Consider the following 108,422-nt stretch of genomic DNA (forward strand, 5'->3'; position numbering starts at 1 on the left):
ACAGGTGTGACGTCTGCTCTGGAGAGCGTCTGAAGGAGTTTGGATTGCTGACGTTTCGTCCGCCAGTCGGTCGCCCACCACGAGAATCGCCGCGCTGCGACCGAGCGTGGCTCCTCGATAGCGAGCGAGACGGCCGAATCGGTCGGTCGCGGGGCCGTGTTCGGTGTGTACTCCGCCGGGAGGTAGAATCCCATCCGTACACCGTCGTCCCCGTCTTCGATACGGACCGGCGACGTCATCGAAACCGATTCGCCCTCGTCCGTTCGATTGACGTCGGTTCGAACCGGCGATGTCATCTCGATCGGTTCGCCGTCAGCGTTCTCGTCGGTACGGACGGGAGCCGTCATCGCCACCGCGGAACGCGACTCGTTCGCTCCCTGGAGATACTCGAAGAGCCGCTCGAACGCCTCGCGGTTCGAGGACCCCGTCGTCTCGACCCGGACGAGTTCGGGATACCGTCGAATCTCCGTCCGGTCATCGATGGTTCGTTCAACGATGTACTCGACGCGCTCGGCCGATCGGGACGTGAGGACGCTATACCCGCTCCACAGCGCTACCGCACCGCCGACGGCGGCTGCACTGGCAACTTCGAGCCGTGTTCGGTTCATGTGTTCGTTTAATCGAGGGCGTCGGCACACTTGTACCGAGCGCTGCCGACGAGTGTGATCGATCTCGGAGCGGACTGAGCGAAGTGATGGCGTACCGCGACCGACTCACACTCGTTCGGCCGCAGCCTCCCGTCCCGTTTCAGAGGATCATCCGAAAAATTCCCGCTGACAGTACACTTAGGTATCCCGAGATGTAGCCTCCCGATAGAGTTCATGTCACTCGCAAATCAGACGTATGTGATCACCGGTGTGTCGCGGGCGAGGGATTCTCCGATATGACCGGCCAGATCCTTTCGATCAACAGCGGGATGGAGTGGTAGCGTGGCGACGGAGGAACCAACCAGTGCCGACGAGACTACCGGTGGGGCGGATGACTTCGAAAGCGAGACGCCGATCGAAGAACTCCGGCGGCGGCGCGCGGCGGCGAAACAGGGCGGTGGCGAGGAGCGCGTCGCGGCCCAACACGCAAAGGGGAAGTTGACCGCGCGCGAGCGGATCGAGTATCTCCTCGACGACGACACGTTCCGCGAACTCGGCACGTTCGTCGAACACCGCTCGACGAACTTCGATATGGACGAGCGCGGGGTTCCAGGCGACGGCGTCGTCACGGGGTACGGCGAGGTCGACGGCCGCACGGTGTTCGTGTTCGCCCACGATTTCACCGTGCTCGGCGGATCGATCGGCGAGGCGGTCGCCGACAGGATCTGCGCGGTGATGGACAAGGCGATCGAGACGGGCGCGCCGATCGTCGGCCTAAACGATTCGGCAGGCGCACGGATCCAGGAGGGGATCGACTCGCTCGCTGGCTTCGCACGGATCTTCCGGCGGAACGTCGAGGCGAGTGGAGTCGTTCCACAGATTTCGGCGATTATGGGCCCATGTGCTGGCGGCGCGACGTATTCGCCCGCGCTGACGGACTTTACTGTGATGGTCGAGGACACCAGCCACATGATGATCACCGGACCGGACGTGATCGAGACCGTCACGGGCGAGGAGATCTCGATGGCTGAGCTCGGTGGCGCGAACACTCACGCCACCGAGAGTGGCGTCGCTCACTTGACCTGCGCGTCGGAGAAAGACGCGCTCGACGATGTTCGGCGATTGCTCTCGTATCTTCCACGGAACAACGTCGAGGATCCGCCACGCGTCGACTCGTGGGGCGATCCGGAACGCCGTTGTGAAGTCGGTGCGGTCGTCCCCGATGAGCCACGAAAGCCCTACGACGTGACGGACGTCGTGTCCGGGATCATCGACGAAGACTCCTTTTTCGAGGTTCACGGCGAGTTCGCGCGCTCGCTCGTGACTGGTTTCGCACGACTCGACGGCCGGCCGGTCGGTGTGGTCGCGAACCAGCCCCGGGTCAACGCTGGCACCCTGGATATCGAGACGAGTCAGAAGGGCGCACGGTTCGTCCGGTGCTGTGATTCGTTCAACGTTCCCGTACTGACGTTCGTCGACGTCCCCGGGTTCATGCCTGGCACCGATCAGGAACACGACGGGATCATCCGTCACGGCGCGAAACTGATCTACGCCTACGCCGAGGCGACCGTCCCGCTTCTCACAGTCATCCTCCGGAAAGCCTACGGCGGCGCGTACATCGTGATGGGCTCGAAACTCCTCGGTGCGGACGTGAACTACGCGTGGCCCGGCGCGGAGACCGCCGTCCTTGGCCCGCGTGGGGCAGTCAATATTCTCTATAGCGACGAGATCGAGACAGCCGACGATCCGGAAGCGACCCGCCAGACGCTGATGGACGAGTACCGTGAGAAGTTCGCCAATCCCTACTCGGCCGCCGAACGCGGCTACGTCGACAGCGTGATCGAACCACACGAGACACGCGAGCGCCTCGTGAGCGATCTCGACGTACTCGCCCGCAAGCGGGTCGACAGTTCCCGGAAAAAACACGGTAACATCCAGCTCTGACTGTGCGTCGAAACACCCATACCGACGCCGGTGGAGTCACAGCGTGAACTATGAACACGAACGTCGCGGTCATCGGGGCGTCGATGACCCAGTTCGGCGGGCGCGACGCGTGGGTGCGCGAGCTACTCGCCGAGGCGGGGGCGGCGTGTCTCGACGACGCGGGCGTTGGCCCCGAAACCGTCGAGCATTGCTACGTCTCGAACATGGCGAGCGGCGAGTTCGAGGGGATGACGGGCGTCCCGAACGCGCTTGCCCACGATCTCGACTGCCTGCCGGCGTACACCCAACGAGTCGACCAGACCTCTTCGTCGGGTGGTGCCGGGATGTACGCCGCGTGGCAGTCGATCGCCTCGGGTGCGAGCGAGATGACCCTCTTAGTGGGCGGCGAGAAGATGACCCACCGATCGACGAGCGAAGCCACCGACGTCATCGCGTCGCTCACCCATCCAGTAGAGTACAAACACGGCGTCACGCTCCCGAGTTTCGCGGGGCTGACCGCCCGCCTCTACCTCGATCAGTACGACGCACCGCGCGAGAGTCTCGGGAAGGTCGCGGTCAAAAACCATAAAAACGGCGTCGACAACCCTCACGCCCAGTTCCAGAAGGAAGTCGATCTCGACACGGTGCTGGAGAGTCCGATCGTCGCCGACCCACTCCGACTGTACGACTTCTGTCCCATCACCGACGGTAGCGCGGCGCTCCTCTTTTGTCCGGAGTCCGTGGCTCGGGAGTACACTGACGAGTACGCCGTGATCGCGGGCGTCGGCGGTGCGACCGACACCCACGTGGTCCACGAGCGGAGCGACCCGACAGTCATGAATGGCGTGGTCGAATCCGGTCGCCAGGCGTACGAGCGGAGCGGGTACGACCCCGACGATATCGACGTCGCCGAACTCCACGACATGTTCACGATCCTCGAGTTCCTCCAGATGGAGGGGCTCGGGTTCGCCGAGCCCGGCGAGGCGTGGCGCGCGATCGAGGACGGCCGAACCGAGCGCGACGGCGACCTCCCGATCAACACATCTGGAGGGTTGAAATCGAAGGGCCACCCCCTCGGCGCGAGCGGCGTCGCGCAGGGATACGAGATCTACAAACAACTGCTCGGCGAGGCCGGACCACGCCAGGTCGACGCCGATGTGGGACTCGCGTGCAACGTCGGTGGATTCGGCAACTGTGTCATCACCACCATCATGGAGGCGAGTACATGAGCCACGAAAACGACGACACGGCCGACCACGACTCCGACGCAAGCGGGACGCCGCCGATGGAAGCGACACGATACGCCGACGGTTCGATCACCTACCCCGGCCATCCGATCGGCCCTGACGGAACGGAACCGGTCGGAACCGTGGATTTGAGCGATCACACCGCGACGGTGGTGACGTGGACGACGAGCACCGCGCCGCCGCCTGGCGTCGACGCTCCCAACCACCTCGCGATCGTCGCGTTCGAGATCGATGGTAAAACGGTCCGGGCGCTCGGTCAGCTCACGACCGACGAGATCGCGATCGGTGACGAGGTCACGCCGGTGTACGCCCCGGAGCTACGCGATCCCGAGGCGGGAATCCGCGAACCCGAGAGTCAGGACTGGGACGGCTATCGATTCGAGCCGGTCTAACCTACGGAATCGGCCGTTATAGCACGTCTTCGAGCCAGATGACCGTCAGTCGTTACGACTCGTCCTCGTCATCGTCGTCGCCGTCGACCTCGTCGCGGATCGAGTCGAGTTCCGAGTCGACGTCGATGGTGACGCTCTCGCCAGCAGGATCGTCGGTTGCGTCCAGTTCCGTGTCGTCAGGTTCGCCGTCAGCGGAGCCGCGCGCCCGCGTCGTGTCCGCTCGAGAACCGTCCTCGGCCTCGTCGAGACGATCGTCTATCTCGCGCCGGAGTGCGCGGGCGTCGTCGAGCAGGGTTCTGGCCTCGGGGTTCTCGGGACGGCCGTCGAGCGCGTCCTGGAGGTCCACGAGGACGTCGTCGAGCCGATCGAGACCGTCGCGGCCGAGCCGCTCCGTCCGTGATCGCATCTCGCGCCCGCGCTCTCTGGCCTCCTCTCCAGTGCGCGCCAGCCGAATGACTCCCTGGAGCGCTTCGAGCAGCCGGATGTTGGCTTCGAGCACCGCGATCGCCGTCGGGATGGTGTATTCGTCGGTGAACCGAACGAGTTCGCCGGGTGTCGGCGGCCGCGGCAGTCCGAGCGGCCCCCGCGGCGGACCGCGCTCGCGCTCCAGTTCGTCGCGGAGATCGTCGAGCGTGGTCGAGAGGTCGCCGGCCAACCGCCCGAGATCCTGGTCGGTCCCTCGGTCGCGCCGTCGATCGTCGCCGGATCGCCGGCCGTCGTCCGGTCGGTCACTCATGGTGGCCCGTTGGCGGCGCGCGGCAAAAAGCACGGGTGCTCGTGATCGGTCGCTGCTCGTTCGAGATTGAGCTAGGTCGACCAAAACCCTTTTAGAATTAGGCCCGCCTAAGCCATCGTATGGCAGTCCCCGCCCGTGGAACGGAGGCCGACGCTGCTCCCGACGGCCGTGACGACGACACCTCCCTGGAAACGACCGTCTCGATGCACTCGACACGGCCGGAACGTACTGTGTTCGTCGAAGAAGACAACGTCGACGGCTGGATCGCGACCGATCTGACCGTCTCGCTCGATCGCTGAGATAGCGTTCGAGCCACTCCCCCGCGTTCTCGTTTTCTCCATCGTCGTTTCGCCGGTCAGTCCACCAGCTGTCGGCCCCATCCGCTCCGCTGCTCACGCCGGTGAAGAAAATCGGTTGTGGGGGTCAGACGACGGTGAAACGCCCTCAGTGGGTCGCTTCGTCGAGGACGAGGGTGTCGTCCTCGAGATAGTGTTCGAGGTGGTGGGCGTACTCCTCGTAGTCCGCGATCGCACCGCGGACCACTTCCTCGGAGGTGTAGTCGCCGAGGTTGTTCGTGAGTTCGATGTGATCGCGCATCCGCTCGATGATGTCCGCGAACATCTCCATGTCGTTGCGGAGCGACGTCCGGACGTCGTAGACGTCTTCGCCCTCGAAGTCGACGTAGCTGTGTTCGGCGTGGGCTTCGGGCCCGGCGACCGGGACACCGCCGAGCGCCTGGGCGCGTTCGGCGATCACGTCCGAGTGGTGCTCGACGGCCTCGTAGGCCTCTTCGAGGAAACGATGGAGTTCGAGGAACTCCGCGCCCTCGACGTTCCAGTGGTGCTTTTTGAGCTGGTGGTACAGCACGTACGACGACGCGAGATCGGCGTTCAGCGCGTCGACGATCTGCTCGGCTCGGTCGCCCTCGATCCGGAGCGCCGGTGATTCCTCGACGGTCCCGAACTCCTGGCGGAGTTGCGAATCGGATTCTTGTGCGCTCATTACACTCCCAGCTACGACCCCCTCCCACTTAGGTATTGCTACCGGCAAATATATTTTTGGCTACCCAAAACAGTTTTCACTCTTTGCCACATTCGATTTCCGCTGTACGACAGCAGACGGTCGCTAGGAACCGGGTCATCTCGTCGACAATCACCGTCCGTTCGGTGGGGTGATAACCTTTATCACGGTATGGCCCGTTCGTTCAACCGTACAGCGAGTACCAATCAGGCCCTACCACCACGACAATGAGCACGTCCCCGCACGAGACCCCCTCCGAGTCGTCCAGTGACGCGCCCGCCCCGATAGAGCGCATCGCCGCCTTCGAGCGCGACGACGGTGCGATCGTCATCTACGACGAGCGCGAACCAACGGCGTGGATCCAGTCGAACGGTGCTGTCGGCGTCGACGAAGCGCGCTGACCCGCAGTCTTTTCTCACGAGCAGTGCGAGCGGTCGGTATGCACCCCCGAGCACGCGCGTTCGCCGACCGCGCCGCCACAGAGTACGATCTCGACGTCGACGTCCACGAGTTCCCGGAAGGAACCAAGACGGCAGCCGACGCCGCCGACGCCATCGGGTGTGACGTCGCCCAGATCGCGAGTTCGCTCGCCTTTCGCGCGCCCGACCTCGTCGTCGTGGTCACGAGCGGAGCCAACCGTGTGAGTGAGGCACGCCTCGCCCGCCTTCGAGACGTTTCCGAGAGCGAGATCGAAATGGCCGACGCCGACGACGTGCGCGAGACGCTCGGCTGGTCGATCGGTGGCGTCCCGCCGTTCTGCCACGAGTCGGACGTGCCGGTGTATCTCGACGAGACGCTCACCGAGTTCGAGACGGTCTGGGCCGCTGCCGGAACTCCCGAGGCGGTCTTTCCGATCGCACCGGACCGACTCGAAGCGCTCGCGGACGCACAGCTGGTCGACGTGGCCGAGTGACGGCGCGACTTCGATTCGCCGTGTGGCGGCACAACGCAGATACCCCTCCACGTCGAATCCGTCGTGTGAGCGACCAGCGCTATCTCCCTGACGACGAGTATACGCGAGAGTTCGAGGCGAGCGTGACGAGTGTCGACGAGGCAGACCGCACCGTGGTCCTCGACGGCACCTACTTCTACAAGGAGGGTGGCGGCCAGCCCGCCGATCACGGTAGCCTCTCGTGGGACGACGGATCGGCGCGTGTGGTCGACGTGCGCCAGGATCACGGCGAGATTCGCCATACCCTGGACGGCGACCTTCCCGAACCCGGAATCACGATTCACGGCGAACTCGACTGGGAGCGCCGCTACGCCCACATGCGCTATCACACGGCCCAACACGTCGTCTCGAAGGTGGTGCTCGACGAGTTCGGTGCGAGTACGGCTGGGAATCAGATCCACACCGATCGCGCCCGGATCGACTTCGAGCCCGCGGAGTTCGACGCCGACGATCTTCGGACGATCGAACGGCTCTCGAACGATCAGATCGAACAGGACCTCTCGGTCGAGAAGTCCCGCCGCTCGCGCGACGCCCTCGAAACCGAAACGCCCGACGGCCGGACCAACCTCGATCTCATCCCCGATCACGTCGACCCGCTCCGGGCGGTCACGATCGGCGACGTCGACGTCTGTCCGTGTGGCGGCACCCACGTCGATAGCCTCGGCGAGCTTGGCCGAATCGAGATCATCGACCGGACCTCGAAGGGGGCGGACATCGATCGGATCGAGTTCGTTCTCGACGATTCTGGGTGACACCGCCGGCGTCACCTGTTACGGACGACGCTATCGCTTACTGCCGGCCCACGACGCTCGTCGGGAACGGCTCGCCGTGACCCTCTCTTCGACCGTCGGCCACACAAAGCTTATTACAACACCTCGAAAAACGTTCAGATGGAGCCCGACCGGCTCCGCATCGGCGGGGGCGACTCCGTTGCCTGGCATCATACCCTCCCCCTCCCCTTTCGTCCCCGCTTTTCCTCCGTCTACAGTACCAGCGACCGTCGGCTACGCCCGAGTTTCGGACGAGTGGAGCTGCAACGCGACTCCCCACACCCAGAGCGCGAACAGTGCTGCGCCGATCGCTTCGGGAATCGCGAGCCCTGGCCCAGGACGGATACCGGCACTCCACGCGGCCCACGAGCCGATGTGGACAAGCGCGAGTCCAACAGCCGCGAGACCCCACGCCCGCACGTTCGTTCGAAGCGCTTCGATCCCATCGACCAGCATCGTCGCGGTCGCCCCGAGATAGAAGCCGAGCGCGACCGGGAAATGAAGTGGGTGTCCCGATCGGAAGACCCCGACGAGCGCCATCGAGACGGCCGTGAGGCCGAACACCACCCCCAGGGTCGATCGACCATCGGCCGCGAGCACCCACACGAGTGGGAGCGCCAGCACACCACCGGCGACGAGACCCCTATTGAACACGAGCGCGCTCGCGGGCGTCACGCCGAGATCCGAGAGCGCACTTCCCGTCCACGAGAACGTCGGTGAGAGGTCAGTTCCGAGGAGGATCGATCCGAGCGCGACGACCGGGGCGAGCGCACCCGAGACCACGGCGAGACGACGATTGAGCGAACCGTTCACACGCCGGTCTCTCGACGCGGCGAACGAAACGGTTGTGATACGCCGTCGTCGTTCTCGCGGTCGTCCGCTCAGTCCATCTCGCGGTCGAGCACTGCCCGACGTTCGGCGATCGTCTCGGCCGACATCGAGAGTTCGGTGTCGCCGACGCTCGCTTCGAGCCGGTCGGTGTCGGTCGTCGACCCGAGTTCGTGCACCGGTGCGATGCCCGCGAACGCCTCACGGACCGCTGTCGGCTCCTTGGTCTCGACGACCGCGCGGCCCGGCTGTTCGTGAAAGAAGTGCTCGGTCGAACTCGCTGGACCCTCGATTTCGACGGTCGCACCCACAGCCGGCGTGACCATCTCCGCGAGCGTCACCGCGAGCCCGCCGTGGCTCGCGTCGTGGACCGCGGTCGTCGCCTCGTGGTTCGCCACCGTCGCGAGCGCCTCGACGAGTGCGGCCGGGTTCGCCGGCAGTGACGGGAACCGGTCGGAGCCCTCCAGAGCGAGGTATGCCGACCCGCCGAGTCCCGCCGGTTCGCCGTCGAGAACGCGATCCCCGACCACGAGGAGCGTTCCCTCTCCAGCGAGCGCGGTCGACGGCCCGGCGTCGGCGTGCATCGGTCCCTCGTCAGTGTTCATCGGTCCTTCGTCGGTGTCTACGTTCCGCCTGGAATCGTCCCACGCTCGCGTGCCGACCATCGCGAGCGTCGGCGTCGGCGGGATCGGCCCCGCCACCGAGTCGTTGTAGAGCGAGACGTTGCCGCCGACGACCGGTACCGAGAGGTCGCTGCACATGTCGGCCAGTCCGTCGACGATCGCGGAAAAGCCGCCGTAGACGTCGGGCTTCTCGGGGTTGCCACCGTTGAGACAGTCGACGGCGGCGAGCGGCTTTGCCCCCGTGGCGGCGAGATTCGTCGCGTTTTCGAGTGCGATCGCGCACGCGCCCTCGTAGGGGGCGGCGCTCGTCCAGCGAGGCTCTGCACCCGCCGAGATCGCGAGGCCGACGCCGGCCTCGTGGAGATCCATCACCGCCGCGTCGTCGCCTGGCCGGACGGCGGTCCGGAGCCCGACTTCGTGATCGTACTGGCGGTACACCCACTCCTTGCTCGCGGTGTTCGGATCGCTCAACACCCGCTCGAAGGACTGTTCGACGGTGGCGTCGGGAAGGTCGCGTTCGGGCTGTGTGGGCGATTCAGCCGGCAAATCGTTCATCGGTGCACCGTCGGCGAGGTAGGTCGCGGGGACGTCGACGACAGCTTCTCCGCCGAACGAACAGGTGTAGTTGCCCTCGGTGATCTCGCCGATGACCGAACACCCGAGATCGAACCGTTCGGCGATCTCCCGCACTCGGTCGGTATCCTCGGGCCGGACTTCGTAGCACATCCGTTCCTGTGATTCGGCGAGCAGGATCTCTGTCGCGTTCATCCCCGGTTCGCGCCGGTGGACCGCTTCGAGATCGATCTCGGCCCCGAGATCGCCCTTGGCAACCAGCTCCGACGAGGCTCCACCGAGTCCAGCGGCCCCGAGATCCCGCGCCGACTGCACGAGGTCCTCGTCGAGCAGCGCCTCGTTCGCCTCGATCAGGAGCTTCTCGGTATAAGGGTCACCGACCTGGACCGCCGGCCGGTCCTCGGTTTCTGCGTCCTCGGCGAGGTCCTCGCTCGCGAAGCTCGCCCCACCCAATCCGTCGCGCCCGGTGGCGTTCCCGACGAGCACCAGCTTGTTCCCCGCGCGCTGTGCCTCGGCGGTGACGAGTCGATTCGCGGGGAGGAGCCCCGCACACGCCACGTTCACGAGGGGATTTCCTTCGTAACCGGAATGAAACGCGACGCTGCCGCCCACGGTCGGCACGCCGATCGCGTTGCCGTAGTCCGCGATCCCCTCAACGACGCCATCGAACAGGTACCGTGAGTGTTCGCGGTCGAAACCGCCGAAATAGAGTGAATCGGTCAGCGCGATCGGGTACGCGCCCATCGAGAGCGTGTCGCGGACGATCCCGCCGACGCCTGTGGCTGCGCCGTCGTAGGGGTCGACGTACGAGGGGTGGTTGTGGCTCTCGATCCCGAGCGTGACGTAGACATCGTCGTCACTATCGGCGTCGTTTCTGTCATTGTCGGGCGTCGGCACGGCCACCACGGCGGCGTCGTCACCAGGTCCGACCACCACGTCCTCGCTCTCGCTGTCGAACGCCGACAGCAGCGGGCGTGAGGAGCGGTACGCACAGTGTTCACTCCAGAGATTTTCGAACAGTGCGGCCTCCGCCGGCGTCGGCTCGCGGCCGAGTTCCGCGACGATCCGCTCGCGGTCGGCCTCGGGAAGGGGCATTGCCGGCGGGTTACGAGCGGTCCATCAAAGCGGTTGTGAATGACTGTGGTCGATGTCGCCGCTCAGGCAGCCATCTCGGTCGGACCGCCGGCTTCCGTCCACGCCTCGAAGCCTCCCTCGACGTTTGCAACTGCGGACAGCCCCATCTCCTGGGCCGTCTGCACAGCGAGCGCCGAGCGCCCACCCACGGCACAGTAAAAGAGAAACTCCGATCCCGAGGCGAACTCCTCGATGTGGTAGGGGCTCTCGGGATCGATATGGAACTCCAGCATTCCACGGGATGCGTGGATGGCTCCCGGGACCCGTCCTTTCGCATCGAGCTCCGGCCCATCTCGAACATCGACGAACACGACCTCGTGGTCGAGTCGGTCGATCGCCGTCTCAATCGGCAGTGTCGTGACTTCGGCGGCGGCTTCGGCCACCAGTTCCTCGTATCCTTTTGTCAGTTGCAGTTCTTCGGATGCCTGTTGGGACTCGTCGTACATCGTATCACCAGTGGTACCGTACGTCTCGCGAGGAAATATACTAGTACTGATACTCGGTAGCACGGGTGGACAGTGGACGATGGACGACGACGGTCGTTCGGTCGTTCGACAGGTATGGGGTCGATACCGGGGGACTTTTGCTCCACCGACCGAACTCACACCCGTGCTGTCGGCCGAGCTTCACTGTCACTCCGAACTGTCTTTCGACGGCCGTGATCCGGTCGACCTTCTGCTCTCCCAGGCCGAGGCCGTCGGTCTCGACGCGCTCGCCGTCACCGACCACGACGAGATCGACGCCAGCCTCGCGGCCGCCGAGCAAGCGTCGGAGTACGGCCTGATTGGAATTCCCGGCTCCGAGGTGAGCAGTGCCGCCGGCCACGTGCTCGCGCTCGGGATCATCGAACGGGTTCCCGCCGGCCTGCCGTTCGAGGAGACCGTTTCGCGCATCCGCGATCAGGGCGGGATCGCGGTCGTTCCGCATCCGTTTCAGCGATCACGTAGTGGCGTTGCACCACACATCACCCGCGACACGCTCGCAAGCGCCGACGCGATCGAGACGTACAACTCCCGGCTGCTCACCGGGCGCTCGAACCGCCGGGCCGAGCGCTTCGCGGAGACGAACGATCTCCCGATGACGGCGGGCAGCGACGCCCACATCGCGGAGATGGTCGGCCAGGCGGTCACGGAGATCGACACCGACGAGCGGTCGGTCGAGGGTGTGCTCGACGCGATCCGTGCGGGCCGCACCAGAGTGGTCGGAAAGCGAACCCCGTGGCGGATCAGTTTTCGCCAGGCGAGCGGCGGCGTCAAGCGTCGTATCAAGAACCGTCTCGCGAACGTCTTCGGGTAGCGTCTCGCCGCGGCGTTCCTCGGACGATCCGCGACGTCCGATCGCCGACACGGCTGTGGACCGGACGACGATCCGTCGAAAACGGGCGTTCGTTTCTCAGGGCTTTTGTAGCTCAACGACGAACTGTGTCGGGAGATGACTACCGGCTCCGAGGAGTCGACGGACGCGGAGCGTCGACGGTGGTGTCACGATGCGCTCGACGGGACCTCGCGCACGTTCGCCATCACCGTCGATGTGCTCGACGAGCCGATGGCCACCCAGATCTGCGTCAGCTACCTCCTCTGTCGTGTCGCCGACACCGTCGAGGACGCCGGCCACATCCCCTCCGATGTCCAGGTCGATCTGCTCGAAACGTACGACCGCGCGCTCGATCCCGACGATACAACCGGAATCGAAGCGTTCGCCGAGGCGGTCGAACCGTGGCTCCCCGCCGATCCCGACGCCGACTGGACCGTGGTCGCTCGTGCCCCGCGCGTCGTCCGGGCGTTCGAGGATCTCGATCCGAGCGCGCGCGAGGCGGCCCGTGACCCCATCCGCGAGCTCGTCTCCGGGATGGCGATGTTCGTCGAACGCTACGCCGACACCGAGGGAATCCGAATCGAAACCGTCGACGAACTAGAGGAGTACTGCTGGTACGTCGCGGGAACGATCGGGACGCTGATCACGAACCTCCTCGCACGGGACGCCTCCCCGGAACGGACGCGCCAGCTCCGCGAGAACGACCGCTCGTTCGCCCTCCTGCTCCAGCTCGTGAACGTCGCGAAGGACGTCACCGACGACTACCGCGAGGAGAACAACGTCTATCTCCCCGCGACGTGGCTCCGCGAGCACGGCGTCGAGCCGGACGGGGTCTGCGACCCCGAGAACACTTCCGCGGTCGCGAGCGTGATCCGGCGAGTCGCCGACCACGCGTCGGGCTACGTCGACGGCGCGCGAACCTACCTCGAAGCGACGCCCGAAACCCGCGGCAACACGCTCGCGGCGTGGACCGTCCCCTACCTGCTCGCGGTCGGCACCCTCCGCGAACTCGACGAACGCGCCGAGGACGTCGTCCGTGAGGGGGGTGTGAAGATCTCGCGGGCGGAGGTGCTCGCGATCGTCAACCGGTTCTCGGACGGCGTCGACCGTGCCGCGATCGAACGGCTCCGAACACAGATCGCCGCCGCACCCTTCCACCAGCACGCAAAGCGCCAGCAATCGGACTGAGCGCTCACGATCGATTTTGTGCCCGTGGCCGCAACGGTAGACCGACTCGATCCCGTTAAGTGTCGTCCTCGACGGTAGCGATGGCTTCACACCCGATCTGCACCGTGTCGGCGTCGAGATCACTCGTGTGGAGATCGTCGGGCGCGTACCACGCCCACGCGTCCGATCCGGGCTCGTCGTCGCCCGCGGGTTCGATCTCGCGGTGATCCACACGGGCGAAGTAGACGAGATCGATATGCTGGTGACTCACCCGTCCGTCGGGATGTACGTCGACGTCGTAGAGCATCCGATACCGTGGCTGCGGCAGCGCCCGTCCGGCAGGCGCGTCGATGTCCGATACGCTGGCGACGAGATCGGCGTCGAGCCCCGTCTCTTCGCGCACCTCACGGAGTCCCGCCTTGTAGGGGAGTTCGTCGCGGTCGACGTGACCGCCCGGTGGGATCGTGATACCGAGTCGAGGATGGTCGTGGAGCGCCGTCGCCCCGTCGTTGACGACGTACACCGTCGCCGTGAGATGGCGGGTCGTTTCCATGGCCGACGAACACGCCGATCTACATTCATTTTTGGGACACACGGACGAAGGCGAACGTTCGGTCGAGAAACGACGGATCCTGGACCGACTTACGGAGCCTGGACCTGCTCTTCGGCTTCGAGGAGTTCGTGGTACCGATTGCGGATGGTGACTTCGGAGATGTCGGCGACCTCCGAAACAGCGCCCTGGGTGACCTTTTCGTTGGTGAGGAGTGCGGCGGCGTAGANATGGTGACTTCGGAGATGTCGGCGACCTCCGAAACAGCGCCCTGGGTGACCTTTTCGTTGGTGAGGAGTGCGGCGGCGTAGACGGCGGCGGCGGCGAGTCCGACGGGGCTCTTCCCGCTGTGGACGCCCTCTTCTTTGGCGGTGTCGAGGAGCTGTCGCGCGCGGCGTTCGGACTCCTCGGAGAGATCGAGGTCGGAGGCGAAGCGGGGAACGTAGCTCGCGGGGTCGGCGGGCTGGATTTCGAGACCGAGTTCCCGTACCACGTACCGGTACGTCCGGGCGACCTCGCTCTTTTCGACCCGGGAGACGGTAGCGATCTCGTCGAGTGAGCGTGGGGTGCCGGCCTGTCGGGCGGCGGCGTAGAGCGCGGAGGTGNAGGAGATCCTCGTCGAGGGCGCGGCGGTAGATGACGGAAGCAGTTTCGCGGACGGAGTCGGGAAGCCCCAGAGCGGAGGCCATGCGGTCGATTTCGCCGAGGGCCTGTTTGAGGTTGCGTTCCTTCGAATCCCTGGTACGGAAGCGCTCGTTCCAGGTACGGAGGCGCTGCATTTTCTGGCGCTGACGGCTCGACAGACTGTTGCCGTAGGCGTCTTTGTCCTGCCAGCCGATGTTGGTCGAGAGGCCCTTGTCGTGCATCATGTTCGTGGTGGGCGCACCGACTCGCGACTTCTGATCGCGCTCGGCGGAGTCGAAGGCGCGCCACTCGGGGCCACGATCGATCTCGTCGGCCTCAACCACCAGTCCGCAGTCGGTACACACCGTCTCGCCGTGCTCGGTGTCGCTGACCAGNCACTCGGGGCCACGATCGATCTCGTCGGCCTCAACCACCAGTCCGCAGTCGGTACACACCGTCTCGCCGTGCTCGGTGTCGCTGACCAGCCGGCCGCCACACTCCGGGCACACCAGCTCGTCCTCGGGGGCCTCCTCTTCCTGTTCGGTCTCGTTCTCTCGAGTCTCTTCCTCGCGGTTGATTCGGGTCGTTGTGTCGCTCATGATTGAGTTAGTGGGGTCTGAAGCGGTCGGCTGCTGGGGATGGTTCGTGGACGGTCCCAGAACTCGGTGCTTAACCAATCGTTAGTCCGTAAAGGACTTAAATCTGTCGGAGATTGGTGGTTGAGAACGGCCGTCTCAAAGCCTCATGAGGGCGTAATCAGGCACCTCAAAAACCTTGGCATATCGATGGTTTTTGGTGGTCTGATCGGCCCTGAGCGTTCGGGACTCGGGCCGGTTGTGCTACGCTTTCGGATAGTTCGTGCCAGTCTTCGACCGCCGACGCTGACTCATGTTGTTCACGTTCAAAATCGATCGCTACGGCGTTTCGCAGTCAATCCCACGTCACCCATGTGAGAAAGACGATACCGGCGAACTCCAGGGCGCGAAGCGCCAGCATCGCCCGCTGAGCGATGGGTGGGACGAGACTCGCTGTGTTGATCCACACCGTGAGGTCGGGATTGAAGACGAAGAGGTATATCGCTAGTGCGTTCTCCGCGAGGAGCAACACGGCGAACACCAGCAGTCCGAGCGTGTGCTTCGAGCGGAATCGATAGAAGTTCCGTCCCCATACGTACCCGAGGCCGGCGAGGAGGAGTACGTTGAGCACGCTCAATGCGTGCATCGCGTCGATCAGGACGGCCATCTACCTCCTCCTACCCTGTACGGCCGCATATACTCTTTCCCAATTCGTACCATACTCACTCCACCTGTTCGATGATTTCCTCGACGGTGTCCCAGTGGTGGCGCGCTTGATCTGTCGGCAGATAAATCGCGCCGTAGTCGTCGCCGCTGTCCTGCAACACGCCGTTGTCTTCGAGCACGTCGAGGTGATGTCGGACGGTTTTGTAGTCGAGTTCGAGGTCTTCGGCGAGCTGGTTCGCGTTTCGCGGTCGCTCGTCGAGGGCCCGGAGGATACGCACGCGGTTCGTGCCGCCGCGAGTACCCGTCAGCACGTACCACAGGACGGCCTCCATCGAGCGAAACTGACACACCCACCCCTTGTAAGCGCACCGACCGCGCACCGCGTTTCACACGGTGAACAGGTCATCCTCTGTGGGCACCGCGAACAGCCCGATCCGTGCACCCGCATCGAGCCACGCATGTCCGTACGAAAACGCCGCGAGCGCGTTCACTGGGTCGTCTGTTTCGCGGAAGTGCCGGCCGTCGTCGAGGTAGGACTGTGCCATCTCGCGGTACTCGGTCGCGGATTCGGCCAGTGGAGTTCCGTCCGGCGGCACGACGCTTGCCGCATCGAGTGCGTCGGCGAGCAGCCGTTCGTAGCGATCGGTCTTCTCGTCGAGATCGGCGGACATACCGACGGAAGCGGCGGCCGTGACCTAAGCGCTTCCGTCGCCGATCACCGCTTTCCCTCGAACGGGTATCAATCGCTCTCCTTCCACTCCCCGCGCTCGACCGTCCCGAACTCGCCCTTGGAGTGACGTTCGCGCGGCCAGAACGCGATCGCGACGACGATGGCGTAGAACGTTCCCACGATACCAAACACGACGAACCCCGGCACCGATCCCACTCTAGCCGCTTCGATCACCGGTCGAGTCGAGAAGGCCGTGAGTTTGAACAGCCACGCGGCGAGCATGAGGAGCAAGAACGGAAGATAGATGCGACGGAGCCGACGCGCGAGTGCTTCGGTGTAGGGCGTTTTGATCGTCGGATTCCGGTAGTCCTCGCTGAGTTCGCGTCGCCAGTTGCGGTGCTCGACGCCTTGGGAGGGATCGAGCGTGTTCGCGAAGAGGTTCTCCTGTAGCAGCCGTGCCCGGGCTCGATACACGTCGTAGGCCTGGTAGCGCCGTGCTTCGATCGCCAGGAACATCGTGATTACCACCATCCCGGTGAGGAGGATCACGTGATTGCCCTCGGTCGAGAAGGCGTACACCAGAACAGCGGCAATGATCGTCACAGCCCAGTTGATCGTCTCGTCGAGACGACCGCGCCACGTCGTGACCACGCTCATCTCGCCGCGATAGAAGTGTGCCACGACTGACCCCAGCCCCGTGCTCTTCGAGACCATCTCGCGCCCGATCTCGCGTTCCTCACGCTCCTCCGGATCGAACTCGTCCCAGTCTCTGTCACTTTCTCCCATGATTGTCGGAGATTCGCTGTGCGTTCGTAAAACCACGCCGCCTGCGTGCACGCGGGAGCACAACTTAGTTACCCGCCGGTCGCCAATCACGAACCATGACCGAGAACCCGGAGCCGGAGCACCACCGACTCGTCGTCGCAGGGTCGGGGATCGCGGGACTGACGGCGGCGATCTACGCCGCGCGCTCGAACAACGAGCCCCTCGTGCTCGAAGGGCGCGAACCGGGGGGCCAGCTTACCTTGACGACCGACGTCGCTAACTACCCGGGCTTTCCCGAGGGGATCGGTGGCCCCGAGCTGGTGAACGACATGCAGGCCCAGGCCGAGCGTTTCGGCGCGGAGATCCGTCACGGCGTGATCGAGCACGTCGACGATTCGGACCGCCCCTTCGAGATCGAACTCGCCGACGGCACGCGCCTCACCGCCGACGCCGTGATCGCCGCGAGCGGCGCGAGCGCGCGGACCCTTGGAATTCCGGGCGAGGACGAGCTGATGGGCTACGGTGTCTCGACGTGTGCGACCTGCGACGGAGCCTTCTTCCGCGACGAGGAGATGATCGTGGTCGGTGGCGGCGACGCCGCGATGGAGGAGGCCACCTTCCTCACGAAGTTCGCCTCCAAAGTGTACGTGATCCACCGCCGCGAGGCGTTCCGGGCGGAGGACTACTGGATCGACCGGCTCGAAGAGCACGTCGAGGCCGGCGATATCGAGGTCGTCCGAAACGCTGAACTCACCGAGATCCGTGGCTCACCCGACGGGGGCATCGAGGGTGCGTCGCTCGTTCGTCATCCCGAGGGTCACCCCACGGAGCGACTCGACGACTCCGAGACCGAGCGCTTCGAAATGGACGTCGGTGCGGTCTTCCTCGCCATCGGCCACACGCCGAACACCGACTATCTCGAAGATACGGGGGTCGAAATGGACGACGCAGGCTACCTCGACACCCGGGGTGGCGCTGGCGGCGGTCAGACCAGAACCGGAGTGCCGGGGATCTTCGGCGCGGGCGACGTCGTCGACTACCACTACCAGCAGGCCGTGACCGCTGGCGGGATGGGCTGTAAGGCCGCGATCGACGCCGACGACTACCTCGAAACCCTCGACGAGGAGCCCGCGACCGACGCCGAGGCGGCGCTCGCCGAATCCGACGACTGATTCTCAGAGGTAGTCGAAAGCACCGTCGCCGACGTCGAACGCGGCGCGGTCGTGAGACCACTCGAAGGTGGCCGGATCGTCGAGCTCCTCGAAGTAGCGCACGATCTCCGTGCCGACGTCCTCACCGTAGAGGCGTGGCCCCGACCCGAGGCGGTCGCGGGTGGTGTCGTCGGTGAACGCGTACTCGACGAGCGTGGCCATCGATTCGCCGGACACGGGCGGGACCAGCAGGTTCGTGTTGGCGTCCATCACCGTCTCGGGGCGGTCGGTGTTGAACCGGGCGGTGAGACACCGCGTCTCCCGGATGTGGTTGAGTTCCTCCTGGACGCTGCCGGAGTCGGTGAGCGCCGCGAAACACTGCCCGGAGCGGAAGAACTCGTAGACGTGGGCGTGCTTCTTCCAGAGACCAGTGAAGAGGAAGTTGTCGTTGTCGGCGGCGAGGCGTTCGAGGGTCTCGCGGAGCCCGTACTCGTCGAGCGCGGTGCCTGTCGCGTGCAGTTCCACGAAGTTGACGTTGTAGCCCGCTTCCACCAGGCGGATCACACAGTCCACGATCGCGCGGAACCGATCGGGGAGGAGGTTCGCGCGGCGGTGGATGTCAACTCGGATCCAGTCGTCGCGCTCTTCCAGTTCGGGGTAGACGTCGAAGACCGACTCCCCGCCTCCAGTATCGGCCTTTAGCTCGATGGCATCCACGACCGAATTTCCGACCACCGGGATGCGTTCCTCGTCGCCGACAGCAGCAGGATACCCCTCGCGCACGAGGTGGTCGCGGTTCAGCTCGACCGGTGCGAGGTGGTAGAGACAGGCCGCCGAGCCGACGAACGTGTCGTACTGCTCGGGGAACGGCTCGGCACGATCGAGGGACCACTCGCCCCCCATTGATCGCGGACGAACGCGGCGGCGTCCACATCGTTGCCGGCGTAGGCGTCGAACGACGGAGCCATCCCCCGCAGCCCCGCCTCGTTGTGGGCGGCGTACTGGTTGGTGGCGAACGCCCACGCCTGGGGGACGATGCCGGCGGCGTGCGTATCGCCGTGAACGAGAGGGAGCACCGTCGTCTCGGGGTAGTGTTCGTCGAGATGGGCGGCGATGTCGGCGACCCGAGTCGTGACCTGGGCCGTCTTCTCCGAGAGGCCGCCGCGCACGCCGAGATCCACCGCGATCGCGTCGTCGATGCCGTACTCCACGAGGCCGTGTCCGAGGACGTCGTCGTAGTGTTGCCCGGTGTGAAGGGCGAAACACGGGAACCCGCGGTCACGGGCGGCGGCGACGACGGGTGCCTGCTTGTAGAAGTCGGGTTTGGTCGCCGTCACCACCGCGAGGGCGAGATCGGCGTCACCCCCGTCGAGTGCTGCATCGAGTCGATCCTCGTGGATCCGAAGACCAGCCATTCCGTGGCCGTTTCCGCGTCGCCAGCTTATAGGCTTCTCTTCGATCCCGACGGCTCCATCGCCGCTTTCGGCTGCGGACGCGGGTGGAACGCTCACCCCTCGACGGCGTAGGAGAGAACGACGCCGTCGTCGAGTCGTTCGACGTCGGCCAGTGTGAGTTCGGGGAACGCCTCGACGAACCCCTCGCCGTCGGCGAGCGTCGGTGCGTCGCGCCCGCCGATGATAAGCGAGCCGACGTACACCGAGAGATCGTCGACCACGCCCGCCGTGAACGCCGAAAAGAGGAGTTCGCCACCGCCCTCGATCAGCAGTCGGTCGATACCTTCCGATTCGAGTTCGTCGAGTCCCGCGGCGAGATCGACGCGCTCCGTGCCGGCCTCGACGAGGTGTGCGCCAGCATCGCGGAGCGCGGCACGTCGGTCGTCGGGGGCGTCCTCGCCCACTAGAAGATGGGTCTCAGCCGCGTCGTCAAGCACGCGGGCGTCGGTCGGCGTTCTCGCACGGGTGTCGATCACCACCCGTGCGGGGTGCTCGGGATCGCCGCGCTCGCGCCGCTCGGCACGCAGGTCGGGGTCCTCGACGGTGAGGTGGGGATCGTCGGCGAGAACGGTGCCGATCCCGACGGCGACCCCGTCGCAGTCCGCTCGAATCGCGTCGACCCGCGCGAAGTCCTTGGGACCGCTGATCCGCACCCGGTCGCGCCGGCGCGAGGAGAGTTTACCGTCGGCGCTCATCGCCGCATTGACCACGACGTTCATGACGGGCCTCCCCGTTGCTCGGGAAAGCCGCTTTCGGTGGGATGACGGATGCGGTGCGGCCGGGAAGCGCTGCGGCTGGGCCACAGACTTTTGCGCTATCCCGTCGTCGCGTGCGTATGGACTCCGACGTGGTCCACACCGACGACGTCCCGGTAACCGACCTTGCCGAGATCGACGAGATCCCGCCCGACCTCGACATCCGCTCGATCGACGACGCCCTCGGCACCGAGAAAACGAACTGCAAGCTCTGGTACTTCGATCCCGGCGAGGAGATCACCTATCACGCCCACTCCGAACAGGAGGAGCTCTACTACATCATCGAGGGAGAGTTCTCGCTCAAGCTCGGTCGGTCGGGCGAGGAGGAGTATCACGAGGTCGGCCCGGGAACCTTCTACGCCGCGGGTCCCGAGGTCGGCCACGGCCACCGGTATCTCGGCGACGACCAGGGGATCGTCCTCGCGATCGGCGCGCCGGCGGTCGAGGACCCCGGACTCGACCCACACGAGATCGACTGACGATCCTCGACGGCCGCCCGACACCACCGCGCTACTCGGTGTCGATCCTGGCACCCGGTGCGTTCCGGCGGACGCTCCGCAGTCCCTTCAGTGCGTTCTGCTTCGAGGCGTACCCCTCGCCGCCGTCCGCGATCACGTTGCCGTTGCGGTGGACGAGCCGCCACCGCCACTCGTCGGCCCGATCACGGAAGACCTCGAACCGCGCGAGGCTCTCCGCTGCCGTCTCCTCACCGGTCACCGGCGGCGCGTCGGCCGTCTCGCCAGCACTGTCGCCCTCGTGCTGTACGACGCTTTCCTCGCTTGCGGGTTCCGACCACTCGATCTCGACTTCGAACTCCACGTCCGATCCCTCGTCGGTTCGCTCGCGTTCGAGTTCGATCTCGATCGTCGACTGGTCGGGCGGTCGCACGGTCACCGATCGGCCGTTGTCGGCGAGCGTCACCGTCCCGCCGTCGAACTGATCGGCCAGTGATCGGAATATCGCGGCGATTTCGGCGCGGTCGCGGGTTCGCTCGGTCTCGAAGAGAGTCTCCTCGGCCATACCCCTCCGTTCGCTGGGCGAACATATGAATGCGACTCCCCTCCTCATCTCCGCCGACGAAGTGGTCCGTCGGTCAGGCCGCGTAGGTGGTGTCGAGGTATTCGACGATCCGCTCCGACTCGGCCATCGTGATCCCGCGCTCGTCGTCGACGAGCACCGGGACCGCACGCTGGCCCGACACCCGCTTGACCTCGTCGCGCTTCGAGTGGAGACCCTCGGTCCAGACGCTCTCGAACTCGATGTCGAGTTCGTCGAGTCGATCGACAACGAGCTCGCAGTACGGACACCCTTCGAGCCGGTAGAGCGTGAGGCTCATACTCGAACACGGAGCGCCACGGGCAAAAGCGTGTTCCGCCGGAGGGACCGCGCATCCGTGCCGACTCTTGCCGTCCACACGCCCCAGCCTTGCCGACCGGAGACTTTTCGCCCACGGCGGTCGATATCGGGGTATGCCACCGAGCGAAGGCGAGCACGCGCCGGATTTCGAAGCGCTGCTGTGTGACGGCGAGACTTTTCGGCCGCGACGGCTCGCCGACGTACTCGACGGCGGCTGTGTGGTCGTCTTCTACGGGTTCTCGTTCAGCGCCATCGCGGAGAACTGGTGGAAGCGCTACGATCGCGCTGGATGGGACGACTTCGACGTCCCAGTGGTCGGCGTGAGTCGCGACGGGCCGTACGCCCAGAACGCCTTCCTCCGTGACCTCGACAGCCCGTTCCGCCTGTTCAGCGACGTCGAGGGCACCGCCGCCGATGCGTACGACCTGCTGACTGAACGCGACGGGATGGATTCGACTCGGACCGCGCGCCGCTCCGTCTTCGTTCTCGACGCCGAGCGACAGGTCGTCGATCGCTGGCTCGCCGACGACTGGATCTCGCCGGTGCCTCGCGAGAAGATCGAGGCCGCGATCGCCGAGCGGACACGGTAACGTTCGGGAAAACCGGATACTACCGACGCGTTCAGTCGTTCGTTTCTGCCTCGGCAGGCAGCAGCTCCGAGAGCTCGGAATGCTCGGAGAGGAGCGTCGACTCGTCGCGGTAGTCCGCGTACACGTCCTCGGCCCACTCGCGGGCAGCCGGGGAGGCGGTGTCGATGTACGTCTTCAGGAGTCCGGTTTCGTCGTCGTAGAGTCCGATCCCGATCCGGTCGTCACACAGCGTGAGTCCGAACGGGAGATCGTCGTGGACTCGTAGCGTGAGATTACCGCTCTCGAAGGCCTCGCGGGCGCGATCCGGGTTCGATCTGAGGAGCGATTCGACGACGCCGGGGAGGAAGATCGCGTCGGTCTCCATTCCATCGACGATGCGTGCGTGAAGCCCGTCGAGATGGAGCGGGTTGATCGCGGTCGGATCGACCCCGCGAAGCCGCTCGGAATCTTCGACTAGCGACATGAACCGACGCACTCCTCTGTACGGATCACCCGGCTCGGCGGTTGTCACGGTCGCGTTGCCGAACGCCTCGCGGACGAACGTCGGATCAGCGTCCGAAACGATCTCGAACACGGGTTCGACCCGCTGTGCCGTCTCGACAGTCTCTCGAAATTCGGCGACGCTCTCGGCGATGACCGCTCCCATCGGCGTCAGCGATAGCTCTCCTGCCGATCGTTCGACGAGTCCCTGGTCCTCGAACGTTCGTGTGAATCGGTGAGCCGTCGGCCGGGATACCCCCAGACGTTCCTGGAGCTCCCGTCGGTCCAGCGCCCCGTCGCGCAGTACCGCAAGCGCCGACGCCCGTCTGGCGAGTTCGACCAACTCATCGGACATCGGTTATCGTGGCATATGCAGCCACAACACTTAAATTTCTACCAAAGATCCCGAAACGGACCTGTTCAGCGAGGATGTTCGGTTCGCTGTCGCGACGGAGCACCGATGGAAACGAGATCCCGTTCGTCTCCGTGAGGACGATCGATGACAACAGTCCGTCGGCAACCACTCCTGCAGTAACTGATCGCCGTTCAGACGATGAACCGTGTTCGGGCCGTGAACAGTGCTCGTTGAGTGATTATAACCGGTTTCCTCCCCTCGATCAACAGTGTCGTCGTGTGATGAAGTGCCACGCGGGGCGATTCCGCCCGGACAGAACCGACCATACCGAAAACGGAGACGACTCATGGCAAGCAACACCCAAGACATCGACACCGAAAGCGAAACCGCGATCACAACCGGGGAAACCGAATCAGGACTCGACGAGAACGTGGCCGGGGCGCTGTCGTATCTGTTCGGTCTCGTCTCGGGACTGATCTTTTACTTGATCGAGCAGGACAACCCCTTCGTTCGCTTCCACGCAGCCCAGAGCATGGTACTCTCTGGACTGTTGTTCGTGGTGTACGTCGCGTTGAGCATCGTCGGAACGGTCGTTTCGAGCGTTCTGTTCACGAGCACGAGCACCTTCTTCGTCGGGAGCATCATTTCGCTGGTGATCGGGTTGATCTGGCTGGTACTCACGCTCGGCACGTTCGCGCTCTGGGTCTACCTGATGGTTCGCGCCTATCAGGGCAAGACCCAACGGGTGCCGATCGCGGCGGGCATCGCGGACAACCTCGTCTGAGACCGATGTGACCGCGCATGACGAACGACTCCGATCGCTCACACGGTCACGCGCTGCCGACAGACGGTTCGAACGAACCACAGCAACCGGTCGGAACCATCCGGAACCCATCCGAGCAGATCCGGTGGCGCGTCGGGACTGACGGCGGACTCACTGACAACGGCGGCACGAACGACATGCCGGAGATGGCCACGTACACTGACGCGGAGCTCGGGTACAGCGTCGAGTACCCCGCCGGTTGGTCGGCAGACCCCGACCCGGACGGGGGAGTGACCTTCACGGACCCCAACTCGACAGCAGCGGGCGCGGTCGTGTTCGTCGACGAAAGCGTCGAAAGCAGCCCGTCGGCGTACGCCGCCCGCTTCCGGGAGACGCTCGCCACGGACGAACACGTCCACGCCCTCGAACGTCTCGATCGACGGACGGTGTGGCTCCCCAGCGGCCACCGTGGGCGGGTCGTCGAGTATGCGTACGTCGGCGACGTTCCCGACGACCGCTGGCGGCTGACGTACCTCTTCGTCGTCGCCGGGACGACCGGATACACTGTCGGCGTCGACTGGGCCGCCGACACCAGGTTCGAGGCGGTCGCGCGGACCATCGTCGAATCGTTCAGACTCATCACGAACAGCGCGGAGTGACTACGACGATACCGAAACTATGACACAGAAACCATGACGCAGAACCGATCCACAGACACGAGCGGAACGAACCGGCGGACGAATCGAGACGATCCGGAAATGGAGGCGCAACGATGACGACACGGACCGTGCTTGCGATTGCGATGTGTGCGACCGTCGTTCTCGCGGGCTGTGCCGGTCTCGGTGGTGGTGGCGATAATGGGACCACAGCATCCGGAGCGGCCACGACCGAGGCGACAGCGATCGCCGAAGCGGACACCACGGCAGCCGGTGGCGAGGAAACGACGACAGCCGAGGACACAGCCACCACCGCAGCCGAAGATGAAGGGACAACCACGGCTGCAGCCGCTACGGCGACGACTGCTGGAACGATGATGGGCGACGACACCACGATGGCGACGACGACCGCGATGCCAACCGCCGGTGAAAGCCCCACAATCACCACCGGCGACGTGGCCGGGAGCGAGGCCTTTCGCTTCCTCGCGTTCGAACAGCCGGGAACGTACACTTACGAGGTGACGACGGGCGGATCAGATGGTCAGGAGCAAAGCGGCGAGTACGTGATCGATGTCGTGCAAGCATCCGATGACCAGTACGAGGTGCAGGTATCGTTCTCGATGGGTGAGATGTCGAACCAGCAAACGTTCACCGGCACTCGCCAAGCGGTCCAACAGCAGATGCTGAGCAGCCAGGCCGGTGCCTTCCTTGCGCCACTCACGACGATGACAGGGTTCTACGGTGGTCGTCCGCTTCAGGTCGGCCAGAGCTGGTCGTCCTCGTCCCAGCAGGGAACGGTGGGCTTCGAGGTCACGGGCGAGGACTCCTACGCCGGCGTCGACTGTTTCGTCTCGCAGGCCAGTTTGAACGGCACCACCGTTCACGAAGCGTGCGTCTCGCCCGATAGGGGGCTGGCTCCCTACACCGTCTACTACGACGAGAGTGGCACCCTCACCTTCGAGATGGAGCTCACCAGCTACGAAGCCGGGTGAAGACAGCGGGAGCGACTATCCACTCGCTTTCCACCGACTTGCCGACGGAATCGGGAGTGACCAACCCGCTCGTGGTCGACGCCGACAATCGCCCGATCACCCCGAACCACGGCGAAGCGTTATCCTCACGCCGGGAGACGCACCGACATGCGACTCGACGGCGTTCGCGTGCTCGATCTCACGCGCTACCTCCCCGGTCCGTACGCCACCCAGCTCCTCGCCGACGCCGGCGCGGACGTGCTGAAAATCGAGGACACGGACGGCGGTGATCCGGTTCGCGGGATGGCGCTCACCGACGCCGACGGAACCCTCTTCGACGCCGTGAACCACGGCAAACGAAGCGTCGCGCTCAATCTCAAGTCCGATGCGGGCCGCGAGGCGTTCTTCGCGCTCGCCGCCGACGCCGACGTGCTGATCGAGGGGTTCCGCCCCGGCGTGACCGGCCGCCTCGGGATCGACGACGATTCCGTGCGCGAGCACAGCCCCGAGATCGTCTACTGTTCGCTGTCGGGCTACGGCGCGACCGGGCCCCGGCGAGCACGCGCCGGTCACGACCTGAACTACGCCGCGTTCTCGGGTTTGCTCGACATGACGAGGCACGGTCCCGACTCGCGACCGTCGATCCCCGGCGTCCCCGTGGCCGACATGGCTGGCGGCCTCTTCGCGGCGTTTTCGATCGTCGGCGCGCTCTACTCACGCGAACTCGGCAACACCGGTGGCGAGTACATCGACGTCGCCATGACCGACGTGTTGCTCTCGTTCTCACAGGCGATCGCGCCCGACGCGTTCGCGGATCGAACGCCCAGTCCACGGCCCGGCGAGACCGCGCTGACCGGCGCGCTGCCGTGGTACGACGTCTACGAAACCGCCGACGGTGGCTACGTGACTCTCGCGGCGCTCGAACCCGCGTTCTGGCAGGCCTTCTGCGAGACAGTCGACCGGGAGGACCTCGTCGACAGTCACGGAAGCACCGACCCGGCGATCCGCAAAGCGCTGCGCGAGGACCTGTCAGATGTGTTCGCCACCAGGACCCGTGCGGAGTGGGACGAACAGTTCGAGGGTGTCGATGCGACTGTCGAGCCCGTCCGCACCCTCTCGGAAGCGATCGATCACCCACAGACCGCCGCCCGTGACGTGATCGAACGATCCGCAGACGCACCGCCACGGATCGGATTTCCGGTACAGTCGTCCGACCACGCCGACGCCGCCGAACGAGTGCCTGAGCACGGCGAGCACACTGCCGCGGTGCTCCGCGAGGCTGGCTACGACGATACCGACCTCGAACGCCTTCGCGAGACTGGGGCCGCAGGATTCGGCAACTGATCAGGGACCATCCGAACCGGGTCCACGACGGTCGATCAGAACCGACCGATCGAGATCGTCGAAGCTCGTGTGTCCCGAAAGCGCGAGCGTCAGGTCGAGATCCGCGAGGAAATCGTCGAGAACGCTCCCGACGCCCGCCTCGCCGTCGATCGCGAGGCCGTAAGCGTAGGGCCGTCCGAGCAGGACGCTATCGGCCCCGAGCGCGATCGCCTTCACGACGTCTGCGCCGCCCCGGATGCCGCTGTCGAACAGCACGGGAACGTCGACGGCCTCAACTACGCCGGAGAGCGCCGCGAGCGCGCCGATCGCGCCGTCGACCTGGCGGCCGCCGTGGTTCGAGACGATCACGCCGTCCGCACCGCACTCGACCGCACGCTCGGCGTCCTCGGGGTGGAGCACGCCCTTGACGACGAGTGGCAGGTCGGTCTCCTCGCGGAGCGCGGCGAGGTCCTCCCACGTCAGCGACGGATCGCCGAAGATATCGATGAACTCCATCACTGCCGAGCCCTCGTTCTCCTCCGGTGGGACGTCGAGGCGGTCGCGGAAGGCCGGGTCCGAGAAGTAGTTCGCCACGCCCTCGCCGTCGAGGAAGGGGAGGTAGCCTTGCTCGATGTCGCGCTCGCGCCAGCCCAGCAGTGGGGTATCGAGCGTGACCACGATCCCGTCGTAGCCCGCTTTTTCGGCTCGGTCGATGAAGCTGTGAGCGATGTCTGGATCGGCCGACCAGTAGAGCTGGAACCACTTCGGCGTCTCGCCGAGTTCGTCGGCGACCTCCTCCATCGTATAGGACGACGCCGAGCTCAGCACCATCGGCACGTCGCGGTCGGCGGCGGCCCGCGCGACCGCGAGCTCGCCCTCGTCGTGGACGATCGAGAGCACGCCGAGCGGGGCCAGCAGGAGCGGAACTTCCAGCTCTTGATCGAGGAGGTCGACCCGGAGGTCGCGCTCGGCGACGTCTCTGAGCATCCGGGGGACGATCCGCCAGTCGTCGAACGCGCGGCGGTTCTCCGCGACCGTGCTCTCCGTGCCGGCCCCGCCGGCGACGTAGGCCGCGGCCTCCTCGCTCAGCGCTTCCTTGCCTTTGCGTTCGAGGTCGGCGTACCGAACCGGATGGTCGGGCGGGTCGTCGGCGAGCATTCCCGACGCGTAGACGTCGCGCTGGCGGTTTTCACCATAGGGTTCCGACGATTCCGATGGTTCGTCCGTCATCGTCTCCCATGCGCCCGGCCGACGGAAGTAGGTTTACCCGTCTGGCTGCCACTCCTCGGCTTCGACGCCGACGAGAGCGAGCACGTCCCGGGGATCGTCGATCCGGTGGTCCACGACGGGATCGTCGGGCTCGGCGTCGGCCGCGCTCCCGCCGAACGCTGCAGTGTGAATCCCGGCTCGCGACGCGCCCACCATGTCGTTCTCGTAGCGATCGCCGACCATCAGCGTCCGCGCGGGCTCGACATCCGCCTTTTCGAGGGCGGTCGCGAACATCGCCCGATCGGGCTTGGTGTGACCGACCTCTTCCGAGGTCGTCACCGCATCGAGGTGAGCCACGACGTCGAACTGTGCCAGCAGGCGCTCGGCCTCCCAGGTGTCGATGTCGCTGACGATTCCCTGGTGGACCCGTCCGTCGAGGGCGCGGATCGTTTCAACTGTCTCACTCACGGGTTCAAGCTGCTCGCGGGTCGCGCGCTCGAACGCCAGCAGCCAGTCGTCCTCGGCCACCTCGTGATTGACCATCGCCGCGACGGCGCGCTCGTAGCCCGCCCGCGCGCTCCGGAACACGTTGCCGTCACGTTCGCGGAAGTGGGTACCGAGCTCGTCGCGCCAGGTGTCGAGCGCCTGCTCTTCGTCGAGATCGTACTCGTCGGCGAGCGCCCCGACGAACGCGCGGTGGCCCGCTCGAACCGAGCCGAGATCGAGGAGTACGCCGCCGATGTCCCAGAACACCGCATCGTACTGTGATTCGTCCATATCTTGTCTGGAACTGCTTTTTCACGCTCTGCTCAAGTCCTTTGGCAGACTCGTTTGTGATCTTGGCTCCCGAACTGATGACTCAATCATAAAAATCTAGTATCGTCGACTCATCTGAGACGAATCACGATACAACTGAGAACCGCAAGCCACGTCCTCCCCAGCCGATTCCCTCACTCGCTGCGCTCGTTCCACTCGCTTTGCTCATCCACCGTCAGAGCTTCGCTCTGACGAGCCTGTGCTCGCTCCGCTCGCACAGACCTCGCACGAGTCGCGCGTCTTCGACGCGCTCCCGCGCGCCACCGCCGAGAAAAACGAAATCTCGACCAACATAACACGGCCCGCGCCGGGATTTATTATCGTCCCGCCCGATTTGCCCGACGCGATGACAACAACCACACCGAGGTGGATGCAGTGACGACCGACCAGTTCAGCGTCGACGGCGACACCGCGATCGTCACGGGTGCGTCGAGCGGGATCGGACGGACGATCGCCGAGCGGTTCGCCGCCGACGGCGCGGACGTCGTGATCTGCTCGCGCGAGCAGGACAACGTCGATCCGGTCGCCGAGGGGATCAACGACGCCGACGGGGGCCGCGCGGTCGCGGTCGAGTGCGACGTGCGCGACCGCGAGTCGGTCGAGGCGCTGGTCGACGCCACAGTCGGGGAGTTCGACGGGCTCGACACGCTGGTGAGCAACGCGGGCGCGAGCTTCATGGCGAACTTCGAGGAGATCTCCGAGAACGGCTGGAAGACCATCGTGGACATCAATCTCCACGGGACCTACCACTGCGCCCAGGCCGCAGGCGAAGTGATGCGCGAGGACGACGGCGGCACGATCGTCAACTTCGCGAGCGTCGCGGGCCAGCTCGGCGCGCCCTACATGAGCCACTACGCCGCCGCGAAGGCGGGAATCGTCAACCTCACGTCGACGCTCGGATTCGAGTGGGCCGACGACGGCGTTCGGGTCAACTGCATCGCGCCAGGCTTCGTCGCCACGCCAGGCGTCGCCAGCCAGATGGGCGTCACCGCCGACGAGATCGATCGGAACGACGTCGACCGCCGGATCGGCACGAGCGAGGAGATCGCCGATATCACGCAGTTCCTCGCGAGCCCCGCCTCATCGTACATCGTGGGCGAGACGCTCACCGCACGCGGTGTGCCGGACATCATGGAGTCCACCCCCGAGGCATGACCGACGCCGCCGCGGACCGCGAGGTGTTCTTGCCGGTGGCGGCCCAGCCGAGCGTCGACGCGCTCTGTGAGCAAGCCGTCCGGGCCGAGGAACGAGGCTACGACCGCGCGTGGCTCCCCGAAACGTGGGGTCGGGACGCCGTGACAGTACTAACGAGCATCGCCCACCGGACCGACGAGATCGGGATCGGGACCTCGATCGCCCCGATCTACTCGCGTTCGCCCGCGCTGCTCGGCCAGACCGCCGCCACGCTCCAGGAGGTCTCAGGGGGGCGGTTCCGGCTCGGGCTCGGCCCGTCAGGTCCCGCAGTAATCGAGAACTGGCACGGCGTTGACTACGGCAACCCGCTCCGGTGCACGCGCGAGACGGTCGAGATCGTGAAGCAGGTCCTCTCGGGCGAACCCGTCGAGTACGACGGCGAGTACTTCGATCTCTCGGGCTTTCGCCTGCGGTGTGAGCCACCCTCGCCGCCGCCCGCGGTCGATGCGGCCGGGATGGGGCCCAAGGCCGTGGAGCTCGCCGGCCGGTTCGCCGACGGCTGGCACGCGCTGATGGTCACCAGAGAGGGCGTCCGCGATCGCCTGGCGGACCTCGAACGCGGGGCCGACCTCGCCGACCGAGATCCCGACGACGTGCGAACGACACTCTCGCTGACCTGCGCGGCGCTCGACGACCGCGAACGCGCCCGCGAGTCCGTCCGCCAGCACGTCGCCTTCTACGTTGGCGGGATGGGAACGTTCTACCGCGACAGCCTCTCCCGTGTCGGCCACGAGGAAACCGCCAACGAAATCTACGACAACTGGCAGGACGACGACCGCGCGGCGGCGCTCGCGGCTATCGACGACGACCTGCTCGATTCGCTCGCGGTCGCCGGGACGCCCGCGGAAGCCCGCGAGCGCTTCGAGAAATTCGCCACGATCGACGGCGTCGACGCGGTGTCCGTCTCGTTCCCGCGGGACGCGACGAGGGAGGAAATCGACGCGACCATCGAAACGCTCGCTCCCTGACACTCTCCCACGGTCGCATCGACTCGCACCGAGGGCGCATTTTCACGCCGGAACGAACGCCACATTCCGCACCGATCGGGACCGCGGGAACGGGCTGGATCTGTGCACGCCCGTCGGTGTGAATCGCCCACAATCGCCCCAATCGAGGTGTCTCTGTCCTGATTTTTCTTTCCGAGATCGTGGGGTTTACCCGTGCAACTGCGTTCATGCCGAGCACTGTTCGTGAGCGATCATCGACTGACATCGTCGACCGAACGGAATCGGTTGTGGCATCGAATCTATCGGAATCGTTTGCAATCGTGGCGGCGGGACGATCCCGGCCAGCGTTACCGACCGCTCCTTACCGACCGTGCGATGGCACAGTTCCATCTCTAACGATGGGAGTGTGGCACGTACTCGGCCTCGACGAGGCCGATTGGGGCGAAACCGGGCTGTTCTTCGTGACGATCGGGGTGTTGGTGGCGCTCGTAACTGTGGGCCTCGTGAACCCGTCGCTGTTGACCAGCACGCTGAACGGCGCGTACGACTGGGTGTTGCACAACTTCGGGTGGTGGTTCATGCTGCTCGGCGGCGTCATGATCGTCTTCGGCCTGTTCATGACGTTCTCGCGGTACGGCAAGATCCGCATCGGCGGCGAGGACGCCGAACCCGAGTTCGGACTCTACTCGTGGATCGCGATGGTGTTCACCGTGGGCTTTGGCAGCTCTATCGTCGTCTGGGGCGTCGGCGAGCCGGTCCAGATCGTGAACAACCCGCCGCCGCAGCCGTTCCCGGTCGGCGGAGCCGCGCTCAAACCGCTCGCGCTCGCGTTCATGTTTCTCCACGAGTCGTTCCCGGGGATGGCGATGTGGTACATCCCCGTGACGCTCTCCTTCGCCCTGATGATCTACACCCAGTCGGTCTCGGAGTACAAGCTCAGTTCGATGCTCGACGTGGTGTTCGATCGAGAGGAGCACGGCTGGCTCTACTGGCTCGTCGATCTCTCGGCGCTCGTGGCGATGGTCGGCGGCATCGCCACGTCGCTCGGTTTCACCGCCCAACAGCTCGCGACGATCCTCGATACCGTCTATGGGTTGCAGGCGACGACTCTGACCTACGGGCTGTTCGCTCTCATCGGGCTGGTCTTCCTCGGCGATGTCTGGCTCGGCCTCCGCAGCGGGATCCAGAACGCGGCCCGGCTGACGATGGTGTTCATGGCGCTCGCGGCCGCAATGCTCCTGGTCGTCGGCCCGACGCTGTTCACCCTCAACCTCACGCTCGATGCGACGGGAATCTGGCTCAACAACCTCCCGCGGCTGATGTTTTACGCCGCACCGACCAGCGGCGGGAGCTGGCCACAGCAGTGGACGAGCTTCTGGTGGGCGTGGTGGGTCGCGTGGGGGCTGTTCGTCGGGAGCTTCGTCGCCCGCGTCTCGAAGGGTCGCACCATCCGCGAGACGTTCGTCGCACTGGTCGTCGTTCCTTCGGGGCTGGTCTGGGCCCAACACGGTATCATCGGTGGCTGGGTGCTCTCACCGGAGTACTTCGGTCCCGTCAGCGACGCCCTCGCCGCGAACGACATCCCGGCGGCCGTCGCCACCGCCATCAGTATCACGCCGTACGGCAACGTGCTCGGCGTCCTGCTCGTGCTCGTGATGGTGGGGTACATCCTCACGACGCTCGATTCGGCGGTGTTCATGCTGTCGGCGATCACGCTCGGTGACGAGAACCCGAACGCGCGCAACCGGGCGTGGTGGGGCGTGTTGCTCGCCTTCCTCGGCGTCATGACGCTTCGACTCCCGGCGTTCAGCGCGATGCAGTCGTTCTCGCCAGTGATGGCGCTGCCGTTCACGCTGTACTTCCTCGTCTTGGTGTACGGGAGCTACATCACCGCGCGGGACTACTACCGCGAAGAGCTCGCCATGCCCGACGAGGAACCGTTCTTCAGTTTCACCACCCGAACGGAGTCCACGACCGGGGACGAACCGACCGGCGGCGATGGCTATACTACCGACGGCGGCGTGGGAACAGAAAACGACGACTGATCGACGCGCTGACGGCGGCTTCGATCGTCAGGCGATCTTCTCGGTGAACTTCTCGCGGACCTTCTCGATTTTCGGCTGGGCGTGGAACGAACAGTAGGCGTCGTCGGGGTTCTTCTCGTAGTAGTTCTGGTGTTCCTCGCTCGCTTCGTAGAACACCTCCAGTGATTCGATCTCGGTCACGACCGGATCGTCGTACCCGCCCTCGGCGTCGAGCGCGTCGATGTACGTCTCGGCCGTTTCGTGCTGTCCTTCGTCGTGGGTGAAGATCGCCGATCGGTACTGGGTGCCGACGTCCGGGCCCTGCCGATTCAGCTGTGTCGGGTCGTGGACGGTGAAGAACACGTCGAGCAGGTCCTCGTACGCGATACGCTCGGGATCGTACTCCACTTGGACGACCTCGGCGTGACCCGTGTCACCCGAGCAGACCTCCCGATACGTCGGATTTTCGGTGTGGCCGCCCGCGTAGCCCGAGGTCACGTCGAGCACGCCGTCGAGTTCCTCCATCGGGGCCTCGATACACCAGAAACAGCCGCCAGCGAGCGTGGCTCGCTCCGTTTCGTTTGCCATAGTAGTAATTGACTGTGTGTGGGTGAAAAGCTATCGACCCAGAGACTTTCTGTGTCCGAGATTGGATGGATATAGTAGTTTGATAACAATGATTATGTCTCGCCGTTCATTAGTCCGGCTATGGCTTCGAGTTTAGAAGAAGCAAGTGCGGCAGATATTGCTTCACCAGCAAGCCATGAACGATTAGAGAATTATGGCGACAATCTAGACCACTATATTAGCAGCAATTTCACATACATACCAATACCTGCTGATAAAAAGTATTATGATAGAAATGAAGGTTGTTTGAAAACGATTGACTCAGATCAGTATATAAATGGTGAAGATAGTGTGATTGATGTGCTAGAAAAACTCACTTGTCATCCATTCCTCTTGATTGATAATTATCCCACTTCTCTGTTCAGTATTGACCCAACAGGGGCTACGGGTTCATTTACAGAAATATCACACTCCGGAATTGGCAGTAGCAACTTTGAACCAACTGACTTAGATTCGTTTGATGATAGTTCGACATGGCTGACTGCACAAGAACTGGAAGATCAATTCCCAGACCGCGCGGAGGAAGAACTGGAAAAGAGTGCTTATTCTATCATAACTCTGTTCGATATGAACAAGAGACGAACGAAAGAGAAACTGTACCCAGCAATAGCAGAGTTGGCAGATATCCTCTCAGAAAAGATTGAGAGGGAACATGAAGAGGAGAAATCATTATATCCCCAATTGAGAGCATCTACAATCGGTAATTGGCAAAAAGATAAGGAAAGAGGTTTAGATGTACATATAGCGGAATACATGACACTAACCGATATGATCCAGGTGATAACTTCTTCAGATAGCGAGTTTGTAGCGGAATGTGGGTTCAGTTCTAAGAACCAATGTCAAAAACAGTTAGGAAGTGTAAATGAACTGCGCAACAAGATCATGCATGCCAACCGTACCTTAGTGCATAATAGCGAAGATATTGATTCTGTTCTCAATAGGATACAACGGGCATCGACTATTCTGAACAACATATCTTGACTTCCCTACCAGACATGAATTTCAATAATATAGAATCGAATTTTAGTAGATGATCTCTCTGAAATAGGATGAACTATTTCACCGCAGCGCACGATCGAACGATGATGACTGATTATACCGGCGCGGACCTGTTCGTGGATGCGCTCGCCGAGTACGGCGTGACCCATGTCTTCGGCAATCCCGGCACCACCGAACTCCCCGTGGTCCACGCGATCGCCGACAGCGAGATCGAGTACGTCCTCGGACTCCACGAGGACATCGCGGTGGGGATGGCCGGCGGCTACGCCCAGACTCGTCGGTATCACGCCCACCACGACGACTCGATCCTCCCGTTGGGGGTGGCGAACCTCCACACCACGCCCGGACTCGCCCACGGCCTCGGGAACCTCTACGCCGCGAAGATCGCCGGCGCGCCGCTGCTCGTGACCGCCGGCAATCACAGCACGGACTTCCGCCACGAGGAGCCGATCCTCTCCGGTGACCTCCTCCGATTGACTCGCCAGTTCTGCAAGCAGAGTCACGAGGTGCTCGACGTGAGTTCGGTTCCGACGATGGTCCGCCGGGCGATCCGAACCGCTCTCACACCGCCGACCGGTCCCGTCTTTCTGGGACTCCCGCTCGATACGATGCTCGCCGAGACCGACGCCGATCCCGAGCGACTCGGCCCGATTCCCACCGCTGGCGGCGGCGACGTTGCGGCGATCGAGCGCGCGGCCGACCTGCTCGCTGAGGCCGACGCGCCGGTGTTGGTGGTCGGCGATCACATCGCGCGCGCCGGGGCGGACGCGGTCGCGGCCGCGGTCGACCTCGCGGAGGCCGCCGGCACGCGGGTCCACGGCGAGATTCTGTCGTGTGAGGTCGACTTCCCGATGGATCACGACCAGTGGATCTCGCCGATCCCGCCGGACGAGGATCTCGCGCGGACGCTGCTCGACGCTGACACGGTGGTGTTCGCAGGCTGTTCGACCAACACCACGCTGACGCGCCACGAGCGCGCGCTGGTGAGCGACGACACCACCTGCATCCACCTCAGCGACGCCGTCCGTGAGATCGGTAAGAACCAGCCCGCCGACGCCGCGGTGATCGGCGATCCGGGTATCGTACTGGGCGAGATCGCCGCTAGGGTTCGCAACCGGCTCGACCAATCGGAGCGCGAGGAGCGACTCGAAACGGTCGCGTCGGTGAAGGAGATGGTCGAGGCCCAGATGGCGGCGATCGGTGGGGGCGACAACGGCGACGATCCCCGCGCCTCGAAGGCCGAACTCGTCGACGCGCTCCACGAGGCCGCACTGGAGGCGTTCATCGTGGACGAGGGCGTGACCGCGAAGTACGCGATGCTCACGCGGTGGCCGCTCCAGCCCGAGCAGTACATCTCGAACAAGGGTGGCGGTCTCGGCTACGGTCTCCCGGCGTCGGTCGGCGCGGCGTTCGCCGAGAGCCAGCGTGACGACCCACGCGATGTCCTCGGGTTCGTTGGAGACGGGTCGTATCTCTACTACCCACACAGCCTCTACACCGCCGCGCGCCACGATCTCGATCTCACGGTCGTGATCCCCGACAACCGAAACTACCGCATCTTGAAGGACAACACCCTCGACCTCTTTGGCGGCAGCGAGGACGACTACGACTGGGTTGGAATGGAGTTCGAACCACCCGTCGACATCCCGACGAACGCCGAAAGTCACGGCGCACGCGGCGAACTGATCGAATCACCCGACGAGATCGCGCCAACAGTCAGAGCTGCGCTCGATCGCGATGGCCCCGACGTCCTCGACGTCCTGGTTCACGACTGATCCGCGGCGGACGATTTATACACGCGATGTGCTAACGATCGACGGATGGATCGTTCGGCTCGCGTCGCGGCGGTGCTCGTGCTGGCGGTCGTTCTCGCCGGCTGCAACGGCCTCGCGCTCGGCGGCGACGGGACACCCACGCGAACGGTCACGCCCGCGGCCGTTCCGACGGACGAGCCGACACCGACGCCCCGTCCGGAACTCGCGCCGGGGCTCACCGGCGATGGCGTCGTCGATCCGTTCGCGCTCGGAAACGCCCACGCCTCGATCCTCGACGGATCGTCCTATACGCTCCACGAAAACAGCAGTGTAGTGTATCCGAGCGGGATGATATACAGCAACGGAACGGTCGAGGCCTGGCTCACGCCGGACGAGGATCGCTACGCTGTCGTTCGGTCCGGATCGCAAACGAGCGCCTCGTTCCCCGTGATCGAGGAGCGGTTCTGGTCGAACGGCAACCGAACCCTCTCCGTACGGTCGACCACCGACGAAACGACGTACGAGATCATCGACGGCGACGACGGGCCACTCCCGGTTCGACGGGTGATGGACGGCGATCCGACCAACAGCGAACGGATCGCGACGGTGTTCGGCGCGATGGAAACCCGGGTCGTCGGGCAGGCAGTTCGGAACGGGACCCGGCTCTATCGCGTCCGCGGTTCCAATCTGACGAGCGCGTTCGCCCTCGACGACGAGTGGGACGCGCCTGGCAACGTCGCGCTGGTCGCCCTCGTCGATCGTTGGGGACTCGTCCACGAGTACCGCCTGAACTACACTGCGTCGCTCGACGGCGATCCGGTTCGGGTCAGTCGCCGGGTGCGCTACACCGACCTGGGATCGACGACCGTCGAGCGTCCGTCGTGGTACGAGGCGGCCGTCCGGAACGCTACCACGACCACTCCGAACGTCACCACGACACCCTCGAACGGGACGGATGCACCGACTACCACAGCCACGGCCCCCGGTGTATCCATGATCACCGCGGTGCCCGTCACAGCCGACGCCGGTTCCGCGACCTCCTCGAACACGTCGCCGACTCCGACGACGGGATCGTCGGCCACGGAACCGACGGCGACGTAGCTCGTTGAATGAGCCTTGGTCGAGAGAATCGGCCTACAGTCGTTCGTCGTCGGCTGCGGGGAAGATTTTGCCGGGGTTCAGTGTGGCGTTCGGGTCGAGTGTCCGTTTGATCGCCCGCATCGCGTCGACCGTCCCTTCGCCGTGCTCGGCGATCATGTAACTCCGCTTGCCCCGGCCGACGCCGTGTTCGCCGGTCGAGGTCCCGCCCATCTCGATCGCCCGCTCGACCACGGCGTCCGAGATCTCTCGGCCCGCTTCGAGCTCTTCCGGGTCGTTCGGGTCCACGAGCACGTTGTAGTGGACGTTGCCGTCGCCGGCGTGGCCGAAACACGGCACGTCGAGGACGTGTTCCTCGCCGAGTGTTTTCGCGTACCGAACGAGATCGGGGTACTGACTGATCGGGACGGTGACGTCGCCCGGTTTTGCGGGTCGGCGTGGCGGGTCGTAAGCCAACAGCGCGTTCGCGAGGTCGCGCCGAGCGGCCCAGAGCTCGTCCATCTCCGTGCCGGCCGCCATCTCGAAGCGTTCGACGCCGTGTTCGTCGAAGATCTCGCGACAGGCTTCGATCTCGGCGTCGATCCCATGATTGGCGTGGAACTCGAGGAACACCGTGGGTGCGTCGGGGAGATCGGTGCCGGAGTAGGCGTCCGCAATCTTCGTGCTCACCTGGTCGAGGAGCTCGATCGTGGCGACGTCGCATCCCGCCTGCATCGTCGCCGCGATCGCGGTCGCGGCGTCGTCGAGCGTCGCGAACACTGCGCGACCGCCGCGGATCTGCTCCGGCTGGCGTTCGAGTTCGAACGTCGCGCGCGTGACGACTCCGAGCGTGCCCTCGCTCCCCACGAGAACGTCTTTCAGATTGTAGCCACTTGATGTCTTCTTCGCTTTGCTGCCCGTTTCGATCACGGTGCCGTCGGCGAGGACTGCCTCGAGTTCGAGCACCCAGTCGTGGACCTCGCCGTATTTCACCGTCTTCGCACCGCTCGCGTCGGTAGCGATCATCCCGCCGATCGTCGAGATGTCGGCGGACTGCGGTAGTGGCGGCAGGAACAGGCCGTGCTCGGCGACTGCGTCGTTCAGGGTCCCACCGAGCACACCCGGTTCGACGTCGATCTGAAAGTCCTCCGGCCGAACGTCGAGCACGCGATCCATCCGCGTGAGATCCATGCTGACGCCGCCACGGGCGGGGAGTGCGTTGCCCTCGATCCCCGTGCCCGCCGCGTAGGGCGTGACCGGCACGTCTCGGTCGTTCGCAGCCGCGAGGACCGCCGACACGTCAGCCGTGGACTCGGGCCAGCAGACCGCATCGGGCCTAACGCGGTCTTCCTCCGGTGTCCCCCAGTCACCGGCGTGCGAATCGCGGTCGTCGTCGCCGAGCGAAACCTGCTCCTCGTCGAGAGTGTCGGCGAGAAACGTACAGTCGTGTGGCATACGAAGTCATGGTTCGTATGGCGCATAAATCTCCGGTGCCTGATCGTTGGTCACTGGCGTCGATCGCGGCCGTGGGTGGTCGCGCTGGTGTTCGGTCTCGGTTAGTCGGTCGAGTCCTCGTCGCCGAGCGAGCCCCAGCCGAGCCCGTTGCGGACGAAGTTCCGGTGGCCGCGCCGGAGGCGTTCGGACACCGACTGGTCGGAGATATCGAACTCGGCGGCGAGACCTTCCATGTCGATCTCCCGCGGGATCTCGTAGAACCCTTGCAACCGTTGGTCGACGGGTTCCTCGAAGCTATCCCGCCGATCGTCGGCGCTCTCGGAACCGCTAACCGCCTTCATCGGCCAGATCCCGCTGCTTCTCGGCGGCCTCGCCGTCCTCGTCGTCGGCATCTACGTCGCCGACCTCCTCGGCGACCTCGTGGCGAGCGCCGACAGGAGTCGGGCGGCCGACATCGCCGGTCTCGTCGTCCAGCTGTTCGTCTACTACATCGTCATCGTCTTCGCGCTCGACACGGCCGGGTTCGACACGTCCGTGCTCACGACGCTGTTCGCGTCGTTCGTCATGGCTCTGTTCGGCGCGCTCGGGCTCGCAGCGGCCATCGCCATCGGCATCGGTCTCGGCTGGGGCAGCAAGGACTGCGTCGCCGACAACATCGACGGCTGGATGCGCCGGGCGAGACGCGGCGCGTCCGACATCGCAGAGGAAGACGGAAGCGGCCGCCGGAGTCGTGGAAGCGACGACACGCTCGGCGACAGCGATACGTTCGACGACAGCGACTCCTTCGACGACGACAGCGGTCCGGGCGGCCCGAGCGGGACGGGCGGCTCCGGGACGGGTGGTTCCGGACCGAGCGACGACTGATCGTCGTCCTGTATTCACGCACAACGACTTTTTACGCACACCAGCCCTCCCCGAGTCATGGCCAGCCTGTTGGATGGCTACGACCGTTCGCGGATCCCGCTGTGGCTGGCGGCGATCGCCCTCGGGGCCGCGCTCGCGTTCGTCGTCTACCGGTACATCGGCACGTTCGTCCTCGGGCTGTTCGTCTACTATATCACGCGCCCGATCCACCGCCGGATCGCGGATTGGATCCCGACATCGAGTCTCGCTGCGGCGGTTTCGCTGCTGTCGATCACGCTGCCGATCATCCTGCTCGTCGCGTACACGGTCTCGGTGGCCGTCACCGAACTCCAGAGCCTCGCCGGCACCAACGCGGAGCAGCTCGACGCCCTCGTCCAGCCGATCCTTGCGGACGGCGGGCTCGGGATCGACAACCTGCGGGAGCTGGTGACCTCGGCGGTACAGAACCCCGAGCAGTATCTCGGGCCGGGCGGGCTCGAATCCCTCGGTGAGGCGCTCGGCACGACGACGGGATATCTCGGCGCGGCCGGCAACGCGCTTCTCCATCTGTTCATCGTGCTCGCGCTCGCGTTCTACCTCCTCCGCGACGATCACAAGCTCGCGGCGTGGTTCCGGACCGAACTCGCGGGCGAGCGGACGGCGGCGTACGCCTACCTCGATGCGGTCGATCGCAACCTCAAGACGATCTACTTCGGGAACATCCTCAACGCCTTTGCGACCGCGGTCCTCGCCGCGATCTCGTACAACGCTCTCGACGTCGTCAGCCCCCCTGAAATCGGGGTCCCGTCGGCCACCCTGCTGGGACTGCTCACCGGCGTTGGCAGTCTCGTTCCGGTGGTGGGGATGAAGATCGTCTACATCCCTGTGGCGCTCGTCCTCGCCGGACAGGCCGCCCTCATCGACCCGACGCTGCTCTGGTTCCCGCTGGTGTTCGCGGCGGTCTCGCTCGTGATCGTCGACACCATTCCGGACCTCGTCCTCCGGCCGTACGTCTCGGGCCGTTCGCTCCACACTGGCTCGGTGATGATCGCGTACATCGTCGGCCCCCTCCTCTTTGGATGGTACGGCCTGTTTCTCGGGCCGCTCCTCCTCGTGTTGGTCGTCCACTTCGCACGGATCATCCTCCCAGAACTCGTCCGTGGGGAACCGGTGACGACGCGGGCGACCGCGGGCAACCCGCTCGATCCCGACGACGTCATCGACGTCCCGGAGCCCGAACCTGTCGAACCAACGGGCGAGACGGACCCGGAAACCGACGCCGAAGCGGACACCGATCTCGAAGCCGACGTCGACGAGCAGCCACAGCAGTCATCGCAGCCGTCGGACGACGGAACCGTCGAAGACGAGTAAACCACGGCCGGATGGTTTATCCGGGTGGCGCGGGAAGAAACGGTGATGCAGGCCATCGAAGTCACCGAATTCGGCGGGCGTGACGTCATCGAGACGACCGACCGCGACGTGCCCGACCCAGGACCGGGCGAGGTCCGGATCGACGTCGCGGCGGCGGGCGTCAACTTCGCGGATATCATGCAGCGCCGCGGCCACTATCAGGGCGGGCCGAGTCCGCCCTACGTCCCTGGAATGGAGGCTGCCGGCACGATCGGCGCGGTCGGTGAGGGCGTCGATCGTGAGGTCGGCGAGCGCGTCGTCGCGATGACCGACGCGGGCTATGCCGAGTCCGTCACCGCCAGCGCTGCCGGACTGTTCGACGTGCCCGAATCGATGGAGTTCACGGAAGCCGCGGGCTTTCCGGTCCAGTTCCTGACTGCCCACAACACCCTGTTCGAGTGGGGCGGGCTGGAGGAGGGCGAGCGGGTGCTGATCCACGCGGCGGCAGGCGGCGTCGGGACCGCGGCGACCCAGCTCGCGAGCGAGGCTGGAGCCGAAGTCTTCGGGACTGCGAGCACCCAAGAGAAGCTCGACCTCGCCGAACGCCTCGGCGCGGATCATCCGATCAACTACACCGAGACCGACTTCGCCGAGGAAGTCAACGATCTCACCGACGGCGAGGGCGTCGATCTCGTGCTCGACGGCATCGGCGGCGACACCACCACGGAGAGCCTCGACTGTCTCACCCACTTCGGTCGGATGGTTTCATATGGCGCAGCGAGCGGCGAACCGGGCTATCCCGATACCAGCACGCTGCTGTTCAACAACTACACCGTCTACGGCTACCATCTCGGCCAGTCGATGCAGCGCGACCCCGAGCGCGTGCTGAGCGCCGTGCCGCGTCTCACCGAGTTGCTAACCGAGGGCGATCTCGAAGTGATCGTCGGCGAAACCTTCCCACTTGAAGACGCTGCCGCAGCACACGAGCATATCGAGAACCGCAAAAGCACCGGCAAGGTCGTTCTCGAACCCTAATCGCCGGTTCCTCGCTACTTGATCGGCAACGCTCCGATGTCGATCTCCTCACGTCGCCCATCGAGCACGGTGAATCGTTCGTCACGGTGGCGTTCGAGCCAGTACAGCAGCCGTTCGGCCCACGTGAGTTTCTGCTGCTTCATCGACCCGACCGAGTCGTCGTCGAAATCCCATCCAACGAATTTCAAGCTTTTCGCCCCGCAGTGATCGGCGAGGAAGGCCGCACGGTCGCCGTCGGTGAACCCACCGAAATTTCGGACTGCGCCGACGGGTGCGGCTTGGGTCGTCGCGAGTACGTTCGTCGCGTTGAGCGTCGAGACGACCTCTCGGACCAGCGGTTCGTTGTCGCCGTGGGCGTGGACCGCGACCGGCGTGCCGTGCTCGGTGAGGTCGCGTACCGTGTCGGGGTTCTTATCGAGGTCTGTTACCATACAGTCGACCCCGATACCGGCTTCACGGAGGCGGTCGGCCGCGGTCGAGGCGGCGAACACGGCCCCCTCCGAGAGTAGTTCGTCCGACAACGAGTCGAGATCGGTTTCGAGCGAGGGGCCAGCGCCGGCGATCACGACTGACTCGCCCGTGAGGTCGAGCCGATCGAGATCGAACGGCTCGGTGAAGCCGACGAGGATGTCTCGCACGCGCTCGTCGGCCGCGCGGTCGAACCCGAAGTCGTCGAGGATCGCTTCGTAGACCGGCTCCCACTCCTCGAACTGCATCTCAGGCCTCTGCCGGGACGCGTTCGCGCCGATCACCGAGCGCGTCGCCGATCAGGGCTGCATCCCGTGTTTCGGCCACATCGTGGGTCCGGATGACGTGTGCGCCGCGCTCGACTGCCAGCGCGGTCGCGGCGAGGCTGGCCGGGAGTCGGCCTTCCGTCTCACGATCGACGATCTCGCCGAGGAAGTTCTTCCGGTTGATCGAAACCAGCATCGGCCGGTCGAGATCGCGGAACTCGCCGAGTCGGCCGAATATCTCGCGGTCGTCCTCGAAGGTTTTCGCCTCGCTCCACCCGCCGAAGGCGGGATCGACGATCGTCTTCGCGGTGAGTTCGCGGTCGAGTGCGGCGTGGATCTCTTCAACGGTGGTGAGCGCGCCGGGACGTTCGAGGTCGGGTGGGCTCGCCATCTTCACCACCGCGGCGTCGCGCGCCTCGCAGACGCCGGCCATTTCGGGGTCGGCAAACCCGCAGACGTCGTTCACCATGTCGAAGCCCGCATCGAGCGCGGCCGCGGCGACCTCGTGATAGCGGGTCTCGATCGAGAACACCGCGTCGTCGCGGGCGCGCTCGATCGTTTCGAGCGCGGTGTCGAGTCGGTCGCGTTCCTCGTCGGCCGAAAGCACATCGAAGCGCTTGTTCGCGGATTCGAGGCCGACGTCGACGATGTCCGCCCCGTCGGCGATGAGGTCGTCGACGTACGCGGCCGCTTCGTCGGGATCGTCGAACACGCTCGGATCGTAGGGCGACTCGTCGCTGACGTTGAGCACGCCCATGATCCGTGGCGGGTGATCGTCGCCGATCGGGAGGCCGGCGGCGTCGACGGTCATGTGGGTTGGACGGCTTCGTCGTACAAAGCCGGCCCGGTCTGTGGTTTTCGGAACGATGGATGTATTCCGTCGGCCGATGACCACCCGACGATGGAGTGGACGAACGACTGGATGCTCCACGTTCGAATGGTCGTGGCCGTCGGGTCGCTCGCCGTCGTGGCAGCGGCGCTTGCCGGCGTGCTGTTCGTCGCGTTCTCGTGGCTGGCCGCCCTCGCCGCGCGGAACGGCTACCTTCCCGGTGGACTGACTGGGGTCGCCGGCGCGGGTGCGACGATCGTACTCGTCGTCGCTATCGTCGTCATCGAAGGGCGCTACGGCGACTCGCTCGTCCTCCGGAGCGTCGACGCGCGTGAACCGTCCCCCGAGGAGTTCCCCGATCTCCACCGTCTCGTCAATCGCGTTGCCCGCCAGGCAGACCTCCCGGTTCCGACCGTACTGGTGGCCGAGACGACCGCGCCACGGGCCTTCACGACCGGTTGCACCCGAAATGGGGCGACGCTCGTCGTCTCGACTGGACTGCTTGACGTGCTCGACGGAGACGAGCTGTCGGCGGTCGTCGCTCACGAACTCGCCCACGTCAAGAACCGCGATGTCGCGGTGATGATGGCGATGTCGTTGCCGCTGGTCGTCGCACAGACGCTGATGGACTGGGCGAGCAGCGGCTGGGAGGACCCGAATCACGAGAGCAGCTCGGTCGGTGGCATCGTCGGAGCCGTCATCTTCGCCGTCGCGGGGCTGTTCTGGGTTGTCGGCCGGGTGATGTTCCGTCTGCTCTCGCGATACCGTGAGCTCGCGGCCGACCGCGGCGCAGTCGCCATCACTGGCTCGCCGGCCGCGCTCGCGAGCGCGCTATCGACGCTCGACGAAGCGGCCACGGAAATCCCGACCACGGATGCCCGCACAAGCGCGAGTATCGCCGCCTTCTCGATCGTTCCGCCCGAACCGGTCGAAGCCGAGTCCCGAGAGCCGCTGATGCTCGGCCCGGAGGGCGATCGTGCGCCGTACCTCTACCGCGAAACACAGCCGCTCAGGGAGATCGCCGCACGAATCCTGCGAACCCACCCGGACACCGACGATCGGATCGCCCGGCTACAATCCCTCCAGCGGTCGTTGTAGCTGTCAGGCGGGTCCGCGACACGCGCGACTTTTAGGCGCGAGTCACTTTCTCGCGGTATGGGCAAGGTAAGTATCGGGCTGCGGGGCTGGCGGTTCGACGAGTCGGCGGTGTTCACCGACGACGGCGAAATCAAGCCGATCGACGCGATGGAGTACGAAACCCGCCAGCGCGTCGTCCGGCTCCGTCAAGTGATCGACTCGCCGTGTCACGCGTGCTGGCTGCTCCACGGCGACGAGAACCTCGATGCGTGCAACGAGGCCGCAGCGGTCTACGGCGAACCCCTGAGCGAGGTCGTGGTCTGTGAGACTCACGAACCCGACTTCCTCTACTGGTATCGCGAGGAGGGTGGAAACGAGCACCGCGGTGAGCCGGAGCTCCAGGACGCTTTCCACGAGTGGTTCCTCGACGGTGGCCGCGCGCCGGATGGGTACGGCGGTGTCGAACACGTCGACACCGATCCGACTGTCGTGCCGCACGTCTCGGGCACCACGTCGGCCGCCGAAGCCGAACGAGAGGCCAACGCGGTCGATCTCGACAGTCTCGACATCGACTGATGGGCGAGGTTTCCGTCGCCGTCGTCGATCCCCAGACGCCTGGAAATGTCGGGACGATCGCGCGGGCGATGAAGAACTTCGGGTTCAGTGATTTGAAACTGGTCGATCCGCCTGAACTCGACCCCGACGGCGAGGCGTACGGCTTCGCCGGCCACGCCCGCGAAGACGTCCTCCCGAACCACGACGTGGTGAGCTTCGAGTCGCTCGTCACCGATTTCTACACCATCGGCTTCACGGCAACCACGAACCGTGACGGACGCAAACACGTCCGGTATCCGTTCAGAACCCCGACCGAACTCCGCGACCATCTCGCCGGCCTCGACGCTGACGTGGCGCTGGTGTTCGGTCGCGAGAGTACGGGATTATCGAACGAGGAGATCGTGCGGATCGACGAGGTGTGTTCGATCCCTGCGAGCCCCGAGTACCCGGTTCTCAATCTCGGTCAGGCCGCGACGGTCGCGCTCTACGAACTCCGTGATCTGCATCTCGACGGGAGCCAACATCCCGGCAATCGACACGAACGCGCCGACGAGCGCGCGCTCGAAGGGCTCTACGACCAGTTCGACTCGTTTCTCGATGCGATCGACCACCCCGAGGAGAAGCACGCGAAGACCGGTCGCCTCATCCGGCGGCTGCTCGGTCGTGCCCACCCCACCGGCCGGGAGGTCACGACGCTTCGGGGTCTCTTCCGCCAGGCCGAAAGCCGGATCGAGCGCGCCCAAAACGACGACTGAGGTGGTTGCGGCTGCGGTGCGGTCGCGGTGCGTGCCTGGTGGATCGATGGCGAGGGTGCGAACGAAGTGAGCACCCGAGGGCTCGGGCGGTGCGGTTGCGGAGAGGATCAGTAGTCGTACCGCAAACGATCGCAAGGAGTGAGCGGGTGTTTTTGATCCACATTTTTGCGAGGGGTTGAGCGCGCCGGAGGCGCGCGATGTCGTTCGAGACGGCTTCGCCGTCTCGTGATGACGAAAAATCGCGTAGCGATTTCGAACCACCCCGAAGTAAAAAGGTGGTTCCTAGCCGATGTACCGAAGGTTGTCGTCGGTGGCCTGCTGGCCGCCCTCCATCTGTTGGATCTTCTGGACGACCTCCTCCATCTCGTCGGCACGTTCTTCGAGCGAGTCGAATTCGACTTCGAACCCGATGGCTGCTTCGAGGACTTCGAGCACCGCGCGCGCGCTCTTGGGATCGACGAGATAGCCGCTGGTCTCTCCCATCAGACAGGCTGCGTCGAGGTCGCGGCGCTCGCCGAGGCCGAGGAGCAGGCCGGAGACGCCGACGATGCCGCCGGCGGGCTGGTCCTCGCGGAACTCGACGCCTGCGGTTTCGAGCTCGTCGATGACGCCGTCGTCGGTCGCGGCTCCGATGACGTCGTACTCGTCGATCAGCTCGCCCGTCGGAACGCCGCCGAGCGCGAAGACTCGATCGACCCCGAGTTCGGTCGCGATGTCGAGAACGCGGTCGGTCAGGCGGTAGTGGCCGGTGGATTCCTGGGGCTGGTGATCGCCCGTGAGGACGAGGAGATCTTGGTCATCGGCCTCCACTGCGTGGAGTTCGGCGCAGGCGAGTTTCGCGCGGCCGTCCTCGACGTTGACCTGGGGCGGAAAGTGCTCGGAGTAGAGCCGGCGAATCGGCTCGCTTTCGAACTCTTCGAGGAGGTGTTCGGCGGCGAGCTTGCCGACGTGGCCCACGCCCGGAAGTCCCTCGATTAACACCGGGTCGGAGAGCGACGGCTCCGCGAGCGTTTCGACGGCGAATTCGTCCATGGACTATTCCGACTCGCGGCGCTTAAGAGCACGTCGGTACTCGCCGTGAGGGTCCTCGGGGTTGTAGGGGGCTGGTGCGCTGTTGACCGCCGGGCCGCCACACTCGGGACAGGTTTCGGCGAACGTGTACACCGGGCGGTCGTGGGTCGAACGCCACGCCTCGCACACGAGAATAGCGGATTTCATGCGGTCGGTTGTCGCGTTATTCGTCGTCGCTGCGGCGTTCGCGGTGGAACTCCGCGGTGCCGCCGCGATCGGTGATGGCAGTCGACGCGCGCTCGGCGCTGGCTTCGAGCTGGCTCTCGGCGGTCTTGTAGTCGGGAGCCTGCACCCGAATGCGGTACTCGGGCGCGCCGACGTAGGTCACCTCGAGTTCGATCTCCTCGGGTACCTCGCCGTTGCCCTCGGCGGCGTCGAGTGCCTCTCGGACGATGTCGACGCCGGCGCTCTCGGCGCAGGTGAGGTCGACGTAGCCGCTGACGGTCACGTACGGGACCGAGACGTTCTCGCGGGCGGTTTCGACGATGGCGTCGATCTCGTCGTCGTCGAGATCGGTTCCGTCGAGCGCTTCGGTGCCGTGGATGGCCGCCTCCTCGAAGCCTGCGTACAGCGAGCCGAACTCCGCGAGGAAGGCGTTCGCGACCGTGGCGTACTGCTCGTCGGCGATGTCCTCGCCGAACGCGATCGCCATCCAGTTGTCGGCCTTCCGTTCGGCCTTCCAGTCCTGGATCGTCTCCGAGCGCTGGTGGTCGTTGACGTCCTTGAGCGAGAGATCGATCTGCTGGGACGACTCGTCGACGTCGAGCACTTTCGCCACCACGGTCTGATCGAGGCTCACGTGGTCGCGGACGTTCTTGATCCAACCCGAGGCGACCTCCGAGACGTGGACGAGACCGCGTTTGTCCTCGTACTCCGAGAGGGTGACGAACACGCCGAAATCGGCGATCTCGTCGACCTTTCCGACGACCAGATCACCCGGATCGGGCCACCCGCTGTAGTTCATGTCCCAGTGTCCGCGAGCTCGCCGTCGGCGTCGCGGCGCTCGACGGTCTCGATCACCTCACCCTCGAAGGTCGCGTCGCCGCCGGTCGATCGGGCGAGCGTCGTGCCACAGACCGCACACGCCACCGTGCTCGCGGCCTTGCCGAAGACGATCTGTTCGTTCTCACAGTCCGGACACTGGACGGCGTAGAAGTTCCCCGCCATGATTACTCCTGGAACTCCACGCGGCCGGCGCGCCATCCTTCGCGGAGGTGAGCGTTGCCGCAGTCGCTGCACCGGTACTTGAGGTTGGTCTTCTTCGTGGGTTTGTCGCCACCGGGGACCTTCGAGAACTTCCCGGTGTTGCCGATGACTGCGGTGGCGCGTTCGCGCTGGCGATCGGTCCACTTCATCCCGGTCTCGCGACCGCTGCGGACCTTCTCGACTTCGTGTTCGTGGTGGGCGTTGCAGTGCGGGCAGTACGTGTTGAACCGACGTGGTATCTGCATGGTTGCTGGATGGCGGTAGCGCGCCGGGGGGTAAAACCCGTTTGGTCTTCCGCGCACGGGCACGCCTTTCGATCGCAAGTGAAAACGGTTCCTCGCTCCCCGGCGGATCCCGGATCGATGAGTTCGGATCTGCACGACTGCCGAGTCTGTTCGGCGACGTTCGAGACCGAAGAGGAGCTCAACGACCACATGGAGGCAGAGCACAGCGAACAGGGGATGGTCTGACTGCGCCACCCCGGCGACGCGCTCCGAAGCGCTTAGGTTCCCGTCGGGCGACCTCCCGGCATGAAGCGGCTCATCATCGAGGGCGATCCCGGCGTCCGGAAGGGCGGGATCATCGAACACGACGGCGAGGAACTGGTCTGTTTCGGTATCTCCCGCCAGGGTGAGTGGCACGGCCCGAGCCAGGTTCAGCTGTGGTGTACGGTCGGTACCGAAGACGAGACCGAGGACTTCGAGCGCCGAAACTTCATCCCGATGCATCTCGACGTCGAGGCGGTCGACGCCAGCGACGTCACGGTCACACAGCGCAAGGGCGAACTCACCGTCTAGAGCCCACTTTTTTACTGCGGGGGGTCGCGCTCGCTTCGCTCGCTTGACCCCCACTTGCAAAAACCTGGACTAAAGACACCCGCTCACTCCTTGCGATCGTTCGCGGTGAACCGCGCTCGCTTCGCTCGCACGGATGCGACCCCTCACCGCGACCGCTCCACACCGCAACCGCACCGCAGAAGCCCTCGCTCCCTCACTTCGTTCGGTTGCTCGCCCTTCATCCGCCAGGTCTGCACCGCCACCGCCACCACACCGCTACCCCCTGCACCTCCACCTTCGATCTGCCGAGGCCGGACGATTTACCAGCGTTCGGGCCGAACCCACACCCGCTCATGAACGTACTCGTCGCCGGCGCACACGGCAAGGTCGGCCAACAGATCATGGACGTTCTCGATCGAAGCGATCACGATGCCACAGCGATGGTCCGCACCGACTCCTACGCATCCGATCTGGAGGAATACGACGCCGAAACCGTCGTCGCGGACCTCACGGAGGACGTCTCCCACGCGGTCGAGGGCCACGATGCGATCGTCTTCGCCGCTGGATCGAGCGGCGAGGACGTCGAGGGCGTCGACCGGGACGGCGCAATCGGGATGATCGAAGCGGCCGAGGAGCACGGCGTCGGTCGGTTCGTGATGTTGAGCGCGATGAACGCCGACGACCCCGAATCGAGTCCCGACGCACTCGAAGACTACCTGATCGCCAAGCAGAAAGCCGACGAGCGGCTCCAGGCGAGCGACCTCACCTACACGATCGTCAGGCCCGGTGCGCTGACCGACGAGTCGGCCACCGGCGAGATCCGAGCGGCCACAAAACTCGATCGGGGCGAAATCACCCGTGCGGACGTCGCCCGAACGCTGGTGGCGGCGCTCGATATCGAAGAGACGTACGGGAAGACCTTCGAGATTCTCGCGGGCGACGAATCGATCGAGGCGGCGCTCGAACATCCCACGGAAAAGGAGTAGCGCGGTCTCGAACTCTCACCGATCCTCGCTGTCTCAGCCGCCGAACTCCTCGTTCGTGATCCGGACAACGAGCGTATCGTCGACCTCCTGGAGGTCGTACTCCGGGAGACCGTTCGTGCGGACGACGTACATCGGTTCGACGAGTTCGTCGTCGCTCACGCCGTAGATCTTACAGTTCTCTCCGGTTTCGTCGGGAGCGGTCCGTTCGTCCCGTACTGCCGTCGCGAGATCGCGCGAGAGCCACTCCGTCTCGCTGATCGAAGGTTCGAGCACGAGCGCATCGCTTGCGAAGCGGACAAGATACCAGTTGAGATCGTTGAGCAGCGACACCGCCGCGCCGAGGCTCACTGTTCGGAGCGCGAGCGTGTTCGCGTAGGGTTCGTGCAGGTCGTACGTCGAAAGCGCCTCGCGAGCGGTCTCACGGGAGAGTAGTTCGTAGCGCACCGCCACATCCGGCGCACCGACGATACAGACCTGGGTCACGCGAGAGCGCAGGTCCGGCCAGCCTAAAGCCGTTTCGTCGGCGGATTCGCGGCGTACTGGCCGTGCCCTTCCGATCGGGACGGTAGCCACACCCCGAATCACCGCTCGCCGAGGAACCGCTCGGCGGTGCGGCCGAACAGGTCGTGAAGCGTCGTCACTCGTCCATACTATTCCATAGATGACAGTAGTCTAGGTGTCTAGCCCATTTTGTTACGTATCTCGACCTCGTTGTGGTATCTACATGAGCCTCACAACGGACGAGGATCTGATCGAACAAAACGTATCGGCCGTCTGTCGAGCGGTGCTCGACGACGCGACGGAAACCGTTCTCGCGATGGGGTTCTCGGCTGATGGGGTCGAGGAACTCCTCGACGTGCTCGGCGACCACGACGACCCACCGGCCGTCCGACTCCTCGTGACCGAACCGGTGCTCAAGACGGTCACGAGCGACTTCACCGTGGCGGGCACCGCAGCGGATCTCGTCACGGCGGACGTACTCTCCCTCCGCACGACCGAGGGCCGACTCGACGGCCCGCTGTTGTGTACTGACGAGGCGATCGTCTCCGTCGTTGCGGCCGACGGTCGAGCCGCCGGGCTCGTCACGCGCGACGAGGAGTTCGTCGCGACCGCGCGGAGCCAGTACACCGAGCGGTGGGAGGCGGCCGACGCGTTCAGGCTCCGGACACCGCCGCTCGACCGCGTCCGCGAAACGCTCGACGACGAGTTCGGCCCCGATCTCCGGGCGGATTTCGAACGGATGCGCACCGCACTCGGTGAGGAACGCGGGACGAGCGACGTCGACGAGGTGGTGATCAGTCTGCTCGCCGCGGCGAAAAACGAGCAACTCCTCTACGACATCAGCACGTGGGGTGAGAACACTGGACTCGCCAGCCGGGCCACGTTCTCGCGCAAGAAGGCCACGCTCGAAGAGCACGGCCTGATCGATACCGAGAAGGTGCCGATCGATGTCGGACGGCCGCGTCTGCGCCTCCTTCTCGGCGACGAACGCCTCCACGAAGCCGATACCGACGAGCTCGTCGGCGTCGCTCAGAGCATGCTCTCGACGGCCAGCTCGTAGTCCGTTCGTCTCCCCTCGAATCGCTCCGATCGAGCGCACGAACGTCGGGATCGGACGACGCGAACGTACCGCCACGTCCGGGATCCGATCGGTTCGAACCGGATCATTATATCCTCGGCGCGCCAAGTCGAGCTATGGCCAAATACTCGACCGGAGACGATTCGGGCGGCGGGGGGAGCTGTGAGCTCTGTGGTGCGACCGATCCGGACCTGACGACCGCGACGGTCGCGGGCGCAGAGCTCGATCTCTGTCCGAACTGTCTCGATCACGGCGAGACCGACGATCGCGGCGGGGCGAAGCGCGATCCCGACCGCAGCACCGACCGCGATACCGAGCGCGACCGCCGGCAACGTGCGGCCCGGAACACGGCGAAACTCACCGATCGGAGCGGCGACTCCTCGCGGTGGGAGCGCGAGGGGACCAACTACGACCGCGATCAGCTCCCCTACCTCGTCTCGGGATACGGCGAGCGAGTGGAACGCGCACGCGAGGACGCCGACCTCACCGTCGACGATCTCGCCGACGATCTCGATATCGCCACCGACGACCTCCAGGCGGTTGAGGAGGGTCGTGCGGCACGGGCCGACGTCGGCGGATCGCTCATCAGCGCGCTCGAAGATCACCTCGACGTGACGCTCGCCGACGAGTGAACCGGTAGCGGCGGCATCGACGAGCAGTTTCGACGGAACGCTGGCGAGCCAGTCACCACGGAGCGGGTAATTTTTGCCTGTCGCCGCCGTCCAGCGGGCATGGATCTCACCGACGAACAGCGCGCGATTCGGGACCTCGTCCGGGAGTTCGCCCGCGAGGAGATCAGGCCGGGGGCCGAGCGGGCCGACCGTGACGAAGAGTTCCCCGAGGACGCGTGGGACGGACTCGCCGACCTCGATCTGACCGGGCTCACCGTTCCGGAGGAGTACGGCGGGTTCGACGCCGACACCTTCACCTACAGTCTGGTGAACGAGGAGCTCGCGGGCGGGATGTTGGCGGTGGCGACTGCCCTCTCAGTTCACTGTCTCGCCACATCCTGCATCGCGGAGTTCGGCGACGAAGACCAGCGCGAGCGATGGCTCCCCGAGATGGTCGATGGCCGACCCGTCGGCGCGTTCGCGCTCTCGGAGCCCCACGCCGGCTCGAACCCCGCCGCGATGACGACCGAAGCGCGTCGCGAGGGTGACGAATACGTGATCAACGGAACCAAGCAGTGGATCACGAACGGCGAGCGCGCTGGCGTGGTGATCCTGTTCGCACGGACCGACCGCGACGACCGCGGCTCGATCACGCAGTTCGTCGTCCCGAAAGACACTGAGGGTCTCTCGGTCGGCCCCACGGAGGACAAACTCGGCCTGCGCGCGAGCGACACCACCAGTCTCGAGTTCGACGACGCCCGGATTCCTGCCGAAAACCGACTGACTGAGGAGGGACGCGGTCTCTCGGCGGCGCTCTCGATCCTCACCGGTGGGCGGGTCGCGATCGCCTCGCAAGCCGTCGGCCTCGCCCAGCACGCCCTCGACGAATCGCTTTCGTACGCCGACGAACGCGAGCAGTTCGGCAGCGCGATCGGCGATATCCAGACGATCCAGCACAAGCTCGCGGAGATGCGCACGAAGACTCAGGCTGCACGGCTCCTGACCCGCGACGCCGCACGGCGCGCGGACGCTGGCGAGAGCTATCGCGAGGCCGCGAGCATGGCGAAATATTTCGCGGGCGAGACCGCCGTCGAGGTCGCAAACGAGGCGATCCAGATCCACGGCGGCTACGGCTACACCACGGAGGGCGGCGTCGAGCGGCTCTACCGCGACGCCAAGATCACCACGATCTACGAGGGAACGAGCGAGATCCAGAAGAACGTGATCGCACGCGAACTCCGCGACTGATCCATCCATGTGGATCGAAGCCGACTTCTCCCGGTCGCTGTTTTTCCGGGTATGACTGTCACTATCCCTGACGATGTGGAGGCCGTCGTCTACGATCTCGACGGGACGCTCGTGCGTCTCGCGGTCGACTGGGACGCTGCTGCGGCGGACGCCGCCGCCGCGCTCGACGGCCGAGGGATCGACACCGACGGGATGGACCTCTGGCGGATGCTCGAACGTGCCGACGACCTCGGCCACCGCGACGCGATCGAGGACGCGATCGCCGCCCACGAGCGCGAGGGCGCACGTCGCTCGGAGCGACTGGCGTTCGCCGACGAGATGGTGACCGACCGCCCCGTAGGAATCTGCTCGCTGAACTGCGAGGCCGCCTGCCGGATCGCACTCGATACTCATGGACTCGCCGAGCACGTCGCCTGCGTCGTCGGCCGGGACACCGTCGCAACGTTCAAACCCGACCCCGAATCATTGCTCGCCGCGGTCGAGCGGCTCGATGCGACACCCGAGCGGACGCTATTTATCGGTGATTCCGAAGGTGACGCCGAAACCGCCGATCGGGCGGGAACGCGATTTTCGTACGTCGGCGACGGACCGACGACCTACTGATCCGCCGGCTCCTCGGTCGTCCGACGTGCGTAGCCGTAGACCGCTACTGCGACGAGCACCCAGACGACCGCACCGACCCGGACCGCAAAAGAGAGACGCGCGTTCCACGTGTCGAGCGGCGTGCCGAATGAGAGGACGGCCACGACGGGCGCGCCCACCGCGATCGTGAGCACGAACGTGGTCTGCATGACCCAGCCGTAATCCACCCCCTCGGGGTCGGTGGTCTCGACGAGCTCCGGCACGAATCGACGTTCGCACGCGCGGCGATAAGCCTTTCTCGCCAGATCGCCGATTCGTCGGTCTGATAGTGCTGCACGCGCAGCCTCTGTCCCTCGGGAACGAGCGGTGTGAACCGCTATCGTGGAGTGAGATCGAACGCGTCGGCGAGCAGGTCGTGTGATTCCAGGACGTTGTCGGGGTCGGCGATCTGGTTCTGGATCACGACCTCGTCGACACCGACCTGGTCGGTCATCGTCTCCAGCAGTTCCCGCACCGTCGACGGACTGCCCGAGATCTGGCGGGGCCACTCGCCGGGTTCGATCGGGGTCGGCGTCGGCTCGGGCACCCGCCCGAGTTCTTCAATCGCCTTGTCGGCCGACCGGATCGGCGGCTTGTCGAGCTCGCCGCGCTGGAGTCGCTGTCGGGACGCTTCGGCGGTCGCGCGTCGCCGGGCTGCTTCCTCGTCCGTTGCGGCACAGGTGACGTTCACCGCGAGCGCTCCCGTCGGTTCCTCCGGCCCGGCTCCATACTGGGAGGGTTCGAACCGGTCGCGATAGGTCTCGAACGCGCTGACCGCGGGGCCGGGTCTGATGAACGACGCGAAACAGTACCGCAGTCCCAACTCGCCCGCGATGGCGGCACTCGACGGGCTCGATCCCAGCACCCACACGTCGGGAACGCTGTCACGCGAACGGGCGATCGAGAGGTCGTCGAACGGATGCTCGTCGTCGAACCCGTCGTAGAGGTGGGCCGCGACCTCGTCGATCTTCTCGGCGTGGTCGTCGCTCCGGCGCTGCTGGCTCCGATCTTCCTGCAACGCGCGATCGCTGACGGGGTTCCCCGTTGCTCGCCCGAGTCCCAGATCGATACGGTCGGGTGCGAGCGCGTCGAGCACGCCGAACGATTCCGCTACCTTGTACGGGCTGTAATGGTTGAGCAGCACCGTTCCGGAGCCCACCCGGATCTCGTCGGTTTTCGCGGCGATGTGGGGAATGAGCACCTCGGGCGTGGTGCTCGCGAGCCGGTCGGTGAAATCGTGGTGTTCGGCCACCCAGAAGCGCGAGTAGCCGAGTGCTTCGGCGTGCTGGGCGCGCTCGACGGTGTTCACGAACGCCTCGGTTGCCGTGCCATCCTCCGGTATCGGTGCGAGATCGACGATCGAGAGATCCATTCGTGGTGGTCACTCCGGTGTCGGACGGTCGGTTTCGTCACAGGATCCTGCGAGCGCGACGATCGTAAACGACGGGACGATCACAGGGCGCTTTCGACGCTCTCGTAGGTGTCGATCGTGACACCATCGGCGGTGATCGTCGCGAGCGTGAGTCCGTTGCCGCTGGCGGTATCGCGCTCGGTCGCGCTCTGGACGGCACGGGCTGCGATGGTTTCGGCGTCGTCGACGCTCATCCCCTCGTCGTACTCCTGTTCGAGTACCCCGAGAGCGAACGGCGATCCCGACCCGCTCACGGCGTAGTCCTCCGCCATCACGCTGCCGCCGGGGCCGATGCTATAGACGTGGCTGCCGTCGTCGTCGACGCCGCCGAGCACCGGTTGGACGATGTGAAAGTTCCCGCTCCGCAGGAGGTTCGCAGTGAGGTTCGCGAGCGCTTCCAGACTCATTCCCGTATCGCGACGGGTTTCGTAGAGGCGAACCTCTGCTTGCAGCGAGTTCACGAGCGACTGGGCCGCGCTCACGCTGCCGGCGATGGTGAGCGCCGCCGTCGGATGGACTTCGAGAACTTTCCGGGCATCTTTGCTTGCCACCATGTTCCCGGCGCTCGCGCGCATGTCTGCGGCGAGAACGACGCCGCCCTCGGCCGTCAGGCCGACGGTCGTCGTTCCCGTTTTGAGCTCTTCCCCGTTGCCCGTTCCCTTGGACGGAACGCCAAACTCGGAGGCAGTGGCGTTCGCCTCGATATCGGTCCCCCGTACTGGGTGACTGTCGTCATTCATCGTCGTCCTCGAAATCGATTTCGTCGAGATGCGCTTCGATCTCGTCGTCGTCGAGCGTTCGGTACTGCTCGGTTTCGACGTCGATCGTCGCAATCGTCACCTCGCTCGGCTCGAACGCGTCCCGCACCGACGCGAGCGCCCGGAGCGCCGTGTCGATGCCCCCGTCGAGGTCCGCATCCGCACGGTAGTTCGTTTCGAGGCTGTCGTGGATCGCCTCGCGGTCGGCACCGACGGCGCTCGCCGCCCACTCGGTCGCGGTGCCGGACGGGTCGGTCTCGAAGAGCCGTGGTTCGCCGTCCTCGACGCCCGCGATGAGCAACGAGACGCCGAACGGCCGCGCGCCCCCAGTTTGGGTGTACTCCTGGATGTGATCGGTGACGGCTCCCGCGAGCGTTTCGACGCCGATCGGTTCGCCGTAGCGTAGCCGGTCGACCTGTGCTTGCTGGCGGGCGAAGTCGGTCAACTGTCTCGCGTCGGCGACGTGGCCCGCCGAGCCGACGGCAATGTGATCGTCGACCTTGTGCAGTTTCTCGATGCTCGATTGCTCCATCAGCGGCGACCGAACCCGTTGCTCGGCGACGAGAACGACGCCGTCTTCGGTTCGAACCCCGAGGCTCGGACTGCCCCGCTCGACTGCCTCGCGGGCGTACTCGACCTGATACAGCCGGCCGTCCGGCGAGAAGATCGTGGTTCCGCGGTCGTAGGCTTGCTGCTGGTTTTGTCCTTGCATGACGTGATAGCGCTCCGCTCGAATTCACCAGAGGTTAGTGATTTCTATATATAAATGAACCGGTCGAGGCGGATCTGTCGATACGGTCGTCTGTGACCACAGAAGTGGCCGTTCAACGGTTCTTGCGCCGTCGATTGGATGGTTCGGGTGGAGACTCGAAACCAGCTACATAGCGACTCGGCTTCAGGCAAATACCGAGCGTGGTTCAGCGAGTATCCGACCGGCCGTCGTAGCGGTCGGGGTGGAGTACACGACACTCGGCGATACGGGGATGACCGTGAGCAAGATCTGCCTCGGCTGTATGAGCTTCGGCGGCTCCGGCGGCGGCGAGATGTTCGACTGGACCGTCGACGAGGAGCAAGCCACCGAGGTCATCGATCGTGCGATCGAACTCGGGATCAACTTCTTCGACATCATCAGAACGCGAAGCGTTCTGATTAGCTGTCAGACGTAGTCTGACAACACCGCGAACGTCTACTCCGACGGGGAATCCGAGCGCATCCTCGGCAACGCCCTCGGAGAGTACGACCGTGACGAACAAGTGGTCGCCACGAAGGTCTGGGGCCAGATGCGCGACGACGACCCGAACTCGGGTGGTCTCTCGCGGAAGACGATCGATCAAGAGCTAGAGAACAGCCTTGATAGATTGGGAATGGACACAGTAGACCTCTATCAGATTCATCGCTGGGATCCCGAGACGCCGATCGAGAGGACTCTCGAAGCGCTCGACGACGCCGTTCGGCGGGGAAAGACTCGATATTTGGGCGCGAGTTCGATGTGGGCCCACCAGTTCGCCGAGGCGCTGCACACGAGCGATCGGTTGGGACTCGATCGGTTCGTGACGATGCAGAATCACTACAACCTCGTTTATCGCGAGGAAGAGCGAGAGATGCTGCCACTCTCTCGAACGGAGAACGTCGGCGTCATCCCGTGGTCGCCGTTCGCGGGTGGCTATCTCGCCCGCCCCCACGAGGAGGCCGACGAGATGCGCGAGATGACTGCGGATCGATACGACACCCTACAGAGCAGAGAAATCAACGAGCGCGTCCAGGAGATCGCCGACGAGAAGGGTGCCAGCATGAGCCAGATCGGGCTGGCGTGGTTGCTCCACAAAGACGGCGTGACCGCACCGATCTACGGCACGTCGAGCGTCGAGCACTTAGAGGACGCGGTCGAGGCGGTCGAGGCGGTCGAGCTCGATCTCTCGGATAGCGACATCGAGTACCTCGAAGAGCCGTACGAGCCGATGGCCGTTCTCGGCCACGAGTAGCGGGCTGCCACGGCGAGACCGTCCCGAGAGACGGCACCCTCCACAGAAACGCCGATTCTCGGCTGCTCGCGGTGCGGATTCGGAGCCGTTTACTCCCGTCACGTGTGACGGTCGCCCATGCCGACGACTGTGCGGGAGTTCCGCGTGCGGGCCGATGGTGAGGCACCACTCACGATGTTGACTGCCTACGACGCGCCGACGGCGGCGGCCTGCGAGGCTGCGGGTGTCGACGCGATCCTCGTCGGCGACAGCATGGGCAACGCCGCGCTCGGGTACGACTCGACGCTGCCCGTCACCGTCGAGGAGGTCGCGAGCCGGACCGGCGCGGTCGCGCGTGCCACCGACGAACCGCTCGTGATCGCCGACATGCCCTTTCTCAGTTTCGGTGTCAACGAAGCGGAGAGCCTCAAGAACGCCGGCCGAATGCTGAAAGAGGAGGGCGCACACGCGGTCAAAATCGAGAGCGGGTCGCATACTGTGGGGTTGACCGAACGGCTCGCTGCGGTCGGGATTCCGGTGATGGCTCATCTCGGTCTCACTCCGCAGAAGGTCAACCAGCTTGGATACAGTCGCCAGGGTACGTCTCGGGAGGCCGCGAACGAGATCGCCGCGCTCGCACGCGAGCACGAGGACGCGGGTGCGTTCGCGCTCGTACTCGAACACGTCCCGGCGAACCTTGCGACTCAGGTCACGGAGGACCTCTCGATCCCCACCATCGGGATCGGGGCCGGGCCCGACTGTGACGGCCAGGTGCTCGTCGCCAACGACGTGCTCGGATTGGACGATCAACAGCCGCCCTTCGCCGAGGCGTTTGGCGACGTCCGTGGCGAGATGGAAAAAGCGGTGTCGGGTTACGTCGAAGCGGTCGAGGACGGTGAGTTCCCGGCCGAGGAACACAGTCACGTCGAGTCGGATTTGGACGACCTCTACTGAGGCGGCCAGCGGCGGCCGCCGAGCGGTTGCGGTGCTGTGCCTGGCGGATGAAGGGCGAACGAGCGAAGCGAGTGAGGGCTTCGGCGGTGCTGTGCGGTTGTGGAAAGCGCCAGTGGTCGTATCGCGAGCGAACGAGTAAAGCGAGTGAGCGAGCGGGTCGAGGAGTGACCGTAGGGAACGACGAGACTTTTGGTGGAGATTTTGCAAGCGAGCGGTCGAAGGCCGCGAGCGTAGCAAAAGGTCCTACATGTAGCCGAGGTCGCGCAGGCGCTCCATCAGGTCCTCTTTGTCCTGGGCGCGGCCTGCGCGCTCGGTCGTGCCTTCGAGGTCCTGGAGCCACGCCGGATCCTCGTCGGACTTTTCGGTACTCACTTCGCTACCGAGCGACCGGAAGCCAGCGAAGTACTTCGGGCTGATCGGGATATCCTCGTTGGTGAGGCCGTTCGGAAGGTCGTCGGCGCTCTGGGGGACGTAGCCCTCGTCGGGGTACTCCGCAACGGTCTCGGGCACCGCGAAGTTCCAGAAGGCGTCCCAGACGTCGCGCTCGGCGAAGTGGAGGATCGGCTGGATGCGGTCGTGGGGCGGGAAGAGGTCGGGATCGTGGCGCGGGCTGAAGAAGGTCTCGTCGGCGCGGGCCTCCTGTTCGTCCCAGCGAACGCCCGAGATGACGCCGTCGACACCGTACTCCTCGAGGGCGTCGTTGAGCGCCACGGTTTTCAGGAGGTGATTGCCGACGTAGGTGTCGAGCAGGAACGGGAACGTGTCTTCCTCGTATTCGAGGATGTTCCGGACGTGGTGCTGGTTGTGCTCGGAGAGGTCCTCGATGGGGATGTCGTCACCAGGTTCGAGTCCGTGCTCGTCGACGTACTCGCCGACGTCCTCGTTGCGCGCGTAGCGCACCTCGAGGTCCCACTCGTCGGCCCACTTCTCGACGAAGTCGTGGATCTCGTCGAAGTGCTGGTAGTGGTCGATGAAGATCGCGGGCGGCACGTCGAGATCGAAGCGCTCGGCGACCTCCTTGATGAAGTACAGCGTGAGCGTCGAGTCCTTCCCGCCGGTCCACATCACCGCGGGGTTCTCGTACTGTTCGAGGCCGCGCTTGGTGACCTCGATCGCCTTCTCGAGTTTGTCTTCGATACTCGGGTAATCCTCGGGGTCTTCGCCCTCGCCGTCGGTGTAGTCGACGTCGAGGTAGTCGGGAAACTCGTCGGACATTTCGTAATGAGATATAATTACCGGCGTAAAAGTCCTTGTGGCTTCGGTTCGGTGTGCTGCGTGCGCTCACACCGCGCGCCCGTCCGCTAGCGGTTCATCGCTCGGTACTTACCGTGCTGGACCCCGACGAACAGCGTCAGGAGGCCGAACACGAACAGGCCGCCGAGCACCATCATGATCGTACTCGTCGTCATCGGGCTCATGAACGTCCCGATGGCGATGACGGCGAACAGCACGACGAAGACGCCAGCGGTCTTCGGGAGATCGAACTCCATGTCCTTCCTTCGAGTGCCGCGAGAATAAGCGTTCGTAAACCGGTCGCCCGCCGCCGATCGTGGGTGTTACCAGGGCGCGAAGTCGGGGTCGACCTGCCGTTCTTTCCTGTCGATCCCGTCGATCGTTGCGATGTCCTCGTCGTCGAGGTCGACCGCGAGCGAGTTCCAGTTGTCCTCGATGTGGTCTTTCCCTGTGGCTTTCGGGATCGTCGTCACGCCCTTCTCGCGAAGCCACGCGAGGCTGATCTGGGCCGCGCTGGCGTCGTGTTTCTCGGCGATGTCGGTGAGTTCGTCGACCTCGAAGACTTCGCCGCGTGCGAGCGGCGAGTATGCCACGAGTTCGATGTCGTGGTCGTCGCAGTAGCTTCGGAGCTCGTCCTGTGGGAGCAGCGGATGGCACTCGACCTGGTTCGCGAAGATCGGCTCGTCGAGCACCTCGCTAGCGGTGTCGAGATGCTCGGGCTCGAAGTTCGAGACGCCGATCCGGTCGATCGCACCGCGGTCTTTCAGCTCGGCGAACGCCGGCAGGGTGTCCTCGGCGTCGTATTCGTCGGCCGGCCAGTGGGCGTAGAGCAGGTCGACAGACTCCACGTCGAGCTCGTCGAGGCTCTCGGTCGTGCTGTGGATCACGTCGTCGTAGCTCAGGTTCTCGGTCCAGACCTTCGTCGCGAGGAAGACATCCTTACGCGGGACATCCGCCCCCTCGATCCCCTCGCCGACGCTCTCCTCGTTGCCGTACGCCTGGGCGGTGTCGATGTGTCGATACCCCATCTCCAGGGCGGTTCGGACGCTTTCGACGCACTGTTCGGGGTCCTCGTTCTGCCACGTGCCGAGGCCCAGCATCGGCATCTCGTCGGCGCGCGGGACGCTCTCGGGACGAAGTTGCTCTTGAGACATACACCGAGTGAAAGGGCTGGCGACCGAAAAGCCGTTCGGGAACCGGAGAAACGGGCTGACTTTGTGGCGGTTGCGGGACGGCGGCGGTGGCGGTGCGGTAGCGGTTCCTGGCGTCCTGCGGTCGCGGAGCGACCGCAGGGCTCAGGAGAGCGTCGCTCTCCTGGCGGATGACGGGCGAGGACGCGAGCGTCGGGCGGCGCTTACTACGTTCACGCCGCCAAGCGAACGAGGAGCGAAGCGACCCGTGAGTTGTGAGCGAGCGCCTGAGGGCTTTGGCGGCGCTGTGCGGTCCTGGTGGATCGAGGGCGAGGCCCGCTCTGCGGGCCGAGGGCTCGGGCGGTGCTGTGCGGTTGTGGGGGTAACTAGTGGTTGTACCGCGAGCGAACGAAGTGAGCGAGCGGGTGTTTTTGATCCACATTTTCGCGAGGGGTTGAGCGCCGCGAGGCGGCGGAGCCGCCTCGGCCCGTGCGAGCGGGCGAAGCCCGCGAGCAGACGACCGAAGGGAGCGCGAACCCCCGAAGTAAAAAGGTGGGTCCTAGAGCGAACTCTTGATCTTCTCGAAGAACCCTTCTGAAACCTCGACTTCCTCGCCGCCGGCCTCGGCGAACGCTTCGAGCGCCTCGCGCTGTTCGTCGTTCATCTCCTCGGGCGTCACGATCTGTACCTCCACGAAGAGGTCGCCGTTGCCACGTCGGCGCAGCCGGGGCATCCCCTTTCCTTCGAGCCGGAACGTCTCGCCGCTTTGGGTGGCCGACGGGATGTCCATTTCGACGCTGCCATCGAGAGTGGGTACCTCGACGGTGGTGCCGAAAGTTGCCTGTGGGAACGAGATCGCGGCCCGGTGGGCGAGATCGTCGCCGTCGCGGTCGAAGTCGGGATGCTTGCGGATACTGATCTCGATCAGGAGATCGCCGTTGGGGCCACCGTTCTCGCCGGGTGCACCCTCACGCTCCATCCGGAGGCTCTGACCGTCTCGAATCCCAGGCGGAACTTCGACAGACAGGGTGGCCTCGTTGCGAATCTGGCCGTCGCCGGTACACGTCGAACAGGTTTCGCTGTAGAGGGTCCCCTCGCCCTCACATCGGCGACAGGTCTGGGTTTGCTGGACCCGTCCGAGGGGAGTTTGCTGGACCTGCGTGGTCTGGCCGCGCCCCTCACACTCGGGACAGGTCTCGGTGTCGGCGCTGTCGGGGTGGCCCGATCCACCGCAGTCGTGGCAGGTCTCGGGTCGCGCGACCGTGAACTGCTTTTCGACACCCTCGTAGGCCTCTTCGAGTTCGATCGCGAGATCGGTCCGGAGGTCGGGGCCCTGGCGCGGACCGCTTCGGCCGCCCCCGCCGCCCGCACCACCGCCGAAGAACTGCTCGAAGATGTCGCCGAGACCGCCGCCTCCGCCACCCATCCCACCCGCGCCGCCCATGCCGCCGAACGGATCGCCACCCATGCCGCCCATCCCGCCCGCGCCACCCGCACCGCCGCCGTCGAACCCGCCGCGCTTTTCCGCCTGCTCGAAGCGCTCGTGCCCCATCTGGTCGTAGGCCTGGCGCTTCTGGTCGTCGGTCAACACTTCTTTTGCCTGCTTTGCCTGCTTGAACTTCTCGTCGGCGTTCGGGTCGTCGGAGACGTCGGGATGGTACTCGGCGGCTTTCTTCCGATAGGCCTGCTTGATCTCGTCGTCGCTCGCGTCGCGGGAGACGCCGAGCACCGAATAGAAGTCCTCGCTCATTGGGTTGAACAGGAGTAATGGATTGAGACACTTGAAAAGAACGGGTTCGGCCGGTGCCACGAATCGGACGGACGACCCACCCGAACAGCTATTGCAAGCCGTGTACTTATGATTTCACGAATGAGTACCATCTCCGAACTCTCGATCGGGGCGTCCGCGTTCGCGCTCGGCGAGACCCTCGAAGCGATCCCCGAGGCGACGTTCGACATCGAGCGCGTCGTCGCCCACGAAGCCGAGCGCGTCATGCCGTTCGTGTGGGCGACCGCCCCCGATCGCGACGCACTCGAAGCTGCTTTCGCCGACGATTCGAGTGTAGCCAACGTCGAACGCCTCTCGGATCTCGACGACGAGTGGCTCTATCGAATGGAGTGGGTCTCGCAAGTCCAGTTCGTCGTCCACGCGATCACCGAGGAGGGCGCGACGATCCTGAATGCACAGACAGAGACCGGGCGCTGGCAGCTCCGCGTGCTGTTTCCCGACCGTGACGCACTCTCACGAACCTACTCCTTCTGCGAGGAGCACGATCTCGACATCGACATCGAGACGATCTACGAGATGGACAACGAGCGCCACGGACGGTTCGGGCTGACCGACGACCAATCCGCGACGCTGACCGAGGCGTTCGAGCACGGGTTCTACGAGGTACCTCGGGGAATCTCGGTCGCTGATCTCGCCGACGAACTCGATATCTCCCATCAGGCGCTCTCCGAACGGTTCCGCCGTGCGCACGGCACGCTCATCGAGAACTCCCTCGTCATCGGTCGCGAGCGCGACGACGAATCGCGGGCTGCGCCCGAGATGTAGCCCTCATCTCCCGAGCCACGTTGGCGACGAGTGCCGCGAGAGACGACCGTTTTTTATAATCCGACGGATAACGGAAGGGACAATGACAGCCGAACAGTACGACGTCGTGGTCGTCGGGGCCGGGACCGCCGGCGCGTTCGCCGCTGCGACCGCTGCACGAGAGGGGGTCTCGACCGTGATCGTCGAGCGCAAGTCCGCGGACGACGTCGGCGACATCGCCTGCGGCGACGCGATCAAGGGGACCAGCACGTTTCCCGATGTGATGGATCTCGACTATCTCCGCGAGGAATCGTTCACCAACGACCAGGTCACGAAAGCTCGTTTCGAGAACCCACAGACCGACGACCATATCGACGTCCCGCTTCCCGGCAACGGCGCGGTCGTCGATCGGAAACGCTACGGCGAGGTGATCGTCGAGGAGACCGAACGCGCCGGTGCAGAGCTCCACTGCGACACCGTCGTCAAGGACGTCATTCAGGAAGACGGCCGTGTGAGAGGCGTCGAGACGGTCCGGAAGGGCAACTCGACGACCTACGAGGCCGACGTGGTGATCGACGCTGCGGGCTCGCTCTCCCTCCTCCAAGACAAAGTGGACTTCGAGGGAACGACGTTCGACACCAACGTCAACTACTCGCAGTTCTGTTCTGCCTACCGCGAGGTCGTCGAGGTCGATTCACCTGTGGACTGGGACGACTCGCTCGTGTTCAAACCCACCGAGGAGCTCGGCTATCTCTGGTACTTCCCCCGAACCAGCACCGAGATCAACGCCGGGCTGGGGTTCCAGATGAACAAATCGCCGATGGAACTGGTCGAGGTCCTGAAAGACGATCTTCGACAGCGCCCGGAGTTCGAGAACGCGACGGTCAAGAGCAAGCTCGGGGCCGCGCTCCCGACCCGTCGGCCGTACGATTCGGCGGTCGCGCCGGGGTTCATGGCGGTCGGCGACGCCGCAGCCCACGTCAACCCCACCACCGGTGGCGGGATTCCCGGTGCGGCGAAGGCCGGCCATTGGGCCGCGAAGAAGGCTGTCGAGGCCGTCTCGTCGGGTGACGCGAGCGAACAGCAGCTCTGGGAGTACAACTACAAGGTGATGCGCGACTTCGGCAAGCGCTTCGCTGCGATGGACATCTACAACATCTTCGGCGGCGCGAACGACGTCGACGATCTCGTGAGCATTCTGACCTCGATGCCGAGCCAGCAGATCATCGACGCGCTCGGCAAGGAGGGTACCGCCTCGATGGGGATCGGTCTCAAACTCAAGACCATCCTCAAGACCCACGGCCACTGGGAGACGCTGTACGATCTCTACAAGGCCCAGGGCAAGGCCGCCGAGGTCAAGGAACTCTACGACGACTACCCCTCCTCGCCGAGCGAGTTCGACGCGTGGCAGACAGCCCGTGACAGCCTCATGGACGAGGTGTACGAGCTTACCGGCGCTGACCCCAAGTACTAACCTCCCACTTTTTTACAGAGGGTCCTCCCTCGCGCCTCCGGCGCTCGGTCGAACCCCCTCCAAAAACCTGGACTAAAAATACCCGCTCGCTCACTTCGTTCACTCGCGGTGGAACTGCTGGTACGTTCCGCGACTGCACCGCTCTGCAACCGCGCAGCACCGCCCGAGCCCTCGGCACTCCCTGCGGTCGTGCCTTCGCCCTCGATCCACCGAGGCCCGCACCGCCACCGCTCCGCAACCGCTACCGCAGCCGCTGCCGCACTCGCCGGCGACAAGCAGACACAAGTATCGCAGGAAGCTACCGTGTCCATGACCGATACGGATGACGCCGTCGAGACGTTCCTGGACCAGGCTGACTCGGTGTTCGAGGACTACGAGAACGGCTACGTCGACCCCGACGCCGCCCTTTCGACGCTCGAACACCACGTCGAGACGCTCCGCGAGGAAACCGACTGACCTCACGCGAAACACGAACAGTTATCGGACTCGACGCCGCGCGTCGAATCATGGCGAACTTTTCCGACCGAGTGGATCGGATCTCGATCAGCGGGATCCGCGAGGTGTTCGAGGCGGCGGGCGGCGACGCGATCAATCTCGGCCTCGGCCAGCCCGACTTCCCGACGCCCGAGCACGTCCGCCAGGCGGCGGTCGACGCCATCGAGAGCGGCGCGACCGACGGTTACACCTCGAACGCGGGGACTGACGGCCTCTGCGAGGCGATCAGCGAGAAACACGCCCGCGACAACGCCTTCGACGTCGGCCCCGATCAGGTGATCGCGACTGCGGGTGGGAGCGAGGCGCTCCACCTCGCGATGGAGGCCCACGTGAGCGCTGGCGAGGAGGTCATCTTCCCCGACCCCGGGTTCGTCGCCTACAATGCCCTCACCCACCTCGCTGGCGGGGTCCCGAACCCGATCGAACTCCGCGACGACCTCACGATGAGTCCCGAGACAGTGGAAGCGGCCATCACCGACGACACCGCGGCGTTCGTGGTGAACAGTCCCGCGAACCCGACTGGTGCGGTCCAGAGCGAAGAAGACATGCGGGAGTTCGCACGAATCGCCGACGAGCACGACGTGCTCTGTATCTCCGACGAGGTGTACGAACACATCGTCTTCGACGGCAGCCACTACTCGCCGATGGACTTCGCCGAGTCGGACAACGTCGTGGTGGTGAACGCGTGTTCGAAGGCGTACTCGATGACGGGCTGGCGGCTCGGCTGGATCGCCGGCTCCGACCGCCGGATCGACCGAATGCTCCGAGTCCACCAGTACGTCCAGGCCTGCGCGAGCGCGCCCGCCCAGTACGCCGCCGAGGCCGCCCTTTCCGGCCCGCAGGATCGCGTCCACGAGATGGTCGACGCCTTCGAGGAGCGCCGCGACGTGCTGCTCGACGGTCTCGCCGACGCCGGCCTCGACACCCCGACTCCGCAGGGCGCGTTCTACGCCATGCCCGAGGCCCCCGAGGGCTGGGTCGACGAGTGTCTCGATCGCGGGGTGGTCGTCGTGCCCGGCGAAGCGTTCGGCGACGGCGGCGATGGCTACGCCCGGATCTCCTACGCCGCCGGTATCGAGGACTTGAAAGACGCACTCGAAATCATGAACGACGCCGCAAGCGCGGTTCGCTGACGTCGCTAACGCCTCTTTCGCGAGCGCTGCTTTCCACGAAATATCGTAATCGATAGTGGTTGATACATCATAATATATTCATTCACATTCGGGTTATTCTCTGTGTGATTGTTGGTCGAGCGGACCGAACGACGACGGACCGGAGCGACCGAGACCGATTGTGGATCGAAAACATCGGAAATGTGATGAGTATCTGCGGTGGTGGACGATGGGGATAGCCGACCGGTTGGTGAACGCCGAGCACGAGCACAGCACCTTCGTCTACGTCATGGCGGGGATCGCCGCGCTCAACGGGTTGCTGTTCGGCTTCGATGTCGGCGTCATTTCGGGGGCGCTGTTGTACATCGACCAGACGTTCACACTGTCGCCGTTTCTGGAGGGGGTCGTCACCAGCAGCGTGCTCGTGGGGGCGATGATCGGTGCGGCGACCGGCGGAACGTTGGCCGACCGGTTCGGTCGTCGCCGGCTGACGCTCGCGGGCGCGATCGTGTTCTTCGTCGGCTCGTTCGGGATGGCGCTGTCGCCGACCGTCGCGTGGCTCATCGTCTGGCGGGTCATCGAGGGCGTCGCCGTCGGCGTCGCGTCGATCGTCGGCCCGCTGTTGATCTCCGAGACGGCTCCCTCCGACATCCGGGGCGCGCTCGGCTTCCTCCAGCAGCTGATGATCACGATCGGGATCTTGTTGGCGTACGTCGTCAACTACGCCTTCGCGCCCGAGTTCCTCGGGATCATCGGCTGGCGCTGGATGCTGTGGTTCGGCGCAGTGCCTGCGGCAGTGTTGGCAGTCGGGACGTACTTCCTCCCCGAGAGCCCACGCTGGCTCGTCGAAAACGACCGACTCGACGAGGCGAGAGGCGTGCTCGCTCGGGTCCGCGGCACCGACGATATCGACGAGGAGATCGAGCACATCCGCGAGGTCAGCGAAACCGAGGCGGAAGGCGATCTCTCGGACCTGCTCGAACCGTGGGTTCGTCCGGCGCTCATCGTCGGCGTCGGCCTCGCGATCATCCAGCAGGTGAGCGGCATCAACACCATCATCTACTACGCGCCGACGATCCTCAACAATATCGGGTTCAACGACATCGCCTCGATCGTCGGCACTGTCGGCGTCGGCACGGTCAACGTCCTCTTGACTGTTGTCGCCATCCTCTTCGTGGATCGCGTGGGTCGGCGACCGCTGTTGCTCGTCGGCACCGGCGGGATGACGGTAATGCTCGGCATTTTGGGACTCGGCTTCTTCCTGCCGGGACTGTCGGGGGTCGTCGGCTACGTGACGCTTGCGAGCATGATCGGCTACGTTGCGTTCTACGCGATCAGTCTCGGGCCGGTGTTCTGGCTGCTCATCTCGGAGATCTACCCGCTCCGTATCCGCGGGACCGCCGAGGGCGTCGCCAGCGTCTTCAACTGGGGAGCGAACTTCCTCGTCGCGTTGACCTTCCTCCCGCTGATCAACCGGCTCGGCGAGGGCCCTTCGTTCTGGCTGCTCGGTGGGTTCTGCCTCCTCGCGTTCGTGTTCGTCTACTCGCGCGTCCCCGAGACGATGGGCCGCTCGCTCGAAGACATCGAGGCCGACCTCCGCGAGAACGCGATGGTGGGCCCGGATCGGGAGCGATCGCCCGACCCCGCGTCCAACGACTGATGCGCCGGCAGTAACGCGCGTTTCAAGAATCGACGCGCGTTCGCACACCGACTGCTGTGGCGTCGAAACGCCACACTCTGGCCGCACAACTATGTGACGGGGACTCGAACGTGGGTGTATGGCTATCGCCCGCCACGAGCAGGGAACGCGAGCCGATCTCGCCGCACTCGCGTCGCAGGTTCATCCGGTCTTCATGCTCCCACCGCTCGCGGCGTCGTGGTTCGGCGCGGCACTCGCTCCCAGTCTCTCGCTGGCCGCCGGTGTCGTCCACATGGTGGCGATGTTCTGTGCGGTCTACACCGCCCACGTCAAGGACGGCTACGTCGACTTCTACGTCCGGAACGAGGACGACGACCACCCGCTCACGATGGGAGGTTGTCGGCTGGGACTCGCGCTTGCGACGACCGGGTTTGCGGCGTGTCTCGGCTGGCTCTGGCTCGCGATCGGGCTCGGTGCGATGCTCGTCACGCTGCCAGCGTGGTTCGTCGGCTACCTCCATGCGCCTCAACTCGACATGCACCCCGTGGGTGCGACCGCGGGCTATCCAGCCGGGATCGCGCTCTCGATCCTCGGTGGGTACTACGTTCAAACGGGCACGCTCTCGGTGCCAGCGATTGCGTTCGCGGTGGTGTTCCTCATCCTCCTCTCGGGGATCAAGGTTATCGACGACGCGAAGGACCAATCCTACGATCGTTCGATCGACAAGCGGACCGTCGCCGTGATGCTCGGTCGGGCGCGCGCTCGCCGGGTCGCATACGGCCTCGTCATACTTGCGCTCGTGGGTGTGCTCGTGGGTGCGACCGCTGGCGTGTTTCCGCCGAGCACTGCCCTCGCAGCCGTCGCGTTCGCCGGTGTCGCTGTGACAACCCGCCGGCTCGAACCGCGACGTGCGACCGAGGTGTTGATGCGCGGTTCCTACGTGTTTCTCGGGCTGCTCTTCCTCGCCGTGTGGTTCCGGCCGCTTCACGGTTAGATCGGGCCGTTCTTCCCACCCGTACTAGGCAACCACAACACCGAAACATGCCCCCCGTGAACCGGGTGTGGATGACCGACACTCGCTCCAACGACGACCCAAACGACACCGACCGAGCAGCCACCGACGGTGGCACGGACGAAACAGCTGAGACACCGATCGAGGCCGACGTCGTCGACGACGTTGCTGAAGACGAAACCGTTCCCCGAGATGGACTCGTCGACGCGCTCGTGGTGCTCAACGCCTCACTCATCGGTTCACACTCGACCTACGAGCGCGAATACGAGTACGTCACCGTCGACGGCGTTCGCGGCTACGTCGTTGATGCGGATGTGTGGGGACGGCTCCGCGAAGAGCACGATCTCGATTCGCGGCTCGCGGCGGCCGCACAGCGCGCCCACACCGCCCAGACCGAGCGACTGCTCGCGGCGGCCGACGACGACCGTACGACCATCGATGCGGGGATCGTCGTCGGGATCGACACGGCCGAAGTGATGAACTGACTGGCCGACGCCCCTGGCGCACTCACTCGGCGAGGGCGCTCGCCACGCGGTGACACCGATCGATCCATCGCCGCTGGTGGGTCTCGTGACTCACGACCCGGCCGGCGAAATCGGCCAGCGACGTGATTCCCTTTCGTTCGCACCACGCGACGCAGTCGGCGTACAGTTCTAGTGGATGATCCTCGTCGGTTACATCGTGGACCCAGAGTTCGTTCGCGCCGGCGAGATGAGCGAGGAAGGCACGAGTATGACCGTCGATGAGAACGGGTTCATCGCGGTCCGGAAACGCCGATGCGCCGCACAGAACGGGCAGCGGGTCGTACTGAGGTTCGTCGAAATCGAACCAGGCGGTCGCGGTGTGGAGCTTCCGATCCGAGAGGCAAAGTTGAGTCGGCTGTGGGTCGCCGATCGGCACCCGGAACGTCCTCGTCATCCTACCGCCATACTATTTCGCGGTGCTCACGATCTTCACCACGTCACCCTCCGCGAGTTCGTGGTCGTCGCCGATCTCCCGGTTCGAGCGTGCGTCCACCGCGTGAAGGTATCCCTCACCGATGTCCGAATGCACCGCAAAGGCGAGGTCGCGCGGCGTCGACCCACGGGGGACGAGGAAGGCGTCGGGGAGGGTGTTCTCCTGGCCGTCGGTCCACTTCGACTCGTTCTGGACCGGGTAGACGGTGATGAAGTCGAGCAGGTCGTACACCGCCTCGTTTAGCGCGCGCTGGACGCCGGTCCCGCCGTACGCCTCGACGACGTCTTCGACTGTTTCGAGCCCCGCACGCTGGCCCGCCGAGAGATCGCCCACGACCGCGAACTCGCTATCGCCGGGGTCGTACTCGATTACGCCCGCCTCGGCCCCGCGCCGGAGCGCGAGTTCGCCGTCCGCGGTCGCCGGGATCGCGCGTTCGGCGGCCGCGGCCAAGCGATCGAGGTTATCCGCGGGCGCGACATCGGCCTTGTTCGCCACGACGACGAGCGGTTTGGTCCGCGCGCGGATCTCGCGGGCGAGCGCGAGCCGGTCGTCGTCGGTCCACTCGCGTGGATCGGGCGGGTAGTCGAGTGTGCGCAGCGTCGCCGCGATCGCGGGCTCGCTCGCACCCACGCCGGACAGCAGCTCCGCGAGGTGGTCGTCGATCGCGAACCCGGGCGAGCGAGATCCGCGCTCGACGGTCTCCCAGTTGCGCTCGACGATCCCTGCGAGCCAGCGCTCGATCTCGCTCGCGATGAAATCCACGTCCTCGACGGGATCGTGATCGCCGACTTCGACCGGCTCGCCCTCGGCGTTCGTCCCGCCCGAGGCGTCGACGACGTTCAGGATGACGTCCGCAGTCGTCAACTCGTCGAGGAACTGATTGCCCAGCCCTCGTCCCTCGTGTGCGCCCGGGACGAGGCCCGCGACATCCAGGAGTTCGACCGGGACGTACCGCTTGCCGTCACGGCAGTGCTCGCTGTCGCAGCGTTCCTCACGATCGAGACAGGGACAGTCGGTCCGCACATACGAGACGCCACGATTCGCGTCGATCGTCGTGAACGGATAGTTGGCGACGTCGACCTCGGTCATGGTCGCCGCTTTGAAGAAGGTAGATTTGCCGGCGTTTGGCTTGCCGGCGAGCGCGAGCGAGAGCATGGCGCGCCTACTCGGGCGGTGTGAAACTGCCTTTCGGTTCTTCGGATTCCTCCGGATCGCGCGTTTCCGACTCCTCTGCACCCTCGGGATCGTCCACCGCCGGTTCCGCAGGCTCGCTCGCCTCCGGCTCGGCCTCCCGAATCACCGGTTCCGGAGGCTCCTCGTCGGCCGCGTCCGCTTCCCCGTTGTCTGCCGCCACCGATTTGCCTTCCGTCGACGATTCCGACCCGTCTTCGTCGGCGATGTTTTCCGTGTTCGCTCTGGTATCGATGGCTTCGATCGCCGGGATCGGCTCGGTTCGATCCACGTCCTCCGTCGGCTCGTCGGAGTCCTCGGAGTCGTCGGGATCGCTTGCCTCCATTCCGGCGTCTTCGCTCGGGCCGTCCTCTCCGATGCGCTCTCCACGGTCGTTCTCGGCGGGGTCGGGGACTTCATCGTTCGCCTCGGCGGCCGATCCGGGAGCGGTCGTGAGTGGGTTCCCTTCGCGGACGATCGTCATCTCGCCGCGAGCCCGCATCGCGCCCTCGACCACCGCACCCTCGTGGAGACGGAGCTGTTCGCACGCGATGTCGCCGCGAACCTGCGCGTCGGCGGCGACCTCGACCGCGCCACCGCGGGTCGTGACGTCGCCGTGGACCGTCGTCCCGCTCTCGATCGTGATCGATTCGCGCGCCCGGAGACTGCCGAATATCTCGGTACGCTCGCCGACCGTGATCGATGCCGCGCGGAGGTTGCCGTGGAGCCGACAGTCGGTCCCGACCTCGGCGGGTGTCGAGACCCGCCACGCGTCGTCGGTCACGTCGGCGTTCCGCGGGATCACGAGCGGCTCTCCGTCCCCTTCGTCGAACACCTCGGAAACGACGTCCTCCGCCATGTCCTCCTCGCCGATGTGGAGGAGATGGGTAAGGTAGGTGAAGAGGAACACGAGCGTCGGCACCGGGTTCCGAATCACGATCCAGCCGTTGGCGTCGAACCCCTCCTCGATCGTGACGTCGTCACCGATATCGAGATCGCCCGCGACTACGAGCTGGCCGTCGATGGTGACACGTTCGCCGATGTAGGCGTCCGCGCCCGCGAGTACGTTCCCCCCGATCTCACACCACGTGTCGAGCCGGCAGTCCGCGTCCGCCTCGACGTCACCGGCGATCGTCACGCGCTCGCCGGCGATCACGTTCCGGCCGCGGACGCCGAGCGCGATCTCGCTCTGTGTACCGACGATCACGTCCCGGTCGGTCACGATGGCGTGCTCTTCGACGGTGGTTCCATCGGGGACGACGAGCGCGGCGAGCGGGTCCGAGCGGAGCGACACACCGACGGTTCGGTGGGGGTGCGTAATAAATCCAATCCGTCTGTCGGCCACGGCCCGCCGCTCGCCCGCGAGCAACCAGAGAGGACGAGCGATTTTTACCGGCGAGCGACGAACCTCGGCTATGACTGTTCTATCGTTCGACGAGGAGGGTGTCGACGTGATCTACGAGGGCACCGAGTTCCGGCTCGAACGCACACTCGTCGAGGACGCCGTCGACAAGCCGTATCCCGAGATCACCGACCACGAGGTGCTCCAGATCGTCGAACCCGATCCGGTGTTGTCGGGGGAGCCACGCCGCATCGGCGACATCACTGCGTGAGGCCGAGACGTCCCCTGGCGATCGCGTTTCGGGCCGGCGATCACTCTTCTTCGTCGTCGGTGGTCGAGAGCCCCTCGTCACCGCGGTTGAGTGCGCGGGGAGCGTCGACGCGTGTGGAGTAGCCGTCGAACCAGCGGGCGATCCGCTCGATCCGATCGACGACGTGGGCGGGTTCGCCTGAGCGTGACAGTTCGTGGCCCTCGCGCGGGTAGCGCACCAGCCGGGTGTCGACGCCGTTTTTCTTGAGGAAGAGGTAGAACATCTCGCCGTTGTTGACCGGCACACGATAGTCGTCCTCGGCGTGAATCAAGAGCGTCGGGGTGTCGACTGCATCGACGTGGGCGACGGGTGAGTGCTCCCAGAGGAACGTGGGCTCTTCCCACGGTCTGGTGTCGAAATCCCACTCGACCAGCTTGAACGCGTCCGTCGATCCGTAAAACGAGAGCAGGTCGTACACGCCGCGCTGAGCGACCGCAGCCTGGAACCGATCGGTATGGCCCACGATCCAACCGGTCATGAACCCGCCGAACGAGCCGCCGGTGACGTAACACTCCTCGCCGTCGATGTCCTCGCGATCCGTGACCCGCTCCACGCCGGCGAGAACGTCCCCCATCGTCACCGCTCCCCAGTCGCGCTCGATAGCGGCGGTGAACGCCTGCCCATATCCTGTCGATCCTCTCGGGTTCGACCAGAACACGGCGTACCCGCGGGCGGCGAGCGTCTGGAACTCGTGCCACATCGTCCCCGCCGCCGTCCACATCGCGTGTGGCCCGCCGTGAATCTGGGTTATGAGTGGGTACGGTTCGTCGGCGTCGGATGATCGGTCGGCCTCTTGATCGGCGACGTCGGGCGGTGTCAGCACCCACCCCTCGATCGTCGGCCCGTCGTCGGCCGTAAATCTGATCAGCTCGGGTTCGCCGACGGCGTGATCCGCGAGATACGCCTCGTTCACCCGCGTCAGCCGGGTCGTGGTCGCTCCTTCGTGAACGAACACGTCGCCGGGGTGATCCCATTCGCTCCGGACGAACGCGACCCGCCCGCCGTCACGCCCGTGACGTGCCCGTCCGTGACGACCGTCTCGACGTCGCCGCTGCCGTCGCCGTTCGCGCGGCGGACGGCGAACGTGCCCTCGTCGGGCGTGACGAAGTAGACGGACTCCGCCTCGCGGTCCCACATGATCGTCGGCGTTTCGACCGTGCGATCGAGGTTCTCGGTGAGCGTCGCCGTCGTCTCGCTCTCGCGGTCGTACACCAGCAGATCGGTCTGACCCATCGCCCCCATTTCGGCCGGCGTGTGGGTGTAGGCGATCCGATCGTCGCCGGTGACGGCGATGGTCGGCATCCACTCGTTGGTCTGGAACACCGTCTCGACCTCGTCCGTAGCGAGGTCGTGGGCGAGTACGTCCACGACTGTGTTGTCGTCGGGATCGTCCGTCCGCTTCGCGGTGACGTAGAGCGTTTCGTCGCTCCACGCCGGTGAACCGTAGTCGTACTCTCCGTCGGTGACGCGTTCGATGTCCCCATCGAGATCGGCGACGTAGACGTGACTCCGGGTCCCGTCGAAGTAGCGCTCGTCGGCCCGGTACACCAGCCGATCGAGCACTCTCGGGTCCGGGACGGTGCGTTCGTCGCCGTGTAGGTCGCGCCCCTCCTCACGCTCGTCGACGGTCACCGACTGAACGAACGCGATCCGCTCACCGTCGCGGTCCCACGAGAGGGCGGAAACGTCACCGGGGACGTCGGTCACCTGCCGGGCCTCGCCACCGTCCACGGGGACGACCCAGAGCTGTGGCCGGTCGCTGTCGCCTCGTGTCGAGACGAACGCGAGGCGATCGCCCGACGGCGACCAGCGTGGTTCGGCGTCGACACCGTCCGTGAGGGTAAACTGTCGCGGATCACCCCCGCCGTCGGCGGGAACGACGTGGATCGTGGCCTCGACGGACTCCTCGTCCTTCGGTACCCGCCGAACGAACGCGACCCGATCGCCGTCCGGCGAGAGTCGTGGCTCGCTCACTCGCACGATGTCGTGATGGTCGCTCCCCTCGATCGGCTCCATGTCCGCTTCTCGATAGCGACTCTCATGCGCGTATCGATTGCCGTCGACCGCTCGATCGGGGCGGATCACTTGTAACAATTGGTCACCACGAAACCAGCGGTCGACGACGTGCTCCTCGCCATCGGCGTCGCTCTTCCGGTGGCGAACTGGTTCGTCGAGGAGAGACATCGAACGATACCCGTCGATCGCGCGTCCCGCGCGTGATCGAGATTCCGACGGCTGTGGGATTTAAGCCCCAGCAGGCGCTCCATCGGATATGAACCAGTATCTTCCTGGTGGGGTCGACCACCCCTCGTGGCGGACCGTTCTCGGGACGTTCGTCGGTTACGGAGCCATCTTGCTCGTGATGACGCTCCTGCTGTTCGCCGTGCCGTATCTCGTCTTCATTGCGCTCTGAGGGTCACATCCCCATGTCCGCGGCCGGATCGGGAACCGGGAGATCGTTCGGCGACATCCCCAGAAGTTCGGCCGCGTGGTCGAGCGCCATGTCGAAGCCGTAGTACCGTTCGAGTTCGTCGCTCTCTACTGTGGGTCGCACTTTAAGCATCGCGTACCCCTCGCGGTTCTGGGCGATCGCTGCGGTCGCCCCGCCGGACTCGAACGCGAGCACGCGCTCGGTTTCGGTTTCGGTGTAGCGGGCGGTGATGCCGTTCGCCTCGGCGGTCCCGTCGGTCATCGATCCGTGTTCGTCTGGCCGTAGCAAAAGTGCGTGGGTCCCGACCGACGACCGCGGTTCACAAAGCGGTTATCCACTGCGGTCGTGCAGCTTCACGATGATCGCCACCAGACGAGAGGAGCATCGTGGCTGAAACCGACCCGTCGACCGAGCGAGCGACGACCGACCGGGGTTCGAGGGACGGAGCGACGACGGGATCGACGGGTTCGAGCGAGGGACGGGACGTCACGTTCACGCTCGCGGGCGTCCGTGAAGGGTTCGTCACCGGGTTCCCGGTCGCGATCGGCGTCGCGGGCTACGGCATTGTTTTCGGCGTGCTCGCCGGTCGTGCCGGGCTGAGCGTCGCGGAGGCCGGGCTGATGAGTGCGACCGTGCTCGCGGGGGCCGCACAGCTCATCGCGGTCGAACTCTGGGCGGATTCGGTCCCGGCAGTCACCGTCATCGCCACGGTCGGGATCGTCAACCTCCGCTATCTCCTCCTGGGAGCCGCACTCCGGCCGTGGTTTCGCCACCTCTCGCCGCGCGCGGCCTACGGCAGCGTGTTCTTCACCGCCGACGAGAACTGGGCGCTCACGATCGCCCGGCTCCGCGAGGGCAGCCGACGGGGCGCGTTCCTCCTCGGCAGCGGACTCGTCCTCTGGCTGCTCTGGATCGCCGCGACCGTCCTCGGCGTGACCGCCGGCGATCTCGTCGGCGACCCCGCACAGTACGGGCTCGATTTCGTGGTGATCGCGCTCTTTCTCACACTCGCCGCCGGGCTCTGGGAGGGCCGTGAGTCCGTCCAACCGTGGCTCGCCGCCGCAGGCGTCGCGCTCGCCGCGAACGCCGTCCTCCCGGGCGAGTGGTACGTCATCGTCGGCGCGTTCGCGGGTGCCGGGGTCAGGATGGTGACTCACGATGGGTAGCGCGCTCGCACTCGACCCGGCAGTGCTCACCCTCATCGCCGGAATGGCCGTCGTCACGTACGCCACCAAGGCCGGCGGACTCTGGCTGGTCGGCCGTGTCGACCTCTCAGAACGGGCCGAAGCCGGACTCGACGTCCTTCCGGGTGCGGTCGTCGTCGCGTTCGTCGCACCCGCACTCGCGAACGGCGGCGTTCCCGAATGGGTCGCCGCGGCCGCCACCGTCGCTGTCGCCCGCAAGACTGGGAACCTGCTGCTGTCGCTCGCCGTCGGCGTCGGGACCGTGCTGGCGGTCAGGCAGGTCGTGTAGTTGCGTCCGGGTCGTGTAGCGGCGTTCCAGGCGTCAGTCGAGCAGCTGCTGGGCGATCGTGTTTCTGAGGACTTCGCTCGTCCCTTCGTAGATCTCGTTGAGCTTGGCGTCCCGGTAGAACCGCTCGGCGGGGAAGTCCTTGGTGTAGCCGTAGCCGCCGTGGATCTGGATGCCCTCGTTCGCGACCTCTCTGCTGATCTCGCTGGCGTAGAGCTTCGCCTGGGCGGCCTCCTTTCTGTAGTCCTCGCCACGGATCTTCAGATCGGCCGCTTGGTGCATCAACAGCTTGGCGGCCTGGAGTTTGGTGTCCATGTCGGCGAGCTTGTGCTGAATCGTCTGAAAGTCGCTGATGGGCTGGTCGAACTGTTCGCGGTCCTGCGAATACTGGAGCGCCTCGTCGAGGGCGGCCTGGGCGATCCCGACCCCGCGGGCGGCGATCGTTATCCGGCCGCCGTTGAGTGTCTTGAGCGCGTGGACGAACCCGCGACCTTCCTCGCCGAGCCGCCGTTCCTCGGGAATGGCCATTCCGTCGAAGCGGAGTTCGGCGGTCGGACAGCCCTTGTCGCCGAGTTTGTCCTCGGTGCCCTCGACGTGGAACCCGTCGTCCTCGTCGGGGCGGACGACGAACGAGGAGATCCCCTTGTTGCCCGCGTCGGGATCGGTCTTCGCGAACAGGGTGACGGTGTCGGCGACCGACCCATTGGAAATCCAGAGCTTGCCGCCGTCGATCACGTACTCGTCGCCCTCTTTCTCCGCCGTGGTCTCCATCGCGGGCACGTCGCTGCCCGCGCCCGCCTCCGAGAGCGCGAACGCGCCAACGTCTCGTCCCTCGGCGAGCGGCGTCAGGTACTCTTCTTTCTGGGCTTCAGACCCGAACTCGTAGAGCATGTTGCCAGCGAGACTGATGTGGGCGGCGACCACGGTACCGAGCCCGCCCGATCCCCGTGAAATCTCCGACAGGCCGATCGCGTAGGAGTGGTAGTCGAGTCCCGCTCCGCCGTACTCCTCGGGGAACGGCATCCCCATGAGTCCCAACTCTGCCATCTCGTCGACGAGGTCGTGCGGGAACTCGTCCTCGTGGTCGATCTCCGCCGCGCGGGGTTTGATCTCCTCGTCGACGAACTCCGTCACCATCTCCTCGATCTGTTTTTGCTCGGTCGAGAGACTGAAGTCCATGATCGTTCGTTCGGGGCGTGTTTCTTTACTGTTCCGCCATCGCGGCTCGGAGTACTTCTCGTTGAGGTGTCGTCGAGGCAAAGCGGACCCACATACCGACCGCTTATCTGCTGTCGTCCCGTGAGTCGGGTACACATGCTCTCGTTTCTCGACCGAATTCGAGAGGACGTCCGGACGGCGTTCGCCAAGGACCCTGCGGCGAAGAGCACGATCGAGGTGCTCCTCACGTATCCGGGGCTCCACGCCATCTGGACCTACCGGATCGCCAACGCTCTCTGGAAGCGCGACCACCGCCTCGCCGGGCGGCTACTCTCCCATTTCGCCCGCTTTCTCACCGGCGTCGAGATCCATCCGGGAGCCGAGATCGGCGACCGCTTTTTCATCGATCACGGTGCCGGCATCGTGATCGGGGAAACCTCCGAGATCGGCGACGACGCGATGCTCTATCAGGGTGTGACCCTCGGTGGGGACTCGCTGGAAGACAAAAAGCGCCATCCGACGCTCGAAGACGGCGCGACCGTCGGCTCGAACGCAACAGTACTGGGCCCGATCACCATCGGCGAGGGCGCGAGCGTCGGAGCCGGAGCCGTAGTATTAGAGTCGGTACCGCCGAACTGCACCGTCGTCGGCAACCCCGCGAAGCTCGTCGGCGAGTGTCAGGAAGACGAATCGATCGAACTCGGCAGCGGCTTTCCCGACTAAATTAGCAATTTTCGACCGGCGGGCGAATGCCCGGATGGAGACTACCGTGAGCGTGCCGGCGACCGATCGAGCGTCCCCGACGTGACCCCGCCGGCGATCCAGCCTTCGACGGCGAACAGACAGACGACGAATATCAGGAGCGGCCCGAACAGTGTATTTCCGGTGTAGAGCCATGGGACGCGTTCGATCCCGATCGTGTTGGCCGCGATCACGTCGTTGATCGCCCAGAACGTGCTGTCCTCGGCGCGCGGCACGGCTCTGCCCATGCTCGCCCAGAGGACGGTCGCGAGCACGGTGCCACCGAGTGCTCCTGCCAGGCTGCCGGTACGTGCCCGTGCCCGCCAGCGTCCTTCCGATCGACGGCCGGCGACGAGGCCACAACCGAACCCAGTGGCGAGCACCGCACCGATCGCGACCGGCCACAGCGCTTCGGGCAAGGGAATCGTGAGTCCGAGCACGGCCGCTGCGAGTGCCACACCGATACCCGACACGACCGGCGACCACTCGACCATGCAGCGTGTAACCTCGGCTCGCCTTTCAACCCGGCTATCGACGCACTATCGACCAAAAACGACGATTCCGTTGGTACTGGGGGACGAGCGCTCAGTCTTCGAGCGCGTCGGCGATCCGCTCGAGCGTCCGTCGGACGTCGTGAACCTCGTCGCGGAGCTGTCGAAGCTCGCGGACCATCTCCTCGTTGCCGCCTTCGGAGCCGCCCGGTCCGCCAGGACCCGCACCGGGACCGCCGCCCATTCCACCCATGCCGCCGGGGCCGCCACCGCCGCCCATCATCCCGCCCATCATCTGGGCGAACGGGTTGCCGCCGCCACCCATGCCGCCGCCGGGACCGCCACCGCCGCCCATCATCTCCTCCATGCGCTCCTCGCGACTCCGGTCGTCGCCGTCCTCGCCCTCGTGCTCCTCGGCGCGCTGCTCGCGGATCTCCTCGACTCGATCGCGGAAGGACTGCTCGTCCTCGCCTGCGTCGGATTCGGTGTCGGCGTCCGTCCCCGCCTCGGTGTCGGTTTCGGCGGCCGGTTCGGTGTCCACACTTTCGTCTTCGGGGTCGTCGTTCGCCATGCGCCCGGGTTCGCCGGCCCGTCGGAAAAGGGTTCGGTGACCGGTCGTGTCGTCACCGAAACCCGGTGAGACTGGTCTGGAGTTTCCGGTCGGTCGCACCCGCCGCGAGTTCGTGCCCAACGAGATCACGGAGATCGACCGCGTACGTCGTCCCGGCGTGATCGAGCACCAATAGCCGGCCCTTGACGCCGCGTACGGTTCCCGTGAGAAGTGTCTCGGCGACTGGGCGCTCGGCGAGACCGAGTCCGTACTCGAAGGCGAACTCGTCGCGGACCTCGAACGCGGAAAGCAGCTCGCTCCAGGCCTCTGCATCCACGATGCCGGCGAGGCCGCGAATCTTCGTCGGAACCCGCACCCGCTCGGTGATGTCGTGGTCGTCGGCGATCGCGGTCTCGCGTTTGCGCGCGCTCCGGCCGTCCGGGGCGACCTCGACGTGTGCGGCACGGTCGGCCCCCTGCTCGCGGAGCCTGGTGTCGAGTCGTGCCGATCGGGTGACGCCCACCTTGAACACCCTGGGTGCGAACGCCGCGAGGTAGATCGCGTGTTCCTCGCCGGAATCGCGGTTGTTCGCCACGGCCCACGGCACGGTGTGGAACTCACAGTACGGCGCACGCTCGCGGCCGCACGCGATGTGTGTCTCGCCATCGACCGTGCCCGCACAGTGACGCTCACCGAGAGTGTAGGCGACCTCCGTCCCGGGAGCCAGCGCCTCGCGGCGCACGTCGCCCGCCGCGGCGATCAGGAGGGCTGGCTCGTCCGGCCGGGAATCGTAGCCGACGACCTGCACGCCGTGCGGTAGGCAAGCGCTCGGCAAATCACTGCCGTTCCATCTCCGGCACTTCCGTTCCGTACTGTCCGCTGCCGTCCGCCCGTACGGTTTTGTCGCTCCGCACCGAACCCCTGCGTCATGACGCTCACCGGAACGCTCGACACCCGAACGGAAGCGGATCGAGTTGCGTTCGTCTTCACCGTCAAGAACGAAGATAGCGAGTCAGCGATGCTCTCTTTCCGTGACTCCTGTACCGCGGACTTCGCGGTACTCGACGGGGACGACGAGCGCTGGCGGTGGTCACAGGGGAGAATGTTCACGCAGGCGCTCCAATCCGAAGAACTCGAACCTGGCGAAACCGTCACCTACGAGGGTGAGTGGGAGCAGCCGGATGCGGGAACTCACACTGTCGTGGCGACTCTCGAAGCCGAGAACCACGACTGCGAAGCACGAACCGAGCTTTCGATTTGAAGCGGTCGACTCGACGGTGCGTTCGGGCCCGCTCCGTGGCGCTCAGGTCAGCTCCGCGATGAGCTCGCGCGCGCCGTGCCGGATCGCGTCGTCGCTCGACAGTTCGGGCGACCACCCGAGTGCGGTGAGTTTCTCGATCGAGAGGCGCATCCGGGGAACGTCGCCGGTCCAGCCACGGTCGCCGCCGGTGTAGGCGTACTCGGGATCAAGCCCCATCTCGTCGGCGACGATGTCCGCGATCCGGGTGACCGAGGTCGTGGTCCGCGTTCCGAGGTTGTAGGTGTTCATCGACTGGTCGGCGTGCTCCACGATGTGCTGGATCGCCTCGACGCAGTCCGTGACGTGGAGGTAGGACTTCTCCTGGCGGCCGTTGCCGAGGATCTCCAACTCACCGGGGTCGTCGTCGAGCTTCTCGATGAAATCCGGCACGACGTTGCCGCGCTGGTGTGGTCCGACGATGTTCGCGAAGCGGAACAGCCAGACCGTGAAGTCGTGGGAGTGAGCATACGTCGAGAGGATGCCCTCGTCGGCGAGTTTGCTCGCGCCGTAGATACTGATGGGTTCGAGCGGGGCGTAGTCCTCGGGCGTCGGCATCGGCGCTTCGCCGTAGACCGTCGACGAGGAGGTAAAGGCGATGTTCGAGACGCCGACCTCGTGCATGCGTTCGAGGACGTTGTACGTCATCGCGCCGTTCTCCTCGAACAGCTGGCGAGGGTTCGCGTAGTTCGTGTCGGTGTACGCCGCGAAGTGAAATACGCCGTCGAGATCGTCGGTGACGACCGACGCCACGTCGTCGGGATCGGTCATGTCGGCTTCGACGAATTCGACGCCATCGGGAACACGCTCGCGATCCCCTTTCGAGAGGTCGTCCGCGACGACCACCTCGTTGTCGTCGGCGAGTCGCGCCGCGAGATGCGAGCCCACGAGACCCGCCCCGCCGGTCACGAGCAGCCGTTTGTCGGAACAATCCATATCCCGGATGCCGAGCCACCGAGTATGTGTCTTCCGGTCCCGCGAGCGTTCGCCTCGCGGCGGTGTCGCGGGATTTATGGCCGCTGCGATGAAAGGACGACTAATGGAATCTCCCCGAGAGTCGGTCGCCGATTCTTCGAGCAGGACTCGGCCGCCATCGATGAATCGACGACGGGCGCTGCTCGGGGCCGCTGGCCTCGCCACGACCGCGCTCGCCGGCTGTCTCGGTAGCGGTGCGTCGGGAAACTCCGGAAGTTCGGGCAATGCAAGCGGCCAGAGCGGCGATGCGCTCCCGGCCCCGGTCAAGGGCGACGCCGAGGCAAGCGTGACCGTCGCAGTCTTCGAGGACTTCGCGTGTCCACACTGCCGGACGTACAACGTCGATGTCCTGCCACAGATCGAGTCCGAATACATCGAATCGGGGACGATCCGGTACGAACACTGGGATTTCCCCATCGTCAACCAACAGTCGAACGACGCGGCGAACGCTGCCCGCGCGGTGCAGGACCGCGCCGACGACGCGGCGTTCTGGAACTACGCGGGCTTGCTCTTCGAGAACCAGTCTTCGCTTGGAGCGGACCTCTACGGTTCGCTGGCGTCCGAAGTGGGGCTTGAAGCCGATCCCGTCCGCAGTGCAGCGACGAACCGCTCGTACGAATCGACCGTACAGGGTGACAAAGAACAGGGCAGGCAGCGCGGCGTGACCTCGACGCCGACAGTCGTTGTTAATGGGAACGTCCTCTCCGAGTACTCCTTCGACGCGATCAGCTCGGCCATCGAGTCGGCACGATAGCGCGCCATGCAGGACGAACCCCCGGTGTGGGTGCTCCGACTCGGCCATCGTCCGGGCCGCGACGAACGAATGAGCACCCACGTCGGGCTGACTGCACGCGCGCTCGGGGCCGATCGGGTGATCTTCGCCGGCAGCGCCGACGGTCCCAGAGAGACGGTCACCGACATCACCGAGCGCTTCGGCGGACCGTTCGATGTCGAGGTACGCGAGTCCTACCGACCGCTGCTCGGTGGGTGGGACGGCCGGATCGTTCATCTCACGATGTACGGGCTCCCGATCGAGGACTGTGCGCCCGCGATCCGGACCGCTCACCGCTCCGAGCCCCTACTCGTGGTCGTCGGCGCGGAGAAGGTGGCCGGAGAGGTGTACGACGCCGCCGACTGGAACGTCGGCGTCACGAACCAGCCCCACTCCGAGGTCGCCTCGCTCGCCGTGTTTCTCGATCGACTGTTCGAGGGCCGCGAACTCGACCGCGAGTGGGAGGAGGCCGATCGAACGGTCATCCCACAGGAACGGGGCAAACGAGTCGTGAAATCGGACGAACCATCGACCGGCGAGCGGACGGAGCGATCGGAGTAACGAGACAGCCGACCACGCCAGAAGGGCGTGATCACACCGCGATGCGACGCTCAGTTATTCCGTTCGTCCGAGGGCTTCTCGGGCTGGTTCTGTGGCTGCGATCGCGTTCGTTCCTGGGGCCGCGAGACGTCGTTCTGCGGCTGTACGGTGGCGTTCGGTGACTGTGACACACTCGCTTCGGCTCGCGTCTGTGGTTCGGACTGAGTCGGTGCGGCCGATTCGGGTTGCTGGCGTGGTTGCGTGTTCCGGGGCTGTCGTTGCTTTCGTGACTGTGCTTGCTGTGGCCGTGCGGACGTGCTAGCTTGCGGTTGCGGGGACATGGCCGTCGGCTGGACGGACTCGCTCTGCGGTTGTTGACTCGGTCGAGCGGTGCGAGGCTGCTGTGCGGTGGACTGATTCGGTGAACCCGTCCCGGAATCATCGGGTGCGTTCGTGTCTGCGTCGTAGACCTCGCCGCGCCCCGTGTACTGATCTGCATCGGGACTCTTTCCGGCCGCACGCGTCGTCCCGCGCGGGCGTTCGAGCACCAGTCCACCCTTGCCGATCGCGATGTCGGGATCGCCGAGCGCGAGGTCGTAGAGGGTGTCTCCCGTCGGTGTGTGGATCTGCTCCCACCGTTCGCCGCCGTCGGTTCGCTGGTACATGAGGCCGCCATCGCCGAGCGCGACCATCTGATTTTTGTACATGTCGAACGCGTGGAGTGCGCCCTTCTCGGCAACGCCGATGGGCGTCCAGTCTCGATACGAATTGTCGTACCGATACAGTATCCCTTGGCCAGCGGCCACGTACACCCGACCGTTTTGTTCGGCCCAGATATCGTAGAACTTGACCTGGGATTCGATCACCCCGATGTCCTTCCAGCCGTCGTTCTTGGTGGTCATGAAGGCGTTGCCGCTGGTGTCGATCCCGTAGCCGTAGCCGTCGGGGGAGGCGGCAAGCCCGGTCATGGTCGATCCCTTGTCTGCGGGTTTCTCGAGAACGCCCCAGTTGATGGTGAACCCGTCGAGACTCGCCGGAAGGACTTCCCCCGAGCCGTTGGCGATGAGCACTTTCTCGGAGCCGATGGTGCCGCTGACCGCGATCGACTCCCACGTACTCGTCATCTCGTTGGGGTACGAGTAGTCGTACTTTCGGTTGGTTTCGACGTCGTAGCAGCCCAGTGCGCCGCTCGATCCCGCGAACCACAGCCGCTTGCCGTCGTCGGTCACCGCGAGGGTCCGCATCTGATTTTTGCTCACGTTCGGCCCATCGTCGGTGATGATCTCCCACCCGTTACCGCGGTCGCCGGCGATGATTCCGCCGTCACCCACGGCGAACGGACCACGGGCGGTGGAGACCACCTCGAAGAGGTCGTTCGAAAACGGCGTCTCGACCGTTTGCCATTCCGGATCGTTCGCGTCGGCTCCAAGACCCCACATACGGATCGACGGACGGGAGTCGTCGTCTTAAGCCATCGACATATTCCGGAACGATACAACGTCGATTCGTCATCGTCCGTTTCCGGCGAACCGACGCCAGTCAGGCGGTCAGGCAGTCACGCTCAGTACGACATGATCGGTTCCTGTTCGGCGTTTCTCGACGGCCTCGTATCGTGAAAGATGGCTCCGGAGATCGAGTTCACGATGGTGCACGATCGTCAGTTCACCGTCGGCAGCGAGAACGTCGTATACCCCGTCGAACAGTTCGGAGAGAACGTCGCTGCCGGCGTGTGTCGGAGGATTGCAGAGCACGCTATCGAACGTATGGTGGGCGACGCTAGCGACGCCATCGGCAGTGACGACGGTTCCGTCCACCCCGGACGCACGGAGACTACGTTCCGCACACGACGTTGCAACGCAGTCGTCGTCACTGAGCCATACCTCGCAGTCCGCAACCCGGCCAGCGTATGCCCCGATCGCACCGTAGCCACAGCAGAGGTCCAACACCGCCTCGCCGTCCTCGATCGTCACCGTTTCCAGCAGGAGGCGTGTCCCGTCGTCCAGTTTACTGGCCGAGAACAGCCCCGGAACGGTGACGAGCGAGAGCGTCGTTCCGTTCACCTCGGGATGGATCGTTCGCGGCGAGACGTACGACTGCGGTTCGAACGACGGTGGGGGAGTTGATTCGAGAACCGTACAGCCGTTGCGTTCGGAGACCTGTTCGACAGTCGCAGCCATCTCACGGAGACACGCCTCGTAACGCGTGAGACCGGTTTGCTTCGACGCCGCCAGATAGAGAGTTCCGCCGGGTCGCAGCACGGAGAGGGCGTTTGCGAGACGCTGCTTTCCAACCGAAAGCGGCGTATAGGGCTTCGGGGCGTATGCAACCGTCTCGAACGTTTCGTCGAGGGTGGCGACATCGGCGGCGAGCGTCGTCGTCACGTCAGCACCGTTCTCGGCAGCGTTTCGCTCGCAGAGCTGTGCGGCGCGAGCACTCGACTCCGTCATGTGAACGGTGGTTGCACAACCAGCGAGTACAGTACCGACCACGCCGTAGTTCGCAGCAGGGTTCAGGAGGTGGCCGAGGTCGGTGTTCCAGAGTCTTTCCACCAGCAGGAGTTCGGTGTCCCTGAACGAGCGTTTCGAATGAACGCTATCCGCGGTGTGGAAGCGGTACGTTGGACGTGCGTCCGAAGCGCGTGATTCGAGGGTTAGCTCGTAGGGCGTACGCCTCATTGGGCGCGCCCTCCGACCGATAGCGAAAACGGATGCAGCCCTCGATCAGCCCGGTATTCGAGGAAGAGACGGTGCTGTTGGGTGTCAGGCGATCGCGTCGACGGCGTGATTGGCATGTGCGTGGGTTCGGCAGCTCAGGGGNGATCGAAAACGAAGCAGCCCACGCGCTGCGCTCGTGGCAGTGAGAACCGACGAAAACGGTTCACGCACGACTGAGCGCAGCGCGCGAACCAGGTGCCAATCAGCGCGACGTTCCGGTGAGAGTCACAACCGGTCGTGAAGCCGGTTGGGTTACCGAACCGCCCACAGTTGGCGAGCCGGCCGAACCCGTTCTCACAGCCGCACGGTGACGTCCGTCACTGTGGAACGACGATCGGCCCGAAGCTCTTGTTCAACGTGACTCGGCGTTTCTGTCCCATCTACTAAAAATTCGCGTTCGAGTCGATCGTCTCACTGCTGGATTCTGCTGTCTGTGAAGGTACTTCTCGGAAATCGTTACGGAAGGTGGATTTGAGCTGCGTGAACTTCGCTCACGAGAACGAAGCGAACGGTTGAGGGCTTCGGCGGTGCTGTCGTGGTGATGTGGCATTTGTGGAAGGCCCCAGTAATCCCACCGCGAGCGAGGCGAAGCCGAGCGAGCGGGCCGACGACTGACCGTAGGGAAGGAGGAGGCTTTTGGTCCAGATTTTGCCAGCGAGTGAGCGACCGCAGGGAGCGAACGAGCGCAGCAAAAGGTGTGGGATAGCGGGAGGTAGATTTGAACTACCGGTCTGCGGGTTATGAGCCCGCCGGAATCTCCTGGCTATCCTATCCCGCTACTCTCTCGTATCGCTGTCCGTTGGTTAAGGGTTGTGATTCATCCCTCGTCGGGGTCCGTGTGGACCCGCCACGTGAACAGGCTCTCGGCGACGAAGTTGACGAGCAGCCCCGCACCGATCCCGCCGACTTTCGAGACGACGAACCAGCCGTCCAGACCCGCGATGGCGAGATCGGCCCCGATCACCCGGTAGAGCAGTCGAAACGTCCCGAGTTGAACGAGGATACCGCCGGTACGGACGAGGTTCGACCGGGCCAGCCGCCGAAGTGTCGGCCGAATCCCGCCAGTTCCCTCCTCCGAAAACGTCCAGTTATCGTTGAGAAAGAACATGACGACGACTGAGACCTCGATCCCGACGAAGACGGCAATCTCGGGATAGACGCCGAGTTCGCGCAGCGCCGTCGCGGTCGTCACATCGAACAGCGCGCCGACGACCCCGACCGAGGCGAACTTGCCGAACCGCACCGCCGACACCAGTTCGAGAAATCGTCTCATCACTCGACCGTTCGCGAGCCACGCCCGGAGATCGGCTAGCAACGAGCGCGCACTCATCGGTCGGGGCGACCCGCGTCGACCAGCGCGGTCGGCTCCTCGCGCCGTGCGGCGATCGCGTCGTGGAGCGAGCTCTCCGCGACCAGCGCCGCACGATGACGGGCGGCGAGCAGGCCGTTCGCGAGCGCGAGCGACGTTTCCACGGGCGACACGGTAGAGTCGGGCTCGTCGTGCCACGTGATCGGGATCTCCTCGATCGAGAGGTCGAACGCGTTGGCCATCGCCACCAGCTCGATGTCCCACGCGAACCCCGGCTCGTAGAGGTGCTCGCGGATCGTCGTCCACGCCTCGCGCGAGATCGCCTTCGCGCCACACTGATAGTCGTACAGCGGCGGATCGATGAGACGGCGGGCGAGCCACGCGAACGTGTCGCCGAGTCGGCGGCGCGCGAACGTCCGGTGCCGCGCGATCCTCGCATCGGGATGGCGACGCGAGCCGACCGCGAGCGCCGCTTCGTCCGCGACGACTGGCGCGATCACGTCGGCGAGCGAGTCGGCGGGCGTGCTCCCGTCGGCGTCGGCGAAGACGAGCACGTCGGTGTCGAGTGCCTCGAACCCAGCGGTGATCGCGCGTCCCTTTCCCCGGCGGTCGGGAGACGTAGCGACGGTCGCCGGGAGGTCAGCGAGGCGTTCGGCCACTCCGGACTGGGGCGCGTCGAGTTCGATCCGGATGGTCGTCGGGGTGCAGCGCTCGTCGATCGCGGCGACGTACGTCGCGAGACGCTCGACGTCGGGCCGGTAGGCCGGCACGACGACCCCGACGGACCGGTGCATGGAGAGTCCTCCGCGGGCGCGGACAAAAGGGGTTCGGAACCACTGGCCCGGCTCCGTTTCCGGTCCGTTCGCTCGCCGATCCCACAAGAGAGATATACGCCGGTTCCCGGCTTTGGCTATGGAGTACGGTCTCGTCGTCCGGTGGCTCGCCGTCTTTCTCGTCCTCGGCGTGGCGGGCACACCGCTGGCCGCGCTCTGTTTCCGCCGATTCCCCGACCGTGGGGCCGCCCTCGCGCCCCCACTCTCGCTCGCGATCGTCGGGATCGTCGCCTACTGGGTCGGCCACTTCTCACTCACTATCGGCCTCGTCGCCGGACTCGCCGTCCTTGTGGGTCTATCGACGATCGCACTTCGACGACTCGACCGCGACGCATTCGGCGGCCGGCGAACGCTCGCCCCGATGGCGGTGTTCGCGCTCGCCTTCCTGTTCATGATCGCGGTTCGGGCGGTCGATCCAGCGGTGCACCCGGGCGGCGGTGAGAAGTTCCTCGACTTCGGTCTCCTCAAGTCGCTCTCGCGTACGTCGCGCCTGCCGCCCGAGGACGTCTGGTTCGCCGGCGAATCGGTCAGCTACTACTACGGCGGCCACCTCCTTACGACGCTCCTCTCGAAACTCACGGCCACCGAACCCCGATACGCGTACAACCTCGCGCTCGCGGGTTTCTACGCGATGGTCGTCACCGCAGCCTACGGGCTCGCGGGCGCGATCGCGGCCGAACGCGATCGATCGCCTCACACTGCGGGCGTGGTCGCGGCTTTCCTCGTCGGATTCGCGAGCAACCTCGAAACGGCTGGTCGGGCGGTGTTGTGGCTCCTTCCCGAGAGTGCGACGGAAACGATCGCCGGCTGGCTCGGTGTCGAAATCCGTGGCCTCGCCGCATCACCGACGGCGTTCACCTACTGGGACGCGAGCCGCGTCATCCCGGGCACCGTCAACGAATTTCCGCTGTTCGCGTGGCTCAACGGCGACCTCCACGCCCACATGATGAGCACGCCGTTCCTCCTGCTTGCGGCGGGACTCTGGTTCGCGTATTACCGGACACCTTCCGACGCGGTGTGGCGACGACGCCTCCTCGTGTTTGGAGCTATCCCGCCGCTCGCGGGCTTACTCGCGGTCGTCAACACGTGGAGCTTCCCGACCGTCGCCGGGATCGGGTGGCTCGCGCTGACCTTTGCCGATCCCGATCCGGTGTCGCTGTTTCCCGAGCGGATCGTGGCACGGTTGCGGTCACTCACCGACACCGGCTTCCGTCGGGAACTCGCCAGGACAGCGAGTGCGCTCGCGGCCGCGGCGATCGTTCTCGCGCTCGGGGTCGTGTGGTCGATCCCGTTCTGGCTCGGTTCGGCCAGCGGCCGTGCCGTCGCCTTCTTCCCGGCCCGGAGCCCGCTCGGTCCATTGCTGCTCGTCTATGGCGGATTTCTCCTCGTGTTCGTTCCGTATCTCACCGCGCACGCCCGCTCCGATCTCTCACGGCGAAGCCAGCGGGCAGCCCTCGTGGCGACGGGTGGCCTGATCGCGGTCGCGTTGCTCGCGGATGCGGCTGCCGTCGGCGTGTTCGGTCCGCTGCTGGCCGTTGGCTGGCTCGTTCTCGCCACCCGACGGAGTGCCGGACCGAGCGACCCTCGCTCGTCGTTCGTCGACAGCGGTCGACGGAACCCCGCCGAATCCGATGGTGGGGTCGCGACCGGTGACTCACGCGTTCCGACCGTCGGCTACGAGACGGTGCTTTTGGTTGCTGGGGCAGGACTCGTTCTGCTAGTCGAGTTCGTCTACATTCAGGAAAACGCGGGACCGGGACGGTTCAACACGGTGTTCAAGACCTACGCCCAGGTCTGGGTGCTCTTCGCGACCGCGGCGGGCGCGATGGCCGCGTGGCTGGTCGACGCCCGTCCCGTCGGGATCGCCGACGCGATGACGGGCCGATGGCGGGTCGCCGGTCGCGCGCTGCTCGCGCTGGTCGTGCTCTCGACGTCGATCTACGGTGGCCTCGCGCTCACCGATCAGTTCACGAGTGAGAGTCCGGCAACGAGTGTCGACGACCCGACACTCGACGCGCGCGCGTTCGTCCCGGCAACACATCCTGACGAGGCGGCCGCCATCGCGTGGCTCGACAACCGATACGGCCAGCCACACATCGTCTCACTACCGGGCTGTTGGTGCAACGAGAACGAGGCGCTCCGGCCCTACCGCTGGGTGAACGCCCCGTCCAGCATGACGGGACTCCCGACGGTTGCGGGCTGGAGCCACGAGACTGGCTACCGGGGTGATGCGGCGTACCGCGAGCGCGTCGCGGATGTCGAGGCGATCTACCAGGGTGCTCCCACGATTCAGACGGAACTCCTCGCGGAGTACGACGTTCAGTACGTCTACGTCGGCCCGAACGAGCGCGCGGCGTACGAATCGATCTCGGTCGCGGAGCTCCAGGGCGTCAGCGTCGCTCAGGAGTTCGAGGCCGTGACGATCTATCGTGTCGATCAGACAGCGTTATCGACCTGAGTAGCATCGGGCTGCACTGCCAGCTACCGAAATGCTACGGTGTGCTGTCGAAGGGCTCCCGACGGTGGCCGGAGCGTCGTGGGCGAGTCCCGAGACAAACGAGTGTAGGCCACTCCCTCCCCAACCGATTCCCTCACACGGGAATTGCGCGCCGATAAACGGCGTCTGCGAACGAGCGCGAAGCGCCCGTTCGCACGGTCAGCGCGATGGCTCCGCCGTCCCGCTCGGTGCAGCCGCGCGCCACCGCTGCCCGGGCTGGATGGCGACGAGCGCGTCTCTACCCGAATCCAGGCGGACCGTCATTGTCATCCACGCTGCCGGTGTCGACGTCCGGCCCCGCTTCCTTCCGCTGCTGTTCCAACTCCCGGATCTGCCGGAGGTAGTAGAGCGCGCCGCCGGCCGCGACGAGCACCAGTACGGCCGCCCCGGCAATGAAGAGGTAGAGGTCACGCTGGAGGTAGTACCGCACCACGACCGCGTTGCTGTCGACGTTTTGCCACGTGAGCCGAACCCGGCCGTCGGCAGTGCGGTCGGCAGTGTAGCCGGAGGGTGAGACGCGGGCGAGCGGCTCGTAATCGACCCGCATCCCCTTCGGGATCGTGACCTCGTACGTTCCTTCGACGAACGTGCGAGTGCCGAAGCGCTTGCCCTGGGCCGACGCGGTGAACGCGACCTGGCCGTTTCTCGCGGGGAGATTGATGACCGCTCGCTCGCGCTCGCTCGTGACGTTCAGTCTCGATGACTCCGACGAGGTGACGACGGTTCCGTTCGGATATTGGAACTGGAGCGCGGAGACCGGCAGTGGTTGGTTCTGTCCGAGCTCGTTCCGTTGGAAGACCGGGAACGTCGATTCGTTCGAAACGTTGTAGACTGCCGTATAGCGCCCACCGGTGACGTTGATCGTGGCGTTCGTCCCGTTGGTTTCCCAGTCATAGCTTGCGTTGGCGGCCGCGTTCCCACCACCCGAGCCCGGCCCGAGCACCGACGAACAGCCCGCCAGCGCGACGAACGCGACCACCAGCCCGAACGCGAGCAGCCGCCGGCGCGTCATGGGACAACACAGAGGAGCTCGGCGGGCAGATACCCACCGATACTCGCGAGCAGCCCCGGCGGATCGGTCCCCTCGCGACAGATCACGCTCTGTTCGAGGAGCCCGAGCCGCTCGACGGTTACGATGTCGTTCGCGTGGCCCGCACGGTTGACGGTCGCGCGCGCCTCTCCACGGGTCGCGCTGTTGACGTTCACCCGACCGGCCCCCCGCGTCCAGTCGTACAGTCGGTCGCGCTCGTCGTCGGCCAGCCGCGAGGGCTCGCCGTAGACGAACTGAAGAGGGAGATGCTGGACGAGGCCGTACCGCGTTCTGATCTGCTCGGGACTCCCCTGGCCCAGCCCGATCTCGTCGGCCGGCACGTGGATATCCTCGCCGGCGTCGAGCACGAACCCCGACTCGTCCCACGACGTGAGGGTGCCGGTGTAGGTCTCGCCGGGTTCGAACTCGGGTGTGATCGCGCCCCATTCCTCGCCGAGGACGTTCCGTGCAGCCACACTGTCCTCGCCTTCGACGGTCACCGACGGGAAGTCGTCGTGACGGACGCCGACCTCGTACTCCACGGTGAGCTCGCCGATCGCGTTGTCGACGAGCGAGCGAAGTCCGGTGAGCGCACGCTCGCGGGCGTCACCCTCGACGTAGCACTTCGTGGCAAGAACGACCATCAGGCGGGGACGGTGAGTGAATCGCGGAGGTCGTCGATGCGCTCGTCCATCGCGTCGATCAACCGGTCGTTCTCCATCGATTCGAGCTCGGAGCCACACTGGGGGCACTCGAACCCGAACTCCATCGCCTCGCCGAACTCGAACCGGAGCGAATCGACCTCGCAGAGGTAAAACTCGTTGTTGCGCTCGTACTCCCGGCGCTCCTCCAGGGCTTCGAGCAGCCGCCCCATCTCGTCCTGGAGATTGCCGGGGATCGACTCGTATTCAAATGTCCAGAGGTAAGTGAGCCAGCCCGAGTCCTCGTCACGGAGCCGACGATAGCTCGCGAGGTCGTTCTCGTAGAGGATAAAGAGTGCTCGTCGGACGTCGTTGAGTTCGAGTCCGAGGTCCTCGGCGAGCTCTTCGTCGGTCACTTCGCCGTCGGGCGGCGCAGCGGCGACGGGCATCCCGCGCGGGCCGACGAGCTCGTGGAGGTACGTCTGTACCACCGGATCCTCGAGGAGGTCCTCGAACGCCATTACCCGCCCTCGGGCATCCCGGCGTGTAAACCCATCGTTCGTCGGGTGTGGACGCGCTGCCCTCGATCGGCGGATGCGGCGGGCGCGACAGCAGTGGCGAACTGTGCTGTCGGTGTGATCGATACGCCCGATCGGCCGCTATCGGCGCGCTCACCGAAAATCGGGACTGATCGCGGTCGCGAGCTGCTGTGGGCTCAGTTCGAGGAGCCGCCCTGGTCGGCCATTTCCGAGTCCATGCTCGAACCTGAACCTGGGCCCGATCCCGACCCGGAGTCCGAACCTGAATCCGATCCTGATCCGGAGTCCGAACCCGATCCCGAGTCACCCCCATCGGATTCACCGGGTGCGTTCGTGTCGTCGTCGTAGAGTTCGCCCCGAGCGGTGTACTTGTCGCCGTCCGGGCTCGTCTTGGTGCCGGACGTCCCTCGGGGTCGCTGGAGGACGAGACCACCCTTGCCGACGGCGACATCTGGGTCGCCGAGCGCGAGGTCGTAGAGAGTGTTCTCGGTGGGGGTGTGGACCTGCTCCCACCGCTCGCCGCCGTCGGTTCGCTGGGCGACGAGACCGCCGTCGCCGACGACGACCATCTGCTTCTCGTAGAGATCGAACCCACGGAGGGCCTGCTTTTTCGTGACGCCGATGGGCGTCCAGTCGCGATAGGAGTTGTCGTAGCGGTAGAGTCGCCCCTTCCCGGCCGCCACGTACACCCGATCGTGTGCGCCCGCCCAGATGTCGTAGAACTTGACCTGGGACTCGATCACGCCGATGTCTTCCCAGCCATCGCGTTTCGTCGTTTTGTAGGCGTTGCCGCTGGTGTCGATCCCGTAGCCGTAGCCGTCGGGAGAGGCTGCGAGTCCCGCGAGCGTCGACCCGCTCCCTGGTTTCGCCACCACACCCCAGTCGGCTTCGAACCCCGCGATCGTGAACGGCAGCACTTCACCGGAGCCGTTGGCGACGAGGATTTTCTCGGCACCGGCGTCCCCACTGACGGCGATCGACTCCCACGTGCTGGTCTTCTCGTTCGGATACGAGTAATCGTACTTCCGGTTGGTCGCGACGTCGTAGCACCCGAGCGCGCCGCTCGATCCCGCGAACCACAGCCGCTTGCCGTCGTCGGTCACGGCAAGGGTCCGGAGCTGGTTCTGGCTCACGTTCGGACCCTCGTCGGTGACGACTTCCCACCCGTTACCGCGGTTGGCGACGATCACGCCGCCGTCGCCCACTGCGTAGGGACCGTCCGTGGTAGTGACGACCTCGAAGAGGTCGTTCTCGAACGGTGTCTCGATTTTCTGCCAGTCCGGCTCGTCCGCATCGGGGCCAAGCTGCCACATGCACTCGGTGCGACGACCCAACTGATATTAAATTGTGAACAGGTTGTAGGAAAACAGAAATTCCAGCAGCGTATCCTGTCACGAGCTACTGCGGACGGACACCGATCGTCCGGCGACAGCGCCGCGACGCGTCACCATCGTCCAGCTTTCTTCACTAACGACAGCCGTTTACCAATCCCAGCGATGTGTGCAGACATGGCGGAACTGACCGTCGTCGATGCCAACGACCGCGTCATCCAGCAGTGTACCGAGTTCGAACTCCGCGAGCACGGTCTCATCACGAAAACCGAGAACGGGGACGAAACCGGCTTTTTCCCGTTCGGGAGCTTCGCCTACGTCGGACAAACCCAACGGCGGGGCGACCAGCAAGCGACTGCCAAACAGCGGGGCGACCGACAGTCGACCCCCCAGCAGCCGACTCAGTCACAAACCGGCCAACAGAACCGCCAGTAGTAACCCGATTCGGAAGACTGGGGATCGTTCGACCGCTCAGTCCGATCCGTCGATGTCTAGTTCGTCGAGGAGCGTCTCTGCAGCCGCAGCCGACGAGCCGGGGCCGCGGGCGGTGACGAGATCGCCGTCGACGGTGACGCTCGTGTCGGCGTCGAGTTCGGCGTCCCAGTTGGCACCCGCTGCACGGACTTCGTCCTCGACCCAGTAGGGGAGTTTCCGCCCGTCGGGCATTCTGTCGTGGTCGTCGACGATTCCTTCCTCCCATTCGTTCGGGAAGCCGGTGACGTCTCGGCCGTCGACGATCCGCTCGCCGCTCTCGTCCCACGTGAACCCGAGGATTCCGACGGCGTGACAGACCACGAGCGCCGTGCCGTCGTCGCCAGCGACCGTCTCAGCCAGCAGCGTGCGGGCGTGGTTGTCCTGGTTGATGTCCCATTCGGTGCCGTGACCGCCGGGGAACACCACCGTGTCGTAGTCGTCGGCGTCGGCGGCCGCGACCGGAATCGGGTCGTTGAGTCGATCGTCGTTCTCGTGGACGTCCATGACGTGTTCGGCGGTCTCCTCGCCGACTTCGTCGGGATCGACCGAGCGCTCGTCGATCTCCGGGGGATCGCCGCTCGGCGTGGCCACGGTGACGTCGACGCTCGCGTCCGAGAGGCTGGTGAGCGGCTCGATACATTCCTCGCCCCAGTAGCCTTCCTCGCTGACGACGAACAGTGCAGTTGTCATCGTCCCCGATACGGCCGCGTGGTGAAAAAGGCTCCCGGATACCGGTAAACACGCCACCCGCCCGTGTGCCTCGTCGATCAGCGAAAACCTCCACGACAAATTACCCCACCACTTGCATCCACAAGAATAATAAGGCACAATATCTGTTAAAGGTACGTATGTCACAGGGCCCCGCACGACGTGGCAACGAGAAACACAAACGAATCGATCGACGCAGTTGGCTCAAGGCGATCGGTGTCGCTGGCGCTGCTGGTCTGGCCGGTTGTAGCGGCGGTGGCGGTGGTGGCGGCGACGGTACCTCCCAATCCGGTGGTGGCAACGGGTCGAACGGCAGTCAGCCCTCGAACGCGACGAACGGCTCGGCGCTCGGTGGTGATGGCAACGAGACCGGCAACCAGAGCAACGAAACCTCCAGCGGTGGTGTCCCCGAGGTCGGTGGGACGTACAGCACGATCACGTCCTCGTCGCCGGAGACGCTGAACCCACTGTACAACACGGAAGACGGTGCCGGTGACCTGATCTCCTACGCGCTCGATCTGGGGTACGGCTTCAGGCCGGGAACGGAGTACTTCCCGCGGCTGTACGACATGACTACGGACCAGGGGAACGTGTGGGTCGCGAAACTCCGCGAGAACCTCGAGTTCGGTGGTGACTACGGCGAGGTCACCGCGGAGGACTTCGTCTACCAGATCACCGAACTCCACCAGAGCGAGTGGGCCGCGACCGCGGACGCCTCGTCGTGGCCGAGCGAGGTCAACGTCGAGGCGACGGGCGACTACGAGTTCCAGATCGAACTCCCGAACTCGAACGCACTGTACCCCGAGACGTACGATCCGCTGCTGTACCCGATCCCGATGGAGCTGATGCAGCCGTACGTCGAGGAGCAAAACGCCGACGGCCTCCGGCAGGACGAGGAACTCCTCGGGCTGGGGTTCGCCGGGAACATGGGTGCGTACACCCTCGACAGCCGAAACCGTTCGAGCAGCCTCACGTACAAACGAAACGAGAACTACTACCTCAGGGACGCCGAGGGCGTGCCCGAACGCTTCAGTGAGGCTCCGTACTTCGATACCCTCGAGGTCCAGATCGTTCCGGAATCACAATCCAGACTCGCCGCGCTCGAAGCCGGCGAAACCGACTCGGCGAGCGTCCCGTTCAACCGCGTCTCGAAGTTCCGCAACCTCGAACGGACCGACGTCTACGTCATCCCGCAGCCGTACAACGAGGTCTGCGTGTACAACATGCGCGACAACGGCTGGAACGCGGGACCGGGCAACCTCTTCCGGAAGAAGAAGTTCCGGCAGGGACTCGGCTGTGCAGTCAACAAACAGCGCCTCTCGAAGGGTGTCTTCCGTGGGTTCGCCGATGTCGAGTACACGTGGCAGCCCCAATGGTCGAAGTGGTATCCCGACGACAACAGCAACATCATGCAGTTCGGGACGGGGGATCTGTACGGACCGGAGGCGACCCAGAGTCGCATCAAGGAAGCCATCTCAGACACGGACTACGGCTACAGTGGGGGCAATCTCAAGAACCCCAACGGCGAGACGGTGACCCTCAGCCTCTATCACAGCGCCGGCCAGCCAACCGAGCGGTCGATGGCCGATTTCATTGCTCAGGAGTTCAAACAGAACGCCGGCATCAACGTCGAGGTGTCGGCTATTCAGGGCGCGCAGTTCTCGCGGGAGTACTGGCAACAGCAGATCCCGGACAACCCCGACCAGTACGAGTGGAGTGAGGGGTCGAACAACGCGGGGCCGCGTGAGGTCACGAGCGCCAACCCGTGGGACATGACCGTCGTCTTCGGTCTCAACACCTACCCGCTCAACCCCACCACCGCAAGCGTGTTCTTCCAGAAGGACTCGGCGTACAACCCGTACGGCTACTACCCCTCCTGGAACGCCAGCGAGCTGTTCGAGCGGGCCAGCAACGCGACGAGCGAGGAGGAACTCCAGCCCATCTTCAACGAGATCTTCGCGAAGATCTCCGAGGACCAGCCGATGGGGATGCTCGCCTTCCCCGCGGACACGATCGGCTACGCGACGGGTATCAACGGCCCACAGGAGAACTTCTTTAGCGAGTGGGACTTCTCGGCGTGGTACCGCAACGGATGACGTAGCGACGCCGATCGCAGATCCCACTTGACGACCTTTCAATCAATGTACGAGACACCCTCACTATGGGACTAGGATGGTATATCACACGCCGGGTCGGCTGGGCGTTCATCGTGACGTTCATCATCGTCTCGATAACGTGGGCGCTGTTGGCCGCCGCGCCGAACCCCGAGATCGCGCAGGCAGCAACCCAGGTCGCGCTTCAGGGCGGGGATCCGGCGGATGCGCAGGCGGCCGCGGAGCGGGCGCGCGAACTCCGCGGACTCGACGCTCCGCTCTATCAACGATACATCGACTACGTCACCGGTGTCTACACCCTCGACTGGGGCTGGTCGGAAACCCGGAGTCAGCCGGTGATCCAGGCGATCCTCGGGGCGCTGTACTACACGGCACAGTACTCGATCCCGTGGACGCTGCTGGTGATCATCATCGGGCCGATGGTGGGGCTGTACTCGTCGGCCACCCAGTACAGCTGGAAGGACCACCTGGCGACGGGCTTTGCCTTCTTCGGGTACGCGATCCCGAACTTCTTCTTCGGGATCATCCTCCTGTTGATCTTCGGCGTCGAACTCGGGTGGATCCCGGTGATCTACAACACGGGCGTGCCGGTGTTCAGCCTCGAGAACGCCAGACAGCTCGCGGTACCCGTGTTCGTTCTCGTGACCGGCTCCATCGGCGGGATCATGCGGGTGTCACGCAACGAGTCGGCGGCGTTCATGAACGCGGATTTCGTGAAAACCGCGAACGCGAAGGGCGTCTCGAAGCTCAGGATCTACGCACGACACGTCCTCCGACCGACGATGGTGCCGCTGTCGACGACGATGATCAGCCAGCTCCTGTACCTGTTCGTCGGGTCGTCGTTGCTCGTCGAGATCGTCTTCGGGATTCCGGGGATCGGCCGGCTGAGCTACCGCGCCATCATCGCACAGGACACGAGCGTCGTACTGGGGTTCACGCTGTTTTTCACGTTCGTCGCCACGATCGCGAACCTCCTTCAAGACATCACATACACCGTGCTCGACCCACGGATCGACTTCGATGATCGATAATGGCTACTGACGAACCATCACCACGATTCGACTCGGTGGATTGGAACGAAGTCGCCGGCGGGAGCGGCCGCGCGTTCTCGACGAACTTCAAGGGCGTGACCGCCGTCCTCGGCGTGATCTTCGCGCTGATCGCCTACGACGTGTTCGTCGTGCCGGGCGACGTTCCGACGTTCGCAGCGGTCGGCTGGAACTACGACGTCACCGGCCTCGACTGGCTGTTCGCCATCTCGATCGTCCTGTTCGGGTTCTACGGCGTGTTGCCGCTGTACCAGAACGCCCGGATGACGCGGTACTACTGGAAGGAGTTCCGGAAGAACCGTCCTGCCGTACTCAGCCTCGTCTTCCTGGGTTTCGTCTTCGTCGGCGGGGTTCTCGGTCCGCTGTTCATTTCGGCTCCGGAGGTCCAACTGTTCACGAAGTATCAGCCACCGGTCGGCTTCGAGATCAGCCGGCAGTACGTCATCAACTGCGCCGGCCCGATCGTCGACGGTGCGTGTCAGGGAACGTGGCAGTACCCGCTGGGAACCACCCAAAACGGTCGGGACATCTTCGCGATGATCGTCTACGGGATGCAGATCACGATGAAGATCGCGTTCATCGCGACGCTGATGGTCCTGACCATCGGCACCGCGGTCGGGACTACCGCCGCGTACATGGGCGGCCTCGTCGACGAGGTGTTGATGCGATACGTCGACATCCAGCAGTCGTTCCCGACACTCATCCTCTACTTGCTCATCCTCTACATCTTTGGCGGGAGTTTGACCCTCTTCATCCTCCTGTTCGGGCTGTTCGCGTGGGAAGGAACGGCGCGGTACGTGCGAAGCAACGCGCTCGCAAAGAGCGAGGAGGAGTACATCAAGGCGGTCCAGCTCAGCGGCGCGAGCACCTATCAGGTCATCCGCCGCCACATCATCCCGAACACCGCGAGTAGCTGGATCACGGACCTCACGCTACTGATTCCCGCGTTCTTGCTGTTCGAGGCGCAGCTCGCCTTCCTCGGACTCGGCGATTCGACGGTCCCCTCGTGGGGACAGCTGATCGCCTCCGGACGCGCCGACCTCTCCTTTGCCCCGTGGATCACGCTGATGCCCGGGTTCGTGCTGTTCTTCACCATTCTTGCGTTCAACTTCCTCGGTGACGCCGTGCTCGACGCGATCGATCCCGAAACCCAGGCGGAGGCAGAACGATGACAACGGACACACCACTCCTCTCGATCGAGAACCTCACCACGACCTTCGACACCGACGCCGGACTCCTCACCGCCGTCGACGGCGTCAGCTTCGACGTCGGCCGCGGCGAGACGGTCTGTATCGTCGGCGAGAGCGGTTCGGGAAAGACCGTCGCGAGCGAGTCGATCACGCGCCTGATCCCGTCGCCACCCGGTTCGGTCGACGGCACGATCCGGTTCGAGGGCCGCGACATCGCGTCGATGAGCGAGTCCGAACTCCGGGAGATCCGGGGCCAGAACATCGCCCACATCTTCCAGAACCCGCAGGACGCACTGAACCACTGTTACACCGTTGGCTGGCAGATCACCGAGGCGGTGCAGGTCCACGAGGACGTCGCCAAAGAGGCGGCCCGCGAGCGCGCCGTCGATCTGCTCAACCGGGTCGGCGTCGCCAACGCAGCTGCCCGGCTCGACGATTACCCCCACGAGTTCTCGGGCGGCCAGAAACAGCGCGTCATGATCGCGATGGCGCTCGTCACGAACCCCGACCTCCTCATCGCCGACGAGCCCACGACGGCGCTCGACGTGACCGTGCAGGCCCAGATCCTCCGGTTACTCGACGATCTCCAGGACGAGTTCGGGATGAGCGTGCTCTTCGTCACCCACGATCTCGGCGTCGTGGCCGAGATCGCGGACCGGGTCGTCGTGATGTATGCGGGGAAAGTGATGGAGCGCGGTGACGTCTACGAGATCTTCGAGTCGCCCTCGCATCCGTACACTCGCGCGCTGATGGACTGTCTCCCCGGTGGGGACCGCGCCGCAGGGGGGATCGAGGGCACGCTCCCGAATCCGACCGACCCGCCCGATGGCTGTCGGTTCGCACCCCGGTGTGAATACGCCGTCGACGAGTGTACACGGGGCGACCAGCCCGAGGAGGCAGAGCTTTCGGCGAGCCACAGCGTCTCGTGTGTGTACTACTACGGCGGGCGCGACGCGTCGGTGATCACGGGCGAGGACGATGATGGCGATTGGTCGAGTTCGCCGGGAGGGCTGGCGGATGACTGACCGTCCGCTGCTCTCGGTCCGCAACCTGAAGAAACACTACCCGATCAAAGAAGGGGTCCTCTCGCGGCAGGTCGGGGCCGCCCGCGCCGTCGACGGGATCAGCTTCGACATCGCGCAGGGCGAGACCCTCGGATTAGTCGGCGAGTCCGGCTGTGGGAAATCGACCGCCGCGTCGTCGATCATCCGACTGGAGGAGCCGACCAGCGGCGAGGTGCTGTTCCACGGTGACGGGTACGACGACACCCGGACCTCCGGGGACGGAACCACGACGAACGACGTGACGGAGTTCGACGATAGGCAACTCAAGGCGTTCCGTCGGGACGCCCAGATGATCTTCCAGGACCCTTCTTCGAGTTTCGATCCGCGACAGACCATCGGAGCGTCGATCGCCGAACTCCTCGAAGTCCACGGGATGACCGACAAACAGCGCCGTCGGGCGATCGTCGAGAACCTGCTCGGAGACGTGGGGCTCTCGGCGAGCGACTACGATCGCTACCCTCACGAGTTCTCGGGCGGCCAGAAACAGCGCATCGCGCTCGCCCGGGCGCTGGTGCTCAACCCCGACCTCGTGATCGCCGACGAGCCGGTGAGCGCGCTCGACGTCTCCATTCGGGCGGAGATCCTCTCGCTGGTCAACGACCTTCAGGAGAAGTACGGTCTCTCGGTGCTGTTCATCAGCCACGACCTCTCGGTCATTCGGGACGTCTGTGATCGGGTTGCGGTGATGTATCTCGGCGAAATCGTCGAGATCGCACCGACCGAGGAGGTCTTCGCGGATCCACAACACCCCTACACCGAGGCGTTGCTCTCGGCGATCCCGACGCCGGACCCCCGGAACACCCGAGAGGACATCGAACTGAAGGGGAAGGTGCCGAGTCCGACCGATCCGCCCGACGGCTGTCGGTTCCACACGCGGTGTCACCGGGTGATCCAGCCTGACGAGTACGATCTCGAACAGTCACACTGGCGGGCGCTGCTGACGTTTCGCGATCGTGTCGTCGAGGGTAGTGTCGACGTCGCGAAGACGCGACGCGCGCTCGACACCGACGGCGACGGCGAGGATACGGTCTCCGACGCGGAGCTCAAACACGAACTCCGGACGGAGTTCGACCTCCCCGAGACGCTCTCGGATCGATCCGCCGAGGACACGCTCGCCGAGGCGCTCGATCGACTCGTCGCGGACGACCACGATCGGGCGGCCGAGCTGCTCTCGACGTTCACCACGCCCTGTGAGGAATCGAAACCCGAACTCACCGACCGTGGGACGAATCACCAGGCATCGTGTTTCCTCACCGAGAACGAGGCACCGCTGCAGGACGCCGCAGATCTCCGGGCCGACTGACGATCACCGCCGGCGGTTCGTCGAACTCCTTCGACCGAACACGGGTCCGCCGTCGCTGCTCGAAAACGAGGGAGCGGTACCGATGGAAGTACCGTATAGACGGAGCCTCAGCCGTCGCCGTGGGGATCGGTGATGACGACTTCCTGATCCACGACGTCGACGTTGATCAGGGTCTTCACGTCGTACGGGCTGTCGTCGAGTTCGTTCCCACCGCCTTCCTTCTTGATGACCGCGACGACGTCGACGATCTCCGCGCCGATCTCCTCTAGTGCGCCGGTGATCCCGCGGAGCGTCCCGCCAGTGGAGAGGACGTCGTCGAGCAGGAGGACCCGATCGCCCGAATCGACGTCGTTGACGAACATCTCGTTCTCGGAGTAGCCCGTGACCTGCGAGAGCGCGACCTCTCCCTCCAGCCCGTACTGGCGCTTGCGGACCACCACGAGAGGGATGTCGGTCATCAGTGAGGTCGCCGTCGAGATGTGGATCCCCATCGCGGCGGGTGTCACGATCTTGTCGACGTCTTCGAGCGCGGCCTTCCGGATGATCTTGATGACGATCTCGCGCAGGAGTTCGGGTTCGAGCATCGGGACACCGTCGCTGATCGGATGGACGAAGTAGTGATAGCCTTCCTTCTCGATGATCGGCGCGTCGAGCAGCGAGTCCCGAAGCTGATTCATGCCGCTGGTACATCGAGTCGTCGGTAAAACTTGACGGTCGTCGGTCGTGAGCCGCGCTCGCTCGCCGACCCATCGGTCGCATCGACGTCTGGCCGTACCGAGAGATGGATTTTTACCGCCGGCTCGTCAACCAGCGATCATATGGCCACGACGCCATACGAGCGGTTCCGGCGGAACGCCACGGGGATCGCCTCGACGGTGGTGACGGGAGTCTGGCTCGCGGCCATGTTCACCGGTCAGAGCTGGTGGCTCGCAGCGCTGCTGTTCGGCTACATCGTCGTCGTTCCGGTCGTCTCGATGCTGTTCGGCGACGACGAGGACTGGGAGGAACACGCCGACGAGGAAGAATGGACTGATGGCAAACGGTGGGAGGACAGCTGGACCGGTGGTGGCTGGGTATCCGACGACTCGTCCAACGATCCGTCCTCGACCAACAGCCGCGACGCCCTCGAAACCCTCAGAAACCGCTACGCCCGCGGCGAACTCACCGACGAACAGTTCGAGCGGAAAGTCGAACGACTCCTCGACACCGAGTCTCTCGAAACCGTCGAGGACCAGTATCGCGAACGCGAGCGGTTGCGAGAGTAGTGCAAGCGATAGGTTCGATCCTCTTTGATTCGCCAGCTGTCCGTTATTGCCACGGAAAAATGGGAACTGCACCGCCCCATTCAGTTTACCCCAGATAAGGGAGACGAGAGCGGCTTAGTTATGGGTTTTAGCTGGTACTGCCGCCACTCACATCGGTACTGAAGAGCGTTGCTGAGTTACCTTCCCCATCATCATAAACGACGCTCACAGATTCGGTTGGACTCAGACCTGTCGCGATCTGAGTACCAGCCGTGATTTCACCGCCCACAGCGTCCTGTCGAGTGCCGTCCACGACAGTATAGATATTTGCGCCGTCCAGCGTGTCTCCTCCACTCATCGTTATCGTACCACTATCATAGGTGAAGGTGGCTTGTGGTGCGGTTTGTTGATTACCGAAAACGCCAGTGGCGAACGCGCCGACCACGGCGGCGAGGATGACCACGACCGCGATCATCAAGACGACGCCAATAAAGCCTGAAAAGTAAAGTAACGACTATAACCTTGGCGACTTTGTATCTGAATGGGTGACCGGAAAATGGCTTCCGACACAGGTCAAGTGAACATATCGCTTGACACGGACGTGAAAGAAGAATGGCAACAGTACGTCGACGAACATCCCGATTATCGCTACGTGTCCCACCTTGTCCGGGCGGCAGTCGGGAAAGAAATCCGAGGACAGTACGGTGGTGGCGGGGGGGCTTCGGGCGACGTGGCCGAGCGACTATCCGACATCGAATCCCTGCTTTTGGACATCCAGAACGGCGTCGACGACGTTCACGATCGGATGGATGCCGTGGAATCCCAGTTGGAAGGCCCATCGACCGATGTCACCGATCTCGCAGGGGATGTGTTCGAATGCCTGCCGTCAGAGGGAATGGCTGGTCGGACCACCCAAGATGTACTGTCCGGCGAAGAGCACGCCGTTGACGAAGGCACAGTTCTGACCGGACGAATCAGCGATATCGCTGATCACTTGGACACCGATCCGATCCGTGTGCGACAGGCACTACAACAATTGAAAGAAGACACGCCGCTTGTCGATTCACAAAACATCGGTGGCGATGAAAGCTGGTTCCGAGTGAATTGATATGGCAGCCACCACCACCCGGACCCCCATCGGGAACGAGCACATCGATGAGTTTCTTGACGACGTTCACGGGCTGAAATCCGATGGGACCTACCAGACCCGGCATTCCGATCTGAAGAACTTCTACGGTTGGATGCAGGACAACGGCCACGACGACGTTACGGAGCTGTCGGCACGCGACATCCGGAAGTATCTGATTTGGAACGACCGGCAGGGATACGCACCTGCCACCATCCAGTCGCGCTATATGTCGGTCACGATGCTATTCAAAGAACTATCTGGTATCTACGACGTGATCGACGAAGACGACAACCCGATGGAAAATCTGGATTACATGTCGGTTTCGGGGCTGATGGAAGGCACAAAAAAGACCGACGACGACCCGGACAACGTTGTCTTCGTCACCCCCGAGGAGGTCAACATGATGTGCGAGGATGCACCAAATCCCCAACATCGAAACCAGCTAATCCTGCGCATTCTGTTTCAGACCGGTGTTCGTGTTCAAGAATGTCGAGACATGAAGCTTGAACACGTCGACCGGGACGAGCGGTCCATCCAGATTCACAGCCAGAAGACCGACGACTGGCGCACCGTGTGGTGGCAGCCCGGCAAGGTAGACACCCTGATGGCTATGTGGGTCGACCATCTTCGGGACACCCATTCCCCGGCTGCTGAGTCAGACCACCTGTTTCTAACAAACCGGTCCGAGAAATTGGGGAAGTCCCGAATCCAAGAGATGGTGCGCGACACCGCGAAGCGAGCAGGGATCCAGTCCGTACTATACACCGACCCGGCCGGAAAAGACCACCATCGGATTACGCCCCATGCGTTCCGACACGGCCACTGTGTGAACGCGGTGCGCAACGACATTGATATTGCCTTCGTTCGGGAGCACGTCGGGCATGAGTCCATCGAGACAACCAAACGCTATCTTCAGTTCAAAGAGGAGGAAATCCGGGACGCCTACCACCGGTTCGACACCGCGTAGCCCCACCTTCCGGCTATTTTCAGCCCAATATCGGTCGCTGTGACCGTCGCACGAACCGACGAAACGCCTGCTATTCGTCACCGTCAGAACGCCGTAGAACGCACTGTGCGCGTCGTGGCGGCATAGGGGTGCGACAGTCAACACAACCTATGTCGTTATCTGTCGATAATCGCAAGACGGTAGTACGGTCAGTATTAAAATTGTCAAAGTGCCGGAACATTCAAGCGTATCGTCGCCTTACCTGACGGTAGAAAGTTAGGAACTGATGTTCGGATGGGTGAGATCATCCGAACGGCCACGATTCGAATCCCATCGTGGTGACGATGACAGGGTGGAGACCTGTGCCATTTGCTTCGGTTGCGGGGCACTTAGGCCTATTGTCCTCGTCAACACGGTGGTGAGACGACAAGCTGCATATCGAGATCTTGGCTACTACCCCCACTACGGACGAATCGACGAATCGAACGACGAACGAACGACCACCGGAAGTCCTAACCCAGCAGTGGGTCCGTGACCGGACGAGAGCGGTCATCACCGACGCGCTTCGGGCCAACGGAGAGACCTTAGTCGAAGCCCCACCTGCCGCCGGCAAGACGACTGGACTGTTCGCTGCGGTTGAGGACACAGGTGAACCGATCACCTACCTAACCCAACGGGAGGACCTGTACGACCAAGCCGGCAAGCTGGCGCGCGACCACGGACTGAAACCGAAGGTCCTGCCGAGCCCACACCGGACGTGTCCGACATTTGAAGGCGACCACGGCGACGAGTGGCGCAATCGTGTGACGACTGTCTACGGTCCTAACGTCGGCGGTGCTGCCATCCACAAAGTGATGGACTTGCCATGCAGCGATGAGGGCACTTGCCCCTACCAGCTGGCGTGGGACTTCGAGCCGGCGAACTACGACGTTCTGGTGGGTCATTACGTCCATGCTAACGTTCCGTCCGCCGTCGAGAATCGGACGATCGTCATCGATGAGTTCGCCGAGGAAGCCGCCGTAACCACCTTCCACGATCCCGAACCCGTGGTTTCGGCATTCGTATCACGTCGGCGCGGGCTTCCGTTCGACGACTGGACTGATTTCGTCGAACATCGTCACGAACGAAGACCCGAAGCCGTCCGCTGGTTCGTTCGCAACTACCGCGACAAGAACCCCGACTCATGGGATGTCATCGATGACGATGGTGATGTGCATGGACTGGCCGGCGAGCTTGTGCTGGGACTGTTGTTCGCCGAGGATTTGGGTAACGGCTTCCGAACAACGGAGAAGACGATCCCCAAACCGACACCGGATGGGTGGCAACGAATGGCGCTGCGAGACACGTCCGTCCGGCGACGAATGTCCCCAAAAGTCGCATGGAACACCGAGAAGAACGCCGTCCATCTGCTATCCGTCCCCAACTTCGACGACGCGAACGGAGTGGCCGCGCTTGATGGCACACCCACAAAACGCATGTGGGATACGGCCTTTGGCGTTTCCTTCGACCACGAGCGAGTCGTTCCGCCGTCGAGGATGAACGACTATCTAACCGACGCGCTGGATATCAAAGTCCATCAGTACGGTGCGCACGATCCGGATAAGGCCGGCACGCGACCGTATTCGTCGGGCAATCACCTGTATGCCGAGACTGACGAGAAGCTACTTCATGGGATAGGGATGCACTTCGATGCCGATCCCGATGTCATCACGACGAGAGCAGCAATTCGTGAGTACGACGAAGACGACCGAGTTCTTCATCACGCCGACGAATATCGAAACTTCGCGTCGGTGAAGTCATCGAACGCTTTTCGTGAATCGACTGTCGGAGCTGTCCTTGGTTCCCCACACCCCGGTGACGAGACATTCAAGCGGTGGGGCGCTTTCATGGGATCCGCAATCGAGGGGTCCGGCAAGGGAGTAGATCGTTCCTACCGAGCCGTCGGCGACGAGATATACCACCACTACGTCCACAATCAGGTGCTACAGTCGATTCTGCGGTTTGGACGCGACGGACAGGAGGCGCATGTCCTTGTCACGTCGA

At 64.8% G+C, this 108,422-nt stretch carries 118 protein-coding genes, 1 tRNA gene and 4 pseudogenes (2 of these 123 cut by a window edge); 63 read left to right on the forward strand and 60 right to left on the reverse strand.

Going from position 1 to position 108,422, the window contains the following annotated elements; all coding sequences use genetic code 11:
* Window positions 1–608, reverse strand: partial view of an SOUL family heme-binding protein gene (locus tag C449_RS07000; RefSeq protein WP_006077283.1) — the 5' portion only. It extends 97 nt beyond the left edge of the window; 608 of the gene's 705 nt are visible here — the first part of the coding sequence; its start codon is at window positions 606–608; its stop codon lies beyond the left edge, outside the window.
* A 321-nt stretch (window positions 609–929) separates the two neighbouring features.
* Here C449_RS07000 and C449_RS07005 point away from each other — a divergent pair, with 321 nt between their 5' ends.
* From C449_RS07005 to C449_RS07015, 3 genes are read left to right on the forward strand one after another with little or no spacing between them, the layout of a single operon-like run.
* Window positions 930–2,531, forward strand: coding sequence for an acyl-CoA carboxylase subunit beta (locus C449_RS07005; protein ID WP_006077284.1), 1,602 nt, complete (start codon window positions 930–932; stop codon window positions 2,529–2,531).
* Between the two features lie 50 nt (window positions 2,532–2,581).
* The gene (locus C449_RS07010) at window positions 2,582–3,739 is read left to right on the forward strand and encodes a thiolase family protein (RefSeq protein WP_006077285.1); all 1,158 of its coding nucleotides are present in this window, start codon (window positions 2,582–2,584) and stop codon (window positions 3,737–3,739) included.
* A complete protein-coding gene (locus tag C449_RS07015; RefSeq protein WP_006077286.1) occupies window positions 3,736–4,149 on the forward strand; it encodes an OB-fold domain-containing protein in 414 nt (137 codons plus the stop codon). The genes C449_RS07010 and C449_RS07015 overlap by 4 nt, the downstream gene beginning before the upstream one ends.
* A gap of 52 nt (window positions 4,150–4,201) precedes the next feature.
* Here C449_RS07015 and C449_RS07020 read toward each other — a convergent pair whose 3' ends face one another.
* Window positions 4,202–4,885: a DUF7547 family protein gene (locus tag C449_RS07020; protein WP_006077287.1), complete on the reverse strand. Its 684-nt coding sequence runs from the start codon at window positions 4,883–4,885 to the stop codon at window positions 4,202–4,204.
* Between the two features lie 119 nt (window positions 4,886–5,004).
* On the opposite strand from C449_RS07020, the gene C449_RS07025 reads away from it, so the two are divergent.
* On the forward strand, window positions 5,005–5,184 hold the full coding sequence (locus C449_RS07025; protein ID WP_006077288.1) for a hypothetical protein: 180 nt from the start codon (window positions 5,005–5,007) through the stop codon (window positions 5,182–5,184).
* Between the two features lie 145 nt (window positions 5,185–5,329).
* Here C449_RS07025 and dpsA read toward each other — a convergent pair whose 3' ends face one another.
* A complete protein-coding gene (gene dpsA, locus C449_RS07030; protein ID WP_006077289.1) occupies window positions 5,330–5,887 on the reverse strand; it encodes a DNA starvation/stationary phase protection protein DpsA in 558 nt (185 codons plus the stop codon).
* 245 nt (window positions 5,888–6,132) lie between these two features.
* Between dpsA and C449_RS18280 the strand changes: the two genes are divergently transcribed.
* From C449_RS18280 to C449_RS07040, 3 genes are all read left to right on the forward strand, one after another.
* The gene (locus C449_RS18280) at window positions 6,133–6,306 is read left to right on the forward strand and encodes a DUF7331 family protein (RefSeq protein WP_169316462.1); all 174 of its coding nucleotides are present in this window, start codon (window positions 6,133–6,135) and stop codon (window positions 6,304–6,306) included.
* A 38-nt stretch (window positions 6,307–6,344) separates the two neighbouring features.
* Window positions 6,345–6,818, forward strand: coding sequence for a YbaK/EbsC family protein (locus C449_RS07035; protein ID WP_006077290.1), 474 nt, complete (start codon window positions 6,345–6,347; stop codon window positions 6,816–6,818).
* A gap of 65 nt (window positions 6,819–6,883) precedes the next feature.
* Window positions 6,884–7,609 carry an alanyl-tRNA editing protein gene (locus C449_RS07040; RefSeq protein ID WP_006077291.1) on the forward strand — a complete coding sequence of 242 codons (726 nt, stop codon included), beginning with the start codon at window positions 6,884–6,886 and terminating at the stop codon, window positions 7,607–7,609.
* A 252-nt stretch (window positions 7,610–7,861) separates the two neighbouring features.
* Here the strand turns inward: C449_RS07040 and C449_RS07045 are convergent, their stop codons facing one another.
* From C449_RS07045 to C449_RS07055, 3 genes are all read right to left on the reverse strand, one after another.
* The gene (locus C449_RS07045) at window positions 7,862–8,440 is read right to left on the reverse strand and encodes a DUF998 domain-containing protein (protein WP_006077292.1); all 579 of its coding nucleotides are present in this window, start codon (window positions 8,438–8,440) and stop codon (window positions 7,862–7,864) included.
* A gap of 68 nt (window positions 8,441–8,508) precedes the next feature.
* Window positions 8,509–10,746, reverse strand: coding sequence for a phosphoribosylformylglycinamidine synthase subunit PurL (gene purL, locus C449_RS07050; protein ID WP_006077293.1), 2,238 nt, complete (start codon window positions 10,744–10,746; stop codon window positions 8,509–8,511).
* A 62-nt stretch (window positions 10,747–10,808) separates the two neighbouring features.
* Window positions 10,809–11,231, reverse strand: a complete 423-nt coding sequence (locus C449_RS07055; protein WP_006077294.1) for a rhodanese-like domain-containing protein — start codon at window positions 11,229–11,231, stop codon at window positions 10,809–10,811.
* 163 nt (window positions 11,232–11,394) lie between these two features.
* Here C449_RS07055 and C449_RS07060 point away from each other — a divergent pair, with 163 nt between their 5' ends.
* Both C449_RS07060 and C449_RS07065 read left to right on the forward strand, forming a co-directional pair.
* The gene (locus tag C449_RS07060) at window positions 11,395–12,081 is read left to right on the forward strand and encodes a PHP domain-containing protein (RefSeq protein ID WP_006077295.1); all 687 of its coding nucleotides are present in this window, start codon (window positions 11,395–11,397) and stop codon (window positions 12,079–12,081) included.
* A 135-nt stretch (window positions 12,082–12,216) separates the two neighbouring features.
* Complete coding sequence (locus tag C449_RS07065) at window positions 12,217–13,287, forward strand: phytoene/squalene synthase family protein (RefSeq protein WP_006077296.1); 1,071 nt, start codon at window positions 12,217–12,219, stop codon at window positions 13,285–13,287.
* Window positions 13,288–13,342: 55 nt separating this feature from the next.
* On the opposite strand, the gene C449_RS07070 is transcribed toward C449_RS07065, so the two are convergent.
* The 6 genes and pseudogenes from C449_RS07070 to C449_RS07100 all read right to left on the reverse strand — a co-directional run bounded on the left by C449_RS07070 (window position 13,343) and on the right by C449_RS07100 (window position 17,137).
* Window positions 13,343–13,819, reverse strand: coding sequence for an NUDIX hydrolase (locus C449_RS07070; RefSeq protein ID WP_006077297.1), 477 nt, complete (start codon window positions 13,817–13,819; stop codon window positions 13,343–13,345).
* An 89-nt stretch (window positions 13,820–13,908) separates the two neighbouring features.
* Window positions 13,909–15,039, reverse strand: a pseudogene (locus C449_RS18985) (transcription initiation factor IIB).
* Window positions 15,040–15,370: 331 nt separating this feature from the next.
* Window positions 15,371–15,682: a hypothetical protein gene (locus C449_RS07085; RefSeq protein WP_006077300.1), complete on the reverse strand. Its 312-nt coding sequence runs from the start codon at window positions 15,680–15,682 to the stop codon at window positions 15,371–15,373.
* A gap of 55 nt (window positions 15,683–15,737) precedes the next feature.
* Complete coding sequence (locus tag C449_RS07090) at window positions 15,738–16,013, reverse strand: ArsR/SmtB family transcription factor (protein ID WP_006077301.1); 276 nt, start codon at window positions 16,011–16,013, stop codon at window positions 15,738–15,740.
* Window positions 16,014–16,067: 54 nt separating this feature from the next.
* Window positions 16,068–16,352, reverse strand: a complete 285-nt coding sequence (locus C449_RS07095) for a DUF357 domain-containing protein (protein WP_006077302.1) — start codon at window positions 16,350–16,352, stop codon at window positions 16,068–16,070.
* A 68-nt stretch (window positions 16,353–16,420) separates the two neighbouring features.
* Window positions 16,421–17,137 (reverse strand): DUF2270 domain-containing protein, encoded by a 717-nt coding sequence (locus tag C449_RS07100; RefSeq protein ID WP_006077303.1) that lies wholly within the window; start codon window positions 17,135–17,137, stop codon window positions 16,421–16,423.
* A gap of 95 nt (window positions 17,138–17,232) precedes the next feature.
* Between C449_RS07100 and C449_RS07105 the strand changes: the two genes are divergently transcribed.
* Window positions 17,233–18,288 (forward strand): NAD(P)/FAD-dependent oxidoreductase, encoded by a 1,056-nt coding sequence (locus C449_RS07105; protein WP_006077304.1) that lies wholly within the window; start codon window positions 17,233–17,235, stop codon window positions 18,286–18,288.
* 3 nt (window positions 18,289–18,291) lie between these two features.
* Here the strand turns inward: C449_RS07105 and C449_RS07110 are convergent.
* Window positions 18,292–19,682: pseudogene (locus C449_RS07110) on the reverse strand (UDP-N-acetylglucosamine 2-epimerase).
* Window positions 19,683–19,774: 92 nt separating this feature from the next.
* Window positions 19,775–20,440 carry a 2,5-diamino-6-(ribosylamino)-4(3H)-pyrimidinone 5'-phosphate reductase gene (locus C449_RS07115; protein WP_006077305.1) on the reverse strand — a complete coding sequence of 222 codons (666 nt, stop codon included), beginning with the start codon at window positions 20,438–20,440 and terminating at the stop codon, window positions 19,775–19,777.
* 116 nt (window positions 20,441–20,556) lie between these two features.
* Here C449_RS07115 and C449_RS07120 point away from each other — a divergent pair, with 116 nt between their 5' ends.
* Window positions 20,557–20,955 carry a cupin domain-containing protein gene (locus C449_RS07120; RefSeq protein WP_006077306.1) on the forward strand — a complete coding sequence of 133 codons (399 nt, stop codon included), beginning with the start codon at window positions 20,557–20,559 and terminating at the stop codon, window positions 20,953–20,955.
* Window positions 20,956–20,986: 31 nt separating this feature from the next.
* On the opposite strand, the gene C449_RS07125 is transcribed toward C449_RS07120, so the two are convergent.
* A complete protein-coding gene (locus tag C449_RS07125; RefSeq protein WP_006077307.1) occupies window positions 20,987–21,496 on the reverse strand; it encodes an HVO_2922 family protein in 510 nt (169 codons plus the stop codon).
* Between the two features lie 73 nt (window positions 21,497–21,569).
* A complete protein-coding gene (locus tag C449_RS07130; protein ID WP_006077308.1) occupies window positions 21,570–21,812 on the reverse strand; it encodes a glutathione S-transferase N-terminal domain-containing protein in 243 nt (80 codons plus the stop codon).
* A gap of 133 nt (window positions 21,813–21,945) precedes the next feature.
* On the opposite strand from C449_RS07130, the gene C449_RS07135 reads away from it, so the two are divergent.
* Window positions 21,946–22,422 carry a peroxiredoxin family protein gene (locus tag C449_RS07135; protein ID WP_006077309.1) on the forward strand — a complete coding sequence of 159 codons (477 nt, stop codon included), beginning with the start codon at window positions 21,946–21,948 and terminating at the stop codon, window positions 22,420–22,422.
* Between the two features lie 31 nt (window positions 22,423–22,453).
* Here the strand turns inward: C449_RS07135 and C449_RS07140 are convergent, their stop codons facing one another.
* Window positions 22,454–23,257: a helix-turn-helix transcriptional regulator gene (locus C449_RS07140; protein WP_006077310.1), complete on the reverse strand. Its 804-nt coding sequence runs from the start codon at window positions 23,255–23,257 to the stop codon at window positions 22,454–22,456.
* A gap of 346 nt (window positions 23,258–23,603) precedes the next feature.
* Here C449_RS07140 and C449_RS07145 point away from each other — a divergent pair, with 346 nt between their 5' ends.
* From C449_RS07145 to C449_RS07160, 4 genes are all read left to right on the forward strand, one after another.
* Entirely contained in the window at window positions 23,604–24,041 is a 438-nt protein-coding gene (locus C449_RS07145) for a DUF4870 domain-containing protein (protein WP_006077311.1), read from the forward strand.
* Between the two features lie 17 nt (window positions 24,042–24,058).
* Window positions 24,059–24,679: a hypothetical protein gene (locus C449_RS07150; protein WP_006077312.1), complete on the forward strand. Its 621-nt coding sequence runs from the start codon at window positions 24,059–24,061 to the stop codon at window positions 24,677–24,679.
* Window positions 24,680–24,792: 113 nt separating this feature from the next.
* Entirely contained in the window at window positions 24,793–25,668 is an 876-nt protein-coding gene (locus C449_RS07155; RefSeq protein ID WP_006077313.1) for a hypothetical protein, read from the forward strand.
* 147 nt (window positions 25,669–25,815) lie between these two features.
* On the forward strand, window positions 25,816–26,991 hold the full coding sequence (locus tag C449_RS07160; RefSeq protein WP_006077314.1) for a CaiB/BaiF CoA transferase family protein: 1,176 nt from the start codon (window positions 25,816–25,818) through the stop codon (window positions 26,989–26,991).
* Here C449_RS07160 and C449_RS07165 read toward each other — a convergent pair whose 3' ends face one another.
* Together C449_RS07165 and C449_RS07170 are read right to left on the reverse strand one after the other, a co-directional pair.
* Window positions 26,992–28,200 carry an alpha-hydroxy-acid oxidizing protein gene (locus tag C449_RS07165; protein ID WP_006077315.1) on the reverse strand — a complete coding sequence of 403 codons (1,209 nt, stop codon included), beginning with the start codon at window positions 28,198–28,200 and terminating at the stop codon, window positions 26,992–26,994.
* Between the two features lie 33 nt (window positions 28,201–28,233).
* Window positions 28,234–28,956: an HAD family hydrolase gene (locus tag C449_RS07170; protein ID WP_006077316.1), complete on the reverse strand. Its 723-nt coding sequence runs from the start codon at window positions 28,954–28,956 to the stop codon at window positions 28,234–28,236.
* A gap of 414 nt (window positions 28,957–29,370) precedes the next feature.
* On the opposite strand from C449_RS07170, the gene C449_RS07175 reads away from it, so the two are divergent.
* From C449_RS07175 to C449_RS07185, 3 genes are all read left to right on the forward strand, one after another.
* Window positions 29,371–30,150 (forward strand): SDR family NAD(P)-dependent oxidoreductase, encoded by a 780-nt coding sequence (locus C449_RS07175; RefSeq protein ID WP_006077317.1) that lies wholly within the window; start codon window positions 29,371–29,373, stop codon window positions 30,148–30,150.
* Window positions 30,147–31,157 carry a TIGR04024 family LLM class F420-dependent oxidoreductase gene (locus C449_RS07180; RefSeq protein WP_006077318.1) on the forward strand — a complete coding sequence of 337 codons (1,011 nt, stop codon included), beginning with the start codon at window positions 30,147–30,149 and terminating at the stop codon, window positions 31,155–31,157. Before C449_RS07175 ends, C449_RS07180 begins: the two co-directional genes overlap by 4 nt.
* A gap of 377 nt (window positions 31,158–31,534) precedes the next feature.
* The gene (locus tag C449_RS07185) at window positions 31,535–33,181 is read left to right on the forward strand and encodes a BCCT family transporter (protein ID WP_006077319.1); all 1,647 of its coding nucleotides are present in this window, start codon (window positions 31,535–31,537) and stop codon (window positions 33,179–33,181) included.
* Between the two features lie 27 nt (window positions 33,182–33,208).
* Here the strand turns inward: C449_RS07185 and msrA are convergent, their stop codons facing one another.
* Window positions 33,209–33,748, reverse strand: a complete 540-nt coding sequence (gene msrA, locus C449_RS07190) for a peptide-methionine (S)-S-oxide reductase MsrA (protein WP_006077320.1) — start codon at window positions 33,746–33,748, stop codon at window positions 33,209–33,211.
* Between the two features lie 120 nt (window positions 33,749–33,868).
* Here msrA and C449_RS17795 point away from each other — a divergent pair, with 120 nt between their 5' ends.
* The 3 genes from C449_RS17795 (at window position 33,869) to C449_RS07200 (ending at window position 37,641) form a co-directional block, all read left to right on the forward strand.
* On the forward strand, window positions 33,869–34,768 hold the full coding sequence (locus tag C449_RS17795; protein WP_152415674.1) for a hypothetical protein: 900 nt from the start codon (window positions 33,869–33,871) through the stop codon (window positions 34,766–34,768).
* A gap of 101 nt (window positions 34,769–34,869) precedes the next feature.
* Window positions 34,870–36,561, forward strand: coding sequence for a thiamine pyrophosphate-binding protein (locus tag C449_RS07195; protein WP_193790584.1), 1,692 nt, complete (start codon window positions 34,870–34,872; stop codon window positions 36,559–36,561).
* 45 nt (window positions 36,562–36,606) lie between these two features.
* Window positions 36,607–37,641 (forward strand): DUF7537 family lipoprotein, encoded by a 1,035-nt coding sequence (locus C449_RS07200; protein WP_006077322.1) that lies wholly within the window; start codon window positions 36,607–36,609, stop codon window positions 37,639–37,641.
* A gap of 33 nt (window positions 37,642–37,674) precedes the next feature.
* Here C449_RS07200 and C449_RS07205 read toward each other — a convergent pair whose 3' ends face one another.
* Both C449_RS07205 and C449_RS07210 read right to left on the reverse strand, forming a co-directional pair.
* Window positions 37,675–39,072 (reverse strand): FAD-binding oxidoreductase, encoded by a 1,398-nt coding sequence (locus tag C449_RS07205; protein ID WP_006077323.1) that lies wholly within the window; start codon window positions 39,070–39,072, stop codon window positions 37,675–37,677.
* Window positions 39,073–39,173: 101 nt separating this feature from the next.
* On the reverse strand, window positions 39,174–39,464 hold the full coding sequence (locus tag C449_RS07210; RefSeq protein WP_152415675.1) for a helix-turn-helix domain-containing protein: 291 nt from the start codon (window positions 39,462–39,464) through the stop codon (window positions 39,174–39,176).
* On the opposite strand from C449_RS07210, the gene C449_RS18630 reads away from it, so the two are divergent.
* From C449_RS18630 to C449_RS07225, 3 genes are read left to right on the forward strand one after another with little or no spacing between them, the layout of a single operon-like run.
* Window positions 39,427–39,936, forward strand: coding sequence for a hypothetical protein (locus C449_RS18630; protein WP_338035213.1), 510 nt, complete (start codon window positions 39,427–39,429; stop codon window positions 39,934–39,936). The two genes, C449_RS07210 and C449_RS18630, sit on opposite strands and share 38 nt — an antisense overlap.
* Before the next feature lie 57 nt (window positions 39,937–39,993).
* Entirely contained in the window at window positions 39,994–41,286 is a 1,293-nt protein-coding gene (locus C449_RS07220) for an AI-2E family transporter (RefSeq protein ID WP_006077326.1), read from the forward strand.
* Window positions 41,287–41,331: 45 nt separating this feature from the next.
* Window positions 41,332–42,300, forward strand: a complete 969-nt coding sequence (locus C449_RS07225; RefSeq protein ID WP_006077327.1) for a quinone oxidoreductase family protein — start codon at window positions 41,332–41,334, stop codon at window positions 42,298–42,300.
* A gap of 14 nt (window positions 42,301–42,314) precedes the next feature.
* On the opposite strand, the gene C449_RS07230 is transcribed toward C449_RS07225, so the two are convergent.
* Entirely contained in the window at window positions 42,315–43,016 is a 702-nt protein-coding gene (locus tag C449_RS07230; protein WP_006077328.1) for a 6-hydroxymethylpterin diphosphokinase MptE-like protein, read from the reverse strand.
* 1 nt (window position 43,017) lies between these two features.
* Entirely contained in the window at window positions 43,018–43,845 is an 828-nt protein-coding gene (folP, locus tag C449_RS07235; protein ID WP_006077329.1) for a dihydropteroate synthase, read from the reverse strand.
* Between the two features lie 90 nt (window positions 43,846–43,935).
* Here folP and C449_RS07240 point away from each other — a divergent pair, with 90 nt between their 5' ends.
* Genes C449_RS07240 through C449_RS07250 form a run of 3 tightly spaced genes read left to right on the forward strand, consistent with a single transcriptional unit; the run spans window position 43,936 to window position 46,250 of the window.
* Entirely contained in the window at window positions 43,936–44,961 is a 1,026-nt protein-coding gene (locus C449_RS07240) for a M48 family metalloprotease (RefSeq protein WP_241430090.1), read from the forward strand.
* A 57-nt stretch (window positions 44,962–45,018) separates the two neighbouring features.
* On the forward strand, window positions 45,019–45,516 hold the full coding sequence (locus C449_RS07245; RefSeq protein WP_006077331.1) for a hypothetical protein: 498 nt from the start codon (window positions 45,019–45,021) through the stop codon (window positions 45,514–45,516).
* Window positions 45,516–46,250 carry an RNA methyltransferase gene (locus C449_RS07250; RefSeq protein ID WP_006077332.1) on the forward strand — a complete coding sequence of 245 codons (735 nt, stop codon included), beginning with the start codon at window positions 45,516–45,518 and terminating at the stop codon, window positions 46,248–46,250. Before C449_RS07245 ends, C449_RS07250 begins: the two co-directional genes overlap by 1 nt.
* A 282-nt stretch (window positions 46,251–46,532) precedes the next feature.
* Here C449_RS07250 and C449_RS07255 read toward each other — a convergent pair whose 3' ends face one another.
* Genes C449_RS07255 through C449_RS07275 form a run of 5 tightly spaced genes read right to left on the reverse strand, consistent with a single transcriptional unit; the run spans window position 46,533 to window position 48,772 of the window.
* Complete coding sequence (locus C449_RS07255; protein ID WP_006077333.1) at window positions 46,533–47,282, reverse strand: proteasome assembly chaperone family protein; 750 nt, start codon at window positions 47,280–47,282, stop codon at window positions 46,533–46,535.
* 3 nt (window positions 47,283–47,285) lie between these two features.
* A complete protein-coding gene (locus C449_RS07260) occupies window positions 47,286–47,468 on the reverse strand; it encodes an RNA-protein complex protein Nop10 (protein WP_006077334.1) in 183 nt (60 codons plus the stop codon).
* 16 nt (window positions 47,469–47,484) lie between these two features.
* Window positions 47,485–48,285, reverse strand: coding sequence for a translation initiation factor IF-2 subunit alpha (locus tag C449_RS07265; protein ID WP_006077335.1), 801 nt, complete (start codon window positions 48,283–48,285; stop codon window positions 47,485–47,487).
* Window positions 48,282–48,488 (reverse strand): 30S ribosomal protein S27e, encoded by a 207-nt coding sequence (locus C449_RS07270; RefSeq protein WP_006077336.1) that lies wholly within the window; start codon window positions 48,486–48,488, stop codon window positions 48,282–48,284. The genes C449_RS07265 and C449_RS07270 overlap by 4 nt, the downstream gene beginning before the upstream one ends.
* A 2-nt stretch (window positions 48,489–48,490) precedes the next feature.
* Window positions 48,491–48,772, reverse strand: coding sequence for a 50S ribosomal protein L44e (locus C449_RS07275; RefSeq protein ID WP_006077337.1), 282 nt, complete (start codon window positions 48,770–48,772; stop codon window positions 48,491–48,493).
* A gap of 117 nt (window positions 48,773–48,889) precedes the next feature.
* On the opposite strand from C449_RS07275, the gene C449_RS18460 reads away from it, so the two are divergent.
* From C449_RS18460 to C449_RS07285, 3 genes are all read left to right on the forward strand, one after another.
* Window positions 48,890–48,997 (forward strand): C2H2-type zinc finger protein, encoded by a 108-nt coding sequence (locus C449_RS18460; RefSeq protein ID WP_193790582.1) that lies wholly within the window; start codon window positions 48,890–48,892, stop codon window positions 48,995–48,997.
* 60 nt (window positions 48,998–49,057) lie between these two features.
* The gene (locus C449_RS07280; RefSeq protein ID WP_006077338.1) at window positions 49,058–49,324 is read left to right on the forward strand and encodes an HAH_0734 family protein; all 267 of its coding nucleotides are present in this window, start codon (window positions 49,058–49,060) and stop codon (window positions 49,322–49,324) included.
* Window positions 49,325–49,656: 332 nt separating this feature from the next.
* Window positions 49,657–50,289 (forward strand): SDR family oxidoreductase, encoded by a 633-nt coding sequence (locus C449_RS07285; protein WP_006077339.1) that lies wholly within the window; start codon window positions 49,657–49,659, stop codon window positions 50,287–50,289.
* A 33-nt stretch (window positions 50,290–50,322) separates the two neighbouring features.
* Here C449_RS07285 and C449_RS07290 read toward each other — a convergent pair whose 3' ends face one another.
* Window positions 50,323–50,772, reverse strand: a complete 450-nt coding sequence (locus C449_RS07290) for a DUF5804 family protein (RefSeq protein WP_006077340.1) — start codon at window positions 50,770–50,772, stop codon at window positions 50,323–50,325.
* Window positions 50,773–51,013: 241 nt separating this feature from the next.
* Between C449_RS07290 and tbsP the strand changes: the two genes are divergently transcribed.
* The 4 genes from tbsP (at window position 51,014) to C449_RS07310 (ending at window position 54,330) form a co-directional block, all read left to right on the forward strand.
* On the forward strand, window positions 51,014–51,850 hold the full coding sequence (gene tbsP / locus C449_RS07295; protein ID WP_006077341.1) for a transcriptional regulator TbsP: 837 nt from the start codon (window positions 51,014–51,016) through the stop codon (window positions 51,848–51,850).
* A gap of 134 nt (window positions 51,851–51,984) precedes the next feature.
* Window positions 51,985–52,500, forward strand: a complete 516-nt coding sequence (locus C449_RS07300; RefSeq protein WP_006077342.1) for a hypothetical protein — start codon at window positions 51,985–51,987, stop codon at window positions 52,498–52,500.
* 99 nt (window positions 52,501–52,599) lie between these two features.
* A complete protein-coding gene (locus tag C449_RS07305) occupies window positions 52,600–53,727 on the forward strand; it encodes an acyl-CoA dehydrogenase family protein (RefSeq protein WP_006077343.1) in 1,128 nt (375 codons plus the stop codon).
* Window positions 53,728–53,778: 51 nt separating this feature from the next.
* Complete coding sequence (locus tag C449_RS07310; RefSeq protein WP_006077344.1) at window positions 53,779–54,330, forward strand: HAD family hydrolase; 552 nt, start codon at window positions 53,779–53,781, stop codon at window positions 54,328–54,330.
* Here C449_RS07310 and C449_RS07315 read toward each other — a convergent pair.
* The 4 genes from C449_RS07315 to psmA all read right to left on the reverse strand — a co-directional run bounded on the left by C449_RS07315 (window position 54,324) and on the right by psmA (window position 57,229).
* Window positions 54,324–54,572, reverse strand: coding sequence for a DUF5822 domain-containing protein (locus C449_RS07315; protein WP_006077345.1), 249 nt, complete (start codon window positions 54,570–54,572; stop codon window positions 54,324–54,326). The two genes, C449_RS07310 and C449_RS07315, sit on opposite strands and share 7 nt — an antisense overlap.
* A gap of 113 nt (window positions 54,573–54,685) precedes the next feature.
* Entirely contained in the window at window positions 54,686–55,720 is a 1,035-nt protein-coding gene (locus C449_RS07320; protein WP_006077346.1) for an LLM class flavin-dependent oxidoreductase, read from the reverse strand.
* Between the two features lie 80 nt (window positions 55,721–55,800).
* Window positions 55,801–56,499 carry an archaeal proteasome endopeptidase complex subunit beta gene (psmB, locus tag C449_RS07325; RefSeq protein ID WP_006077347.1) on the reverse strand — a complete coding sequence of 233 codons (699 nt, stop codon included), beginning with the start codon at window positions 56,497–56,499 and terminating at the stop codon, window positions 55,801–55,803.
* Window positions 56,492–57,229: an archaeal proteasome endopeptidase complex subunit alpha gene (gene psmA / locus C449_RS07330; protein ID WP_006077348.1), complete on the reverse strand. Its 738-nt coding sequence runs from the start codon at window positions 57,227–57,229 to the stop codon at window positions 56,492–56,494. The genes psmB and psmA overlap by 8 nt, the downstream gene beginning before the upstream one ends.
* 241 nt (window positions 57,230–57,470) lie before the next feature.
* On the opposite strand from psmA, the pseudogene C449_RS07335 reads away from it, so the two are divergent.
* Window positions 57,471–58,499 (forward strand): annotated as a pseudogene (locus C449_RS07335) (aldo/keto reductase).
* Between the two features lie 117 nt (window positions 58,500–58,616).
* The gene (panB, locus tag C449_RS07340) at window positions 58,617–59,432 is read left to right on the forward strand and encodes a 3-methyl-2-oxobutanoate hydroxymethyltransferase (protein ID WP_006077349.1); all 816 of its coding nucleotides are present in this window, start codon (window positions 58,617–58,619) and stop codon (window positions 59,430–59,432) included.
* Between the two features lie 243 nt (window positions 59,433–59,675).
* Here panB and C449_RS07345 read toward each other — a convergent pair whose 3' ends face one another.
* The 4 genes from C449_RS07345 to dnaJ all read right to left on the reverse strand — a co-directional run bounded on the left by C449_RS07345 (window position 59,676) and on the right by dnaJ (window position 63,545).
* A complete protein-coding gene (locus C449_RS07345) occupies window positions 59,676–60,647 on the reverse strand; it encodes a phosphoadenosine phosphosulfate reductase family protein (protein WP_006077350.1) in 972 nt (323 codons plus the stop codon).
* An 86-nt stretch (window positions 60,648–60,733) separates the two neighbouring features.
* Window positions 60,734–60,922, reverse strand: coding sequence for a DUF7333 family protein (locus C449_RS07350; RefSeq protein ID WP_006077351.1), 189 nt, complete (start codon window positions 60,920–60,922; stop codon window positions 60,734–60,736).
* A gap of 66 nt (window positions 60,923–60,988) precedes the next feature.
* The gene (locus C449_RS07355; protein WP_006077352.1) at window positions 60,989–61,819 is read right to left on the reverse strand and encodes an aldo/keto reductase; all 831 of its coding nucleotides are present in this window, start codon (window positions 61,817–61,819) and stop codon (window positions 60,989–60,991) included.
* 535 nt (window positions 61,820–62,354) lie between these two features.
* Window positions 62,355–63,545 (reverse strand): molecular chaperone DnaJ, encoded by a 1,191-nt coding sequence (dnaJ, locus tag C449_RS07360; RefSeq protein WP_006077353.1) that lies wholly within the window; start codon window positions 63,543–63,545, stop codon window positions 62,355–62,357.
* A 120-nt stretch (window positions 63,546–63,665) separates the two neighbouring features.
* Between dnaJ and C449_RS07365 the strand changes: the two genes are divergently transcribed.
* The 7 genes from C449_RS07365 to C449_RS07390 all read left to right on the forward strand — a co-directional run bounded on the left by C449_RS07365 (window position 63,666) and on the right by C449_RS07390 (window position 70,545).
* Window positions 63,666–64,349, forward strand: a complete 684-nt coding sequence (locus C449_RS07365) for a helix-turn-helix domain-containing protein (protein ID WP_006077354.1) — start codon at window positions 63,666–63,668, stop codon at window positions 64,347–64,349.
* 82 nt (window positions 64,350–64,431) lie between these two features.
* Window positions 64,432–65,802: a geranylgeranyl reductase family protein gene (locus C449_RS07370; protein ID WP_006077355.1), complete on the forward strand. Its 1,371-nt coding sequence runs from the start codon at window positions 64,432–64,434 to the stop codon at window positions 65,800–65,802.
* A gap of 309 nt (window positions 65,803–66,111) precedes the next feature.
* Window positions 66,112–66,258: a hypothetical protein gene (locus tag C449_RS18285; protein WP_006077356.1), complete on the forward strand. Its 147-nt coding sequence runs from the start codon at window positions 66,112–66,114 to the stop codon at window positions 66,256–66,258.
* 50 nt (window positions 66,259–66,308) lie between these two features.
* Window positions 66,309–67,430, forward strand: coding sequence for a pyridoxal phosphate-dependent aminotransferase (locus C449_RS07375; protein WP_006077357.1), 1,122 nt, complete (start codon window positions 66,309–66,311; stop codon window positions 67,428–67,430).
* A 208-nt stretch (window positions 67,431–67,638) separates the two neighbouring features.
* On the forward strand, window positions 67,639–69,069 hold the full coding sequence (locus C449_RS07380; protein ID WP_049913963.1) for a sugar porter family MFS transporter: 1,431 nt from the start codon (window positions 67,639–67,641) through the stop codon (window positions 69,067–69,069).
* Between the two features lie 118 nt (window positions 69,070–69,187).
* A complete protein-coding gene (locus C449_RS07385) occupies window positions 69,188–70,042 on the forward strand; it encodes a UbiA family prenyltransferase (protein ID WP_006077359.1) in 855 nt (284 codons plus the stop codon).
* Window positions 70,043–70,113: 71 nt separating this feature from the next.
* The gene (locus C449_RS07390) at window positions 70,114–70,545 is read left to right on the forward strand and encodes a hypothetical protein (RefSeq protein ID WP_152415676.1); all 432 of its coding nucleotides are present in this window, start codon (window positions 70,114–70,116) and stop codon (window positions 70,543–70,545) included.
* Between the two features lie 22 nt (window positions 70,546–70,567).
* Here C449_RS07390 and C449_RS07395 read toward each other — a convergent pair whose 3' ends face one another.
* From C449_RS07395 to C449_RS07405, 3 genes are read right to left on the reverse strand one after another with little or no spacing between them, the layout of a single operon-like run.
* Entirely contained in the window at window positions 70,568–70,978 is a 411-nt protein-coding gene (locus C449_RS07395) for a hypothetical protein (RefSeq protein WP_006077361.1), read from the reverse strand.
* Window positions 70,979–70,990: 12 nt separating this feature from the next.
* Window positions 70,991–72,172, reverse strand: a complete 1,182-nt coding sequence (locus C449_RS07400; RefSeq protein ID WP_006077362.1) for a redox-regulated ATPase YchF — start codon at window positions 72,170–72,172, stop codon at window positions 70,991–70,993.
* A 7-nt stretch (window positions 72,173–72,179) separates the two neighbouring features.
* Window positions 72,180–73,481: a polymer-forming cytoskeletal protein gene (locus C449_RS07405; RefSeq protein WP_006077363.1), complete on the reverse strand. Its 1,302-nt coding sequence runs from the start codon at window positions 73,479–73,481 to the stop codon at window positions 72,180–72,182.
* 121 nt (window positions 73,482–73,602) lie between these two features.
* Here C449_RS07405 and C449_RS07410 point away from each other — a divergent pair, with 121 nt between their 5' ends.
* Window positions 73,603–73,800 carry a DUF5800 family protein gene (locus C449_RS07410; RefSeq protein WP_006077364.1) on the forward strand — a complete coding sequence of 66 codons (198 nt, stop codon included), beginning with the start codon at window positions 73,603–73,605 and terminating at the stop codon, window positions 73,798–73,800.
* A gap of 40 nt (window positions 73,801–73,840) precedes the next feature.
* Here C449_RS07410 and C449_RS18990 read toward each other — a convergent pair.
* Window positions 73,841–75,855: pseudogene (locus C449_RS18990) on the reverse strand (S9 family peptidase).
* Window positions 75,856–76,111: 256 nt separating this feature from the next.
* Here C449_RS18990 and C449_RS18290 point away from each other — a divergent pair.
* Window positions 76,112–76,252 carry a hypothetical protein gene (locus tag C449_RS18290; protein ID WP_006077365.1) on the forward strand — a complete coding sequence of 47 codons (141 nt, stop codon included), beginning with the start codon at window positions 76,112–76,114 and terminating at the stop codon, window positions 76,250–76,252.
* 3 nt (window positions 76,253–76,255) lie between these two features.
* Here C449_RS18290 and C449_RS07420 read toward each other — a convergent pair whose 3' ends face one another.
* Window positions 76,256–76,531, reverse strand: coding sequence for a DUF7111 family protein (locus tag C449_RS07420; RefSeq protein WP_006077366.1), 276 nt, complete (start codon window positions 76,529–76,531; stop codon window positions 76,256–76,258).
* A 125-nt stretch (window positions 76,532–76,656) separates the two neighbouring features.
* On the opposite strand from C449_RS07420, the gene C449_RS07425 reads away from it, so the two are divergent.
* Together C449_RS07425 and C449_RS07430 are read left to right on the forward strand one after the other, a co-directional pair.
* Entirely contained in the window at window positions 76,657–77,436 is a 780-nt protein-coding gene (locus C449_RS07425) for an AzlC family ABC transporter permease (RefSeq protein ID WP_006077367.1), read from the forward strand.
* Complete coding sequence (locus C449_RS07430; protein ID WP_006077368.1) at window positions 77,429–77,743, forward strand: AzlD family protein; 315 nt, start codon at window positions 77,429–77,431, stop codon at window positions 77,741–77,743. Before C449_RS07425 ends, C449_RS07430 begins: the two co-directional genes overlap by 8 nt.
* A gap of 33 nt (window positions 77,744–77,776) precedes the next feature.
* Here C449_RS07430 and C449_RS07435 read toward each other — a convergent pair whose 3' ends face one another.
* Entirely contained in the window at window positions 77,777–78,919 is a 1,143-nt protein-coding gene (locus tag C449_RS07435; RefSeq protein WP_006077369.1) for an acyl-CoA dehydrogenase, read from the reverse strand.
* A 135-nt stretch (window positions 78,920–79,054) separates the two neighbouring features.
* Here C449_RS07435 and cysE point away from each other — a divergent pair, with 135 nt between their 5' ends.
* The gene (gene cysE, locus C449_RS07440; RefSeq protein ID WP_006077370.1) at window positions 79,055–79,621 is read left to right on the forward strand and encodes a serine O-acetyltransferase; all 567 of its coding nucleotides are present in this window, start codon (window positions 79,055–79,057) and stop codon (window positions 79,619–79,621) included.
* Window positions 79,622–79,662: 41 nt separating this feature from the next.
* On the opposite strand, the gene C449_RS07445 is transcribed toward cysE, so the two are convergent.
* The 3 genes from C449_RS07445 to C449_RS07455 form a co-directional block, all read right to left on the reverse strand.
* A complete protein-coding gene (locus C449_RS07445) occupies window positions 79,663–80,133 on the reverse strand; it encodes a hypothetical protein (protein ID WP_006077371.1) in 471 nt (156 codons plus the stop codon).
* Window positions 80,134–80,224: 91 nt separating this feature from the next.
* Window positions 80,225–80,701: a hypothetical protein gene (locus tag C449_RS07450; protein ID WP_006077372.1), complete on the reverse strand. Its 477-nt coding sequence runs from the start codon at window positions 80,699–80,701 to the stop codon at window positions 80,225–80,227.
* A 52-nt stretch (window positions 80,702–80,753) separates the two neighbouring features.
* Window positions 80,754–81,488, reverse strand: coding sequence for a DUF2797 domain-containing protein (locus C449_RS07455; protein WP_006077373.1), 735 nt, complete (start codon window positions 81,486–81,488; stop codon window positions 80,754–80,756).
* A gap of 120 nt (window positions 81,489–81,608) precedes the next feature.
* Between C449_RS07455 and C449_RS07460 the strand changes: the two genes are divergently transcribed.
* Window positions 81,609–81,941 carry a BsuPI-related putative proteinase inhibitor gene (locus tag C449_RS07460; protein WP_006077374.1) on the forward strand — a complete coding sequence of 111 codons (333 nt, stop codon included), beginning with the start codon at window positions 81,609–81,611 and terminating at the stop codon, window positions 81,939–81,941.
* Window positions 81,942–81,983: 42 nt separating this feature from the next.
* Here C449_RS07460 and C449_RS07465 read toward each other — a convergent pair whose 3' ends face one another.
* Entirely contained in the window at window positions 81,984–82,913 is a 930-nt protein-coding gene (locus C449_RS07465) for an NAD-dependent epimerase/dehydratase family protein (RefSeq protein ID WP_006077375.1), read from the reverse strand.
* Between the two features lie 160 nt (window positions 82,914–83,073).
* Here C449_RS07465 and C449_RS07470 point away from each other — a divergent pair, with 160 nt between their 5' ends.
* Window positions 83,074–83,706, forward strand: coding sequence for a DsbA family protein (locus tag C449_RS07470; RefSeq protein WP_006077376.1), 633 nt, complete (start codon window positions 83,074–83,076; stop codon window positions 83,704–83,706).
* A gap of 6 nt (window positions 83,707–83,712) precedes the next feature.
* Window positions 83,713–84,285 (forward strand): tRNA (cytidine(56)-2'-O)-methyltransferase, encoded by a 573-nt coding sequence (locus C449_RS07475; protein ID WP_006077377.1) that lies wholly within the window; start codon window positions 83,713–83,715, stop codon window positions 84,283–84,285.
* 50 nt (window positions 84,286–84,335) lie between these two features.
* On the opposite strand, the gene C449_RS07480 is transcribed toward C449_RS07475, so the two are convergent.
* The 5 genes from C449_RS07480 to C449_RS07500 form a co-directional block, all read right to left on the reverse strand.
* Window positions 84,336–85,703 (reverse strand): hypothetical protein, encoded by a 1,368-nt coding sequence (locus C449_RS07480; RefSeq protein WP_006077378.1) that lies wholly within the window; start codon window positions 85,701–85,703, stop codon window positions 84,336–84,338.
* Between the two features lie 108 nt (window positions 85,704–85,811).
* Complete coding sequence (locus C449_RS07485) at window positions 85,812–86,939, reverse strand: methyltransferase (protein ID WP_006077379.1); 1,128 nt, start codon at window positions 86,937–86,939, stop codon at window positions 85,812–85,814.
* A 742-nt stretch (window positions 86,940–87,681) separates the two neighbouring features.
* Window positions 87,682–87,756, reverse strand: a tRNA-Met gene (locus tag C449_RS07490).
* A gap of 39 nt (window positions 87,757–87,795) precedes the next feature.
* Window positions 87,796–88,308 carry a GtrA family protein gene (locus C449_RS07495; protein WP_006077380.1) on the reverse strand — a complete coding sequence of 171 codons (513 nt, stop codon included), beginning with the start codon at window positions 88,306–88,308 and terminating at the stop codon, window positions 87,796–87,798.
* Window positions 88,305–89,081, reverse strand: a complete 777-nt coding sequence (locus C449_RS07500) for a glycosyltransferase (RefSeq protein WP_006077381.1) — start codon at window positions 89,079–89,081, stop codon at window positions 88,305–88,307. Before C449_RS07500 ends, C449_RS07495 begins: the two co-directional genes overlap by 4 nt.
* A 118-nt stretch (window positions 89,082–89,199) precedes the next feature.
* Between C449_RS07500 and C449_RS07505 the strand changes: the two genes are divergently transcribed.
* Complete coding sequence (locus C449_RS07505; RefSeq protein WP_006077382.1) at window positions 89,200–91,578, forward strand: DUF2298 domain-containing protein; 2,379 nt, start codon at window positions 89,200–89,202, stop codon at window positions 91,576–91,578.
* A 277-nt stretch (window positions 91,579–91,855) separates the two neighbouring features.
* Here the strand turns inward: C449_RS07505 and C449_RS07510 are convergent, their stop codons facing one another.
* From C449_RS07510 to C449_RS07525, 4 genes are all read right to left on the reverse strand, one after another.
* Window positions 91,856–92,629 carry a DUF5803 family protein gene (locus C449_RS07510; protein ID WP_006077383.1) on the reverse strand — a complete coding sequence of 258 codons (774 nt, stop codon included), beginning with the start codon at window positions 92,627–92,629 and terminating at the stop codon, window positions 91,856–91,858.
* Window positions 92,626–93,291 carry a DUF2110 family protein gene (locus C449_RS07515; RefSeq protein WP_006077384.1) on the reverse strand — a complete coding sequence of 222 codons (666 nt, stop codon included), beginning with the start codon at window positions 93,289–93,291 and terminating at the stop codon, window positions 92,626–92,628. The genes C449_RS07510 and C449_RS07515 overlap by 4 nt, the downstream gene beginning before the upstream one ends.
* On the reverse strand, window positions 93,291–93,809 hold the full coding sequence (locus tag C449_RS07520; RefSeq protein ID WP_006077385.1) for a transcription factor TFIIE subunit alpha: 519 nt from the start codon (window positions 93,807–93,809) through the stop codon (window positions 93,291–93,293). The genes C449_RS07515 and C449_RS07520 overlap by 1 nt, the downstream gene beginning before the upstream one ends.
* 194 nt (window positions 93,810–94,003) lie before the next feature.
* Entirely contained in the window at window positions 94,004–95,140 is a 1,137-nt protein-coding gene (locus C449_RS07525) for a WD40/YVTN/BNR-like repeat-containing protein (RefSeq protein WP_006077386.1), read from the reverse strand.
* Window positions 95,141–95,335: 195 nt separating this feature from the next.
* Between C449_RS07525 and C449_RS07530 the strand changes: the two genes are divergently transcribed.
* Complete coding sequence (locus tag C449_RS07530; protein WP_006077387.1) at window positions 95,336–95,593, forward strand: hypothetical protein; 258 nt, start codon at window positions 95,336–95,338, stop codon at window positions 95,591–95,593.
* Between the two features lie 36 nt (window positions 95,594–95,629).
* Here C449_RS07530 and C449_RS07535 read toward each other — a convergent pair whose 3' ends face one another.
* Window positions 95,630–96,322 carry a DJ-1/PfpI family protein gene (locus tag C449_RS07535; RefSeq protein ID WP_006077388.1) on the reverse strand — a complete coding sequence of 231 codons (693 nt, stop codon included), beginning with the start codon at window positions 96,320–96,322 and terminating at the stop codon, window positions 95,630–95,632.
* A gap of 158 nt (window positions 96,323–96,480) precedes the next feature.
* Here C449_RS07535 and C449_RS07540 point away from each other — a divergent pair, with 158 nt between their 5' ends.
* From C449_RS07540 to C449_RS07560, 5 genes are all read left to right on the forward strand, one after another.
* Entirely contained in the window at window positions 96,481–98,436 is a 1,956-nt protein-coding gene (locus C449_RS07540; protein ID WP_006077389.1) for an ABC transporter substrate-binding protein, read from the forward strand.
* A gap of 65 nt (window positions 98,437–98,501) precedes the next feature.
* Window positions 98,502–99,485 carry an ABC transporter permease gene (locus C449_RS07545; protein WP_006077390.1) on the forward strand — a complete coding sequence of 328 codons (984 nt, stop codon included), beginning with the start codon at window positions 98,502–98,504 and terminating at the stop codon, window positions 99,483–99,485.
* A complete protein-coding gene (locus C449_RS07550; RefSeq protein WP_006077391.1) occupies window positions 99,485–100,675 on the forward strand; it encodes an ABC transporter permease in 1,191 nt (396 codons plus the stop codon). Before C449_RS07545 ends, C449_RS07550 begins: the two co-directional genes overlap by 1 nt.
* Window positions 100,672–101,718, forward strand: a complete 1,047-nt coding sequence (locus C449_RS07555) for an ABC transporter ATP-binding protein (protein WP_006077392.1) — start codon at window positions 100,672–100,674, stop codon at window positions 101,716–101,718. The genes C449_RS07550 and C449_RS07555 overlap by 4 nt, the downstream gene beginning before the upstream one ends.
* Window positions 101,711–103,060, forward strand: a complete 1,350-nt coding sequence (locus C449_RS07560) for an ABC transporter ATP-binding protein (protein ID WP_006077393.1) — start codon at window positions 101,711–101,713, stop codon at window positions 103,058–103,060. The genes C449_RS07555 and C449_RS07560 overlap by 8 nt, the downstream gene beginning before the upstream one ends.
* A 107-nt stretch (window positions 103,061–103,167) precedes the next feature.
* Here C449_RS07560 and hpt read toward each other — a convergent pair whose 3' ends face one another.
* Window positions 103,168–103,737: a hypoxanthine/guanine phosphoribosyltransferase gene (gene hpt, locus C449_RS07565; protein WP_006077394.1), complete on the reverse strand. Its 570-nt coding sequence runs from the start codon at window positions 103,735–103,737 to the stop codon at window positions 103,168–103,170.
* Between the two features lie 141 nt (window positions 103,738–103,878).
* Here hpt and C449_RS07570 point away from each other — a divergent pair, with 141 nt between their 5' ends.
* Window positions 103,879–104,325 (forward strand): SHOCT domain-containing protein, encoded by a 447-nt coding sequence (locus tag C449_RS07570; RefSeq protein WP_006077395.1) that lies wholly within the window; start codon window positions 103,879–103,881, stop codon window positions 104,323–104,325.
* Window positions 104,326–104,452: 127 nt separating this feature from the next.
* Here C449_RS07570 and C449_RS07575 read toward each other — a convergent pair whose 3' ends face one another.
* A complete protein-coding gene (locus C449_RS07575; RefSeq protein ID WP_049913950.1) occupies window positions 104,453–104,794 on the reverse strand; it encodes a type IV pilin N-terminal domain-containing protein in 342 nt (113 codons plus the stop codon).
* 51 nt (window positions 104,795–104,845) lie between these two features.
* Between C449_RS07575 and C449_RS07580 the strand changes: the two genes are divergently transcribed.
* The 3 genes from C449_RS07580 to C449_RS07590 form a co-directional block, all read left to right on the forward strand.
* A complete protein-coding gene (locus tag C449_RS07580) occupies window positions 104,846–105,412 on the forward strand; it encodes a hypothetical protein (protein ID WP_049913951.1) in 567 nt (188 codons plus the stop codon).
* Between the two features lies 1 nt (window position 105,413).
* Window positions 105,414–106,400, forward strand: coding sequence for a tyrosine-type recombinase/integrase (locus C449_RS07585; protein WP_006077398.1), 987 nt, complete (start codon window positions 105,414–105,416; stop codon window positions 106,398–106,400).
* Window positions 106,401–107,182: 782 nt separating this feature from the next.
* Window positions 107,183–108,422: the 5' portion of a helix-turn-helix transcriptional regulator gene (locus C449_RS07590; RefSeq protein WP_152415677.1), read on the forward strand. It continues 242 nt past the right edge of the window; only the first 1,240 of its 1,482 coding nucleotides appear in the window; the start codon lies at window positions 107,183–107,185; its stop codon lies beyond the right edge, outside the window.

It is taken from the genome of Halococcus saccharolyticus DSM 5350 (genome assembly GCF_000336915.1).
Taxonomy (GTDB): Archaea; Halobacteriota; Halobacteria; order Halobacteriales; family Halococcaceae; genus Halococcus; species Halococcus saccharolyticus.

What these genes read in the sequence shown, in the direction of transcription:
- C449_RS07300 (WP_006077342.1), top strand. Translation starts at nt 51,985, where the DNA reads ATGGCCAAATACTCGACCGGAGACGATTCGGGCGGCGGGGGGAGCTGT.
- C449_RS07495 (WP_006077380.1), bottom strand. Translation starts at nt 88,308, where the DNA reads ATGAGTGCGCGCTCGTTGCTAGCCGATCTCCGGGCGTGGCTCGCGAAC.
- C449_RS07395 (WP_006077361.1), bottom strand. Translation starts at nt 70,978, where the DNA reads ATGACGAGGACGTTCCGGGTGCCGATCGGCGACCCACAGCCGACTCAA.
- C449_RS07015 (WP_006077286.1), top strand. Translation starts at nt 3,736, where the DNA reads ATGAGCCACGAAAACGACGACACGGCCGACCACGACTCCGACGCAAGC.
- cysE (WP_006077370.1), top strand. Translation starts at nt 79,055, where the DNA reads ATGCTCTCGTTTCTCGACCGAATTCGAGAGGACGTCCGGACGGCGTTC.
- C449_RS07515 (WP_006077384.1), bottom strand. Translation starts at nt 93,291, where the DNA reads ATGGTCGTTCTTGCCACGAAGTGCTACGTCGAGGGTGACGCCCGCGAG.
- C449_RS07505 (WP_006077382.1), top strand. Translation starts at nt 89,200, where the DNA reads ATGGAGTACGGTCTCGTCGTCCGGTGGCTCGCCGTCTTTCTCGTCCTC.
- C449_RS07115 (WP_006077305.1), bottom strand. Translation starts at nt 20,440, where the DNA reads ATGAACGTCGTGGTCAATGCGGCGATGAGCGCCGACGGTAAACTCTCC.
- C449_RS07550 (WP_006077391.1), top strand. Translation starts at nt 99,485, where the DNA reads ATGGCTACTGACGAACCATCACCACGATTCGACTCGGTGGATTGGAAC.
- C449_RS07280 (WP_006077338.1), top strand. Translation starts at nt 49,058, where the DNA reads ATGAAGCGGCTCATCATCGAGGGCGATCCCGGCGTCCGGAAGGGCGGG.
- C449_RS18285 (WP_006077356.1), top strand. Translation starts at nt 66,112, where the DNA reads ATGACCGATACGGATGACGCCGTCGAGACGTTCCTGGACCAGGCTGAC.
- C449_RS07430 (WP_006077368.1), top strand. Translation starts at nt 77,429, where the DNA reads ATGGGTAGCGCGCTCGCACTCGACCCGGCAGTGCTCACCCTCATCGCC.
- panB (WP_006077349.1), top strand. Translation starts at nt 58,617, where the DNA reads ATGCCGACGACTGTGCGGGAGTTCCGCGTGCGGGCCGATGGTGAGGCA.
- C449_RS07535 (WP_006077388.1), bottom strand. Translation starts at nt 96,322, where the DNA reads ATGACAACTGCACTGTTCGTCGTCAGCGAGGAAGGCTACTGGGGCGAG.
- C449_RS07540 (WP_006077389.1), top strand. Translation starts at nt 96,481, where the DNA reads ATGTCACAGGGCCCCGCACGACGTGGCAACGAGAAACACAAACGAATC.
- C449_RS07570 (WP_006077395.1), top strand. Translation starts at nt 103,879, where the DNA reads ATGGCCACGACGCCATACGAGCGGTTCCGGCGGAACGCCACGGGGATC.
- C449_RS07485 (WP_006077379.1), bottom strand. Translation starts at nt 86,939, where the DNA reads ATGAGGCGTACGCCCTACGAGCTAACCCTCGAATCACGCGCTTCGGAC.
- C449_RS07350 (WP_006077351.1), bottom strand. Translation starts at nt 60,922, where the DNA reads ATGGAGTTCGATCTCCCGAAGACCGCTGGCGTCTTCGTCGTGCTGTTC.
- C449_RS07380 (WP_049913963.1), top strand. Translation starts at nt 67,639, where the DNA reads ATGGGGATAGCCGACCGGTTGGTGAACGCCGAGCACGAGCACAGCACC.
- C449_RS07260 (WP_006077334.1), bottom strand. Translation starts at nt 47,468, where the DNA reads ATGAAATCCGCTATTCTCGTGTGCGAGGCGTGGCGTTCGACCCACGAC.
- C449_RS07370 (WP_006077355.1), top strand. Translation starts at nt 64,432, where the DNA reads ATGACAGCCGAACAGTACGACGTCGTGGTCGTCGGGGCCGGGACCGCC.
- C449_RS07400 (WP_006077362.1), bottom strand. Translation starts at nt 72,172, where the DNA reads ATGCTCTCGCTCGCGCTCGCCGGCAAGCCAAACGCCGGCAAATCTACC.
- C449_RS07435 (WP_006077369.1), bottom strand. Translation starts at nt 78,919, where the DNA reads ATGGACTTCAGTCTCTCGACCGAGCAAAAACAGATCGAGGAGATGGTG.
- C449_RS07170 (WP_006077316.1), bottom strand. Translation starts at nt 28,956, where the DNA reads ATGGACGAATCACAGTACGATGCGGTGTTCTGGGACATCGGCGGCGTA.
- tbsP (WP_006077341.1), top strand. Translation starts at nt 51,014, where the DNA reads ATGAGCCTCACAACGGACGAGGATCTGATCGAACAAAACGTATCGGCC.
- C449_RS07140 (WP_006077310.1), bottom strand. Translation starts at nt 23,257, where the DNA reads ATGTCCGATGAGTTGGTCGAACTCGCCAGACGGGCGTCGGCGCTTGCG.
- C449_RS07010 (WP_006077285.1), top strand. Translation starts at nt 2,582, where the DNA reads ATGAACACGAACGTCGCGGTCATCGGGGCGTCGATGACCCAGTTCGGC.
- C449_RS07560 (WP_006077393.1), top strand. Translation starts at nt 101,711, where the DNA reads ATGACTGACCGTCCGCTGCTCTCGGTCCGCAACCTGAAGAAACACTAC.
- folP (WP_006077329.1), bottom strand. Translation starts at nt 43,845, where the DNA reads ATGACCGTCGACGCCGCCGGCCTCCCGATCGGCGACGATCACCCGCCA.
- psmA (WP_006077348.1), bottom strand. Translation starts at nt 57,229, where the DNA reads ATGCAAGGACAAAACCAGCAGCAAGCCTACGACCGCGGAACCACGATC.
- C449_RS07125 (WP_006077307.1), bottom strand. Translation starts at nt 21,496, where the DNA reads ATGGCCGAGGAGACTCTCTTCGAGACCGAGCGAACCCGCGACCGCGCC.
- C449_RS07230 (WP_006077328.1), bottom strand. Translation starts at nt 43,016, where the DNA reads ATGCAGTTCGAGGAGTGGGAGCCGGTCTACGAAGCGATCCTCGACGAC.
- C449_RS07200 (WP_006077322.1), top strand. Translation starts at nt 36,607, where the DNA reads ATGGATCGTTCGGCTCGCGTCGCGGCGGTGCTCGTGCTGGCGGTCGTT.
- C449_RS07355 (WP_006077352.1), bottom strand. Translation starts at nt 61,819, where the DNA reads ATGTCTCAAGAGCAACTTCGTCCCGAGAGCGTCCCGCGCGCCGACGAG.
- dnaJ (WP_006077353.1), bottom strand. Translation starts at nt 63,545, where the DNA reads ATGAGCGAGGACTTCTATTCGGTGCTCGGCGTCTCCCGCGACGCGAGC.
- C449_RS07250 (WP_006077332.1), top strand. Translation starts at nt 45,516, where the DNA reads ATGGGCGAGGTTTCCGTCGCCGTCGTCGATCCCCAGACGCCTGGAAAT.
- C449_RS07155 (WP_006077313.1), top strand. Translation starts at nt 24,793, where the DNA reads ATGACGACACGGACCGTGCTTGCGATTGCGATGTGTGCGACCGTCGTT.
- C449_RS07135 (WP_006077309.1), top strand. Translation starts at nt 21,946, where the DNA reads ATGCCACCGAGCGAAGGCGAGCACGCGCCGGATTTCGAAGCGCTGCTG.
- C449_RS07065 (WP_006077296.1), top strand. Translation starts at nt 12,217, where the DNA reads ATGACTACCGGCTCCGAGGAGTCGACGGACGCGGAGCGTCGACGGTGG.
- C449_RS07525 (WP_006077386.1), bottom strand. Translation starts at nt 95,140, where the DNA reads ATGTGGCAGCTTGGCCCCGATGCGGACGAGCCGGACTGGCAGAAAATC.
- psmB (WP_006077347.1), bottom strand. Translation starts at nt 56,499, where the DNA reads ATGAATGACGACAGTCACCCAGTACGGGGGACCGATATCGAGGCGAAC.
- C449_RS07530 (WP_006077387.1), top strand. Translation starts at nt 95,336, where the DNA reads ATGGCGGAACTGACCGTCGTCGATGCCAACGACCGCGTCATCCAGCAG.
- msrA (WP_006077320.1), bottom strand. Translation starts at nt 33,748, where the DNA reads ATGGCAAACGAAACGGAGCGAGCCACGCTCGCTGGCGGCTGTTTCTGG.
- C449_RS07020 (WP_006077287.1), bottom strand. Translation starts at nt 4,885, where the DNA reads ATGAGTGACCGACCGGACGACGGCCGGCGATCCGGCGACGATCGACGG.
- C449_RS07055 (WP_006077294.1), bottom strand. Translation starts at nt 11,231, where the DNA reads ATGTACGACGAGTCCCAACAGGCATCCGAAGAACTGCAACTGACAAAA.
- C449_RS07085 (WP_006077300.1), bottom strand. Translation starts at nt 15,682, where the DNA reads ATGGCCGTCCTGATCGACGCGATGCACGCATTGAGCGTGCTCAACGTA.
- C449_RS07210 (WP_152415675.1), bottom strand. Translation starts at nt 39,464, where the DNA reads ATGCCGACGACGAGGACGGCGAGGCCGCCGAGAAGCAGCGGGATCTGG.
- C449_RS07240 (WP_241430090.1), top strand. Translation starts at nt 43,936, where the DNA reads ATGGAGTGGACGAACGACTGGATGCTCCACGTTCGAATGGTCGTGGCC.
- C449_RS07585 (WP_006077398.1), top strand. Translation starts at nt 105,414, where the DNA reads ATGGCAGCCACCACCACCCGGACCCCCATCGGGAACGAGCACATCGAT.
- C449_RS07070 (WP_006077297.1), bottom strand. Translation starts at nt 13,819, where the DNA reads ATGGAAACGACCCGCCATCTCACGGCGACGGTGTACGTCGTCAACGAC.
- C449_RS07090 (WP_006077301.1), bottom strand. Translation starts at nt 16,013, where the DNA reads ATGGAGGCCGTCCTGTGGTACGTGCTGACGGGTACTCGCGGCGGCACG.
- C449_RS07460 (WP_006077374.1), top strand. Translation starts at nt 81,609, where the DNA reads ATGACGCTCACCGGAACGCTCGACACCCGAACGGAAGCGGATCGAGTT.
- C449_RS07245 (WP_006077331.1), top strand. Translation starts at nt 45,019, where the DNA reads ATGGGCAAGGTAAGTATCGGGCTGCGGGGCTGGCGGTTCGACGAGTCG.
- C449_RS07185 (WP_006077319.1), top strand. Translation starts at nt 31,535, where the DNA reads ATGGGAGTGTGGCACGTACTCGGCCTCGACGAGGCCGATTGGGGCGAA.
- C449_RS07120 (WP_006077306.1), top strand. Translation starts at nt 20,557, where the DNA reads ATGGACTCCGACGTGGTCCACACCGACGACGTCCCGGTAACCGACCTT.
- C449_RS07320 (WP_006077346.1), bottom strand. Translation starts at nt 55,720, where the DNA reads ATGGATCTCTCGATCGTCGATCTCGCACCGATACCGGAGGATGGCACG.
- C449_RS07375 (WP_006077357.1), top strand. Translation starts at nt 66,309, where the DNA reads ATGGCGAACTTTTCCGACCGAGTGGATCGGATCTCGATCAGCGGGATC.
- C449_RS07275 (WP_006077337.1), bottom strand. Translation starts at nt 48,772, where the DNA reads ATGCAGATACCACGTCGGTTCAACACGTACTGCCCGCACTGCAACGCC.
- C449_RS07105 (WP_006077304.1), top strand. Translation starts at nt 17,233, where the DNA reads ATGACCGAGAACCCGGAGCCGGAGCACCACCGACTCGTCGTCGCAGGG.
- C449_RS07580 (WP_049913951.1), top strand. Translation starts at nt 104,846, where the DNA reads ATGGGTGACCGGAAAATGGCTTCCGACACAGGTCAAGTGAACATATCG.
- C449_RS07195 (WP_193790584.1), top strand. Translation starts at nt 34,870, where the DNA reads ATGATGACTGATTATACCGGCGCGGACCTGTTCGTGGATGCGCTCGCC.
- C449_RS18460 (WP_193790582.1), top strand. Translation starts at nt 48,890, where the DNA reads ATGAGTTCGGATCTGCACGACTGCCGAGTCTGTTCGGCGACGTTCGAG.
- C449_RS07410 (WP_006077364.1), top strand. Translation starts at nt 73,603, where the DNA reads ATGACTGTTCTATCGTTCGACGAGGAGGGTGTCGACGTGATCTACGAG.
- C449_RS07475 (WP_006077377.1), top strand. Translation starts at nt 83,713, where the DNA reads ATGCAGGACGAACCCCCGGTGTGGGTGCTCCGACTCGGCCATCGTCCG.
- C449_RS07480 (WP_006077378.1), bottom strand. Translation starts at nt 85,703, where the DNA reads ATGTGGGGTCTTGGAGCCGACGCGAACGATCCGGAATGGCAAACGGTC.
- C449_RS07205 (WP_006077323.1), bottom strand. Translation starts at nt 39,072, where the DNA reads ATGCCACACGACTGTACGTTTCTCGCCGACACTCTCGACGAGGAGCAG.
- C449_RS07095 (WP_006077302.1), bottom strand. Translation starts at nt 16,352, where the DNA reads ATGTCCGCCGATCTCGACGAGAAGACCGATCGCTACGAACGGCTGCTC.
- C449_RS07310 (WP_006077344.1), top strand. Translation starts at nt 53,779, where the DNA reads ATGACTGTCACTATCCCTGACGATGTGGAGGCCGTCGTCTACGATCTC.
- C449_RS07180 (WP_006077318.1), top strand. Translation starts at nt 30,147, where the DNA reads ATGACCGACGCCGCCGCGGACCGCGAGGTGTTCTTGCCGGTGGCGGCC.
- hpt (WP_006077394.1), bottom strand. Translation starts at nt 103,737, where the DNA reads ATGAATCAGCTTCGGGACTCGCTGCTCGACGCGCCGATCATCGAGAAG.
- C449_RS18290 (WP_006077365.1), top strand. Translation starts at nt 76,112, where the DNA reads ATGAACCAGTATCTTCCTGGTGGGGTCGACCACCCCTCGTGGCGGACC.
- C449_RS07465 (WP_006077375.1), bottom strand. Translation starts at nt 82,913, where the DNA reads ATGGATTGTTCCGACAAACGGCTGCTCGTGACCGGCGGGGCGGGTCTC.
- C449_RS07265 (WP_006077335.1), bottom strand. Translation starts at nt 48,285, where the DNA reads ATGAACTACAGCGGGTGGCCCGATCCGGGTGATCTGGTCGTCGGAAAG.
- C449_RS07255 (WP_006077333.1), bottom strand. Translation starts at nt 47,282, where the DNA reads ATGGACGAATTCGCCGTCGAAACGCTCGCGGAGCCGTCGCTCTCCGAC.
- C449_RS07345 (WP_006077350.1), bottom strand. Translation starts at nt 60,647, where the DNA reads ATGTCCGACGAGTTTCCCGACTACCTCGACGTCGACTACACCGACGGC.
- C449_RS07025 (WP_006077288.1), top strand. Translation starts at nt 5,005, where the DNA reads ATGGCAGTCCCCGCCCGTGGAACGGAGGCCGACGCTGCTCCCGACGGC.
- C449_RS07545 (WP_006077390.1), top strand. Translation starts at nt 98,502, where the DNA reads ATGGGACTAGGATGGTATATCACACGCCGGGTCGGCTGGGCGTTCATC.
- C449_RS07270 (WP_006077336.1), bottom strand. Translation starts at nt 48,488, where the DNA reads ATGGCGGGGAACTTCTACGCCGTCCAGTGTCCGGACTGTGAGAACGAA.
- C449_RS07145 (WP_006077311.1), top strand. Translation starts at nt 23,604, where the DNA reads ATGGCAAGCAACACCCAAGACATCGACACCGAAAGCGAAACCGCGATC.
- C449_RS07555 (WP_006077392.1), top strand. Translation starts at nt 100,672, where the DNA reads ATGACAACGGACACACCACTCCTCTCGATCGAGAACCTCACCACGACC.
- C449_RS07160 (WP_006077314.1), top strand. Translation starts at nt 25,816, where the DNA reads ATGCGACTCGACGGCGTTCGCGTGCTCGATCTCACGCGCTACCTCCCC.
- C449_RS07165 (WP_006077315.1), bottom strand. Translation starts at nt 28,200, where the DNA reads ATGACGGACGAACCATCGGAATCGTCGGAACCCTATGGTGAAAACCGC.
- C449_RS17795 (WP_152415674.1), top strand. Translation starts at nt 33,869, where the DNA reads ATGGCTTCGAGTTTAGAAGAAGCAAGTGCGGCAGATATTGCTTCACCA.
- C449_RS07365 (WP_006077354.1), top strand. Translation starts at nt 63,666, where the DNA reads ATGAGTACCATCTCCGAACTCTCGATCGGGGCGTCCGCGTTCGCGCTC.
- C449_RS07100 (WP_006077303.1), bottom strand. Translation starts at nt 17,137, where the DNA reads ATGGGAGAAAGTGACAGAGACTGGGACGAGTTCGATCCGGAGGAGCGT.
- C449_RS07285 (WP_006077339.1), top strand. Translation starts at nt 49,657, where the DNA reads ATGAACGTACTCGTCGCCGGCGCACACGGCAAGGTCGGCCAACAGATC.
- C449_RS18280 (WP_169316462.1), top strand. Translation starts at nt 6,133, where the DNA reads ATGAGCACGTCCCCGCACGAGACCCCCTCCGAGTCGTCCAGTGACGCG.
- C449_RS07385 (WP_006077359.1), top strand. Translation starts at nt 69,188, where the DNA reads ATGGCTATCGCCCGCCACGAGCAGGGAACGCGAGCCGATCTCGCCGCA.
- C449_RS07450 (WP_006077372.1), bottom strand. Translation starts at nt 80,701, where the DNA reads ATGGCGAACGACGACCCCGAAGACGAAAGTGTGGACACCGAACCGGCC.
- C449_RS07390 (WP_152415676.1), top strand. Translation starts at nt 70,114, where the DNA reads ATGACCGACACTCGCTCCAACGACGACCCAAACGACACCGACCGAGCA.
- C449_RS07130 (WP_006077308.1), bottom strand. Translation starts at nt 21,812, where the DNA reads ATGAGCCTCACGCTCTACCGGCTCGAAGGGTGTCCGTACTGCGAGCTC.
- C449_RS07035 (WP_006077290.1), top strand. Translation starts at nt 6,345, where the DNA reads ATGCACCCCCGAGCACGCGCGTTCGCCGACCGCGCCGCCACAGAGTAC.
- C449_RS07225 (WP_006077327.1), top strand. Translation starts at nt 41,332, where the DNA reads ATGCAGGCCATCGAAGTCACCGAATTCGGCGGGCGTGACGTCATCGAG.
- dpsA (WP_006077289.1), bottom strand. Translation starts at nt 5,887, where the DNA reads ATGAGCGCACAAGAATCCGATTCGCAACTCCGCCAGGAGTTCGGGACC.
- C449_RS07150 (WP_006077312.1), top strand. Translation starts at nt 24,059, where the DNA reads ATGACGAACGACTCCGATCGCTCACACGGTCACGCGCTGCCGACAGAC.
- C449_RS07420 (WP_006077366.1), bottom strand. Translation starts at nt 76,531, where the DNA reads ATGACCGACGGGACCGCCGAGGCGAACGGCATCACCGCCCGCTACACC.
- C449_RS07305 (WP_006077343.1), top strand. Translation starts at nt 52,600, where the DNA reads ATGGATCTCACCGACGAACAGCGCGCGATTCGGGACCTCGTCCGGGAG.
- C449_RS07445 (WP_006077371.1), bottom strand. Translation starts at nt 80,133, where the DNA reads ATGGTCGAGTGGTCGCCGGTCGTGTCGGGTATCGGTGTGGCACTCGCA.
- C449_RS07510 (WP_006077383.1), bottom strand. Translation starts at nt 92,629, where the DNA reads ATGACGCGCCGGCGGCTGCTCGCGTTCGGGCTGGTGGTCGCGTTCGTC.
- C449_RS07220 (WP_006077326.1), top strand. Translation starts at nt 39,994, where the DNA reads ATGGCCAGCCTGTTGGATGGCTACGACCGTTCGCGGATCCCGCTGTGG.
- purL (WP_006077293.1), bottom strand. Translation starts at nt 10,746, where the DNA reads ATGCCCCTTCCCGAGGCCGACCGCGAGCGGATCGTCGCGGAACTCGGC.
- C449_RS07520 (WP_006077385.1), bottom strand. Translation starts at nt 93,809, where the DNA reads ATGGCGTTCGAGGACCTCCTCGAGGATCCGGTGGTACAGACGTACCTC.
- C449_RS07470 (WP_006077376.1), top strand. Translation starts at nt 83,074, where the DNA reads ATGAATCGACGACGGGCGCTGCTCGGGGCCGCTGGCCTCGCCACGACC.
- C449_RS07500 (WP_006077381.1), bottom strand. Translation starts at nt 89,081, where the DNA reads ATGCACCGGTCCGTCGGGGTCGTCGTGCCGGCCTACCGGCCCGACGTC.